105 protein-coding genes (1 of these 105 cut by a window edge) are annotated in these 113,662 nt (G+C 70.4%); 39 read left to right on the plus strand and 66 right to left on the minus strand.

Annotation, left to right across the window (positions count from 1 at the left end; genetic code table 11):
• Nucleotides 1-169 precede the first annotated feature (169 nt).
• The 7 genes from ABZ848_RS17195 to ABZ848_RS17225 all read left to right on the plus strand — a co-directional run bounded on the left by ABZ848_RS17195 (nt 170) and on the right by ABZ848_RS17225 (nt 7,566).
• Nucleotides 170-979 (plus strand): NAD(P)-dependent oxidoreductase, encoded by an 810-nt coding sequence (locus ABZ848_RS17195; protein WP_360832108.1) that lies wholly within the window; start codon nt 170-172, stop codon nt 977-979.
• A 330-nt stretch (nt 980-1,309) separates the two neighbouring features.
• A complete protein-coding gene (locus tag ABZ848_RS17200; protein WP_360832111.1) occupies nt 1,310-2,077 on the plus strand; it encodes a DeoR/GlpR family DNA-binding transcription regulator in 768 nt (255 codons plus the stop codon).
• Nucleotides 2,078-2,153: 76 nt separating this feature from the next.
• Nucleotides 2,154-3,527, plus strand: a complete 1,374-nt coding sequence (locus ABZ848_RS17205; protein WP_360832114.1) for a sugar ABC transporter substrate-binding protein — start codon at nt 2,154-2,156, stop codon at nt 3,525-3,527.
• Nucleotides 3,524-4,462, plus strand: a complete 939-nt coding sequence (locus tag ABZ848_RS17210) for a sugar ABC transporter permease (protein ID WP_360832116.1) — start codon at nt 3,524-3,526, stop codon at nt 4,460-4,462. The genes ABZ848_RS17205 and ABZ848_RS17210 overlap by 4 nt, the downstream gene beginning before the upstream one ends.
• Entirely contained in the window at nt 4,459-5,286 is an 828-nt protein-coding gene (locus ABZ848_RS17215) for a carbohydrate ABC transporter permease (RefSeq protein ID WP_242774504.1), read from the plus strand. The genes ABZ848_RS17210 and ABZ848_RS17215 overlap by 4 nt, the downstream gene beginning before the upstream one ends.
• The gene (locus tag ABZ848_RS17220) at nt 5,283-6,272 is read left to right on the plus strand and encodes a zinc-dependent alcohol dehydrogenase family protein (protein WP_360832119.1); all 990 of its coding nucleotides are present in this window, start codon (nt 5,283-5,285) and stop codon (nt 6,270-6,272) included. Before ABZ848_RS17215 ends, ABZ848_RS17220 begins: the two co-directional genes overlap by 4 nt.
• 70 nt (nt 6,273-6,342) lie before the next feature.
• Complete coding sequence (locus ABZ848_RS17225) at nt 6,343-7,566, plus strand: TerD family protein (RefSeq protein ID WP_360832861.1); 1,224 nt, start codon at nt 6,343-6,345, stop codon at nt 7,564-7,566.
• An 87-nt stretch (nt 7,567-7,653) separates the two neighbouring features.
• Here ABZ848_RS17225 and ABZ848_RS17230 read toward each other — a convergent pair whose 3' ends face one another.
• Nucleotides 7,654-8,220: a TetR/AcrR family transcriptional regulator gene (locus ABZ848_RS17230; protein WP_360832122.1), complete on the minus strand. Its 567-nt coding sequence runs from the start codon at nt 8,218-8,220 to the stop codon at nt 7,654-7,656.
• 159 nt (nt 8,221-8,379) lie between these two features.
• Between ABZ848_RS17230 and ABZ848_RS17235 the strand changes: the two genes are divergently transcribed.
• Complete coding sequence (locus ABZ848_RS17235) at nt 8,380-9,810, plus strand: MFS transporter (protein WP_360832125.1); 1,431 nt, start codon at nt 8,380-8,382, stop codon at nt 9,808-9,810.
• A 62-nt stretch (nt 9,811-9,872) separates the two neighbouring features.
• Here the strand turns inward: ABZ848_RS17235 and ABZ848_RS17240 are convergent, their stop codons facing one another.
• Genes ABZ848_RS17240 through ABZ848_RS17250 form a run of 3 tightly spaced genes read right to left on the minus strand, consistent with a single transcriptional unit; the run spans nt 9,873 to nt 13,430 of the window.
• Complete coding sequence (locus tag ABZ848_RS17240) at nt 9,873-10,859, minus strand: DMT family transporter (RefSeq protein ID WP_360832128.1); 987 nt, start codon at nt 10,857-10,859, stop codon at nt 9,873-9,875.
• A complete protein-coding gene (locus tag ABZ848_RS17245) occupies nt 10,846-12,396 on the minus strand; it encodes an AMP-binding protein (RefSeq protein ID WP_360832131.1) in 1,551 nt (516 codons plus the stop codon). Before ABZ848_RS17245 ends, ABZ848_RS17240 begins: the two co-directional genes overlap by 14 nt.
• Nucleotides 12,393-13,430: an FkbO/Hyg5 family chorismatase gene (locus ABZ848_RS17250; RefSeq protein WP_360832134.1), complete on the minus strand. Its 1,038-nt coding sequence runs from the start codon at nt 13,428-13,430 to the stop codon at nt 12,393-12,395. Before ABZ848_RS17250 ends, ABZ848_RS17245 begins: the two co-directional genes overlap by 4 nt.
• A 168-nt stretch (nt 13,431-13,598) precedes the next feature.
• Between ABZ848_RS17250 and ABZ848_RS17255 the strand changes: the two genes are divergently transcribed.
• Nucleotides 13,599-14,630: a LuxR family transcriptional regulator gene (locus ABZ848_RS17255; RefSeq protein ID WP_360832136.1), complete on the plus strand. Its 1,032-nt coding sequence runs from the start codon at nt 13,599-13,601 to the stop codon at nt 14,628-14,630.
• A 34-nt stretch (nt 14,631-14,664) separates the two neighbouring features.
• Here ABZ848_RS17255 and ABZ848_RS17260 read toward each other — a convergent pair whose 3' ends face one another.
• The 5 genes from ABZ848_RS17260 to ABZ848_RS17280 form a co-directional block, all read right to left on the minus strand.
• A complete protein-coding gene (locus ABZ848_RS17260) occupies nt 14,665-15,681 on the minus strand; it encodes a 1-aminocyclopropane-1-carboxylate deaminase (RefSeq protein WP_360832138.1) in 1,017 nt (338 codons plus the stop codon).
• 17 nt (nt 15,682-15,698) lie between these two features.
• Entirely contained in the window at nt 15,699-16,346 is a 648-nt protein-coding gene (locus ABZ848_RS17265) for a GntR family transcriptional regulator (RefSeq protein WP_360832140.1), read from the minus strand.
• A gap of 88 nt (nt 16,347-16,434) precedes the next feature.
• A complete protein-coding gene (locus ABZ848_RS17270) occupies nt 16,435-16,770 on the minus strand; it encodes an HNH endonuclease (protein WP_360832143.1) in 336 nt (111 codons plus the stop codon).
• A gap of 438 nt (nt 16,771-17,208) precedes the next feature.
• Nucleotides 17,209-18,645 (minus strand): alkaline phosphatase PhoX, encoded by a 1,437-nt coding sequence (locus ABZ848_RS17275; RefSeq protein ID WP_360832146.1) that lies wholly within the window; start codon nt 18,643-18,645, stop codon nt 17,209-17,211.
• A gap of 387 nt (nt 18,646-19,032) precedes the next feature.
• A complete protein-coding gene (locus tag ABZ848_RS17280) occupies nt 19,033-20,460 on the minus strand; it encodes a hypothetical protein (protein ID WP_360832149.1) in 1,428 nt (475 codons plus the stop codon).
• A 279-nt stretch (nt 20,461-20,739) separates the two neighbouring features.
• Between ABZ848_RS17280 and ABZ848_RS17285 the strand changes: the two genes are divergently transcribed.
• Nucleotides 20,740-22,566 (plus strand): endonuclease/exonuclease/phosphatase family protein, encoded by a 1,827-nt coding sequence (locus tag ABZ848_RS17285; RefSeq protein ID WP_360832151.1) that lies wholly within the window; start codon nt 20,740-20,742, stop codon nt 22,564-22,566.
• Nucleotides 22,567-22,575: 9 nt separating this feature from the next.
• Here ABZ848_RS17285 and ABZ848_RS17290 read toward each other — a convergent pair whose 3' ends face one another.
• The 7 genes from ABZ848_RS17290 to ABZ848_RS17320 all read right to left on the minus strand — a co-directional run bounded on the left by ABZ848_RS17290 (nt 22,576) and on the right by ABZ848_RS17320 (nt 26,713).
• The gene (locus ABZ848_RS17290) at nt 22,576-23,307 is read right to left on the minus strand and encodes an SRPBCC domain-containing protein (protein WP_360832154.1); all 732 of its coding nucleotides are present in this window, start codon (nt 23,305-23,307) and stop codon (nt 22,576-22,578) included.
• Nucleotides 23,308-23,320: 13 nt separating this feature from the next.
• A complete protein-coding gene (locus ABZ848_RS17295; RefSeq protein ID WP_360832157.1) occupies nt 23,321-23,917 on the minus strand; it encodes a helix-turn-helix domain-containing protein in 597 nt (198 codons plus the stop codon).
• Between the two features lie 110 nt (nt 23,918-24,027).
• Nucleotides 24,028-24,753 (minus strand): antibiotic biosynthesis monooxygenase, encoded by a 726-nt coding sequence (locus tag ABZ848_RS17300; protein ID WP_360832160.1) that lies wholly within the window; start codon nt 24,751-24,753, stop codon nt 24,028-24,030.
• 96 nt (nt 24,754-24,849) lie between these two features.
• Nucleotides 24,850-25,377, minus strand: coding sequence for a DUF3618 domain-containing protein (locus ABZ848_RS17305; protein ID WP_360832163.1), 528 nt, complete (start codon nt 25,375-25,377; stop codon nt 24,850-24,852).
• Nucleotides 25,374-25,793, minus strand: coding sequence for a phage holin family protein (locus ABZ848_RS17310; RefSeq protein WP_242774542.1), 420 nt, complete (start codon nt 25,791-25,793; stop codon nt 25,374-25,376). Before ABZ848_RS17310 ends, ABZ848_RS17305 begins: the two co-directional genes overlap by 4 nt.
• Nucleotides 25,794-25,892: 99 nt before the next feature.
• Entirely contained in the window at nt 25,893-26,588 is a 696-nt protein-coding gene (locus ABZ848_RS17315; RefSeq protein ID WP_360832167.1) for a hypothetical protein, read from the minus strand.
• A complete protein-coding gene (locus ABZ848_RS17320) occupies nt 26,585-26,713 on the minus strand; it encodes a hypothetical protein (RefSeq protein ID WP_360832169.1) in 129 nt (42 codons plus the stop codon). The genes ABZ848_RS17315 and ABZ848_RS17320 overlap by 4 nt, the downstream gene beginning before the upstream one ends.
• Before the next feature lie 155 nt (nt 26,714-26,868).
• On the opposite strand from ABZ848_RS17320, the gene dapA reads away from it, so the two are divergent.
• Nucleotides 26,869-27,753 (plus strand): 4-hydroxy-tetrahydrodipicolinate synthase, encoded by an 885-nt coding sequence (dapA, locus tag ABZ848_RS17325; protein ID WP_360832172.1) that lies wholly within the window; start codon nt 26,869-26,871, stop codon nt 27,751-27,753.
• Here the strand turns inward: dapA and ABZ848_RS17330 are convergent, their stop codons facing one another.
• Both ABZ848_RS17330 and ABZ848_RS17335 read right to left on the minus strand, forming a co-directional pair.
• The gene (locus ABZ848_RS17330; RefSeq protein WP_360832175.1) at nt 27,754-28,965 is read right to left on the minus strand and encodes a WD40 repeat domain-containing protein; all 1,212 of its coding nucleotides are present in this window, start codon (nt 28,963-28,965) and stop codon (nt 27,754-27,756) included.
• Nucleotides 28,962-29,522 carry a SigE family RNA polymerase sigma factor gene (locus tag ABZ848_RS17335; protein ID WP_360832864.1) on the minus strand — a complete coding sequence of 187 codons (561 nt, stop codon included), beginning with the start codon at nt 29,520-29,522 and terminating at the stop codon, nt 28,962-28,964. The genes ABZ848_RS17330 and ABZ848_RS17335 overlap by 4 nt, the downstream gene beginning before the upstream one ends.
• Nucleotides 29,523-29,675: 153 nt before the next feature.
• Here ABZ848_RS17335 and ABZ848_RS17340 point away from each other — a divergent pair, with 153 nt between their 5' ends.
• Entirely contained in the window at nt 29,676-30,179 is a 504-nt protein-coding gene (locus ABZ848_RS17340; protein ID WP_360832177.1) for a hypothetical protein, read from the plus strand.
• 60 nt (nt 30,180-30,239) lie between these two features.
• Here ABZ848_RS17340 and dapD read toward each other — a convergent pair whose 3' ends face one another.
• Together dapD and ABZ848_RS17350 are read right to left on the minus strand one after the other, a co-directional pair.
• Entirely contained in the window at nt 30,240-31,229 is a 990-nt protein-coding gene (gene dapD, locus ABZ848_RS17345) for a 2,3,4,5-tetrahydropyridine-2,6-dicarboxylate N-succinyltransferase (RefSeq protein WP_360832180.1), read from the minus strand.
• A gap of 17 nt (nt 31,230-31,246) precedes the next feature.
• Complete coding sequence (locus ABZ848_RS17350) at nt 31,247-32,491, minus strand: MFS transporter (RefSeq protein ID WP_360832182.1); 1,245 nt, start codon at nt 32,489-32,491, stop codon at nt 31,247-31,249.
• A gap of 101 nt (nt 32,492-32,592) precedes the next feature.
• On the opposite strand from ABZ848_RS17350, the gene ABZ848_RS17355 reads away from it, so the two are divergent.
• Entirely contained in the window at nt 32,593-33,477 is an 885-nt protein-coding gene (locus tag ABZ848_RS17355) for a winged helix-turn-helix transcriptional regulator (protein ID WP_360832185.1), read from the plus strand.
• A 90-nt stretch (nt 33,478-33,567) separates the two neighbouring features.
• Here the strand turns inward: ABZ848_RS17355 and ABZ848_RS17360 are convergent, their stop codons facing one another.
• The 6 genes from ABZ848_RS17360 to ABZ848_RS17385 form a co-directional block, all read right to left on the minus strand.
• The gene (locus ABZ848_RS17360) at nt 33,568-34,584 is read right to left on the minus strand and encodes a CU044_5270 family protein (RefSeq protein WP_360832187.1); all 1,017 of its coding nucleotides are present in this window, start codon (nt 34,582-34,584) and stop codon (nt 33,568-33,570) included.
• A gap of 2 nt (nt 34,585-34,586) precedes the next feature.
• Nucleotides 34,587-35,180 (minus strand): sigma-70 family RNA polymerase sigma factor, encoded by a 594-nt coding sequence (locus ABZ848_RS17365; RefSeq protein WP_360832190.1) that lies wholly within the window; start codon nt 35,178-35,180, stop codon nt 34,587-34,589.
• A 137-nt stretch (nt 35,181-35,317) separates the two neighbouring features.
• Nucleotides 35,318-35,854 (minus strand): TetR family transcriptional regulator, encoded by a 537-nt coding sequence (locus ABZ848_RS17370; RefSeq protein WP_360832193.1) that lies wholly within the window; start codon nt 35,852-35,854, stop codon nt 35,318-35,320.
• Nucleotides 35,854-36,174, minus strand: a complete 321-nt coding sequence (locus tag ABZ848_RS17375) for a multidrug efflux SMR transporter (RefSeq protein WP_360832195.1) — start codon at nt 36,172-36,174, stop codon at nt 35,854-35,856. Before ABZ848_RS17375 ends, ABZ848_RS17370 begins: the two co-directional genes overlap by 1 nt.
• A 112-nt stretch (nt 36,175-36,286) precedes the next feature.
• A complete protein-coding gene (locus ABZ848_RS17380; protein WP_360832198.1) occupies nt 36,287-36,550 on the minus strand; it encodes a hypothetical protein in 264 nt (87 codons plus the stop codon).
• A gap of 196 nt (nt 36,551-36,746) precedes the next feature.
• Nucleotides 36,747-37,781: a sulfotransferase gene (locus ABZ848_RS17385; RefSeq protein ID WP_360832201.1), complete on the minus strand. Its 1,035-nt coding sequence runs from the start codon at nt 37,779-37,781 to the stop codon at nt 36,747-36,749.
• Nucleotides 37,782-38,081: 300 nt separating this feature from the next.
• Between ABZ848_RS17385 and ABZ848_RS17390 the strand changes: the two genes are divergently transcribed.
• Nucleotides 38,082-38,915, plus strand: coding sequence for an AbfB domain-containing protein (locus tag ABZ848_RS17390; RefSeq protein WP_360832203.1), 834 nt, complete (start codon nt 38,082-38,084; stop codon nt 38,913-38,915).
• 51 nt (nt 38,916-38,966) lie between these two features.
• Here ABZ848_RS17390 and ABZ848_RS17395 read toward each other — a convergent pair whose 3' ends face one another.
• Genes ABZ848_RS17395 through ABZ848_RS17430 form a run of 8 tightly spaced genes read right to left on the minus strand, consistent with a single transcriptional unit; the run spans nt 38,967 to nt 45,546 of the window.
• Nucleotides 38,967-39,299: a metal-sulfur cluster assembly factor gene (locus ABZ848_RS17395; protein ID WP_037743875.1), complete on the minus strand. Its 333-nt coding sequence runs from the start codon at nt 39,297-39,299 to the stop codon at nt 38,967-38,969.
• Nucleotides 39,296-39,763, minus strand: a complete 468-nt coding sequence (sufU, locus tag ABZ848_RS17400) for a Fe-S cluster assembly sulfur transfer protein SufU (protein ID WP_360832206.1) — start codon at nt 39,761-39,763, stop codon at nt 39,296-39,298. The genes ABZ848_RS17395 and sufU overlap by 4 nt, the downstream gene beginning before the upstream one ends.
• Before the next feature lie 18 nt (nt 39,764-39,781).
• Nucleotides 39,782-41,050 (minus strand): cysteine desulfurase, encoded by a 1,269-nt coding sequence (locus ABZ848_RS17405; protein ID WP_360832209.1) that lies wholly within the window; start codon nt 41,048-41,050, stop codon nt 39,782-39,784.
• Complete coding sequence (gene sufC / locus ABZ848_RS17410; protein ID WP_360832212.1) at nt 41,047-41,811, minus strand: Fe-S cluster assembly ATPase SufC; 765 nt, start codon at nt 41,809-41,811, stop codon at nt 41,047-41,049. The genes ABZ848_RS17405 and sufC overlap by 4 nt, the downstream gene beginning before the upstream one ends.
• 7 nt (nt 41,812-41,818) lie before the next feature.
• On the minus strand, nt 41,819-42,139 hold the full coding sequence (locus ABZ848_RS17415; RefSeq protein ID WP_360832214.1) for a bifunctional 3-phenylpropionate/cinnamic acid dioxygenase ferredoxin subunit: 321 nt from the start codon (nt 42,137-42,139) through the stop codon (nt 41,819-41,821).
• Nucleotides 42,139-43,320, minus strand: coding sequence for a Fe-S cluster assembly protein SufD (gene sufD, locus ABZ848_RS17420; protein WP_360832216.1), 1,182 nt, complete (start codon nt 43,318-43,320; stop codon nt 42,139-42,141). The genes ABZ848_RS17415 and sufD overlap by 1 nt, the downstream gene beginning before the upstream one ends.
• Nucleotides 43,321-43,378: 58 nt before the next feature.
• Nucleotides 43,379-44,803 (minus strand): Fe-S cluster assembly protein SufB, encoded by a 1,425-nt coding sequence (gene sufB, locus ABZ848_RS17425; protein WP_360832219.1) that lies wholly within the window; start codon nt 44,801-44,803, stop codon nt 43,379-43,381.
• On the minus strand, nt 44,800-45,546 hold the full coding sequence (locus ABZ848_RS17430; RefSeq protein WP_360832221.1) for a metalloregulator ArsR/SmtB family transcription factor: 747 nt from the start codon (nt 45,544-45,546) through the stop codon (nt 44,800-44,802). Before ABZ848_RS17430 ends, sufB begins: the two co-directional genes overlap by 4 nt.
• 161 nt (nt 45,547-45,707) lie before the next feature.
• Between ABZ848_RS17430 and ABZ848_RS17435 the strand changes: the two genes are divergently transcribed.
• From ABZ848_RS17435 to ABZ848_RS17445, 3 genes are read left to right on the plus strand one after another with little or no spacing between them, the layout of a single operon-like run.
• Nucleotides 45,708-46,583, plus strand: a complete 876-nt coding sequence (locus ABZ848_RS17435) for an AAC(3) family N-acetyltransferase (protein WP_360832224.1) — start codon at nt 45,708-45,710, stop codon at nt 46,581-46,583.
• A gap of 10 nt (nt 46,584-46,593) precedes the next feature.
• The gene (locus tag ABZ848_RS17440) at nt 46,594-47,517 is read left to right on the plus strand and encodes an ABC transporter ATP-binding protein (RefSeq protein WP_360832227.1); all 924 of its coding nucleotides are present in this window, start codon (nt 46,594-46,596) and stop codon (nt 47,515-47,517) included.
• Nucleotides 47,518-47,564: 47 nt separating this feature from the next.
• The gene (locus ABZ848_RS17445; RefSeq protein WP_360832867.1) at nt 47,565-48,281 is read left to right on the plus strand and encodes an ABC transporter permease; all 717 of its coding nucleotides are present in this window, start codon (nt 47,565-47,567) and stop codon (nt 48,279-48,281) included.
• Between the two features lie 9 nt (nt 48,282-48,290).
• Here the strand turns inward: ABZ848_RS17445 and ABZ848_RS17450 are convergent, their stop codons facing one another.
• Entirely contained in the window at nt 48,291-51,644 is a 3,354-nt protein-coding gene (locus ABZ848_RS17450; RefSeq protein WP_360832229.1) for a BTAD domain-containing putative transcriptional regulator, read from the minus strand.
• A gap of 147 nt (nt 51,645-51,791) precedes the next feature.
• On the opposite strand from ABZ848_RS17450, the gene ABZ848_RS17455 reads away from it, so the two are divergent.
• Both ABZ848_RS17455 and ABZ848_RS17460 read left to right on the plus strand, forming a co-directional pair.
• Nucleotides 51,792-52,712 carry a hypothetical protein gene (locus tag ABZ848_RS17455; RefSeq protein ID WP_360832232.1) on the plus strand — a complete coding sequence of 307 codons (921 nt, stop codon included), beginning with the start codon at nt 51,792-51,794 and terminating at the stop codon, nt 52,710-52,712.
• Between the two features lie 79 nt (nt 52,713-52,791).
• Entirely contained in the window at nt 52,792-53,805 is a 1,014-nt protein-coding gene (locus ABZ848_RS17460; protein WP_360832235.1) for a COX15/CtaA family protein, read from the plus strand.
• Here the strand turns inward: ABZ848_RS17460 and ABZ848_RS17465 are convergent.
• On the minus strand, nt 53,782-54,369 hold the full coding sequence (locus ABZ848_RS17465; RefSeq protein WP_360832238.1) for a hypothetical protein: 588 nt from the start codon (nt 54,367-54,369) through the stop codon (nt 53,782-53,784). The genes ABZ848_RS17460 and ABZ848_RS17465 overlap by 24 nt on opposite strands.
• A gap of 88 nt (nt 54,370-54,457) precedes the next feature.
• Nucleotides 54,458-55,000, minus strand: coding sequence for a hypothetical protein (locus ABZ848_RS17470; protein ID WP_360832241.1), 543 nt, complete (start codon nt 54,998-55,000; stop codon nt 54,458-54,460).
• 205 nt (nt 55,001-55,205) lie between these two features.
• On the opposite strand from ABZ848_RS17470, the gene ABZ848_RS17475 reads away from it, so the two are divergent.
• The gene (locus ABZ848_RS17475; RefSeq protein ID WP_360832244.1) at nt 55,206-56,756 is read left to right on the plus strand and encodes a hypothetical protein; all 1,551 of its coding nucleotides are present in this window, start codon (nt 55,206-55,208) and stop codon (nt 56,754-56,756) included.
• Nucleotides 56,757-56,816: 60 nt separating this feature from the next.
• Here the strand turns inward: ABZ848_RS17475 and ABZ848_RS17480 are convergent, their stop codons facing one another.
• The 3 genes from ABZ848_RS17480 to ABZ848_RS17490 form a co-directional block, all read right to left on the minus strand.
• Nucleotides 56,817-57,923: an amidohydrolase family protein gene (locus ABZ848_RS17480; RefSeq protein ID WP_360832246.1), complete on the minus strand. Its 1,107-nt coding sequence runs from the start codon at nt 57,921-57,923 to the stop codon at nt 56,817-56,819.
• 102 nt (nt 57,924-58,025) lie between these two features.
• Nucleotides 58,026-58,358, minus strand: a complete 333-nt coding sequence (locus ABZ848_RS17485; protein WP_360832248.1) for a hypothetical protein — start codon at nt 58,356-58,358, stop codon at nt 58,026-58,028.
• Between the two features lie 44 nt (nt 58,359-58,402).
• Entirely contained in the window at nt 58,403-59,356 is a 954-nt protein-coding gene (locus ABZ848_RS17490; protein WP_360832251.1) for a heme o synthase, read from the minus strand.
• A 344-nt stretch (nt 59,357-59,700) separates the two neighbouring features.
• Between ABZ848_RS17490 and tkt the strand changes: the two genes are divergently transcribed.
• From tkt to pgl, 5 genes are read left to right on the plus strand one after another with little or no spacing between them, the layout of a single operon-like run.
• The gene (tkt, locus tag ABZ848_RS17495) at nt 59,701-61,788 is read left to right on the plus strand and encodes a transketolase (RefSeq protein WP_360832254.1); all 2,088 of its coding nucleotides are present in this window, start codon (nt 59,701-59,703) and stop codon (nt 61,786-61,788) included.
• A 33-nt stretch (nt 61,789-61,821) separates the two neighbouring features.
• Nucleotides 61,822-62,940, plus strand: a complete 1,119-nt coding sequence (gene tal / locus ABZ848_RS17500; RefSeq protein WP_360832257.1) for a transaldolase — start codon at nt 61,822-61,824, stop codon at nt 62,938-62,940.
• Nucleotides 62,941-62,943: 3 nt separating this feature from the next.
• Nucleotides 62,944-64,482 (plus strand): glucose-6-phosphate dehydrogenase, encoded by a 1,539-nt coding sequence (zwf, locus tag ABZ848_RS17505; RefSeq protein ID WP_360832260.1) that lies wholly within the window; start codon nt 62,944-62,946, stop codon nt 64,480-64,482.
• Nucleotides 64,479-65,663 carry a glucose-6-phosphate dehydrogenase assembly protein OpcA gene (gene opcA, locus ABZ848_RS17510; protein ID WP_360832263.1) on the plus strand — a complete coding sequence of 395 codons (1,185 nt, stop codon included), beginning with the start codon at nt 64,479-64,481 and terminating at the stop codon, nt 65,661-65,663. Before zwf ends, opcA begins: the two co-directional genes overlap by 4 nt.
• Nucleotides 65,660-66,442, plus strand: a complete 783-nt coding sequence (pgl, locus tag ABZ848_RS17515) for a 6-phosphogluconolactonase (RefSeq protein ID WP_360832266.1) — start codon at nt 65,660-65,662, stop codon at nt 66,440-66,442. Before opcA ends, pgl begins: the two co-directional genes overlap by 4 nt.
• A 68-nt stretch (nt 66,443-66,510) precedes the next feature.
• Here the strand turns inward: pgl and pgi are convergent, their stop codons facing one another.
• From pgi to ABZ848_RS17580, 13 genes are all read right to left on the minus strand, one after another.
• Entirely contained in the window at nt 66,511-68,163 is a 1,653-nt protein-coding gene (pgi, locus tag ABZ848_RS17520; protein WP_360832269.1) for a glucose-6-phosphate isomerase, read from the minus strand.
• Between the two features lie 52 nt (nt 68,164-68,215).
• Nucleotides 68,216-69,484: an MFS transporter gene (locus ABZ848_RS17525; RefSeq protein WP_360832271.1), complete on the minus strand. Its 1,269-nt coding sequence runs from the start codon at nt 69,482-69,484 to the stop codon at nt 68,216-68,218.
• A 332-nt stretch (nt 69,485-69,816) separates the two neighbouring features.
• The gene (locus ABZ848_RS17530; RefSeq protein ID WP_007448238.1) at nt 69,817-70,104 is read right to left on the minus strand and encodes an RNA polymerase-binding protein RbpA; all 288 of its coding nucleotides are present in this window, start codon (nt 70,102-70,104) and stop codon (nt 69,817-69,819) included.
• Between the two features lie 260 nt (nt 70,105-70,364).
• A complete protein-coding gene (gene secG / locus ABZ848_RS17535; RefSeq protein ID WP_108013541.1) occupies nt 70,365-70,601 on the minus strand; it encodes a preprotein translocase subunit SecG in 237 nt (78 codons plus the stop codon).
• A 100-nt stretch (nt 70,602-70,701) separates the two neighbouring features.
• A complete protein-coding gene (tpiA, locus tag ABZ848_RS17540; RefSeq protein ID WP_360832274.1) occupies nt 70,702-71,478 on the minus strand; it encodes a triose-phosphate isomerase in 777 nt (258 codons plus the stop codon).
• 6 nt (nt 71,479-71,484) lie between these two features.
• Complete coding sequence (locus ABZ848_RS17545) at nt 71,485-72,696, minus strand: phosphoglycerate kinase (protein ID WP_360832277.1); 1,212 nt, start codon at nt 72,694-72,696, stop codon at nt 71,485-71,487.
• Nucleotides 72,697-72,828: 132 nt separating this feature from the next.
• Nucleotides 72,829-73,836, minus strand: a complete 1,008-nt coding sequence (gene gap / locus ABZ848_RS17550; RefSeq protein ID WP_360832280.1) for a type I glyceraldehyde-3-phosphate dehydrogenase — start codon at nt 73,834-73,836, stop codon at nt 72,829-72,831.
• Nucleotides 73,837-74,064: 228 nt separating this feature from the next.
• Nucleotides 74,065-77,019 (minus strand): M14 family zinc carboxypeptidase, encoded by a 2,955-nt coding sequence (locus ABZ848_RS17555; RefSeq protein ID WP_360832283.1) that lies wholly within the window; start codon nt 77,017-77,019, stop codon nt 74,065-74,067.
• Nucleotides 77,020-77,189: 170 nt separating this feature from the next.
• A complete protein-coding gene (gene whiA, locus ABZ848_RS17560) occupies nt 77,190-78,179 on the minus strand; it encodes a DNA-binding protein WhiA (RefSeq protein WP_031057649.1) in 990 nt (329 codons plus the stop codon).
• The gene (yvcK, locus tag ABZ848_RS17565; protein ID WP_360832285.1) at nt 78,170-79,237 is read right to left on the minus strand and encodes a uridine diphosphate-N-acetylglucosamine-binding protein YvcK; all 1,068 of its coding nucleotides are present in this window, start codon (nt 79,235-79,237) and stop codon (nt 78,170-78,172) included. The genes whiA and yvcK overlap by 10 nt, the downstream gene beginning before the upstream one ends.
• A complete protein-coding gene (rapZ, locus tag ABZ848_RS17570; protein ID WP_360832288.1) occupies nt 79,234-80,193 on the minus strand; it encodes an RNase adapter RapZ in 960 nt (319 codons plus the stop codon). The genes yvcK and rapZ overlap by 4 nt, the downstream gene beginning before the upstream one ends.
• Entirely contained in the window at nt 80,190-82,268 is a 2,079-nt protein-coding gene (gene uvrC, locus ABZ848_RS17575; RefSeq protein ID WP_360832290.1) for an excinuclease ABC subunit UvrC, read from the minus strand. Before uvrC ends, rapZ begins: the two co-directional genes overlap by 4 nt.
• 53 nt (nt 82,269-82,321) lie before the next feature.
• Nucleotides 82,322-82,996, minus strand: a complete 675-nt coding sequence (locus ABZ848_RS17580; RefSeq protein ID WP_360832293.1) for a response regulator transcription factor — start codon at nt 82,994-82,996, stop codon at nt 82,322-82,324.
• 203 nt (nt 82,997-83,199) lie between these two features.
• Between ABZ848_RS17580 and ABZ848_RS17585 the strand changes: the two genes are divergently transcribed.
• Nucleotides 83,200-83,361 (plus strand): hypothetical protein, encoded by a 162-nt coding sequence (locus ABZ848_RS17585; RefSeq protein WP_360832296.1) that lies wholly within the window; start codon nt 83,200-83,202, stop codon nt 83,359-83,361.
• A 109-nt stretch (nt 83,362-83,470) separates the two neighbouring features.
• On the opposite strand, the gene ABZ848_RS17590 is transcribed toward ABZ848_RS17585, so the two are convergent.
• The 3 genes from ABZ848_RS17590 to ABZ848_RS17600 form a co-directional block, all read right to left on the minus strand.
• Nucleotides 83,471-86,104: a PAS domain S-box protein gene (locus ABZ848_RS17590; protein ID WP_360832871.1), complete on the minus strand. Its 2,634-nt coding sequence runs from the start codon at nt 86,102-86,104 to the stop codon at nt 83,471-83,473.
• Between the two features lie 147 nt (nt 86,105-86,251).
• A complete protein-coding gene (locus tag ABZ848_RS17595) occupies nt 86,252-86,554 on the minus strand; it encodes a hypothetical protein (RefSeq protein ID WP_360832299.1) in 303 nt (100 codons plus the stop codon).
• A 115-nt stretch (nt 86,555-86,669) separates the two neighbouring features.
• Nucleotides 86,670-88,022, minus strand: coding sequence for a sugar ABC transporter substrate-binding protein (locus ABZ848_RS17600; protein ID WP_360832302.1), 1,353 nt, complete (start codon nt 88,020-88,022; stop codon nt 86,670-86,672).
• Between the two features lie 205 nt (nt 88,023-88,227).
• Here ABZ848_RS17600 and ABZ848_RS17605 point away from each other — a divergent pair, with 205 nt between their 5' ends.
• The 4 genes from ABZ848_RS17605 (at nt 88,228) to ABZ848_RS17620 (ending at nt 92,006) form a co-directional block, all read left to right on the plus strand.
• Entirely contained in the window at nt 88,228-88,602 is a 375-nt protein-coding gene (locus tag ABZ848_RS17605; protein ID WP_360832305.1) for a response regulator, read from the plus strand.
• 211 nt (nt 88,603-88,813) lie between these two features.
• Complete coding sequence (locus tag ABZ848_RS17610; RefSeq protein WP_360832308.1) at nt 88,814-89,770, plus strand: hypothetical protein; 957 nt, start codon at nt 88,814-88,816, stop codon at nt 89,768-89,770.
• Nucleotides 89,771-89,974: 204 nt separating this feature from the next.
• Nucleotides 89,975-91,039: a LacI family DNA-binding transcriptional regulator gene (locus tag ABZ848_RS17615; RefSeq protein ID WP_360832310.1), complete on the plus strand. Its 1,065-nt coding sequence runs from the start codon at nt 89,975-89,977 to the stop codon at nt 91,037-91,039.
• A gap of 55 nt (nt 91,040-91,094) precedes the next feature.
• Nucleotides 91,095-92,006 (plus strand): carbohydrate kinase, encoded by a 912-nt coding sequence (locus ABZ848_RS17620; RefSeq protein ID WP_360832313.1) that lies wholly within the window; start codon nt 91,095-91,097, stop codon nt 92,004-92,006.
• Nucleotides 92,007-92,037: 31 nt separating this feature from the next.
• On the opposite strand, the gene ABZ848_RS17625 is transcribed toward ABZ848_RS17620, so the two are convergent.
• Nucleotides 92,038-92,895, minus strand: coding sequence for a helix-turn-helix domain-containing protein (locus ABZ848_RS17625; protein WP_360832316.1), 858 nt, complete (start codon nt 92,893-92,895; stop codon nt 92,038-92,040).
• Nucleotides 92,896-92,995: 100 nt separating this feature from the next.
• Between ABZ848_RS17625 and ABZ848_RS17630 the strand changes: the two genes are divergently transcribed.
• The gene (locus ABZ848_RS17630) at nt 92,996-93,583 is read left to right on the plus strand and encodes a YceI family protein (protein ID WP_360832319.1); all 588 of its coding nucleotides are present in this window, start codon (nt 92,996-92,998) and stop codon (nt 93,581-93,583) included.
• Nucleotides 93,584-93,667: 84 nt separating this feature from the next.
• On the opposite strand, the gene uvrA is transcribed toward ABZ848_RS17630, so the two are convergent.
• Entirely contained in the window at nt 93,668-96,712 is a 3,045-nt protein-coding gene (gene uvrA, locus ABZ848_RS17635; RefSeq protein WP_360832322.1) for an excinuclease ABC subunit UvrA, read from the minus strand.
• A 229-nt stretch (nt 96,713-96,941) separates the two neighbouring features.
• Between uvrA and ABZ848_RS17640 the strand changes: the two genes are divergently transcribed.
• From ABZ848_RS17640 to ABZ848_RS17660, 5 genes are all read left to right on the plus strand, one after another.
• Complete coding sequence (locus ABZ848_RS17640) at nt 96,942-97,628, plus strand: maleylpyruvate isomerase family mycothiol-dependent enzyme (RefSeq protein ID WP_360832325.1); 687 nt, start codon at nt 96,942-96,944, stop codon at nt 97,626-97,628.
• A 76-nt stretch (nt 97,629-97,704) separates the two neighbouring features.
• Nucleotides 97,705-98,361, plus strand: coding sequence for an MBL fold metallo-hydrolase (locus ABZ848_RS17645; RefSeq protein ID WP_360832327.1), 657 nt, complete (start codon nt 97,705-97,707; stop codon nt 98,359-98,361).
• A gap of 340 nt (nt 98,362-98,701) precedes the next feature.
• Nucleotides 98,702-99,586, plus strand: coding sequence for an ABC transporter substrate-binding protein (locus ABZ848_RS17650; protein ID WP_360832330.1), 885 nt, complete (start codon nt 98,702-98,704; stop codon nt 99,584-99,586).
• Complete coding sequence (locus ABZ848_RS17655) at nt 99,583-100,500, plus strand: amino acid ABC transporter permease (RefSeq protein WP_360832333.1); 918 nt, start codon at nt 99,583-99,585, stop codon at nt 100,498-100,500. Before ABZ848_RS17650 ends, ABZ848_RS17655 begins: the two co-directional genes overlap by 4 nt.
• Nucleotides 100,497-101,249 (plus strand): amino acid ABC transporter ATP-binding protein, encoded by a 753-nt coding sequence (locus tag ABZ848_RS17660; RefSeq protein WP_360832336.1) that lies wholly within the window; start codon nt 100,497-100,499, stop codon nt 101,247-101,249. The genes ABZ848_RS17655 and ABZ848_RS17660 overlap by 4 nt, the downstream gene beginning before the upstream one ends.
• Before the next feature lie 25 nt (nt 101,250-101,274).
• Here ABZ848_RS17660 and aroQ read toward each other — a convergent pair whose 3' ends face one another.
• Nucleotides 101,275-101,748, minus strand: a complete 474-nt coding sequence (aroQ, locus tag ABZ848_RS17665) for a type II 3-dehydroquinate dehydratase (RefSeq protein ID WP_360832338.1) — start codon at nt 101,746-101,748, stop codon at nt 101,275-101,277.
• 85 nt (nt 101,749-101,833) lie between these two features.
• Between aroQ and ABZ848_RS17670 the strand changes: the two genes are divergently transcribed.
• Together ABZ848_RS17670 and ABZ848_RS17675 are read left to right on the plus strand one after the other, a co-directional pair.
• Entirely contained in the window at nt 101,834-102,880 is a 1,047-nt protein-coding gene (locus ABZ848_RS17670) for a S66 peptidase family protein (RefSeq protein WP_360832341.1), read from the plus strand.
• Between the two features lie 62 nt (nt 102,881-102,942).
• Entirely contained in the window at nt 102,943-104,247 is a 1,305-nt protein-coding gene (locus ABZ848_RS17675) for an MFS transporter (protein ID WP_360832344.1), read from the plus strand.
• Nucleotides 104,248-104,298: 51 nt separating this feature from the next.
• Here ABZ848_RS17675 and ABZ848_RS17680 read toward each other — a convergent pair whose 3' ends face one another.
• The 7 genes from ABZ848_RS17680 to ABZ848_RS17710 all read right to left on the minus strand — a co-directional run bounded on the left by ABZ848_RS17680 (nt 104,299) and on the right by ABZ848_RS17710 (nt 112,971).
• Nucleotides 104,299-105,399, minus strand: a complete 1,101-nt coding sequence (locus ABZ848_RS17680) for an ionic transporter y4hA (protein ID WP_360832346.1) — start codon at nt 105,397-105,399, stop codon at nt 104,299-104,301.
• A gap of 61 nt (nt 105,400-105,460) precedes the next feature.
• Complete coding sequence (locus ABZ848_RS17685; protein WP_360832349.1) at nt 105,461-105,775, minus strand: hypothetical protein; 315 nt, start codon at nt 105,773-105,775, stop codon at nt 105,461-105,463.
• A gap of 128 nt (nt 105,776-105,903) precedes the next feature.
• Nucleotides 105,904-106,905 (minus strand): TerC family protein, encoded by a 1,002-nt coding sequence (locus ABZ848_RS17690; protein WP_360832352.1) that lies wholly within the window; start codon nt 106,903-106,905, stop codon nt 105,904-105,906.
• Nucleotides 106,906-107,133: 228 nt separating this feature from the next.
• A complete protein-coding gene (locus ABZ848_RS17695; RefSeq protein ID WP_360832355.1) occupies nt 107,134-109,140 on the minus strand; it encodes a TerD family protein in 2,007 nt (668 codons plus the stop codon).
• 58 nt (nt 109,141-109,198) lie between these two features.
• Nucleotides 109,199-109,777, minus strand: coding sequence for a TerD family protein (locus ABZ848_RS17700; RefSeq protein WP_360832358.1), 579 nt, complete (start codon nt 109,775-109,777; stop codon nt 109,199-109,201).
• Between the two features lie 163 nt (nt 109,778-109,940).
• Entirely contained in the window at nt 109,941-112,073 is a 2,133-nt protein-coding gene (gene uvrB, locus ABZ848_RS17705; protein WP_360832360.1) for an excinuclease ABC subunit UvrB, read from the minus strand.
• Between the two features lie 40 nt (nt 112,074-112,113).
• On the minus strand, nt 112,114-112,971 hold the full coding sequence (locus ABZ848_RS17710; RefSeq protein ID WP_360832362.1) for an MHYT domain-containing protein: 858 nt from the start codon (nt 112,969-112,971) through the stop codon (nt 112,114-112,116).
• A 280-nt stretch (nt 112,972-113,251) separates the two neighbouring features.
• Between ABZ848_RS17710 and ABZ848_RS17715 the strand changes: the two genes are divergently transcribed.
• Nucleotides 113,252-113,662: the beginning of a glycerophosphodiester phosphodiesterase family protein gene (locus tag ABZ848_RS17715; protein ID WP_360832365.1), read on the plus strand. 468 nt of this gene lie beyond the right edge of the window; only the first 411 of its 879 coding nucleotides appear in the window; its start codon is at nt 113,252-113,254; its stop codon lies beyond the right edge, outside the window.

Here is a 113,662-nt window from a genome sequence, read left to right on the forward strand (position 1 = left end):
CGCCACCCTAAGGAGCCGCCTTGGGGCCGGTCAAGCGCGCAAATGCCCATCGCACCAGCAGATTTCCGCCGTTCACGGGATACTTGACGAGCCGTGTTCAAGCTCCCTAGCGTGTCCACGGATGTGAATAGCGTGCACGCATGCAGCCGCTGACCGAAGGAGACGCGAGATGCCGGCCCCCCGCACCGTTCTGCTCACCGGCGCCGCCGGCGGACTCGGCACCCTGATGCGGGACCTGCTCCCCGAGTACGGCTACGAGCTGCGCCTGCTCGACCTGCGTCCGGTCGAGGGCGCGCCGGACGCGATCGCCGCGGACCTCGCCGACAAGAAGGCCGTGCGCGAGGCCGTACGGGGCGTCGACGCGATCATCCACCTCGCGGGCATCTCCCTGGAAGCCCCCTTCGAGAAGATCCTCAGGGCGAACATCGAGGGCACGTACAACCTGTACGAGGCCGCCCGCGAGGAGGGCGTCGCCCGGATCGTCTTCGCCTCCTCCAACCACGCGGTCGGCTTCACCCCGCGCCCCCAGGGCCAGGATCCCCTCATCCCGATCGACACCCCGCGCCGCCCGGACACCTTCTACGGCCTGTCCAAGTCCTTCGGCGAGGACCTCGCCCAGCTCTACTGGGACAAGCACGGCCTGGAGACGGTCTCCGTCCGCATCGGCTCCTGCTTCCCCGAGCCGACCAGCGTCCGGATGCTCTCGGTGTGGATGAGCCCGGCCGACGGCGCCCGCCTCTTCCACGCGGCCCTGACCGCGGAGAACGTCGAGCACACGGTCGTCTACGGCTCCTCGCGGAACACCCGCCTGTGGTGGGACCTCACCACGGCCCGCGCCCTCGGCTACGACCCCCAGGACGACTCGGAGCCGTACGCGGAAAAGCTGATCGCCGACCAGGGCGACCTGGACCCGGGCAACATCGCCCACGCCTACCTGGGCGGCCACTTCGTCAGCGACCCGCCCATCTGGCCGTACTGATCCGGCCGCATCACACGACGGACGGGCACCGAACGGACCCGCCCACGGTCCTGTTCGGGCACGGGCGCAGTGTCTGATGTGGCGCGCCAGCGCCACTCCCAGGGGCGCGGGGCTGTGACATTTGCGGCTCCGCCGCGGGGCGCGACCAGCCACAACAAACCCGCAGCCGCCACACAACCACACCACCCCAGCCCGTAGGCCCGGCCCGCCCGAACGGGCAGAGACGGACAGGATCACCCCCGCAACAGACCTGGTCACCACCTCGCACCCGCTGTACAACTTCCTGCATACGGCCCGAACGGGCAGCACGCCAGGAAAGCGGGTGACCGAATGACCAGTACCGCGGAAGAACGCCAGCGGGAAATCGTGCGAGTCGCCCGCACAACAGGCGCCGTGGACGTCAACACCCTCGCCACCCAACTCGGCGTGGCAAGGGAAACCGTACGCAGAGACCTCCGCGCCCTGGAGGACCACGGCCTGGTCCGCCGTACCCACGGCGGCGCCTACCCCGTGGAGAGCGCCGGTTTCGAGACGACCCTCGCCTTCCGCGCCACCAGCCACGTACCCGAGAAGCGCCGGATCGCCACCGCCGCGGCCGAGCTGCTCGGGGACGCCGAGACCGTCTTCGTCGACGAGGGCTTCACCCCGCAGCTCATCGCCGAGGCCCTGCCCGCGGACCGGCCGCTGACCGTGGTCACCGCGTCGCTGCCGGTCGCGGGCAGCCTCGCCGAGGCCGGCAACATCTCCGTACTGCTGCTCGGCGGCCGGGTCCGCCCCGGCACCCTCGCCACCGTCGACCACTGGACGACGAAGATGCTGGCCGGCTTCGTCATCGACCTCGCCTACATCGGCGCCAACGGCATCTCCCGCGAGCACGGCCTGACCACCCCCGACCCGGCCGTCAGCGAGGTCAAGGCGCAGGCGATCCGGGCCGCCCGGCGCACGGTGTTCGCGGGCGTGCACACCAAGTTCGGGGCGGTCAGCTTCTGCCGGTTCGCGGAGATCGGCTCGCTGGAGACGATCGTCACGAGCACGCTGCTGCCCTCGGCCGAGGCGCACCGCTATTCACTGCTGGGCCCCCAGGTCATCCGCGTTTGAAAAACAAACCCACCTTCCAGGGCACCCCCCTGCCCAAGAGCCGCCCTTTATCTCCCCATATGTTCAGGAGCGATCCATGCGCACCCAGAGCCGACGACGGCCACCGCGAGCGACGCTCGCCCTGGCCGCCGCAGGGACGCTGCTCGCCCCGCTGCTCTCCGGCTGTTGGGTCGGAGCGGGCGGGTCCGGTTCCGGCGGTGACTCCGTCAACGTCCTGATGGTCAACAACCCGCAGATGGTGGAGCTGCAGAAGCTCACCAAGGCGCACTTCACCAAGGAGACCGGCATCAAGGTGAACTTCACCGTGCTGCCGGAGAACGACGTCCGCGACAAGATCAGCCAGGACTTCGCCAACCAGGCCGGCCAGTACGACGTGGCGACGCTCTCCAACTACGAGATCCCGATCTACGCCAAGAACGGCTGGCTGCACGAGATGAACTCCTACGTGGCCAAGGACCCGTCCTACGACGAGCAGGACGTCCTCAAGCCGATGCGCCAGTCGCTGACCGCCGACGACGGCAAGCTCTACGGCCAGCCCTTCTACGGCGAGTCGTCCTTCCTGATGTACCGCAAGGACGTGTTCGAGAAGAAGGGCCTGACCATGCCGGCCCACCCCACCTGGGACCAGGTCGCCAAGCTCGCCGCCGAGGTCGACGGGGCCGAGTCCGGGATGCGCGGCATCTGTCTGCGCGGCCTGCCCGGCTGGGGCGAGCTGATGGCACCGCTCACCACGGTCGTGAACACCTTCGGCGGCACCTGGTTCACCAAGGACTGGAAGGCCCAGCTGGACTCCCCCGCCTTCGAGAAGGCGACGAAGTTCTATGTCGACCTGGTGCGCAAGCACGGCGAGTCCGGCGCCGCCCAGTCCGGCTTCGCCGAGTGCCTGAACAACATGACCCAGAGCAAGGTCGCCATGTGGTACGACGCCACGAGCGCCGCCGGTTCCCTGGAGGCGAGCGGCTCCCCGGTCAAGGGCAAGCTCGGCTACGCGCCCGCCCCGGTCGAGAAGACCGACAACTCCGGCTGGCTCTACACCTGGGCCTGGGGCATCCAGAAGGCCTCCCGCAACCCCGACAAGGCCTGGAAGTTCGTCTCCTGGGCCTCCAGCAAGCAGTACGAACAGCTCGTCGGCGAGACCAGCGGCTGGCCCAACGTGCCCGCCGGCAAGCGCGCTTCGACCTACACCAACGCCGATTACGTCAAGTCGGCCGCCGCCTTCCAGGAGATGACCAAGGAGGCCATCGAGAGCGCCAAGCCCAACGATCCGGGGGTGCAGCCGCGCCCCGCACCCGGCATCCAGTTCGTCGGCATCCCCGAGTTCACCGATCTCGGCACCAAGGTCTCCCAGGAGATCAGCGCGGCCATCGCCGGACGCCAGTCCGTCGAATCGGCCCTGAAGAAGTCCCAGCAGCTCGCCGAGAAGATCTCGAAGGAGTACGAGGGGCGATGAGCGCCACGACAACGGCTCCGATAGCCGCAACTCCCGTACGCACGAGGCGCCGGCCGTCCACCCGGATGCGCGCCTGGGCCACCCGCGCCCCCCTGCTGCCCGCCCTGGTCTTCATGATCGTGGTGACCCAGCTGCCCTTCGTGGCCACGCTGATCATCTCGTTCTTCGACTGGAACGCCCTCTACCCGAAGGCCCGGCACTTCACCGGCCTCGACAACTACAAGGAGGTCCTCACCGACGCGGACCTGCGCCACTCGGTGTGGACGACGGTCCTGCTGACGGTGACCGTGGTCCTGGTCAGCCTGGTCCTGGGCCTGGCGCTCGCACTCCTCCTCGACCGCAGGTTCCGGGGCCGAGGAATAGTACGGACGCTGCTGATCGCGCCCTTCCTGGTGGTCCCCGTGGCCGCGGCCCTGCTGTGGAAGCATGTGCTGTTCAACCCCGAATACGGTCTGCTGAACGGCCTGTTGCACTACGTCGGCGGCCCGCAGCCCGACTGGATCTCCAACAACCCGCTGATCGCGGTCGAGGCCTCCCTGATCTGGCAGTGGACGCCGTTCATGATGCTGATCCTGCTGGCCGGCCTGCAGAGCCGCGACAACGAACAGCTGGAGGCCGCGCGCGTCGACGGCGCGAACGACTGGCAGATCTTCCGCCACTTGACGCTCCCGCACCTGCGCCGCTACCTCGAACTCGGCGCCCTGCTCGGCTCGATCTACATCGTGCAGAACTTCGACGCGGTCTTCACGATCACCTCCGGCGGCCTGGGCACCGCCAACCTCCCCTACACCGTCTACCAGAGCTTCTACCAGGCTCACGAGAACGGCCTCGCCTCGGCCGCGGGCGTCCTGGTGGTCATCGGCTCGATCATCATCGCGACCTTCGCCCTGCGCGTGGTGTCGTCCCTGTTCCGCGAGGAGGTGTCCCGCGCATGAACGCCGTACTGCGCCGAAACGGTCTCGGCCTGGTGGCCTGGCTGGTCGGTATCGTCTTCTTCCTGCCCATCGCCTGGATGGCGCTGACGTCCTTCCACTCGGAGGCGGACGCGGCCACCAACCCGCCGTCCTTCGGGGCCGCCCTCACCCTGGACGGCTACCGCGAGTTCTTCGGCACGGGCGGCGGCGCGAGCCCCTGGCCCGCCCTGATCAACTCCACCGTGGCATCGGTGGCGTCGACGGCCTTCGTACTGCTCCTCGCGCTGCCCGCGGCATACGCGCTCTCCATCCGCCGCGTGCGCAAGTGGACGGACGTCCTGTTCTTCTTCCTGTCCACGAAGATGCTGCCGGTGGTGGCGGGCCTGCTGCCCATCTACCTGTTCGCCAAGAACACGGACATGCTCGACAACATCTGGTTCCTGGTCATCCTCTACACGTCCATGAACCTGCCGATCGCGGTGTGGATGATGCAGTCCTTCCTCTCCGAGGTCCCGGTGGCCATCATCGAGGCGGCCCGCGTGGACGGGGCCCGGCTGCCGACCATCCTCGCGCGCGTGGTCGCCCCGATCGCCCTGCCCGGCATCGCCGCCACCGCCCTGATCTGCTTCATCTTCAGCTGGAACGAGCTGCTGTTCGCCCGGGTCCTCACGGGCGTGGTCGCGGAGACCGCCCCCGTCTTCCTCACCGGCTTCATCACCAGCCAGGGCCTGTTCCTGGCGAAGGTGTGCGCCGCGTCGCTCGTCATCTCCCTGCCGGTGCTCGCCGCGGGGTTCGCCGCCCAGGACAAGCTGGTCCAGGGCCTGTCACTGGGAGCCGTCAAATGAAGGCCGCCGTCATCGAGTCCGTGGGCCGCGCCGTCGTCACCGAGGTCCCCGACCCGACACCCGGCCCGCGCGAGGTCGTCGTCCAGGTCGCCGCGTGCGGCCTGTGCGGCACCGACCTGCACATCCTCCAGGGCGAGTTCGCGCCCAAGCTGCCGATCGTGCCGGGCCACGAGTTCGCCGGCGAGGTGGTCGGCGTCGGCACTCAGGTCACGGAGGTCGCGGTCGGCGACCAGGTGGCCGTCGACCCGTCCCTGTACTGCTACGAGTGCCGGTACTGCCGTACGGGCCACAACAACCTCTGCGAACGCTGGGCCGCGATCGGCGTCACCACCGCCGGCGGCGCGGCCCAGTACGCGGTCGCCCCCGTGGCGAACTGCGTGAAGCTGCCCGAACACGTACGCCCCCAGGACGCGGCCCTGGTGGAGCCCCTGTCCTGCGCGGTCCGCGGCTACGACGTCCTCCAGTCCCGTCTGGGCGCGCACGTCCTGATCTACGGCTCCGGGACGATGGGCCTGATGATGCTGGAACTCGCCAAGCGCACGGGCGCGGCGAGCGTGGACGTGGTGGACCTGAACCCGGCCCGCCTGGAGACGGCGGTACGGCTGGGTGTCTCGGCGTCGGCGGCGAACGCGGACGAGCTGGACCGGCCGCAGGGCTGGGACCTGGTCGTCGACGCCACGGGCAACGCGGCGGCGATCCAGGACGGCCTGGGCCGGGTGGCGAAGGCGGGCACGTTCCTGCAGTTCGGCGTGGCCGACTACGCGACCCGCGTGACGATCGACCCGTACCGCATCTACAACCAGGAGATCACCATCACCGGCTCCATGGCGGTCCTGCACAGCTTCGAGCGGGCGGCCGAACTGTTCGCGAACGGAGTGCTCGACCCGGAGGTCTTCATCAGCGACCGGATACCGCTGGAGCGGTACCCGGAGGCGCTGGACCAGTTCGCGGCGGGGGTCGGGAGGAAGATCGTCGTGGTGCCGTAGACATCCTGTGAGCCGTCGAAGTTTAAGGGAACGGTAAAGCGAGGTCGTTCGTTCACCGGGCATGACAGCTATGACCCCAGGCTCGAACATCCCTCTCCCCACCGCCCGCGTGACGGTGGACGTCGCCGCCCCGGTGCGGCTCGACGTGTCGGGCCTGCTGCTCACGGGCGACGGCAAGGTGCGCTCGGACGACGACTTCATCTTCTACAACCAGCCCAGCGGCCCGGGTGTGACGTACCGCTCCGGCGGCGGTACGTCACCGGACGCGATCCTCGTCGACACGTCCGCGCTGCCGCCGGGCATCGAGAAGATCGTGGTCACCGCGAGCCCGGACGCCGCCGGGCAGACCTTCCAGGGCATCGAGCCGACGGCCACCGTCCGGGGCACGGACGACGGCTCGGTGCTGGCCACCTTCACCCCTCCGCAGCTGGGCACCGAGACGGCGCTGGTGGTCGTGGAGATCTATCTCCGCAACGGCCAGTGGAAGGCCCGGGCGGTCGGCCAGGGATACGCCAACGGGCTGGCGGGCATCGCCACGGACTTCGGCGTCACGGTGGAGGAGCCGGCGTCCGCGCCCGTGGCCCCGCCGGCTCCCGTCGCCCCGCCCGCGCCCACCGTCCAGACGCCGGTGGCGCCGCCGGCCCCGCCGCTGACCATGCCGCCGCCTCCCCCGGCCAACCCCGCGCCCGCAGGGGGTCCGCCGGCGCCGGGTGCCGGGAAGATCAATCTCGACAAGGGCCGGGTCAGCCTCCAGAAGAACCAGACGGTCTCCCTGGTCAAGGGCGGCCGCCCGCTGCTCTCCCAGGTCAAGATGGGCCTCGGCTGGGAGCCGGCCTACCGCGGCAAGGACATCGACCTGGACGCGTCGGTCATCGCGTACGGCCCGCAGCGCAACCACATCGACAGCTGCTACTTCGGCAAGCTGTCGATCCTGAACGGCGCGGTCAAGCACTCCGGCGACAACCTCACGGGCGAGGGCGGGGGCGACGACGAGGTCATCGTGGTCGACCTCGGCCGGCTCCCCCAGGAGGTCACCGGTCTGGTCTTCACGGTCAACTCCTTCTCCGGCCAGAAGTTCACGGAGGTCGCCAAGGCCTACTGCCGCCTCCTGGACGCGGCGACGGGCGAGGAACTGGTCCGCTTCGACCTCACGAACGCGGAGGCGCAGACGGGCGTGATGATGGCGAAGCTGATCCGCCAGTTCTCCGGCGAGTGGGACATGACGGCGATGGGCGACTTCGTGAAGTCCCGCACGGTCAGGGGGATGGTGAAGCCGGCGGCCCAAGCACTCTGACCCAGCTGCGGGCAGTCGTGCCGCTGGGGCGGCACGGGTGGGCGCAGCGGCACCCTGCCAGCGCAGGTGAGCGCGCCCACCCCGCCCCTACGGCCGCAGTCCCTCCGTCAGCAGCGACAGGTACCGGCGGACGTGCGACCCCCCGCCCTTCGCCAGCTCCGAGGCCGTGGCGACTCCGTGGGCCAGCCGCAGGACGTCGATCGGCTCGACGTCCCCCCGCAGTGTCCCCTCCTTCTGCGCCGCCTCCACCAGCCGCTCCGCCGCCGCCTTCATATGCGTGGCGCAGGCGGTCAGTTCGACCCGGCTCCCGTCCGTGACCGCCGACCCCAGCAGGGACTTCAGCCCCCGCACCTCGGTCGTCCCCACGCAGACCTCGTAGAGCCACTCCACCAGGGCCTCCCCCGGCGGCAGTTCCTTCGCGATCTCGTCGGCCCGCTCCCCCAGCGCCTCGATGCGATCGACGTACGTGGCCTCCAACAGCGCCTGCCGCGTGGGGAAATGGCGGTACAGCGTGCCCGACCCGACGCCCGCCCGCTTGGCGATGTCGTCGAGGGACGCGTTCTCCCCGTGCTCGGCGAAGGCCTCCGCCGCGGCCTTCAGCAGCCGTTCGTAGTTGCGCCGAGCGTCCGCTCGCATGGGCTTGACCTGCGCCATTCAGATACTCCTTGCGAACCGGGGACTCTCTCCGTATCTTAGCGAGAGTTAAACGGAGACAGTCCCCGCTTTTCTTCGCGGGCCGTCCTGACCTGCCCACATCCGTTGCTTCGTGCTGCCCGCACCCACCTCACCGGGGACCTCGAAACGGGAGAACTCATGTCCACCCCGTCCACGACCACCGGCACCCGCTCCGCCCCACCGGACCATCCGGCCCGGCTGGGCACGGTCCTCCTCGTCATCGTCACCGCCTACCTGATGGTCGGCGTCGACTCCACCGTCGTCAATGTCGCGCTGCCCGACATCCAGCACGACCTCGGCTTCAGCCGCACCGGCCTGTCCTGGGTCCTCAACACCTACACGCTCGCCTTCGGCGGACTGCTGCTGCTCGGCGGCCGCGTCGGCGACATCCTCGGCCGGCGCCGTACGCTCACCACCGGCGTCCTGCTCTTCGCCGCGTCCTCCCTGCTCGGCGGGCTCGCCACCGACAGCGCCTGGCTGCTCGCGGCCCGCGCGCTGCAGGGCGTCGGCGCCGCCCTCACCGCACCCTCCACGCTGGCCCTGATCACCACCAACTTCCCCGACGGGCCGCGCCGCCACCACGCCCTCGGCATCTACTCCTCCATGGCCGGCATAGGCGCCTCCGTCGGCCTGGTCCTCGGCGGCATGCTCACCTCCTGGGCGTCCTGGCGCTGGGCCCTGCTCATCAACGTCCCGATCGGCGCCGCCGTCGCCCTCGCCCTGCCCCGCTTCGTCACCGAAACCCCGCGCCACGCGGGGAAGTTCGACGCGGCCGGAGCACTCACCGGCACGGCGGGGATGACCTCGCTGGTGTACGCCTTCATCCGGGTCTCGGAGGCCGGCTGGAGCGACAGCCAGGCGATGCTCGGATTCAGTACGGCCGCCGCCCTGCTGGTCGCCTTCACCCTCGTCGAGTCCCGCGCACCGCAGCCGATCATGCCGCTGCGCCTCTTCTCCGACCGCAACCGCGCGGGCGGCTACGCGGGCGTCCTGCTGCTGCCCGCGGGCATGTTCGGCGCCTTCTACTTCCTCACCCTGATCAGTCAACAGGTCCTGGAATACAGCCCGTTGCGCGCGGGCTTCGCCTTCCTCCCCTTGACCCTGGCGATGTTCACGACCGTGCGCTTCGTGCCGCGGCTGCTGCCCCGGTTCGGCGCCAAGCCGGTGCTGCTCACCGGCATGGCCCTGCTCGTCACCGCCGCCACCTGGCTGTGGCGCCTGGAACCCGGCGACGGGTACGCGGTCGGTCTGCTCGGTCCGCTGCTGCTGATGGGCGTCGGCGTCGGCCTGAGCTTCATGCCGCTCAACGCGACGATCCTGGCCCGCATCGAGCCGCACGAGGCGGGCGCGGCCTCCGGCCTGCTCCAGACCCTGCAGTGGCTCGGCGGCACGCTCGGACTGTCCGTCCTGGTCACGGTGTTCGGCACGGCGACCCGGCACGCGTCCGGCACCCCGGCCGAGGTGCTCACCGAAGGGTCGGCGCGCGCCTTCGGCGTCGGCGCGCTGATCGCCGTAACCGCTCTGCTGGTGTGTGCTCTTGTGATCACCGGGCAGCGCAGGCCCGCGTAGATACGGCACTGCCCGCCCCCTCGTGGAGAAAGGGGCGGGCAGTGTGCCAACTCGTCCTGCTCTCAGGCCTGTTCGGGGGTTGGGCCGGAGGCTTCGGCCGCTTGGCCCACCCGTACTTCCGCGACGGGTTCGGACTCGGCGGCGGACGTATCGGGGGCCGGTGCCGGGCGGCGGGCGATGCCCACGCCGATCAGGCACAGGACACCGCCGGCCAGGGCGAGCCCCGAGGGGAACTCCCCCAGCGTGGGCCAGGCCAGCACCACGGTCAGGGCCGGGACGATGTACGTCACCGCGCCCAGCCGCCCGGCCGGCATCTGCGAGAGGGCGTACGACCAGGTCCAGAAGGCGAGGGCGGTCGGCAGGAGCCCCAGGTAGACGATGCCGGCCCAGCTGCCCGCCGAGGCGTCGCCGAGGTCGTCGACGAGCTGGCCGGCGAAGGGCAGACAGGCGACCGCGCCGATCGCCGAGGCGTACGCGGTGACCTGCAGGGGCGAGGCGTGCGAGAGCGCCGGCTTCTGGAAGATGACGCCCACCGCGTGCCCGGCCGAGGCGGCCAGGCAGAGCAGCACACCGGCGACCGCCGTGTCCCCGCCGCCGCTTGAGGCCCCGGCCAGCGCCGCGCCGGCGAAGGCCACCGCGAGGCCGATCAGCAGCGGGCGCGGGAAGCCCTCGTGCAGCAGGAACCCCGCGAGCAGGGCCACCATCAGCGGGCCGGTGCCGACGAGGAGGGCCGCCGTGCCCGCGTCGGTGTGCTGCTCGCCCCAGTTGAGGGCCACCATGTAGAGCCCGAACCAGAAGACGCCCATGCCCGCGATGCCGGGCCACGCGGCGCGCGGCGGCAGTCCCTCGCCCCGGACGGCCACGACGGCGAGGAGCGCGAGGGAGCCGACGAGCAGCCGGCCCAGCGCCAGCGAGCCTGGGTGCACGCTCTCGCCGACATGCCGGATCGCGACGAACGCGGAGGCCCACAGCACCATGGTGAGCAGTGCGGCGGCCGTCGCCGCGGGCGGGATCTTCGCGGCGGCGGGGGGCGTCTCAGGGGGTGCCATCGGGTACCTCTTTGCTCTCGGCGTTCCATCCGCGCAGGACCCGGCGGAGGATCTTCCCTGTGCTGTTGCGGGGCAGGGCGTCGACGAACTCGACGTCTTCGGGGACCTTGTACCAGGTCAGGGCGGCCTCGGCGGTCGAGCGGACCGTCTTGGCGAGGGCGGCGGGACGGCCCGTGCCCGGCTCGGTGACGACGTACGCGCGCAGGCTCGTCACCCCGCCGGGCCGGCGCACCGCGACCACGGCGGCCTCCCGTATCCCGGCGATACCGGTGATCAGGTCCTCCACCTCGGTGGGGTGGACGTTGGCGCCGGCGACGATCTCGATGTCGTCCACCCGGCCGAGCAGCCACACCAGCCCGTCCGCGTCCAGGCGGGCGGAGTCGCCGGTCGTGAACCACTCGCCGGCGTCCAGCCGGTGCGGCGGCAGACTGCCGCGGCGCACGCCCGGGCCGATGGTCGGACCGGAGATCTGCAGCCTTCCGACCTCGCCGGCCGGTACGGGCTCGTCGGCGTCGTCGACCACCCGCACCCGGTACGGGGGCAGGACGCGGCCCAGGCTGTAGGGGTGGATCTCGTCGGGGCCGTTGGCCAGGACGGCGTGGCCGATCTCGCTCGTGCCGCAGATGTTCAGCAGCCGTGGTCCGAGGATGCGGCGCAGCCGGTCCTCCAGCGGCCGGGGCAGGGTCTCCCCGGCGACGAGAGCCAGGCGCAGCCGGCCCAGGACCTCCGCCTCGGGGTGGGCCAACAGCCGGGCGTAGAAGCTGGGTTGGGCGTAGAGGACGCTCACGCCGTGGCGTTGCAGGACCGACAGGGCGATCGACTCGTCGGCGCGCTCCGGGGTCAGTACGGCCGAGGCGCCGCGCTGGAGCGGCAGCAGGACCGAGTTGCCCAGTCCGTAGGCGAAGTACATCCGCGACACGGAGTAACTCACCTCGCCCTGGCGGAGCGAGAGGACCTCGCCGATGGCCCGGTCGAAGTGGAGCGCGTCGCCGTGGTCGTGGAAGCAGAGGCGGGGCGCGCCGGTCGTGCCGGAGGTGAACACCGCGAAGGCGGGGGCATCGGACGCGACCGGCTCGGGAGCGTCGGCCGGGTCGCCGACCGCCGCCGTGAGGTCTCTCGGCGTCACGGTCCGGCCGCGGAACTCCTCCCGCAGGGCCGCGTCGGAGACGACGAGCGAGGCCTTGGCGATCTCCTCGCTGGTCCGCAGTTCGTCGGCGTGGAAGAAGGTGTTGACCGGTACGGCGACCGCGCCGATCCGCAGGACGGCCAGGAAGGTCACCACGAAGGTGACGCTGTCCGGAAGCGCCAGCAGCACCCGCTCGCCACGAGCGACGCCCAGCGCCCGGAGGGCTCCGGCGGTGTGGCGTACACGGTCGTAGACCTCGCCGTAGGAGTAGCGGTGGGTGCCCTGGAGGTAGGCGGTGCGCTCCAACCAGCCCTTCTCACGGGCGAGTTGCTCCAGCCGTGCGGCCAGGTTGGCGTCGGCGGGAGCGGTGCCGGCCGGGGCGGCCGGGGCGTGCGTGAGGATGTCGGTCACGAGCACACTCCCTCGATCTCCACCAGCAGGTCGGGGCGGCAGACGGCGACGTTGAAGTAGGCGATGTCGGTGTCCTGGGGGAACGCCGACTCGCAGATGCCCCGTACCACGGGCAGGTCCTCGGCGTCGCGGACGTAGACCTTGACCTGGTCGAGGTCCTTGACGTCGTAGCCGACGCCGTCGACGCCGTGCCGGCGGAGGTTCTCGCTGCCGACGAGGGCCTCGATGTTGCGGAGGGTCTCCTCGGTCTGCCGCGCGACGTCGTCGACGTGGACCGTGTCGTCGCCGAGGATGCTGGCCGTGCCCGACACGAACAGGCGCCCGGCGCCCGGGACTTCGAGGTCCCGCAGGAAGGTCGCGCGGGCGAAGCTCGGCGACTTCGGCCCGTACACGGAGGGGTACTTGTACGCGGGCGTCTGCCGGGGGTTCTCCAGGTGTACGGCGCGGCCGGGCTTCGCGGCGAGGAAGCAGAGGTCGACGCCGGGGCTGAGGGTGCCGATGCCGGTGGCGGCCGGCAGCTGCGGGAACTGCTCGGCGAAGGCGGCGAACGCCTCCGCCCGGCCTATGCAGAAGTCGCGGTAGATCTCCAGGCCCTCCGCGTTCGGGCTGGTGATGCCGCCGATGAGGTTCCACATGCGGGCCAGGTCGGTGTAGCCGCGCTCCCAGGTGAAACGCAGGGCGTTCTCGTAGAGTTCGCGCACCGCGTCCCGGTAGACCGGCAGCGGGCCGAGGCGCGCCGCGTAGAAGAGGTGCTCGCCGTCCTCGGCGAAGACGGCGTCGCCGTCGGCACCTGCCCGCACGGGCCGGTCGGTCCGCCAGATCTCCTGGACGGGCGGGACGAGTCCGTTCGCCATGTGGGTGGTCAGACGCGGGGTGCCGTCGTCCAGTCCGGGCGCGGCCGGCGCGTCGGCGAAGGTGATCCGCCCCAACACGCTGTCACCGCCCCGCACTTCGGTTGTCGTCGGCAGGGCCGCGACCGGACGCAGATCGGACCAAACGCCCGGTAGGGGTCTTACGGACTGACGGTGGCTCATGCGTCTCCCATGCCTCGGCCGGCTTGTGTTGCGCGGTTGTTGCAGATCGACGAAGACGGCGTGCCGGGTTTCGGCACACGACCCTCTCCCGTTGAAGAATCGACGGGTGGCGTGGTGACGGACAGCCGTCGACTTGCGCCAGACAGGAATGCGAGGGGGAGACAAACCATGACCATCGACGACATCTCCGTACTGCCCGACGTCCCGCAGGCGGGCACAGCGGCCAGCGATGTGTACACGTTCGCCTTACGCAGCGACTGGGTGGACACACGGCGCTGCGCGCGGGAGCTAGGCATCTCCGAGGCGGACGCTGCCGAGGCCATCGAGGACCTGGTCCGGCTGCGGCTGCTGCACCTGGTGCACGGCTGCACCTACGCCTATGTGGCCGTCAATCCGCTGACCGCGTCCCTGCAACTGCTGGCGGTGCACGACGAGGCCCTGCAGCAGCGGCAGAACGAACTGGAGCGGCTGCGGCAGCAGATGCACAGCCTGCTGCCGCTCTACCGGGCCAACATCGTGGACGAGGACCGGCCGCCGCACGTCCAGCGGGTCGAGGACCCCCGGGCGGCCGGCGGAATCCTCTCCCGGGTCACCGCGGGCGCCGAGCAGGAGATCCTGCTGTCCCTGCCTGCCGAGGACCCCTGGGAGGAACCCGCCGCCCCGGGCTCCGGCCCCTGGCCGCGGTACGCAGGCTCACGCCCCGGCCTGCTCCGGGTGCTGCTGCCGGAGGCCGCCCGGTTCGACGTACGGCTGCGCGAGCGGGCCGAGGCCCTGCACACGCACGGAGGAGAGGTGCGTACGGCCGCCTCCTCGCCGGCCTGGCTCCTGGTCGTCGACGCGGAGGTCGCCGTGGTCCCGATCGGCGAGGGACCGGGCCTGAGCGTCGTGCGCGAACCGTCCGTGGTCGCCGCGCTGTGGCGCACGCTCGACAGCGCGTGGGGCGAGGCACGCCCCTTCGACGGCAGTTACGACCACGACAGCGCACGCTCGGCCTCCACCTTGATCGACGAGTCGATCGAGCGCATGCTGCTCAACGGCCTGGAGGACAAGGTGATCGCCCGCCGCCTGGACATCTCCCTGCGCACCTGCCAACGCCGGATCGCGGATCTCATGGACGCCCTGGGCGCGAGGACCCGCCTCCAGGCCGGGTACGTGCTGGGGCGGCGCGCGCGGACCCGGGAGCGGCGGGCGGCCGCGTAGCAGGCCACCGCGAGGCCAGCGCTCGCACTGCCCTCTAGAACAGGGCGCTGTAGGCGTTGAGCGCGGGCTGGCCGCCCAGGTGGGCGTAGAGCACGGTGGAGTCGGAGCCGATCTCGCCACGCTCGACGAGGTCGACCATTCCGGCCATCGACTTCCCCTCGTACACGGGGTCGGTGACCATGCCCTCGGTGCGGGCGGCCAGCCGCATCGCCGCGAGCGTGGTCTCGTCGGGGATGCCGTAGATCCCGGCGTGGTACCGCTCGTCCAGCTCGACGTCCGCCTCGGTCAACTCCTTCTGCACGCCGATGAGTTGCCCGGTGTTGTGCGCGATCCGGGCGATCTGCTCACGGGTGGCGGCGGGCTTGGCCGAGGCGTCGATGCCGAGCACCCGGCGCTGACGGCCGCCCGCCTCCTCCAGGGCGCGGAAGCCGGCGACCATGCCCGCCTGGGTCGACCCGGTGACCGAGCACACCACGACCGTGTCGAAGAAGACCCCCAACTGCCGCTCCTGCTCGGCGACTTCGTATGCCCAGCCGGCGAAGCCGAGGCCGCCGAGCGGGTGGTCGGAGGCGCCGGCCGGGATGGCGTACGGCTTGCCGCCCGACTCCTCGACGTCCCTGAGCGCCTGCTCCCAGCTCTCCTTGAAGCCGATCCCGAACCCGGCCTTGACCAGGCGTACGTCGGCTCCGGCGAGGCGGCTGAGGAGGATGTTGCCGACCTTGTCGTAGACGGAGTCGGGCCAGTCGACCCAACTCTCCTGCACCAGCACGCACTTGAGCCCCGCGCGGGCGGCGACGGCCGCGACCTGGCGGGTGTGGTTGGACTGGACGCCGCCGATGGACACGAGGGTGTCGCAGCCCTTGGCGAGGGCGTCGGCGACCAGGTACTCCAGCTTGCGGGTCTTGTTCCCGCCGTACGCGATCCCGGAGTTGCAGTCCTCGCGCTTGGCCCACAGCGAGGCGCCGCCGAGGTGCGCGGTGAGGCGCTCCAGCGGGTGCACCGGGGACGGGCCGAAGAGGAGGGGGTAACGGTCGTACGAGGAAAGGGACATGGGTCCTCCCGGGGGGATCAGTCGCCGTCGGCGAGGTCGGCGAGGGTGCGCCAGATCTCCGCGGTGACGCGGACCGCCTCGTCCACGCGGCCGGCCGAGCAGGCGTCGATCAGCTGCTCGTGCAGCCCGGCGGAACGGCAGTTGCCGCCCTCGCCGAAGCGGTGCCGCTCCAGTCGGCGGACGAGGGGCGTGTAGCGGGCGATGGTGGCGGCGGCAGCGCGGTTGCCGGCGACACGGACCAGCACGTCGTGGAGCTCGTCGTCGGCGCGCAGGGCCCCCTCGACATCACCGGAGCCGACGGCGGCGGCGAACCGCTCGTTGGCGGCGCGCATCGCCTGGACGTCCGGGGCGAGGAGGCGGGGCACGGCGACCCGGGTGGACAGCTCGTGCATGGCCCCGACGACGGCGGCCGCGTCCCGCACATCGGCGGCGACGACCGGGGTCACCCGTGTGTAGCTCTGCGGCTTGCTCTCCAGGAGTCCCTCGTCGACCAGCCGGGAGAAGGCCTCCCGCACGGGCGCCCGGGACAGCCCGAGCCGCTCGGCGAGATCGGCGTCCCGCACCACCGCACCGGGCTCGATCTCCCCGGCGACGATGGCGTCCCGGATGGCTTCGTAGGCGCGGTCCCTCAGGAGGGTGCGCCGGACGGGTCGTATGGACTCCATAACTGAAATGTTAGATGTCAGCCCGCCCGCGAACAAGGGCGTGGCCTCCGTAGAAGTGCTAGCCACGATCCGGCGACTCAAGCGGTCCTCAGCAACCACTGGCCGCGGCCGGCCGTTGACCGAGCCAAACCTCCTGGTACCGGCGGCTCTGCTTCCGGCGCACCGGCTGCACGCGCGGGTTGTTGAGATGCTGGTAATTGGGCGTCAGAGCATGGCAGTTCGGGCACAGCAGACGTACGTCCTCGGGGCGATTCTTCGTACGGTCACCGTCGACGTGGTCGACGTGCAGCGGAACGCGCCCGGACACCGGGTTGACCTCGGCCCAGCCGCATTTCTCGCAGCGCTGTCCTCTGAGTAACACCAGGGCTTGGCGCACCCGCCAGTCCGGACTGCCGTCCTCTCTGGTCCCGCTGATCTCGCCCACTCGCCAGGCGGCAAACCATCGCGCGAATGTGCCCGTCCGCTCGTAGCGGTCCTCGTTGAAGCACTCCCATGAGCAGTACGGTCCCTCGCAGCGCGGGCGCCGCTCACTCGAACCGCACCGGAGGCACGGCGCGGGCTGTCCGCGCCGCGCCTCCGCTTCCTGCCGACGGGTCACGTTGGCGCAGACTCGACTGCAGTGGATCGCACCACGGTTCCGGATCTGCTCACCGCACTGAGGACATGGCTTCGGCCTACGCCGTGCCTCAGCCCGGCGACTCGCCGTGCCTTGAAGACTGCACCGATTACTGCAGTAGCGCCTACGCTGCGCCTTGACCGGAATACCGCACTGCTCGCACAACTTGGACATGCGTGAACGGTATGTTGAGCACAACCTGTCGACTCCGGAATCGGACAAGCCCACACGTTCGGGTGACGTGTGTTATCGCCGCTGCCGCTTCCACGGCCCAGTGATCGCCAGCATGATGCCCGGCTCCTGGATGTTGGCGAACAGCGTGCTGCCGTCGGGCGAGAAGGTGACACCGGTGAACTCGCTGTACTCGGGCTCCGCCTCGGTGCCGTTGTTGAGTTCGTTGCGGGCGATCGGGTAGGTACGACCGCTGTCGGTGGCCCCGAACAGATGCTGAAGCCCCTCACCGTCCTCAGCGATGACGAGACCCCCGTAGGGCGACACGGTGATGTTGTCGGGCCCGTCGAAGTTGCCCTCGACCGACGGATCCGGGTTCACACCGATCAGCACCTTCAACGTCAGAGTCCGACGCTTCGGGTCGTAGAACCACACCGCACCGTCGTGCTGGACGGGGCTCTCGTCACGGGCGTACGAGGACACGATGTATGCACCACCGTCCCCCCACCACATGCCCTCCAGCTTGCGAGCACGGGTGACCTGACCGGCGGCGAACTGCTTGCGCACGGACGTGGTCTTCGCGTCCCGGTCCGGAACATCGACCCAGTCCACGCCGTAGACCGTGCCGATCTTCGTGGCGCGGGAGAGGTCGTCGACAAACTGGCCGCCGGAGTCGAAGCACTTGAAGGCCTGCAGCACGCCCGCGTCGTCGGCGAGGGTACGCAGCTTGCCGCGCCCGTGGCAGAAGCCCTCCGGCGGGGTCCAGCGGTACAGAAGCCCGTTCGGGGTAGCCGCGTCCTCGGTCAGATACAGATGCCCACGCTTGGGATCGACGACGACGGCCTCATGGGCGTACCGCCCGAGCGCCTTGATGGGCTTCGGATCACGGTTGGCCCGGCGATCCTCAGGATCGACCTCGAAAACATACCCGTGATCCTTGGTCATACCGTTCTGGCCGGCCTTGTCCTCGGTCTCCTCGCAGGTGAGCCAGGTGCCCCAAGGGGTGTTGCCGCCCGCGCAGTTGGTGGAGGTACCGGCGATGCCGACCCACTCGGCGACATGGTCGCGACGCACCTCGACGACCGTGCAGCCGCCGGACGCGGCGGGGTCGTAGACCAGGCCCTCGGTCAGCGGGACCGGGTACGTCCAACTGGCCCGCGGACCCTTGAGCTCGTGGTTGTTGACCAGGAGGGTGGCACCGCGCGGCCCGTCGAAGGTGGACGTGCCGTCGTGGTTGGAGGGCGTGAACTCGCCCGACTCCAGCTTGGTCTTGCCGCTGTACGTGATGATCCGGTACTTGAAACCGGCCGGGAGGGCGAGGATGCCGTTCGGGTCGGAGATCAGCGGCCCGTACCCGACGCCGTGCCCGTCCGCCGCGCTCTCCGCGCCTTCCGTCTCCGTGGACGCAAGGGCGTTGGGGGCGGTGGCGAGGGCGCCGACGCTGCCCGCCAGGGCGACCCCGGCACCGGTGATCGCGGATTTCCTGGCGAAGTCCCTGCGAGTGAGCGACATGGTGTCTCCTGTGACGCGGTGGGTGTGCCGTGGAGGGTGGCGGACCTCGGGTCGGCGCCACCGTCCCGCCCACGCCTGAACGCCAGTTGAACACCGGGCGACTTCACACGACGCACTTCCATGAATCCGTACGCCCCCGACCACAGAACCCAAAAGACCCTAGGCTTCAGGTAATGACACAGCGCGCACGAGGGGATCGAACCGGGACCACCCACCGCCCGCAGCCGCCAAGGCACGGGAGCGGGTCGTGGTGGTACGGCGCAACCCGCCGCGTACGAGGCGACTCGGGCTCGCCCGCATCTCAAGACGCAGCAACCCCGTATGCGGCGGGTTCGCCGTACCACCACGACCCCGACCCCCGACGCACCGCCCGCGAGGACGCCCCGGTCACCCCCCTTGCTGCGACCGAGCCTTGAACGCCGCCTTCCGAGCCTCCTTGGCGATCCGCTTGTCCGGATGCAGCCGCCCCATCGCCTCCAGCACATCCGCCGTGGCCGGATGCTCCACCCGCCAGGCAGCCGCGAAGAACCCCTGATGCTGCTGAGCCAGCCCCTCCACAAGCTCCTGCAGCTCGTCGGAGTTCCCCTCGGCGGCAAGCTGCGCGGCAACCGTGTCGACGGTCAGCCAGAAGATCATCGCCTCGGAAGGCGGCGGCACATCCACAGCCCCCCGCTCGGCCAGCCACACCCGCGCAAGCCCACCCAGCTCGGCATCATCGAGCACCTCCCGCAACGCCGGCTCGGCCTCCGCCCCCAGCAGCGACAACGCCTGCTGACAGCGCAGCCGCCGCAACGGCGCACCCCCGTCCCCGCCCTTCGCCGCCGCCAGCAACTCCCGCGCCGCCGCGAGCGGTTCACGCCGGGCCAGCCACGCCTCGGTCTCGGCCTGCGCGGCCCGCCGAGGAAACGCCGCGGTCCCGTCGAACAGCGCGTCGGCCCCCTTGTCCGCAAGCTCCCCCACCGCGGGCGCGGTGAACCCGGCGTCCAGCAACCGCGCCCGCAGCCCGTACCGCCCGAGAGGCGTGAGCCGCACCATCCCGTACCGCGTCACATCCGTGTCGTCGACCGCAGCGGCAGGCTCCTCGTCGCCGTCCGCCATGAGCGCCTCATCAACAGGCTGGTACTCGACAAGCCCCACCGGCTCAAGCAACCGGAACTGATCGTCCAGCTTCATCATCGCGTCGGAGACCTGCTCAAGGACATCATTGGTCGGCTCCCCCATGTCGGAGGGCACGATCATCGACGCGGCCAGCGCAGGCAGCGGCACAGGCGCCTCACCGGGCCCGTCCTCGCTCACGGTCAGCAGATACAAGTTACCGAGAACCCCGTCGAGGAAGTCGGCCTCGGCATCCGGATCCCACTCCAGCCGCGAGAAGTCGATCTCGCCGCCCTCATCCAACGCGTCGTCCAGCCCGTCGATGTCCGGCACGCTCGCATCAGCAAGCACCGTCTCAAGAGCCCCCTGCCACACCGCGAGCACATCATGCGGCGACCCACCGGTCAGCAGCGCCAGCTCCTCCCCTGCCGCCACCGTCCCCTCGTCCTCGTCGACGACCTCGACCAGCCCGGTGTCCACGGCAACCCGCCACGCCTCACTCGCGTGCGCCTCCGCGTCCTCCCCGCTCAGCCCCAGCACCTCCGCGGCGGCCGGCAACTGCTCGTCGACCAGCCCCGCCCCCGCGTCGACCCGGGTGTCCGGACCGGCCCAGCGGGCGAGCCGCGCGGCCCGGGAGAGCAGCGGCGTGGACAGGGCGTCCCGCGCCAGCTCCGCTTCGGGGTGCAGCCGCACCGGCGGCAGGGGGGAGCTGTCTGACATCGGTTGGTTCTCCTAGGGCGCGTCGTGCCACTCGGGCACTCAGCCTAGACGGGTTTCACCCCATGCCGCCCGGTTCATCTCCCCGTCAGGGCTCGTACATGGCCGAAACCTTGACAACTGGCCTGACCAGGCTGGAGATTGACGCGCGTAGAAACCGACGGAACAACTGTTCACCCGGTTTTCTACGCGCGTCACAGCCCACCGCACCACATGTCCCCCGCACCACCCCACCGCCCCCACCTCGTCCCGGCGCCCAAGCACGCCCCCGGAGGGATCCCGTTGCCGAGCAAGAAGTCCGCGCGTCTCGCCGCGCTCACCGTCGCCGCCGTCTGTTCCGCGGCGTCCGCCGTAGCCCTGACCTCCCCCGCGCACGCGGACTCCGTGCGCATCCATGACATCCAGGGCACCACGCGCATATCCCCGTACGCGGGCCAGAAGGTCGGCGACGTGGCCGGAATCGTCACCGCCACGCGCACATACGGCTCCTCCAGAGGCTTCTGGATGCAGGATCCGACCCCGGACGACAACCCGGCCACCAGCGAGGGCGTCTTCGTCTTCACCAGCTCCACCCCGAAGGTCGCCGTCGGTGACTCCGTCACGGTCACCGGCACGGCCTCCGAGTACGTCCCGGGCGGCGCCTCGACCGGCAACCAGTCGCTGACCGAGATCACCAAGCCGACCGTCACCACGGTCTCCACGGGCAACGCGGTCCCGGCCCCGACGGTGATCGACGCGAAGTCGGTGCCGAGCGAGTACACCCCGGCCGGCGACCCGGCCGCGAGCAACTCGATCAACGGTCTGACCCTCGACCCGTCGAAGTACGCCCTGGACTACTACGAGTCCCTCGAGGGCATGAACGTCCAGGTCGCCGACACCCGCGTGGTCACCGCGACCGACCCGTACAGCGAGCTGTGGGTCACGGTGAAGCCGCACGAGCACCGCACCCGCCGCGGCGGCACCCTCTACGGCTCGTACGAGTCCCAGAACACCGGCCGCCTCCAGATCCAGTCCCTCGGCGCGACCGCCGACTTCCCGGTGGCGAACGTCGGCGACACCCTGACCGGCACCACCACCGGCCCGCTGGACTTCAACCAGTACGGCGGCTACACGCTGGTCGCGAGTCAGCTCGGCACGCTGAAGAGCGGCGGCCTGGAGCGCGAGACGACGCGGAAGCAGTCGCGCGGCGAGCTCGCGGTGGCGACGTACAACGTCGAGAACCTCGACCCGTCCGACACCACCTTCGCCGCGCACGCCGCCGCGATCGTGAACAACCTGCAGTCGCCCGACATCGTGTCCCTGGAGGAGATCCAGGACAACAACGGCGCGACGGACGACGGCACGGTCGCCGCCGACGTGACGGTGAACAAGCTGATCGACGCGATCGTCGCGGCCGGCGGCCCGAAGTACGACTGGCGCTCCATCACCCCGACCAACGACACCGACGGCGGCGAGCCGGGCGGCAACATCCGCCAGGTGTTCCTGTTCAACCCGGAGCGGGTCTCCTTCACCGACCGCGCGGGCGGCGACGCGACCACCGCGGTCGGCGTCACCAAGGTGCGCGGCAAGGCCCAGCTGACGGCGTCTCCCGGCCGGATCGACCCGACCGACACCGCCTGGAACGCCAGCCGCAAGCCGCTGGTCGGCGAGTTCGTCTTCCGCGGCCAGACCGTCTTCGTGATCGCCAACCACCTCAACTCCAAGGGCGGCGACCAGGGTCTGACCGCGCAGTACCAGCCGGTGGTGCGCAGCTCGGAGACCCAGCGCCACGCGCAGGCGACGCTGGTCAACGCGTTCGTCAAGAGCATCCTGGACGTCCAGAAGAACGCGGACGTCATCGCGCTCGGCGACATGAACGACTTCGAGTTCTCCGACACCACCAAGATCATGGAGGGTGACGGCGAGCTCTGGTCGGCGATCAAGTCGCTGCCGAAGAGCGAGCGTTACACCTACGACTACCAGGGCAACCAGCAGGTCCTGGACCAGATCCTGGTCAGCCCGTCGATCCGGCGCGGCTGCGACTTCGAGTACGACAGCGTGCACGTCAACTCGGAGTTCCACGACCAGATCAGCGACCACGACCCGCAGGTCCTGCGGTTCCGCCCGTAGCAGGCCCGCTCAGGACTGGCTGAACACGCCGTTCAGCCAGTCCTGCCAGGCGAGTTCGTTCGCCCCGGCGTCCGCGTCCGGCGCGAAGTCGTGGATGCTGATACCGACCGGGGCACCCCAGTGGTTGCGTCCGAAGAAGCGGATGAGGGCACCGTCGGTGCGCAGCCCGATGAAGTACGGGTTCCGGTAGTCGAGTACGGCGTCGAAGGGCGCCGGCCCCCGGACGGACACCCGCACACCCTGGACGTCGTCGCCTCCCAGACCGAGCGCGGAGGCCAAGGCGCCGAAGGCGTCGGCGGCCTGCGAGGCCTCGGGCCCCTGGAGTTGCGCGAAGGTCACCGGACGGGGCGCGAAGTGCGTGAGGTACTCGCGCAGGGTGTGCAGATAGAAGTCGGTGTGCTTGGCGGCGCCGTCGTACTGGTTGTCCCAGTCGTCGGTGAAGACGCCGCTGTGCACATAGCGCACCCAGGCACGCTTGCCGCCGTCGCGCGGCTCGATGGTGTGGTCGAGCTGGTTGGCGCTCTGGGTGGGGAAGCCGACGTCCTCGCTGCGGACGGTGAGGCGGTGCGGCGGGTCGTAGGCGGTGACCGTCGAGCCGAAGGCGGCCCTGCCGCCCACCCGGGGCTCGGGCGGGTCCATCGGCCAGAGATAGGCCCCGCTCGCGTTGGTGACCGCCTCCCACACCTCTTCCGGCGTGGCGTCGACCTCGAACTCGCGGACGATCTCGAATTCCTTGGACATGGTGTGCTCCTGGCTATTCCAACTCGGTCTGTTTCAGCGTGGGATGGACCGCCACGACGATCCGGTGGTCCCGGCCGCCCTCGGCGTCCGGGGCGTCGTACTTCTGGATCAGCGCGGTGACGCCGACCGTCAACTCCTGGATGAACGCGGCCCGTTCGGCGGCGGAGGCGAAGCGCACCTCGCCGTCCAGGGCGTAAGTCGCCAGCCGCTTGCGGGCCTTGGCCGCGCCGGTGATCAGTGAGCCGACGTCCCGCACGAGCCGCGCGCCGAGGGCGAGCAGCCAGCGGGCGGACAACTGGTCACGGAAACGGTCCGGGTCCGGCTGTACGGAGGCGAGTGCGAGCGGGGAGATGACGTACGACGCCGCCGTCGCCCGCATCAGCCGCTCGGTGACGTTGCCCTTGCGGCGCTCGTCGGCCAGCTCGACCAGGCCGTGCCGCTCCAGCGCCTTCAGGTGGTAGTTCACCTTCTGCCTGGGCAGCCCGACCTTCCCGGCCAGCATCGCCGCCGACGCGGGTCCGGCCGCCAGCTCGGCGAGCAGCCGGGCCCTTGTGGGGTCCAGCGAGACGGCGGCGGCCTCGGGGTCCTCGATCACGGTGACGTCCAGCATGCGTCCACCGTCCCACCGAAAACTTTTTTTGTCCAGACGGGCAGAGTTTTCGGTGAGACGGCGGAGCAGTGGGCCGGCGAGTCGGTGGAGCAGAGATGCCAGGAGGCTCGTCAGTCGGGCACGAGGCCCAGCGCATGGTCGTAACGGCTGACCGTGCTGCTCTTCAGGCCCGGCCAGGTCTGGACGCGTTCCCAGAGGGCGGTCGCGGAGCCGATGCCGTCGCCGGGGGCCGCGAGGGCTTCCAGGTGGGCCTGGGCGCTCTCCCACTCGGCGTAGTTGAGGACGCGGGTGCCGTCGGTGGAGAGGTGGAAGTGGGCGGCGATGCCGCCGGGATGCGGGGCGGGTTCGTTCTCCAGCGCCTCGAACACGGCGTCCACCCAGGCGCGTTGGCGCTCCGGGTCGGCGGACTCGAACTCGACGTCGACGACGACGATGCAGCCCGGCGTGCGGGCAGCGCGGCCTTCGGAGACGGCACGGCCCTCGGGGGCGCCGCCGCTGCGGTAGTGCCGGTAGCGGCCGAGGCCGAGGTGCTCGATGCCGGGGACGGCGGTGTCGATCTCGTCGACGCGCTCCTGCCGCCGCGTCCTGACGAAGGCCTCGTAGGCCGGCTCGTCCGTCCACTGGGAGTAGTGCAGGACGGTGGAGGTGTCGTGGCCGGTGTAGAGGTGGTAGCCGAGGAGGCCGGGGGCCGGCCAGGGGCGGCGCTCCCAGGCGGCTGCCACGGCCTCCACGGTCCGGCGCTGACGGAGGGGCGTACCCACGCGCCAGGTGCTGAAGAAGGGGGCGCCGATACGGGGATCGGCGAGGTCGGGGTGGGTGTCGGTACGGCGGGTCATACGGGTCTCCTGCGGTCGTCGCCCGGTGCCTGTACCGACCACCCTTCAACCTCGACCGCGATTCAGGTCAAGCGCCGCCCCCGACGGCTCGGCCCGTCACCGCTTGGGGTAACGCCATCCCACCACCACGACCACGGCCAGGGCCGCGCCGATGACCAGGGCGGGGCGGGGGTGCCGTATCGCCGCCTTCAGGACGGGGCGCGCGGGCCAGGGGGTGCCGTGTTCCGCGCGGTGCTGCAGCGTGTGGCCCGACTCGGTGGCCCGGTGGGTCAGGGTGTGGCCCTTCTCCGTCGCCCGGTGGGTCAGCGCGTGCCCCTTCTCCGTCGCGCGGTGGGTCAGCGCCTGGCCCTTCTCCGCGGCCCGGTGCGTGAGGGCGTGGCCCTTCTCGGCCGCCCTGTCGTGCATGGTGTGACCGGCCTGGCCCGCGGTGCTGCGCAGTTGCACCGTCAGCGCGCCCGCCTTGTCCCTGAGATCTGCCGCCCGGGCGCGGGCCCGGCCCTTCACGTCCATCTTTCCTGCCAACTCCTCGATGGTGTCGCCGAGTTCGCCTCGGGTCCGCTCGATCTGGCGCCGCAGCTCGTCGGGGCCCTTGGCCCCCGTGCTCCCCGCCGCCTGGTCCGTCATCGGTGTGCCCTTTCCCTGATTTCCTCCACGTCGGCCCTGACGCTGCCGAGGGTCTCCTCGGGGGTGGGGGGTGCGGCCCGGCGCAGCTGGGCGCGGCCGGTCGCGCCGAGGACGGCGGCGATCACGAACAGCACGGCCGTCACGATCAGCGCCGCGGCCCAGACGGACAGCGTCAGCGAGAGGGCGGCGGTCGCCGTGCCGGCCAGCGCGAGCAGTCCGGCGTACGCGAACGCCCCCGCCGCGCCGAGCAGTCCGCCCCCGCGTCCGGCGCGCCGCCCTTTGGCCGCCAACTCCTCTTTCGCGAGGGCCACTTCCTGTCGTACGAGCCGGGACAGCTGTTCGCTGGCCTGGCCGACGAGATCGCCCACCGAGTGGTGCTCGTCGCGCACCGGCCGGGGGTGGGTGGTGCCGGTCACGGGGTCGCCTCCCTACGCGTTCCGTTCTTCCTCGACATTTCCGCGCGTCTTGTGCGCCTCGTCGAGTGCGGAACATCCGGGTACCCGGCCCGGCCCGCGCTATCCCTGCCCGCCGCCGCCCGCTCCGGGCTCGCGCAGGCGGGCCAGCTGGGTCTGGAACCAGTCGAGGCGCGCCTGCAACAGGGCGGCCTCCGCGACCAGTTCGGGTACGCCGAGATCGTCGGGGCTCGTCCCGAGGTCGGCGACCCGGCGCGCGCCCTCGCTGCCGGCGACGACCCGCAGCCCCTCCCCCGCCAGCCGCGCGAACGCGGCGAGCGACACGGACGTACGGCCTCGGACGCAGCCCGCGCAGGAGGGGGCGAGGGCACGCCAGCCTGGGCGGCCCCAGCCCGCGTCGGCCAGGGCCGCGGCCACGGTGCCACAGGCGCAGGGGCCGACGGTCGCGGTGCGGACGCGCTGGCGGGCGTAGCGGAAGCCGCGTTCGAAGCGGATGAATCGGCCGAGGACGGAGACCTCCAGCAGGACGGCCGCCCGCTGCTCGGCCGTGCACAGCAGTGCCTCGGCGGCCGTACGGTCGTGCACGCAGTGGAAGCCGCAGTCGCAGCGGCGGTTCGGTGCCCGGTGCCGCAGGCCGTAGACGCAGGACGCGTCGGCCAGGACGCCGTACGGCAGGGCGCCGCCGAGCGAGACACCGGTGAACCCGGCCCGGGTGCCGTCCTGGGACAGCACCGGGTGGGCGATCTTGTATCCGGTCGGCGGCTCCGTCGGGCGTTCCTCCGGAAGCCGCAGCCTCATCGGGCCGCCGGGACCTCTTCGGGGACCCGCACGTCCTCGGTCTCCTCGGGGATTTCGAGTGCGGGCTCCTCGACGGGTGCCTGTTCTTCCGCGACTCCGGTGGCCAGTGCCTTGCCGAGCTTCATGACGCCTCCCACACACAGGGTCCGTTCTCGCCATGGTGACCCATGTGGGCCGTAATGCCCATAGGGCCTCCACCGGGTCTCTGAAGCTTCCCTTATCGATATCTCGTAGGAGAATTAAGTGGAGCTTCACTGTCGGCGGGCCGACACTACAGGACATGACTACAGCGACCCCTTTCGGCCGTGCCCTCTGCGCGATGATCACCCCCTTCACGTCGGCGGGCGCGCTCGATCTCGACGGCGCCCAGCTGCTCGCCGACCGGCTGGTGTCCGAGGGGTGCGACGGCCTGGTGCTGTCCGGTACGACGGGTGAGTCGCCGACCACCTCGGACGCGGAGAAGGCGGCCCTGGTGACGGCGGTCCGGGAGGCCGTCGGCGACCGGGCGTCGGTCGTGGCGGGCGTGGGCACCTTCGACACCCGGCACACCGTCGAGCTGGCCCTGGCGGCCGAAAAGGCGGGCGCCGACGGGGTGTTGGTGGTCAGCCCCTACTACAGCAGGCCCCCGCAGGACGCCTTGGAGGCCCACTTCCGGGAGGTCGCGGACGCCTCGGGACTCCCGGTCATGCTGTACGACATCCCGGCCCGCACCGGCACCCGCATCGAGCCGGAGACCCTGATCCGGCTCGCCGGGCACCCCCGGATCGTGGCGGTCAAGGACTGCTCGTACGACTTCCTCGGCGCCCAGAAGGTGCTCGCCCGCACGGAGTTGGCGTACTACGCGGGCTGCGACGAGCACAATCTCGCCCTGTACGCGGTGGGCGGTGCGGGATATGTGAGCACGGTCGCGAACGTCGTACCGGCTCAACTCCGCGCGGTCATCGACGCGTTCGACGCGGGAGAGACCGCCGAGGCGACCCGGTTGCAGCAACGGGCCACCGGTCTCATCGAGTTGATGATGTCGGCGGGGCTGCCCGGCACGGTCACCGCGAAGGCGCTGCTCGACGAACTGGGGCTGCCCGCGGGTCCCGTACGGGCGCCGCTGCGGCCCGCCGACCGGGCTGCGGTCGACGGGCTGCTGGCGGAGTACGGGCGGCTGGTCTGATCAGGGCCGGGCGAAGACCGCCGTCCACCCCTGGCTCTGGCCGTACGGCTCCACCTCGCCGCTGAGCGGAACGACCTTGTCGCTGCCGATCGTCACCACGACCAGCCGGGCCCGGTACGGCTCGTCGAGACCCGTGGTGCGTTCCCAGGCGATGAGCCGGTGGTCGTCGACCCACGCGAGGAGCTCTCCCCCGCGCACCTTGGTGATCTCCTTGCCGGTGCGCGGATCGCGGATCGAGGAGTACGACTTCCCGGGCCTGACCTCCTTGGCCAGCCCCAGCGCGGCGAGTTCGCCGTTCGGGGACAGCCGTGCCGGCACGTCGGAGCGCAGGTACTTCTCGTCCGCGGGCGCGGCGATCGCGTTGCCGTCCAGGTCGTAGAACTGCTGCATGCCGTCGCGGGCTCCGACGATCCGCGCGTACACCTGCTCGCCGGTGCGGCTGAAGGCGAAGTCATGGCGGTAGGTGTCGTTCCGGTCGGCCGCCACCCCGCTCCAGGGCCCCTCTCCGGAGGCCACGTCCAGGACGAAGAAACCGGTCCGGCTCACGTCGTCCATGACGTTGAACACGCCCGTCCCCTTCGCCCCGTAGCCCACGCGCATCAGATCGGGATTCTTGTCGTACGTCGTCGCCACCAGCCGCCGCCCGTCCTCCGAGAACGCGAGCCCGGCGACCCCCCGGTCCACCGGGATCCACCGCTCGACCTCCCCCGTCGTGAGGTCGAGCAGGCCGATCCGGTGGGCCGGGAGGGTCCGCTCCAGGACGGCCGCGGTGCGCAGGCCGGGGGCGACGGCCACGTACGACCACCTCGTGTCCTTCGCGTAGCGGCCGGTCTTCTGGTCGAGCAGCCAGTACGTGCGTTCCGCGAGGCCCCAGCCCGCGGACTGCTTGTGGATCTTCAGCGAGTAGTAAGCGGCGAGGGTGGCTCCGCCTGCCCCGATCTCCTTCTGCGGCGGCCACTGCTCCGTGTCGCTGTGGACCCCGTTCGGCTGGACGGCGTGCGCGGGGCGGACGTCCTGCTTGCCCGCGTCCAGCAGGGGCACCCCGACGGCGACGGCCATCGCGGCGGTCGTGGCGACGGCGGCCGCGACGAGCCTGCGGGTGCGGCGGCGCCGGCGTACGCCCAGCACCCGGTCGGCCAACTCCGGTGCCACAAAAGGCTCTTCGGCCGCCATGTCGCGCAGCGAGTCGCGTACCAGTTCCTCCACGTTCACGGTCGCACCTCCACGGGCGAGTAGTCGCGTGACGGCTGCTGCCGGTCGTCGGCGGCCGGGTCGAGCGCGGTCAGTTCGGGCGCGAGGGTGCGCAGACGGGCGAGCGAACGGTGGGTGGTGGAGCGCACGGTGCCGACGGAGCAGCCGAGGATGCGGGCCACGTCCGCCTCCGGGAGGTCCTCGAAGTAGCGCAGGACCAGCACGGTGCGCTGGCGGGCGGTGAGGCGGGCCAGCGCGCCGCGCATCAGCAGGCGCAGTTCGGTGTCGGACGAGGCGTCCGGGCCGGTGCCGGTGTCCGGCGGCTCGGCGACGCTCAGTTCGCGTCTGCGCCACTTCAGGCGCCAGCGGCTGATCTGCTGCCGGTACAGGATCTGGCGTACGTACGCCTCCGGCTCGTCGATGCGGTGCCAGCGGCCGGCCGCCTTGATCAGGGCGTTCTGCAGCAGGTCCTCGCCGGCATGGCGGTCGCCGCCGCTGAGCAGCACAGCGGTCTTCAGCAGCGCGGACGATCTGTGCGCCACGAACTCCCGGAAGCCGTCCTGCGCCTCGGCGTCCATCGTCACCTTCGCTCTCCCCCGGGCGGGCCGGTCGTCCGCCTCTTCCGGTCCTGCTCTTCTGCTCCTTGTGACGCGTGCGAGTGGCCGTCGCTATGCCGGTCCCAGGGAAGATATTCCGCCGGGCGTCGGGGCGTGCTGCCGTACGTTGGGTGTGTGAGCCGCCCTTTGCTGTTCCTCGACGTCGACGGTCCCCTGAACCCGTACGCCGCCAAGCCCGAGCGGCGGCCCGAGGGGTATACGACGATCCGGGTGGCCCTGCAGCCCGGGAGGCCCCTGCGGGTGTGGCTGAACCCCTCGCACGGGGCCGCGCTGCTCGGGCTCGGGTACGAGCTGTGCTGGGCGACCACCTGGATGGACGCGGCGAACCGTTGGATCGGGCCGGTGATCGGGCTGCCGGAGTTGCCGTATGTCGACTTCGGAGCCGGGCTGTTCGCGTTCCGGCCGGACGGGGTGCACTGGAAGACCGAGGCGATCGTGGCGCACGCCGAGGGGCGGGCCTTCGCCTGGGTGGACGACGAGCAGAGTCCGGCGGACGAGACATACGTCGCCGCGGCCCACCCCGGCCCGGCCCTCCTCCACCACGTCAGCCCCCGACTCGGCCTGCGCGAGGGCGACTTCACGGTCCTGTCGGAGTTCGCGTCGACCCTGCGCACGTGAACGGGCGTCCTTCCAGCACCTGTTGGAAGGACGCCCGCCGAAGAGGTGATACGGCTCAGCTCAGTTGTGGCTGTGCAGGATCTCGTTCAGGCCGCCCCAGACCGCGTTGTTCGGGCGGGCCTCCACCGTGCCGGTGACCGAGTTGCGGCGGAAGAGGATGTTGGAGGCACCGGAGAGTTCGCGGGCCTTGACGATCTGGCCGTCGGGCATGGTGACGCGGGTGCCCGCGGTGACGTACAGGCCGGCCTCGACCACGCACTCGTCGCCGAGCGCGATGCCCACGCCCGCCTCGGCGCCGATCAGGCAGCGCTCGCCGATGGAGATGATGACGTTGCCGCCGCCGGAGAGGGTGCCCATCGTGGAGGCGCCGCCGCCGATGTCGGAGCCGTCGCCGACGATGACGCCGGCCGAGATACGGCCCTCGACCATCGACGTGCCGAGCGTGCCGGCGTTGAAGTTCACGAAGCCCTCGTGCATGACGGTGGTGCCCTCGGCCAGGTGCGCCCCGAGGCGGACCCGGTCGGCGTCGGCGATCCGGACGCCCTTGGGGGCGACGTAGTCCGTCATCCTCGGGAACTTGTCGATGGACGTGACCTGAAGGTGCAGCCCCTCGGCGCGCGCGTTCAGCCGCACCTTCTCGACGTCGTCGACGGCGACCGGGCCGAGCGAGGTCCAGGCGACGTTGGCGAGGAAGCCGAACATGCCGTCGAGGCTCTGGCCGTGCGGGCGCACGAGACGGTGCGAGAGGAGGTGCAGGCGGAGGTAGACGTCGTGGGCGTCGATCGGCTTCTCGTCGAGGGAGGAGATGACCGTGCGGACCGCGATCACGTCGACACCACGGCGGGCGTCGGGGCCGATCGCCTTCGCGGCGCCCTCGCCGAGGAGTTCCACGGCACGCTCGGCGGTCAGGCGCTCGGTGCCGGACGGACCGGGTTCGGCGGAGAGCTCGGGCGCGGGGAACCAGGTGTCGAGGACGGTGCCGTCGGCGGCGATCGTGGCGAGGCCGGTGGCCACGGCGCCGGTGGTGCGCGGTGCAGTCGTGTCGGTCATGAGGGCAACCTAACCGGCTAGGGGGTGCGGAGGCTAACCGGGTGGGACGGTGTCTCAGGGGACGAGAGGTCGGGCGGCGGCGCCAGGGCCGTGGTCCCGCGACTGCGGGCCGACAGGAGTACGGCTCCGGCCGCCAAGGCGCCCAGGGTCGCGCAGAGCGGCCACAACGCGTTCGGGGCCGCCTCGTAAAGGGCTCCGCCCAGTGGCGCCGACAGCACCACGCCGCTGATGGACGCCCCCGCGTAGAGGGACTGGAAGCGGCCCTGCAGGTGGGCCGGGGCCTGGTCGGCCACGTACGCCGTCGCCGTCGTCTTGTACAGGGCCTCGCCGAGGGTCAGGAGGGCCATCATGAGCGCCGCCGTGACGACTCCGGCGCCCAGGAGCAGTGCCCCGTAGCCGGCGGCGACCAGCAGCAGCCCCGTCCCGACGATCCGCAGCGGCGAGCGTCGGCGCAGGCCGAGCGCCAGCGGCAGCTCCAGGCAGAGGAGCAGGCCCCCGTTGATCGCCAGGAGCGAGCCGTACACCTGTGCGTCCATGCCGTGGTCGGCCAGGAAGACCGGGAAGGTGGAGTACTGCTGCCGGTACACGACGTCGATCACCACGATCGAGGGGAGCAGCACCAGGACCGCCGGGCGGGCCCGGAGCGCCGGCCAGACGCCACCCAGTCCGCTTCCGTGACTCACCCCCCTGCGCTTGGGCGCGGAGGGCACCCGGACCACCCTCGCCGTCCAGCACGCCAGCCCCAGGCTTCCGGCGCCTTCGGCGACGTACAGCCAGTCGTACGAGAAGTGTGTCGCGACCAGGGCTCCGAGGATCGGGCCGACGGTGAAGCCGCCGTTGGACGCCGCCCGCATCAGCGCGAAGGCCTGGCGTCGTGCGCCCTCGGGGACGGTGGTCGCCACGAGGGCCGAGGACGAGGCGCGTTGGGTGCCGGAGACGTACTGCGCGAGGGGCAGCGCCGCGAAGAGGGCCGGGGTGGGGAGGGCAGGGACCGACAGGAGGGTGAGGCCGGAGAGGGCCGCCGAGACGAGGAGTACGCGGCGGTGACCGAAGCGGTCGCCGTACCAGCCGCCCGTGAAGTTGCCGGCCAGCAGACCGACGCCGGCGGCTCCGCTGAGGATGCCCGCCTCGGCCGTGTCGAGGGCCCGGGGGCCGGTCAGGTACAGGAACGTGTACGCGAAGCTCACGCTCACGACCATGTTCACGAACGTGCCGCCGGCCAGCAGCCAGATGGGGCGCGGTATGTCGCGTAGCCCTCGCAATGTCGATCCCCCCGCTTGTGAGTTCCTTTTGGGAACTTACTATGGACGCATGACAGCCTCCGGTCAACGGCGACCGCTGCACGGACGGGAAGGGGACGCCCATGGCCCGCAGGACGAGCCTGGAGGACGCCACCTGCGCCATCGCCCAGGCCCTCGACGTCGTCGGCGACTGGTGGACCCTGCTGATCGTGCGGGACACGGCGCGCGGGGTGTCCCGCTTCGACGAGCTCCAGCGTGAACTCGGGCTCTCCAGAAAGGTGTTGGCCGAGCGGCTGCGCCTGCTCGTGGAGGCGGACGTACTGACCCGGGTCCCCTATCAGGAGCGGCCGCCGCGGTACGAGTACCGGCTCACCCCGCGCGGTCGTGCGCTGCTGCCGGTCCTGATCGCCCTTCAGGACTGGGGCGACGCCTGGGTGTTGGGGGACGGGGGTACGACGGCCACCGCGGCGGAGGCGTCGGTGGAGGCCCGGCGGGTGCACGAGCTGGTGGGGGTGCGGGTGCCCGAGATCCAACTGGTCGACGACCGGGGGGAGTTGCGGGACCCGGTCGCCGACGACGTGCCGTACACCGTCCTTTACTGCTTCCCCGGCGCCTTCGCCCGCGCCGATGCGTATCCGCCGGGGTGGGGCGACATTCCCGGTACTCCCGGCTGCACCTTGGAGTCCTGCACCTACCGGGACCGGCTCGACGAGTTCGGCGCGGCCGGCGCCGCCGTGCGCGGGGTTTCCACTCAACGGCCCGACGAGCAGCGGGCGTTCGCGGAGAAGGAGCGGCTGGGGTTTCCGTTGCTGTCGGATGCCGGGCTGTCGCTGATCGCCGCGCTGCGGTTGCCCACCTTCCGGGCGGCGGGGGTCAGTCGCTTGAAGCGGCTCACATTGGTCGTGGACCGGGAGCGGGTGGTGCGGGACGTGCAGTATCCGGTGACCGATGTCGCGGGCAGCGTGGCCACGGCGCTCGCCGCGGTCGAGCGGCTCGGGTCGGCGTAGAGCTGATGCCCGGGCGGCCCGCGCGGGCAGTTGCCCGGGCGGCCCGCACTCCCCTCGTGGTGCGGGCCGCCCGTCCAAGGCGGGCGGGCGTCAGGCGCGGTCGCCGGGGGCGTTCACCACCGCCGTCGAGACCGTCACGCTTCCGGTCGCGATCCTGTCGCCCTGGAGCAGGCGCATGCCGAAGACCCGGTAGGTCTGGGGGTCGATCAGCCACTCCTCCCGCATGTCGGACCCGTCTGGTCCGCCGTCCCGGGCGTAGGTCAGAGCGATCGCGCGACGCCCGGCGCCCGTGTCCACCAAGTGGTCAACGACCCTGCCACCGGGGACGGTTGCCAGGGCCCGGTAGAGCGAGGCCAGCGCCTTGGACGGCATCACGTCGGCGCGCAGCAGAACGGTGATCTCGGTGTAGTCGTTGCTCGACTGCGGCTCCCCCTTGCCGTCGGCGATCGCGTTCTGCTCGCGGAGCGCCTTCAAGGTGCCGTCGGCGGTATCGGGAAGGGCGGCCAGTGTCCGGTACATCTCGCGCGGTGAACGGTCGTCGCCCTCCGCTCCGTTCTCCAGGTGCATCTTGGTGACCTGGAGCTTCAGGTTCTCGCCTTTGGTGTCCAGATTCCAGCTCGCCTGCGCGGTGCCGTCGTAGCGGAGCCAGCCTTCCTGCGGGCCGGTCATCAGCTTCAGGGCGCCCTTCGGGAGGTTCTTGTACTGATCCGCCTTCGGGTCCTTCACCGGCTCCTGGACCACCTTCTTGTAGATCCACTGCTTGGCCGTGGGGACGGAGCCGTCCGGTTGCTTCGCCACCTCCTCGGCCATGCGGCGCAGCAGCTCGCTCGCGCTCGCTCCCTTCAGGTGGACGCTCGGTGTGGTCGCCGGTTGGACCTTGCGGCCACCCCCGCTCCCGCCCAGCAGGAGGGAGACGGTCACGGCCACCGCGGTCACCGCCGCCACGACACCGCCGACGATCACGAACTCCCGGCGGCGCCACAGCGCCCGGTGCCGTTCGTCGGCACGGGCCGCGTCCAGGAGCTTCGTCCGGCCCGGTGCGAGGCGGGCGCGGTCGGGGGCCGGGGCGTCGGCGCGCAGTTCGCGCACCCTGGTCAGCTCGTCCATGGTCACGCCACCTCCGCCGCGTCGTTCACGAATGCGGGGTCGGCCCCAAGTGCCGTACGCACCTTGCGCCTTGCCCGGTTGAGCCGGGAGCGGACCGTGCCGACCGGGATGTCCAGCGCCTCGGCGACCTCCTGGTAGGTCAGTTCGGCCCACGCGACCAGCAGCAGGACGTGCCGGTCGCCCGCCGAGAGAGCGGCGAGGGCGCCGGCCAGCGGGCCCTGCGCGGCGATCCGGCTGTCGGTGTCCTCCACCCAGGACGCGGCCACCGGGTCGTGGCCGGTACGGGCCAGCGCCCTGAGCGCCCGCACCTCGGCGCGGCGCTGCTTGCCGATGAGGTTGCCGGCTATGCCGTACAGCCACGGGCGGGCGTTGGAGCGGGAGAGGTCGTAGCGGGAGCGGATGCGGAAGGCGATGAGGAAGGTGTCGGCGGTGATGTCGTCCGCCGAGGTGTCGCCCAGACGCCGGGTCGCGTAGCGGTGGATGTCGGGTGCGTAGCGGTCGTAGAGCCGGGCGAACAGCTCCGGTTGGTCCAGGGACTGGGCGACGATCTGCGCGTCGTCCTCCGTCCCTGCCATGGATGGCGGTGGTCCGCTCACCGGGCTCCCCCTGATTCGTTCGGTACGTGCGTGTCACCTCCTGTTCCCCGATGGGCGGCGGAGGGTTCACGCCGGGGGCCGGGAATTTCAGGCGCGGCCAGGAGATCGGACGCGGTCGGGAAAGCGGGCGGGCGCGGTCAGGAGATCAGGCGAGCCAGCGCGTCGCGGGCGAATCCTTCGTCGTACGGCGTTCCCGTGAGGAGGACCTGGATGCAGATGCCGTCCAGGAGGGCGACCAGGGCACGTGCCGTGGCCGGGTCGGTGCGGGTGGAGAGACGGTCGGTCAGGTCCTCGGCCCATTCGGCGGCCACGGGGCGCAGGGCGGGGCGGCGGACGGCGGCGAGGTAGAGCTCGTACTCCAGCTCCACGCCGGTGCGGTCGCCGGAGAGCCACTCGCCGAGGATCCGGGCGAGTTCCGCCGCGAGGTCGCTCTCCGGGTCGGCGAGGGCCGCGTGCGCGGCGACGACCTTGGCGAAACCCTCGTTGGCCTGGCGCAGGGCGGCGACCATGAGTTCGTCGAGAGTGCTGAAGTGGTACGTCGTGGAGCCGAGCGGCACGTCCGCCTCGGCCGCGACCGAGCGGTGGCTCAGGCCGGCCAGGCCCTTCTCCCCCACCACCCGGATCGCCGCGTCGATGATCCGCTGCCGGCGGTCGGGGTCGTAGCGGCGGGGCATCAGTGCGCGCCGCCGAGATTCAGCACCACCACGCCGACGATGATCAGGGCCATGCCGGCGATCTTGGCCGCGGTCAGGCCCTCACCGAAGAAGAGCAGGCCGATGGTGGCGATGGCCGCGGTGCCGATGCCGGACCAGATGGCGTAGGCCGTGCCGACCGAGATCGTCTTCAGCGTCTGGGCGAGCAGGAAGAAGGAGACGACGTATCCGACGACGGTGAGCAGCGACGGCACCAGCCGACTGAAGCCCTCGCTGTACTTCATGGCGGTCGTCGCGCCCACCTCGGCGGCGATGGCCGTGCCGAGCAAGAGGTATCCCATGTGTACGAGCGTACACAACGAAGCGTACGGGTGTACACATAGGGGTGCGGCTGGTGGTGTCGACTGCGGCGAGCCCTTCGCCGCCGGCTCCCTTGCCGTCGGCCTCAGGGCGTCACCCCTTACCGTCGGCCTCAGGGCGTCGCCCCTTACCGTCGGCCTCATTGATGTCGACCCCCTTGCCGTCGCCCTTTTGCCGTCGCCTTTTTGGCGTCGGCCCTCTTGCCGTGGCTCCCTTGCCGTGGCCTCTCTCGCCGTCGGCGCCTGCCCCCGCCTCTCTCGTCCTCCCCTCTCTCCCCTTCACCTCCCGCACCGTCGCCCTCCCCTCTCTCACCTTCACCTCCCCCGCCGTCACCCCTCTCGCCCTCGTCTCGCCCACCCTCGCATCCCGCCGCCGCCTCTCGCCCCGCCCACTCCGCCGTCACCTCCCTCGCCGCCGCCTCTCGCCCCCGTCTCCTCCGCCGTCGCCTCCCTCGCCATCACCTCTCGCCCCACCTCCCTCTCCGCGCCACCCTCGCCGCTGCCTCCCTCTCCGCGTCACCCCCACCGCCCTCCCCCGCCGCGTCACCCTCGACTCAGGCGCGGAACTCGGAGCTCGTAAGGACATGCGGGCGAGCCGCCACCGGCCCTGGTTCGCGGAGCCTTGCCGCGCGGTCGAGTATGCGGCGCTTCGCGTGGGCCGCGCGGCGGAGGGTCGAGACGCGGCGGTAGCGGAGGAGTTCGGCGGGGTCGGGGCGGACGGCACCGCTCAGCGCGTAGCCGTTGCGGAGCAGGCGGTCGCCCAACACCGCCTCGCAGAGCCGGATCTGATCCGGTGTCAGGCGCTGCGGCCAACTGCCCGCGCGCGAGGCGTCCAGCGTGCCGTGGGTGCGGCGGTGCCAGGTCTTGCGGGCGGGTACCGCGGTGCCGGCCAACCGGTGCGGCTCGGTCATCTCGGGGGCGTACTCCTCGCCCAAGTAGGCGCAGAGGTCGCGGAGTTGGGGCTCAGGGTCGGTCAGCAGATCCTCGTAACGCAGCTCGTGCCAGCTGTCGGGGCCGAGGGCGCGGGCGTAGCGGCGGGTCACGTCCATCACCTGGGCCCAGGTGGCGACCGCCTCGTGGAAGCCTCGGTGCCACCAGGGCATCCCGAGCAGCGAGGCGACGCAGTCGCGGCCGTCGCGGACGAGGTGCACGAACTGGGCGGTCGGGAAGAGCCGCAGGATCTCCTCGACGTGCAGGGCGTACGCCGGCCGCTTGTCGCCCCAGCGGACCTTGCCATGGTTCTCGGCGTACGACCTGAGCGCGATGCCGAGTGCGGAGCCGAGCGTCGGCGGGCCCTCCGTGATGCGCTCGGCGACGCGGCCGGCGTCCAGGCCCAGTTCGTGGAAGCGGGTCTCCTTGCGGCCGGTGATCCAGTCAGCGAGACCGGCCCGGTTGCCCTTGTCGCGCAGGTCGCCGAAGCGGAGCCGGTCCTCGTAGGCCGGGAGGACGAACCGGGTCTCGGGCGGGAGGGCGATGCGCGGGTGGGCGTGCAGCATCAGCTGGAGCAGGGTGGTGCCGGAGCGGGGGCAGCCGAGGACGAACACGGGGCGGACGGGGGTCGGTGCGGGGGTGAGTGCAGGGGTAGCCACGCTGCCCGAGGCTGCCGCCGCGCGATGAGCCGGGGCTGGGAAGGCCCTGAGAAGGGGATGTGAAGTCCCGTACGGCCCATGCGGCACTGCACTATCCCGGAGGGACGCCTCGGAGAGGTCCCTGAGAGAGGTCCGCAGAGAGGTCCCCCTGAAGGGTTCTTCAGAGAGGTTCAATATTCATGGAAACCGCTCGCTGAAACACCTCCCGGCAATCCCCCGGCTCCACTAGTGTTTCACCGCTCACTCACCTCACCCTCACACCCCCGGCCGCCGCCTCGGGCGCCGCTGGAGGAACAGCGCATGCCAGACACCACGCCCCAGCCTCCGCAGCAGCCCTGGGAGAACGGCTGGGCCCCCGACACCTCGCGAGCCCCCGGCACCCGAAGACTCTGGCTGGCCGGCGGGCTGGCCATCGCCACGATCATCACGTGTGTGACGTCGATCGCCGTGATGGACAACGACTCTGACAAGACGTCACACACCGCTTCGGACGACCCGACCGCCTCCGCGACGGTGCCGGGGCTGATCTCCTTCGCCACACCGTCCACGGACGCGGCGTCACCACCGCACGCCGGAAAGAGCGGCCTGACGTCGGGCGAACCGAGCACGTCCGCCGCCCCGCAGGAGAACGGCTCCCCCTCCCCCGCGTCGGGTTCGAAGCCCTCGAAGTCCCCTACCGGGCACGCGAGTTCACCGTCCAAGCCGAAGCCGTCGACCACCTGGCGCTCGGTCCGTTCGGTCAACTACCCGGACCGCTACTGGCACGTGAGCGGCGGCTACGTGAAGCTGGACCGGATCGCCGGCTCGGAATCCCGCGAGGACTCCACCTTCAAACTGGTCAAGGGCCTGGCGAACTCGGCCTGTTACTCCTTCGTCACGCACGACGGCAAGTACCTGCGCCACCGCAACTTCCTCCTCCGAGCCGACACCAACGACGGCTCCAACCTCTTCAAACAGGACGCCACCTTCTGCGCCCGCACGTCGTCGATCTCGGGCGCGATCATGCTGGAGTCGGTCAACTACCCCGGCCGCTACCTCCGCCACCAGAACTTCCAACTGAAGCTGGACCCGTACCAGTACAACGACCTGTACCGCCACGACTCAGCGTTCCGCCTGGTGGACGGGCTGGCCTGAGCACGCGAAAGGGGCCGCGGTGCGCCACCACGGCCCCTTCCCCACACTGCGTCAGACGTTGAACCCGAGCGCCCGCAGCTGCTCCCGCCCGTCGTCCGTGATCTTGTCCGGGCCCCACGGCGGCATCCAGACCCAGTTGATGCGCAGCTCGTTGACGAGGCCGTCCGTGGCGGACTTGGCCTGGTCCTCGATGACGTCCGTCAGGGGGCAGGCCGCCGACGTCAGGGTCATGTCGATCGTCGCGATGTTCGCGTCGTCGATGTGGATGCCGTAGATCAGGCCCAGGTTGACGACGTCGATGCCGAGTTCCGGGTCGACCACGTCGTACAGCGCCTCGCGGAGTTCCTCCTCCGAGGCCGGCTTCATCTCAACGGTCTCGCTCATGCCGTCTTCCTTTCGGCGTCGGCGCCACCCAGTGCCTGGGCCGTCGCGTCCTTCCACGCCATCCAGCTGAGGAGGGCGCACTTGACCCGGGCCGGGTACTTGGAGACACCGGAGAACGCGACCGCGTCCTCCAGCACCTCCTCCATCGCGTCGTCGGGCTCGAGCCTGCCCTTGGACTGCATCAGCTCCAGGAAGGTCTCCTGGATCTTCTGCGCCTCGGACAGGTCCTTGCCGACGAGGAGTTCGTTCAGCACGGAGGCCGAGGCCTGGCTGATGCTGCAGCCCTGGCCCTCGTACGAGACGTCCTCGATCTTCGTGCCGTCGTACTTCACGCGGAGCGTGATCTCGTCGCCGCAGGTCGGGTTGACGTGGTGCACCTCGGCGTCGCCATCCCGCAAGCCCCGCCCGTGCGGGTTCTTGTAGTGGTCCAGGATGACTTCCTGGTACATCGAGTCCAGCTTCACGGTCTCAGCTCACGCCCTTCAGCCGAAGAAGTTCCGTACGTGCTCCAGGCCGTCGACCAGAGCATCGATCTCGGCCGGCGTGGAGTACAGATAGAACGACGCTCGCGTGGTCGCAGGAATTCCGTACCGGAGGCAGACCGGACGCGCGCAGTGGTGGCCGACCCGGACCGCGATGCCCTGCTCGTCGAGGACCTGGCCCACGTCGTGCGGGTGGATGTCGCCGAGCGTGAAGGAGATCGCCGCGCCCCGGTCCTCGGCCGTGGTCGGGCCGATGATCCGCAGGTCGGGGACCTCCGTGAGCCGCTTGACCGCGTACTCCGTCAGCGCGTGCTCATGGGCGAGGATCTTGTCCATGCCGATCGACGAGAGGTAGTCGATCGCCGCGCCGAGGCCGACCGCCTGGGCGATCGGGGGCGTGCCCGCCTCGAACTTGTGGGGCGCGGGAGCGTACGTCGACGAGTGCATCGACACCGTCTCGATCATCTCGCCGCCGCCCAGGAACGGAGGCAGGTCCTCCAGCAGCTCCTGGCGGCCCCACAGGACGCCGATGCCGGTCGGACCGCACATCTTGTGGCCGGTGAAGGCCACGAAGTCGGCCTGCAGGGCCTGTACGTCCAGCGGCATGTGCGGGGCGGCCTGGGAGGCGTCGATGCAGACGAGGGCGCCGACTTCCTGAGCGCGCCGGATTATCGTCTCGACCGGGTTGACCGTGCCCAGGATGTTGGACACCAGCACGAAGGAGACGATCTTCGTCTTCTCGGTGATGATCTCCTCGATGTTGGACAGGTCGAGGCGGCCGTCGTCGGTCAGGCCGAACCACTTCAGCTTCGCGCCCGTGCGCTGCGACAGCAGCTGCCACGGGACGATGTTGGAGTGGTGCTCCATCTCCGTGATGACGATCTCGGTCTCGTTGTCCACGCGGTAGGGCTCGTCGGCCCAACCGAGCATGTTCGCAACGAGGTTGAGCGACTCGGAGGCGTTCTTGGTGAAGATCACCTCGTCGCGCGAGGGCGCGTTGATGAACGACGCGACCTTGTCCCGCGCGCCCTCGTACAGCGCCGTGGCCTCCTCGGCGAGCACATGCACACCGCGGTGGACGTTGGCGTTGTAGCGCTCGTAGTACTCGTTCAGGGCGTCCAGCACCTGCTGCGGCTTCTGGCTGGTCGCCGCGTTGTCCAGGTACACGAGCTTCTGCCCGTCGTGGACCTGGCGGTCCAGGATGGGGAAGTCCTTGCGGATCGCCTCGGTGTCGAGAAGGCCGGGGAGCCCATGGCGGGAAGGGGTCACTCGGATGCGCCACCCTTCGTGTAAGCCTCGTAGCCCTCGGCCTCCAGCTTGTCGGCGAGCTCGGGGCCACCCGACTCGACGATCTTGCCGTTGGCGAACACGTGGACGTGGTCGGGCTTGATGTAGCGCAGGATGCGCGTGTAGTGCGTGATCAGCAGGGTGCCGACCTCGCCGGTCTCGCGGACGCGGTTGACGCCCTCGGAGACGATCCGCAGCGCGTCGACGTCCAGACCGGAGTCCGTCTCGTCGAGAATCGCGATCTTCGGCTTGAGCAGTTCGAGCTGGAGGATCTCGTGGCGCTTCTTCTCACCGCCGGAGAAGCCCTCGTTGACGTTGCGCTCGGCGAAGGAGGGGTCCATGTTGAGGCGCTCCATGGCCTCCTTGACCTCCTTCACCCAGGTGCGCAGCTTGGGGGCCTCGCCGCGGATCGCGGTGGCGGAGGTGCGCAGGAAGTTGGAGACCGAGACGCCGGGGACCTCGACGGGGTACTGCATCGCCAGGAACAGGCCCGCGCGGGCGCGCTCGTCGACCTCCATCTCCAGGACGTCCTCGCCGTCGAGGGTGACGGTGCCGCCGGTGATGGTGTACTTCGGGTGACCCGCGAGGGAGTAGGCGAGGGTCGACTTGCCGGAGCCGTTGGGGCCCATGATGGCGTGCGTCTCGCCCTGCTTCACGGTCAGGTCGACGCCCTTGAGGATCTCCTTCGTGGCGTTGTCGGCCTCGACGGTGACGCGCAGGTCTCGGATTTCAAGCGTTGCCATGGGTGCCTCAGGACTCCTGGTTGAGGGAGACGAGCACGTCGTCTCCTTCGATCTTTACGGGGTATACGGGGACGGGGCGCGTCGCGGGAAGGCCGGACGGCTTGCCGGTGCGGAGGTCGAAGCTGGAGCCGTGCAGCCAGCACTCGATCTGGCAGTCCTCCACCTCGCCCTCGGAGAGCGAGACGTTCGCGTGCGAGCAGATGTCGTGGATCGCGAAGACCTCGCCCTCGGTCTGCACGACCGAGACCGGCGTGCCGTCGAGTTCCACCCGCTTCGGGGTGTCCTCCTCCAGCTCGCTCAGCGCGCAGACGCGTACGAAGGCCGACATCAGACGGTGGCCTCCAGCTCGGCGTCGATCTTCTCCAGCAGCCGCGCCTCGATGTCGTCGACACCGATCTGCTGGACCAGCTCGGCGAAGAAGCCGCGGACCACCAGACGGCGGGCCTCGTCGGCCGGGATGCCGCGGGCCATCAGGTAGAAGAGCTGCTCGTCGTCGAAGCGGCCGGTCGCGGAGGCGTGTCCGGCGCCGACGATCTCGCCGGTCTCGATCTCCAGGTTCGGCACGGAGTCGACCCGGGCGCCGTCGGTCAGCACGAGGTTGCGGTTCATCTCGTACGTGTCCGTGCCCTCGGCCTTGGCCTCGATGAGCACGTCGCCGATCCACACGGCGTGCGCGTCGTCGCCCTGGAGCGCGCCCTTGTAGACGACGTTCGACTTGCAGTGCGGGGTGTTGTGGTCGACCAGGAGGCGGTGCTCCTGGTGCTGACCGGCGTCGGTGAAGTACAGGCCGAAAAGCTCGGCCTCGCCACCGGTGCCGGCGTAGGACACGCGCGGGTGCAGTCGTACGACGTCGCCGCCGAAGGTGACGACCACGGACTTGAAGGAGGCGTCCCGGCCGATGAGGGCGTTGTGCTGGGCGACGTGCACGGCCTTGTCGTCCCAGTCCTGGACGGAGACGACGGTCAGCTTGGCGCCGTCGCCGAGCACGTAGTCGACGTTGGCGGCGAGCACGGCGTCACCGGTGTGGTCGATGACGACGACGGCCTCGGCGAAGGCTCCGAGCTCCACGACCTGGTGGCCGTAGCGGACCCCGCCCTCACCGTGCACGGCGATGCGGATCGGCTCGGTGAGCACCGTCTCCTTGGGGACGGTGACCACGCCGGCCTGCTCGAACGCCGAGTACGCCTGGGCGGCGATGCGGTCCACCGGGGTACCGGCCCTGCCGAGGCGCGGGTCGTCGCGGTCGACCACCTCGACGGTGACGCCCTCGGGGGCCTCCACCTCGACCTTCACGCCCTCGCCGGTCGCGACGGCGGTGCCGTCGTGCAGTCCGCGCAGGCGCTCCAGCGGGGTGAACCGCCACTCCTCCTCGCGGCCGTGCGGGACCGGGAAGTCCTGCACGTCGAAGGAGGGGGGCGCGCTCATGCGCGTGGCTACGGTCGACTCGGCGGCGACCGCGATCGAGCCGGCGGTGGTGGAACCCACCGGGATGTTCTGGGCCTCGGCCATGGCTGTCGTAATGCTCGCTTTCTTGCGTGAGTGGCTTGATGGGACGGGCGGTCGGGCCTTAGCCGACCGCGCCTTCCATCTGGAGCTCGATCAGCCGGTTGAGCTCAAGGGCGTACTCCATGGGCAGCTCCTTGGCGATCGGCTCGACGAAGCCGCGCACGATCATCGCCATCGCCTCGAACTCGGAGAGACCGCGGCTCATCAGGTAGAAGAGCTGGTCCTCGGAGACCTTGGAGACGGTCGCCTCGTGGCCCATGGACACGTCGTCCTCACGGACGTCCACGTACGGGTACGTGTCGGAGCGGGAGATGGTGTCGACGAGCAGCGCGTCGCACAGCACGTTGGACTTGGAGCCGGCGGCGCCCTCACCGATCTCGACGAGACCGCGGTAGGAGGTACGGCCACCGCCACGCGCCACGGACTTCGACACGATGTTGGAGGAGGTGTTCGGCGCCATGTGGACCATCTTGGAGCCGGCGTCCTGGTGCTGGCCCTCGCCCGCGAAGGCGATGGAGAGGGTCTCGCCCTTGGCGTGCTCGCCCATCAGGTAGACGGCCGGGTACTTCATCGTCACCTTGGAACCGATGTTGCCGTCGATCCACTCCATGGTGGCGCCCTCGTAGGCGACGGCGCGCTTGGTGACCAGGTTGTAGACGTTGTTCGACCAGTTCTGGATGGTCGTGTAGCGGCAGCGGGCGTTCTTCTTGACGATGATCTCGACGACCGCGGAGTGCAGCGAGTCCGACTTGTAGATCGGGGCCGTACAACCCTCGACGTAGTGCACGTAGGCACCCTCGTCGACGATGATCAGGGTCCGCTCGAACTGGCCCATGTTCTCCGTGTTGATACGGAAGTAGGCCTGGAGCGGGATCTCCACGTGCACGCCCTTCGGCACGTAGATGAAGGAGCCGCCCGACCACACGGCGGTGTTCAGCGACGCGAACTTGTTGTCGCCGACCGGGATGACGGTCCCGAAGTACTCCTTGAAGAGCTCCGGGTGCTCCTTCAGCGCGGTGTCGGTGTCCAGGAAGATGACGCCCTGCTCCTCCAGGTCCTCGCGGATCTGGTGGTAGACGACCTCGGACTCGTACTGGGCCGCGACACCGGCGACGAGGCGCTGCTTCTCCGCCTCGGGGATGCCGAGCTTGTCGTACGTGTTCTTGATGTCCTCGGGCAGGTCCTCCCAGGACTCCGCCTGCTTCTCCGTGGAGCGCACGAAGTACTTGATGTTGTCGAAGTCGATGCCCGACAGGTCCGAGCCCCAGTTCGGCATGGGCTTCTTGTCGAACAGGCGCAGGCCCTTGAGGCGGAGCTTGGTCATCCACTCCGGCTCGTTCTTCTTCGCGGAGATGTCCCGGACGACTTCCTCGCTGAGACCGCGCTTCGCGGAGGCACCGGCCTCGTCGGAGTCGGCCCAGCCGTACTCGTACTTGCCCAGGCCCTCGAGCTCAGGGTGGGCAGTCTCCTCGATGGGGAGAGTCATGCGGGGTTCCTCCCGGCCGTGCTTGCAGGTGCTTTATGGGTGGTCTGTGGTGAAACCTTGGGGATGAACGTCGTGCAGACGCCGTCACCGTGCGCGATGGTCGCCAGTCGCTGGACGTGCGTCCCCAGCAGCTGGGAGAAGATCTCGGTCTCCGCCTCGCAGAGCTGGGGGAACTTTTCCGCGACATGGGCGACGGGGCAGTGGTGCTGGCACAGCTGCTCGCCGACCGGTGCGCTGCGCGCCGTAGCAGCGTACCCGTCCGCGCTCAGGGCCTTGGCCAGGGCTTCGGTGCGGTCCTCGGGGGCGGCGGCCTCGATCGCCTTGCGGTAGGCGTCCGCCTGCTCGGCGATCCTCGCGCGCGCGAAGGCGACGACCGCCTCGTCCCCGCCGAACCGCTCCGCGATCCAGCGCAGGGCGTCCGCGGCGAGCTTGTCGTACGACTGGTCGAAGGCGTCGCGGCCGCAGTCGGTGAGCGCGAAGACCTTGGCGGGACGGCCACGCGTGCGTGCGCCGTAGACCCGCTGTTCGCGCGCCGCCACGACGTCGTCGGCGACCAGTGCGTCGAGATGCCTGCGTACGGCGGCCTGGGTCAGGCCCAGCCGGCCGGCCAGCTCGGCGACGGTCGACGGCCCGTGGTCCAGGATGGATCGCGCGACCCGGTTGCGCGTCGAGCGCTCCCCGGTCGCGAGCTCCTCCTGAGGGGCCCCCGTAGGGGTCTCCCGAGCCTCGCCGACGTTTTTCACAACGCCATTGTTGCGTAATTCCTCAGGACCGGGCAACCCACGTCCGGGCCGGTGGACGGTGCCCTGCGTCACTTAGGCTTACCTAATCTGACCTGCGAGAACGATCTTTGATCGATCAAACGGGTGGCGTCCCGGGGCCCCTTCGGGAAGACTCCCGAACCATGCCGACACCCCCCGCGACCGGCCCTCTTGTCACCCGCGACACACTCGCAGCCGAGCTGCGCCTCCTGGGTGTCGAGACCGGTGAGATCCTCCTGGTGCACTCCTCCCTCAGCAGCCTCGGCTGGGTCTGCGGGGGCCCGGTCGCGGTGGTCCAGGGGCTGCTCGACGCGGTCGGCCCGGACGGCACGATCGTCGTCCCGACCCAGACCGGCGACCTCTCCGACCCGGCCCTGTGGGGCAACCCGCCGGTCCCTGAGGAGTGGTGGGCCCGCATCCGCGCGACGATGCCCGCGTACGACCCCCTGATCACCCCTTCCCGCGGGGTCGGCGTGATCCCGGAGACCGTACGGACGTGGCCGGGCGCCCTGCGCAGCGCGCACCCGCAGACTTCTTTCGCCGCACTCGGCCCGCGCGCGGCGGAGATCGTCGAGGACCACGCCCCGGACTGCCGCCTCGGCGAGCGCAGCCCGCTGGCCCGGCTGGAGCGCCTCGGCGCGCGGGTGCTGCTGCTCGGCGCGGGCTACGCCTCGTGCACCAGCTTCCACCTCGCCGAGTACCGCATCCCCTCCCCGCTGGTCGCGGTGGGCCGCCCGGCGCCCGGGGGCGGCTGGGAGACGGTGACGGAGGTGTCGATCACCTCGGACCGGTTCGACGAACTCGGCTACGACTTCGAACGGGACCGTGCGGTCGTACGGGGACGGGTGGGCGCGGCGCACGTACGCCTGTTTCCCGTCGCGGACGCGGTGGCGTACGCGGAGCGGTGGCTGGCGGTGCACCGGTCCCGGGAGGACGAGATACCGAACACCGGCGGCACCTGTGTGGATACGGGGGGAGATCCTGCACCCGCCCGTCGGAGCCGTGGACCGCGAACCTAGACTCGGGCCCATGCGAAGTGAGCCCGTGCTCCAGGTTCAGGCCCTGGTGAAGCGGTACGGCACGAAAACCGCCGTGGACGGCCTCGACCTGGTGGCCCAGGCGGGCGTGACCGCCGTACTCGGCCCGAACGGCGCGGGCAAGACGACCACCGTGGAGACCTGCGAGGGATACCGCAAGCCGGACTCCGGCACGGTGCGCGTACTGGGCCTCGACCCGGTACGCCAGGCACGCGAACTGCACCCCCGCATCGGCGTGATGCTGCAGTCCGGCGGCGTCTACTCGGGCGCACGGGCGGACGAGATGCTGCGCCACGTGGCAAAACTCCACGCGAACCCACTCGACGTGGACGCCCTGACAGAGCGCCTGGGCCTGGGCAGCTGCGGCCGTACGACGTACCGCCGTCTCTCCGGCGGCCAGCAGCAGCGTCTGGCTCTCGCGATGGCCGTGGTCGGCCGCCCGGAACTGGTCTTCCTGGACGAGCCCACCGCCGGCCTCGACCCGCAGGCCCGCCACGCGACCTGGGACCTGATCCGCGACCTGCGCGGCGACGGCGTCTCGGTCGTCCTCACCACGCACTACATGGAAGAGGCCGAGCAGCTCGCCGACGACATCGCGATCATCGACGCGGGCCGGCTCATCGCCCAGGGCTCCCCCGAGGAGCTCTGCAAGGGCGGCGCGGAGAACACCCTGCGCTTCGTCGGCCGCCCCGGCCTGGACGTAGGTTCCCTCCTCAAAGCCCTCCCGGCGGACTGCACGGCGGCGGAACTGACCCCCGGTTCCTACCGCGTGGTGGGCAAGGTCGACCCCCAACTACTGGCCACCGTCGCCTCCTGGTGCGCACAGCACGGCGTGATGCCGGACAAGATCTCGGTGGAACGGCACACCTTGGAAGACGTCTTCCTCGAACTCACAGGCAAGGAGCTGCGCTCGTGACTGCGGGTACGTACACGCCGAAGCCCGGCGCGGCCCCCCTCCCCCGCATGATCGCGGCACAGGCGGCGCTGGAGACGAAGATGCTCCTGCGCAACGGCGAACAGCTCCTGCTGACGGTGGTGATCCCGACCCTGCTGCTGGTGCTGTTCAGCTCGGTGGACATCGTCGACACGGGCAAGGGCGAGGCGGTGGACTTCCTCACGCCGGGCATCCTGGCCCTGGCGGTCATGTCCACGGCCTTCACGGGCCAGGCGATCGCGACGGGCTTCGAACGCCGCTACGGCGTCCTCAAGCGCCTCGCCTCCTCCCCGCTCCCCCGCTGGGGCCTGATGACGGCGAAAACGGCGTCGGTCCTGGTGACGGAGATCCTCCAGGTCATTTTGCTGACGGCAATCGCGTTCGCCCTCGGCTGGTCCCCCCACGGCAACCCGGCGGCCGTCCTGCTCCTCCTGATCCTGGGCACGGCGGCCTTCTCGGGCCTGGGCCTGCTCATGGCGGGCACGTTGAAGGCGGAGGCGACACTGGCCGCGGCCAACCTGGTCTTCCTGCTACTGCTGGTGGGCGGCGGGGTGATCGTGCCGCTGGACAAGTTCCCGCAGGGCGCGCAGGACGTACTGGGCCTGCTCCCGATCTCGGCCCTGTCGGACGGCTTGCGGGACGTACTGCAGCACGGGGCGGCGATGCCGTGGGGCGACCTGGGGATTCTGGGTGTGTGGGCGGTCGTGGGGCTGGCGGTGGCGGGGAAGTTCTTCCGCTGGGAGTGAGTGCCTGGTTCAGCGGACCCACATCTGGGAGATGAGGGGGCCGAAGCCAAGCGCGGTCTGATAGTTGCCGAGGCGGGTGGAGGTAAAGGACACCTGCCTGAGGTTGGCTACCGGGATCCAGACCGCCTCGTCGATGACCATCCGGTCGACCTGTGTCCACAGCCTGCCGGCCCGTTCGGGGTCAGAGCTCTCGGCGGCCTGCGCAGAATGGACAAGCCGGTCGAACGACGGGGAGCAGTATTCGGCGAGGTTAACGCTGTTGCTCCCCTTCCCAGGGCGAAAGCCGTCGCAGGTGAGATTGGGTGTGAAGTAGGTGGAGGACGACGGGAAGTCGGGCACCCATGCCTGAAACATCAACTGCGCCCGCGTACGTGAATCCCCCACTGTGCTCCAGTACTTGTCGTCGTCCTGGGGCAGGACGTGGAGAGTGGCCCGATAGCCTAGCTCTCCCAGGAGCTTCACGAAGTAGGCGGCGACCCGGCGGGATGACTCCACGGTCCAGGTCCACACACCCACCTCCATGCCTGTCGTGCCAGACGCTTTGATCAGCTTCCTGGCCCGGCCGAGGTCCGGTCCGGACCACCGGCCGTCAGGGCCTGGTGAGCGCGTGTACGGGCAAAAGGGGCGGTAGCCGGGAAACCCCGGCGGCAAGCTCTGGCAGGTGAGGGAAGCGATCGGGGGCCCACCGCTCAGGGTCACCAGCAGTTTGCGGTCGACGGCATACGCAACGGCCTGGCGGACGCGCTTGTCGTCGAAGGGAGCCACCCGGGTGTTGAAGGTCTCGTAGATCATGCCGAACCAGGGGTCCGTGCGGAGCCGACCCGGGTACCGCAGGGCGAGACTGCGCACATCGGGCTGCCGGGGATGGGTGTTGAGGTAGATCGCGAGGTCCGCCCGCCCGGCGTTCACCTCCGCAATCTGTTTCTCGCCCGTTGCGACCGTCCGCCAGCGAACCACGTCGGGATAGCCGGCCGGCTGGGCTACGTGGGACCACTGCCGGAAGTACGGGTTGCGTACGAGAGTGAGCCACTTGCCCTCGCGGTACTCGCCGACACGGTAGGGACCGGTCGAAGGAATGGGACGGTTGCCGACGTTCTTGTCCGAGATCCCCGGCGGCGTCGGCACCACGAACAGGGCGAGGCTGCTCAGGAAATCCAGGTCTGGGCCAGTGAGGTGGAAGGTGACCGTGAACGCCGCGTCGTCAGTCGTGATCCCACGCGAAAGGTCGCAGCGTTTGGGGCGGCGCAGGCACTCTGCCCCGCCGATGATCTGCGTGAAGTACACAGGGTTTCCCCCGTCGGCCGTCAGTGCCCGCTCCACGCCACGGCGGAAGTCCGCTGGTCTCACGACCTTGCCGTCGGAGTAGCGGATCCCCCTGCGCAGCGTGAAGGTGTACGTGCGTCCCCCATCGGTCGGTTGAGGAATCGCGGTCGCCAGGTCCGGGACGAGCGTGAGCTCCGAGCCTCCCGGCACCTGACGCCAGCCGACAAGGTGGTCATAAACCACGCTGAGGGCCAGGTTGGCCTCCGCACTGTAGACGACCGCTGGATCGATGCCGTTCTCCGCAGCCCCGCCGAAGCCCAGCACGGTCAGGGTGCCGCCGCGATGGGCCGGAGATGCCAAGGCCCGGGCCGCGACCCACACCTTCCCTCCAGCCAAAGCCAGCCCCCTGGGAGCGCTACCGGTGCGAACGGTGCGCAATGGCTGCGCGTTACGGGGGTCCAGGCGGACGACCGTGGCGTCGTACTCATTGCTCACCCAGACCCCGTCCGGTCCCGCGGCCACCGTGCGAGGGCCGTCACCCACCTCGTGCGAGGTGACTGCGCCGTTGTGCAGGTCGATGCGAGACACAGTCAGCGACATCCCGTTGGCAACCCACACCGCATCCTCGGTCACGGCCACACTGCGCGGCCCCGTACCCACCGTCTCAGGACTCCCCGCCTGCCCCGTAGCCACGTCCACCGGAGTGACCGTGCCGTCAAGGCTGTTGGCCACCCACACCGTCCGCTCGCCCACGCCGATACCGGCCGGGGCCCGGCCCACCGCGACAGCCCGGCCCATCCGTCCCGACTCGGGATCGATCCGCCGCACCGCGTTGTCACCGCTCAGCGCCACCCACACCCCACCGCGACCGGCCCCGATGGCAGACGGCAGGTTGCCCACCCGCACCGTGTCCACGACCCGGTTCACGGACGCGTTGATCCGCGAGACCGTCCCGTCCCCACTGTTGGCCACCCACACGTCGTCACCGCTCACCGCAACGGCAACCGGCCCCGCACCCACCGGAATCAACTGCACGGCCCGCGTATCCGGATCGATACGGCTGACCGAGTCGTCCCCGCTGTTCGCCACCCACACCGAACCCGCACCCCACGCCAGCCCGTCCGGGCTCTGCCCGACCGGCACCGCCGGACCACCACCCCCGGCCACGGCCCCCACGGTGTTGGCATCCAGCGACACCGGGACGGAACGAGGCGCGCTCGCCCCGGAGATGAGGCCAAGACACAGGGCCGCGATCGCGGCGAAGGACACGAGCGGGGAGGGAGCACGCCGACGCCGTCCCGGGACTGGCCGCGTAACCCGCCGCGGTGCAGCCACCGCCGGATCATGGCCCAGGACCGCCTGATGGACGCGCTGCACGGACTCGTCGGGATCCAGGCCCAGTTCGTCCGCGAGCCGGTCCCGTAACCGCCGATAGCAGGCCAGCGCCTCGGCCTGCCGACCGCTCCGGTACAGCGCGAGCATCAGCTGCGCGCACAAATGCTCCCGCAACGGATGCGCGGCGGCCAACTGCTCCAGCTCGCCCACGACGGCAGCATGCCGCCCCGACGCCAGGTCGGTCTCGATGCGCGCTTCGAGCGCGGACAGCCGCACGTCCTCCAGGCGCGCGGCTTCACGTCGTACGAAGCCGTAGTCCCCCAGATCCTCCAGCACGGCCCCGCGCCACAGCTCCAACGCCCCACGCAACGTCCGGCCCGCCTCGGCACACCGGCCCGCGTCGAGTTCCTCGCGCCCCTTCCGGACCGCCGCCTCGAAGCGTCCGGCGTCCGTCGCCGCGGGGTCGGTGCGCAGCACATAGCCACGCCCCTGGGTCACCAGTACCTCGGCCGCGGCCCCGCGCACCCGGTCCGGCTCCAGGATCCGGCGCAGATGGAAGACGTACGTCTGCAGGGACGTCACCGCCCCGTCCGGCGGGTCGTCGCCCCAGATCTCGTCGACCAGCCGGTCCAGGGTGACGACCCGGTTCGCCTCGATCAGCAACAGGGCCAGCACCGCCCGCTGCCGGGGCCCGCCCAGTGGCAGGGGGGAGCCGGAACGCATCACCCGCAAGGGGCCCAGGACGCCGAATTCCGTGGCTGACATGGGACATCGCCCTCGTTCCAAGCCGGTACCAAGGCGCTCCAAGCGCCCATTCAGGAGCGTAGCGGGACGGAGCGGTGGAGTGTGACCCACTTCACTCAACAGCCGCTCGCCCGCAGGGCGTTGCGGCCGGAATCCGGGAGAGTCACCATGATCCCTTCATCCGTCTCACGCCATCCGGTGTTCTGGGCCACCGTGCCGGTCCTGTGCGGGGCGCTCGCCGGCAGCGGTCTCGTGTCGACGCCGGCCGCGGCCAACGTGCTGCTGGACGAGCCGACCGCCGTGTCCGGATACACCTACGTGGAACGGCACAGCACGTACGACTCCGGTTCCTCGCGGGACGTCAGCGCCCCGTGCCCCAGCGGCAAGGTGGTGCTGGCCGGCGGAGTGAGCTTCGTCGGCGGCAAGCGGGGCGTGCTGCTGCGCGGCTCGTACCCGGTCCACTCGTCCGCCGGGGACGGATGGACCGCCTCGGCCGAGGAGGTCGGAGCCGGCACCACCGCCAACTGGCAGCTGCGAGCCTACGCGGTGTGCGCCGACAAGCCGGCCGGGCTGACGTACAAGCAGGCCACCTCGGCGTTCGACTCCTTCAGCCCCAAGACCGTGGCCGTCGCCTGCCCGGCCTCCACCCGGCTGATCGGACTCGGCGCACGGGTCACGGGCGCCGACCACCGGGTCGGCGTCAACTCCATCACCCTCACCCGACGGCTCAGGGTGGGCTACGCACGGGCCGGTGAGGCGGTTCCCACAGCCCGGCGGTGGGCTTTGACGACCTACGCGGTGTGCGCCAAACCGCTGGAGCAGACCTTCCACGAAAGCGCCTGGAAGTCCGCCGCCCCTGCGGCCTCGTCGAACACGGCCGTCGCCAGGTGCTGGCCGGGCAGCCGTGCGTACGCCACGGGGCTGGTCTTCTCCGGGAGCAGCGCCACCCTCGACCGGCTCGCCCCGGTGGAGCTGCGTCCGACGTCGATCCCGCCCGCTCCGGCCGAAGGGCGGGTGGGTCTGACCGAACTGGCGCCGGGGACGCCCGCCACCTGGTCGCTCAAGGCGCAGGTGATCTGCGTCCGCTGAGTCTCCGGCACGGGTGTGTGGGGTGCCGGAGTCGGCTCCCCGCACCCTCGTGAACGCATGCACAAGCGGCCCCCCTACGATGGACGGCGTGCCAAACGTGACCCGCGCCGACGCCGTAGCCGCCGTGCGCAACCCGCTCGCCTTCATCGCCGCACGCTGGACGCCGACCCCGAGGACGGTTCAGCGGGCGGCGCTCGCCGCGCTCGTCATGTCCGTCGTCATCGTCGTCACCGGCGGTGCGGTGCGGCTGACCGGGTCCGGGCTCGGCTGCCCGACCTGGCCCAAGTGCACGGACGACTCGCTCACCACGACCAGCGCGATGGGCGTGCACGGCATGATCGAGTTCGGCAACCGCATGCTGACGTACGTGCTGTGCGCGGCCGTCGGCTGGGCGATCATCGCGGCGCGTTCCGAGAAGCCGTACCGCCGGAGCCTGACCCGGCTCGGCTGGGCGCAGTTCTGGATCGTGATGAGCAACGCGATCCTGGGCGGCATCGTGGTGCTCGTCGGGCTCAACCCGTACACCGTCGCGGCGCACTTCCTGCTCTCCTCCGGGCTGATCGCGGTCGCCACGGTGATGTGGCAGCGGACGCGGGAGGGCGACGGGGCGGCCCGGCCGCTGGTCGGCAAGCCGGTGCAGCAGATGGTGTGGTTCCTGGTGCTCGCCTCCGTGCTGCTGATCGCGGTGGGCACGGTGGTGACCGGTTCCGGGCCGCACGCGGGCGACTCCAGCGAGGTCGAGCGGATGCCGCTGGACTGGGAGACGGTCAGCAAGCTGCACGCCGTACTGGCGTGGATCGTGGTGACGTTGACGTTCGCCCTGTGGTTCGTCCTCAAGGCGGTCGACGCCCCCAAGGGGCCCCTCGACCGCACCCGCGAGCTCTTCCTGATCCTGCTGTCCCAGGGTGTCATCGGATACGTCCAGTACTTCACGAACCTCCCCGAGGCCCTGGTCGCCCTGCACATGCTCGGCTCGGGGCTGGTGTGGATCGGCGTGCTGAGGGTGCTGCTCGCGATGCGGGAGCGACCGCAGGCCGAGGTGCAGCTGCCGGGGCCGGCCCAGTCGGGGTCAGCGGTCGGGGCCGGGGTCTGAGGAGCCGCCCGGCGTGTTCGCGTCGGGGTCGGGGCGGACCAGTCCCTCGCCGGGGCTGTCCTTCGGGGGCGTCAGCAGCATGTTGAACACGTCCCGCAGCTTGTCGACCGTCTGCCGCGAGAACATCCCGACCAGCGCGGCGACCGCTGCCATGCCGTACGGGTTGATGTCGGCGGACGACGCCATGCTCGTGGTGAGCCCGCCGCGCAGCACGCAGTAGACGACGAGCGCGAGGGCGGCGCCGACGAAGGGCTCGATGACGTACATCGGGATCCAGCTGCGCCGCAGCCGACGGTCGCCGACGTACTCGTAGGCCGAGCGCAGGACGTGGATGACGGCGCCCAGGCCCCCGGCCGCCGTCACGACCACGAAGAGCCGTGTGTCGCGCAGCAGCCGGGGCGTCCAGAAGAGGATCCGTGTCCGGTCGGCCTTCTCCGCGCCGCCGCCCGGTGCGACGGGTGGTGGCCAGGCCTGCACCAGCGCGGTGGCGAGCGCGACGGTCAGGAGCAGCAGTACGGCGATGATCACGACGACGTCCCGCGCCGACGCGAACTCCGTGCCCACGGTCATCTCCGCGGGCCGCGGTTCACGAGCCGGCCCCGGTCTTCCCGTCTCCCCCTCCGTCACCGCGACTCCCCCGTCCGTCGGTCCGTCAGTCCGTGCCGGACACCTGGGCCTCGGCCAGACCGGCCTGTTCCAGGCAGGTCACGCCGCGCGGGGTGATGGTCCAGGCGTTGTGCCGCCACTGCCGGCTCTTCATGGCCACGCCGGACGACGTCAGTTTGCGGCCGACCCGGCTGACCTCGGTGATGTCCACCTTGAGGCGGTCGGCGAGCTGCTCGTTGCTGAGGCCCGGCTCGCGGGCGATCTCCGTCAGGAAGCGGGCGGCATGGCCATGGGGGTCGAGGTTGAGCTGAAGTCCGGAGGGCAGTCGGCGCAACGCCCAGAAGGCGATGTCGATCTGGCCCAGCAGCCGGCCGCGCTGCTCGGCCACCTTGGGGTTGTCGCGATCGGGTACGAGCTGTCCGTACAGGCGTCGCAGTCCGTCGTGGGCCGCGCGCAGGGCCGGCTCGTCGGCGGCCAGGGAGGCGTCGGTGATGAGCATGCCGAGGGCGGCGAAGGATCCCTCCGACATCCCGTAGTCCAACTGCATGTCGTCGATCAGATCTCGTACCTCGGTCGCCCGCTCGCTCATGGTCGTCCCCCGATCTCCAGTCCGGTGTCCCTTCCTCCCCTCCACCATGAAGCGACGTCAAGTGACTGTCAAGTGACCATCCATGATTCTTTACGGAGATCACCGAGTCCCATTCGTTACACATCCATTGACACACTCAATGCGCATATGCGGCGACCCCCGTTAACATCTGGTTCACGCGCTTCACGCATCGGGGGGATGAATCATGGACGATAAAGCGTCGCGCGATGCGGACCATTCGATCAGCGGGGTTGAATTATCGGCGGATCCGGCCGACCTCTTCGTGATTCTTTACGATCTGCTTCCGGAAGAGCGCTTCCGTGGCAACGAAGCGATCGATTGGTTTCAGAATTCGACCGTCAGGGGATTCGCGGACCACGTCTGCAAGCAGGTGCTGCGGACCGGCCGCGTCACCGAGCGACTGGCGGGCGAGATCGACCGCGAGATCGACAACCATCCCCACCGGGGCATGTTCGCCACCCTCGTCGGGCTCGACTGGGCCCTGGCCGTGGCCAACCCGTTCAGCCCGGCCTACGACGACGCGGCCATGTCCTCGCTGCGCGTCCGTTATGTCCTTCGCGGCCATTTCAACAACCCCCGGGAGACGACCGGGCTCCTGCTGCCCCGCTGCGCAAGGCCGGGAAAGGTCATGTCGGAGTGGGAGCACAAGGCGGACTTCTTCGGTGTGCACCGGGTCACCCAAAGCGACTGTGATCGAATTCGACTGGAGCGGATACCGAGCCGCAACGATCCGGGATTCACGGCGGGAGAAACAATTTCGGTCGGCGCCGTGCCAATGCTGCAGAATTACGACGATCTGGTGTTCGAATGGCCTAGGAGGGGACCGGGCAGGCGATACCGGATCAGCCCTTCGAAGGACCTGGGCGACCGCTTCGGCGAGGTGATCCGGAACCTCCGGGAATCCGGCGCCGAGATAGGGGTCCTGCCCGAGAGCACGGTGTCCAAGCTGCTGGTACCGCGATGGGAGAGCCGGCTCAGGGAACTGCCCAAGGACAGCCGCCTGCGGTGGCTCCTGCTCGGCACCGGCCCGGCCGAGGACACCAACCCGCCGCCCAACCGGGCCGTACTGGTGGACTGCCGTACCGGCGAGACGATCCTGGAGCAGGACAAGATGGCGGGCTTCACCCTGACCGCCGACCTGGCCGAGCAGTGGCGGCTGCCCGGGGGCCCGCACCGGGGGCCCGCCCGCGAGGACATCTCCCGAGGGCTCGACATCACCGTGCTGGACAGCTCGCTGGGCCGCCTCGCCGTCCTGATCTGTGAGGACGTCAAGCAGACCGTCCCCTGGGCGGCCAAGCTCCAGGCCCTCGGTGTCTCGCACATCCTCGTCCCGCTGTTCGCCGCCCCGATCCAGCGGGCGAGGGCCCAGTGGGAGCGCCAGGCGGCGCAGCGCTGCGTCGAGGAGTTCGGCGCCTGGGTGGTCCTCTCCAACAGCCTCGCCGTCGGCGCGGAGTGGGACGCACCGCCCTATCTCGAAGCGGGGGACGGCTTCAACTGCGCCGTGGTGGGCCCTCCCGAGCGCAGGGCGACCACTTACGCGGAGCTTTACGACACCCAGCTCTGCCGTGCCGACAGCGCCGTGGACCCGTCTCGCGTGCAGTACCGCAACGGCATCCCGGTCACCGCCGAGGACGGCGAGCCGCTGCCCCTTCCGAGCGTGCGAGCGGGCTGGTCGGACATGGAACCGACCTGGGCGGACGTGGACGAGGAGCCGGACTGGGGAGAGGCCGGATAGCGCACGCGCGCCGGCGAGCAGGGGCACCTGGACCACGTGCTTCACCGCTCTGGGCGGGTCTCACTCCACCCCGTAAACCCGCCGCGCGTTCCCCGCCGCCACCATCCCCGCCACCCGCTGCGCGTCCGCCAGCGACCACGCCCCCTCCGCCACCCAGCCGCCCAGCACCCGCCCCAGCGCCTCCCGGAACAGCCGTGCCCCCACCACATGCAGCTCCGGCAGGCCGTGCGCGCCGCTGGAGAAGAGGATCTTGCCGAAGGGCGCCAGTTCCAGGAGCTCGGCGAGGACCGTGGCCGCGCGGGCGCCGGTGCGGACCAGGGCCGCGCCCGAGTCGGCGTACACGTGCGGGAAGACGCCGGCGAGGTGGGCGGCGTGGCGGTGGTACGGGTAGCCGTGCAGCAGGATCAGGTCGGTGCCGAGGCCGGCCGTCGCGCGGACGAAGTCCGTCAGGAGCACGGGGTCCGTGCGGTCGATGCGCTGGCCCGGTTCGCCCAGCCCGGCGTGCAGTTGGAGCGGCAGCCCCGAGGCGACGGCGATCCACAGCAGGTGCCGTAGCAGAACCGGATCGGTCAGTTCGCCGCCGACCCTGCGGTCCGCCAGCCACCGGCCCGCCGCGCCCCGCACCTCGCCCGGGCCCGGCGGCTCGGGCGCCAGTGCCAGGCCGTGTCGTACCCCCGCGACGGAGGTGAAGGCGACCGCGCTGCCCGCCGCGCCGTGCACCGACTCGGCGAGGTTGGCGAGGAAGGACTCGACCGTGCCGGAGGTGTCGGCGACCTGCTCGGCGAGCAGTTCGAGCCGCACGATCTCGTGGGCGTCGGCCTCGCCCGTGGAGGCCATCTCGGAGGGGCCGATGAGGTCGCCGGGCAGGCCCGTGTCGACCAGGTACGTCGTGATGCCGCTGCCGCGCAGCAGTCTGCGGCCCGTTTCCAGTACGCCGAGTTCACGGCGGCGGGCGAGATAGCGGGCGGGGGAACAGTGCGGTTCCAGGCCGAGTAACGGTGGACACCAGCGTCGTACGGCGAAACCGGTCTGGGTGTCGAAGAGGGTGGTGCCGGGGGCTGGCGGGCCCTCGGTGCGGGCCAGCTGGGCCTCGAAGGTACCGAGGCCCAGTTCCGTGCGCAGTACGCCGTGGCAGTACTGGTCCACGAGGGACGGCGTTTCGATCATCCGGGCTCCCCGACAGGACGCTGCGCTGGCTTACAGGTCCTAACGGGTGAACCGGGCACTAGGTGTTGCTACGACACACCCCGTGCGAATCGCCGAGAGATGTCAGCCGTTGCTCGGGCCGCCCACCTGGATGCCCGCCATGCGCGTCCACTCGTACGGGCCCGTCCTCACCTTCGCCGCGAACTCTCCGTCGAAGTCCTCGTGGACCGTGATGCCGGCCTTCTCGACCGCCTTCTCGGCGAGTTCGTACGAGGGGGCCACCAGGTCGCCCCAGCCGCCGTCCTCGCCAACCAGGACGATCCGGGTGCCGCGCTCGCCGATGTAGGCCAGCTGCCCCTCGGCGCCGCCGTGCTCCTTGGAGAAGGCACTGATCTGCTTCACGAGCCGGGCGATCCTGCGCTCGGCCTTCGCGTCAACCTGCTGCGTGTCTGCCATGCCCAGAATGCTACCGACGGGTACACGCGCGGACGACGTGACCCTCACCTCAGGAAGGGGTCCACCGCGACGGCCACGAAGAGCAGCGAGACGTAGGTGATCGACCAGTGGAACAGGCGCATCTCCTTGAGCTTGCCGCCCGTCACCTCGGCCTTCGCGCGGTTCTGCAGCGCGTGCGCCTCCCACAGCCACCAGCCGCCCGAGGCCAGCGCGACGGTCGTGTAGAACCAGCCGGTGTAGCCGAGGGGGGTCAGGAGCAGGGAGACGGCGACCATCACCCAGCTGTAGACGACGATCTGCCTGGCGACCACCTTGTTGGAGGCGATGACCGGCAGCATCGGCACGCCCACGCGCGCGTAGTCGTCCTTCACCTTCATGGACAGCGGCCAGTAGTGCGGCGGCGTCCAGAAGAAGATGACCAGGAAGAGGATGAGCGGCGCCCAGGAGAGCGAGTCCGTCACGGCCGACCAGCCGATGAGGACCGGCATGCAGCCCGCGATGCCGCCCCACACGATGTTCTGCGAGGTACGGCGTTTGAGGATCATCGTGTAGACGACGACATAGAAGAGGAGCGCGCCGAGGGACAGCCAGGCCGACAGCCAGTTGACGGTGAGGCCGAAGAGGAGTGTCGAGACGACGGCGAGGGTGATGCCGAAGGCGAGGCACTCGCGCGGCGAGACCATGCCGGTGACCAGCGGGCGCTGCGAGGTGCGGTCCATGAGCGCGTCGATGTCGCGGTCGATGTACATGTTCAGCGCGTTGGCGCCGCCCGCCGAGAGGTAGCCGCCGACGCAGGTGAGCAGCACCAGCGTCAGGTCCGGCACGCCCTGCTGGGCGAGGAACATCACCGGAACGGTGGTGATGAGCAGGAGCTCGATGATCCGCGGCTTGGTCAGCGCCACGAACCCCTTGACACGGGCCCCGAACGGCCGGTGACGCGGGCTCTCGCTCGCACCGAGTACACCCGCTGGACGGGATTCGACGGCCGTCACGCACACCCCTACAGAGACATCCCAGCGAGCCTCGGCCGTGTGAAGTCCCGGTAAAGGCTCGCGCGTACCACGCCACTGTAGACGTTGCCCATACCCCGACATTCGCGGGGGTGGGGTCGTGTTGGGAAGGGTCGTACGGAAGGTCGATTGAGCACTCGGATGAGCAGCTCCGTATTCAGTTGCCGAATGCGATCTGCCCAGTCGGGAGGCGGATCCCCCGCGGGCCCGGCAGTCTGGAATGACTCGAAAAATTGCACGTACTCGCGGGGGTAGGCTCGACAACGGCCGGTGGGCGTCCAGTGCGCCGGCATTCGACATGCGTGACATGTGGAGAGGAGCCCTGACCCAGGGTGAGCACCAAGCCGACCACCACAGACCTCGAGTGGACCGAGTTGGACCAGCGGGCCGTGGACACCGCCCGCGTCCTGGCCGCCGACGCCGTACAGAAGGTCGGCAACGGCCATCCGGGTACGGCGATGAGCCTGGCGCCCGCCGCCTACACCCTCTTCCAGAAGGTGATGCGGCACGACCCGGCCGACCCGGAGTGGGTCGCGCGTGACCGCTTCGTGCTGTCCGCCGGCCACTCGTCCCTGACCCTCTACACGCAGCTCTTCCTGGCCGGTTTCGGCCTGGAGCTGGACGACCTCAAGGCCTTCCGCACCTGGGGCTCCAAGACCCCGGGCCACCCGGAGTACGGCCACACCAAGGGCGTGGAGACCACCACCGGCCCGCTGGGCCAGGGTGTCGCCAACGCCGTGGGCATGGCCATGGCCGCCCGCTACGAGCGCGGTCTGTTCGACCCGGAGACCCCGCAGGGCGAGTCCCCCTTCGACCACTTCGTCTACGCGATCGCCGGTGACGGCTGCCTCCAGGAGGGCATCTCCGCCGAGGCCTCCTCGATGGCCGGCCACCAGCAGCTCGGCAACCTGATCCTGCTGTGGGACGACAACCACATCTCGATCGAGGGCGACACCGAGACGGCCGTCTCCGAGGACACCGTCAAGCGCTACGAGGCGTACGGCTGGCATGTGCAGCGCGTCGCGCCGAAGCCGGACGGCGACATCGACCCGCACGCGATCTACAACGCGATCGAGGCCGCGAAGCAGGTGACGGACAAGCCGTCCTTCATCGCGATGCGCTCGATCATCGCCTGGCCCGCCCCGAACGCGCAGAACACCGAGGCCGCCCACGGCTCGGCGCTCGGCGACGACGAGGTGGCCGCCACCAAGCGCGTCCTCGGCTTCGACCCGGAGAAGTCCTTCGAGGTCTCCGACGAGGTCCTCAAGCACACCCGGCAGGCGCTGGAGCGGGGCCGCGAGGCGAAGGCCGAGTGGGAGAAGTCGTTCCAGCTGTGGCGGCAGAACAACCCCGAGCGCGCGGCGGACTTCGACCGCATCAGCAAGGGCGAGCTGCCCACCGGCTGGGAGGAGAAGCTCCCCGTCTTCGAGCCGGGCAAGGGCATCGCGACCCGTGCCGCGTCCGGCAAGGTGCTGCAGGCGCTCGGCGCGGTGATCCCCGAGCTGTGGGGCGGCTCCGCCGACCTCGCGGGCTCGAACAACACGACCATCGACAAGACGAGTTCGTTCCTGCCGGCGGACAACCCGCTGCCGGAGGCGGACCCGTACGGCCGCACGATCCACTTCGGCATCCGCGAGCACTCCATGGCCGCGGAGATGAACGGCATCACCCTGCACGGCAACACCCGTGTCTACGGCGGTACGTTCCTGGTCTTCTCCGACTACATGCGCAACGCCGTCCGCCTGTCGGCGCTGATGCACCTGCCGGTGACGTACGTCTGGACCCACGACTCCATCGGCCTCGGCGAGGACGGCCCGACGCACCAGCCGGTCGAGCACCTGGCCTCGCTGCGCGCGATCCCCGGTCTCAACGTCGTCCGTCCGGCCGACGCCAATGAGACCGCGATCGCCTGGCGCGAGATCCTCAAGCGCTACACCAAGGTCTTCGGCAAGGGCGCCCCGCACGGCCTCGCGCTGACCCGTCAGGGCGTGCCGACGTACGAGCCCAACGAGGACGCGGCCAAGGGTGGTTACGTCCTGTTCGAGGCCGAGGGTGGCGAGGCGGAGGTCATCCTGATCGCCACCGGTTCCGAGGTGCACGTCGCCGTCGAGGCGCGCGAGCAGCTCCAGGCCGACGGGGTGCCGACGCGGGTCGTGTCCATGCCGTCCGTGGAGTGGTTCGAGGAGCAGGACCAGGGGTACCGGGACAGCGTTCTGCCGCCGCACGTGAAGGCGCGGGTCGCGGTCGAGGCCGGGATCGGTCTCACCTGGCACAAGTACGTGGGGGACGCCGGTCGCATCGTTTCCCTGGAGCACTTCGGTGCTTCGGCCGACGCAAAGGTGTTGTTCCGCGAGTTCGGCTTCACTGCCGAGAACGTGGCCGCCAAGGCCCGGGAATCCATCGCCGCCGCCCAGCGCTGACGCTCACATACGACACGTAGGAGATGTAATTCCATGACAGACGCACTCAAGCGCCTCTCCGAGGAAGGCGTCGCGATCTGGCTGGACGACCTGTCGCGCAAGCGGATCACGTCCGGCAACCTCGCCGAGCTGATCGACCAGCAGCACGTCGTGGGCGTCACCACCAACCCGACGATCTTCCAGAAGGCGATCTCTTCGGGCGACGGCTACGAGCAGCAGGTCTCCGACCTCGCCGCCCGCAAGGTCACCGTCGAAGAGGCGATCCGCATGATCACCACGGCGGACGTCCGTGACGCCGCCGACATCCTGCGCCCGGTCTTCGACGCCACCGACGGCCAGGACGGCCGCGTGTCGATCGAGGTCGACCCGCGCCTCGCCCACAACACCAAGGCGACCGTCGCCGAGGCCAAGCAGCTGGCCTGGCTGGTCGACCGTCCGAACACGCTCATCAAGATCCCGGCCACCAAGGCGGGTCTGCCGGCGATCACCGAGGTCATCGGCCTCGGCATCAGCGTCAACGTCACGCTGATCTTCTCGCTGGAGCGCTACCGCGAGGTCATGGACGCGTACCTCTCCGGCCTGGAGAAGGCCAAGGAGCGCGGCCTCGACCTCTCGCTGATCCGCTCGGTCGCGTCCTTCTTCGTGTCCCGCGTGGACACCGAGATCGACAAGCGCCTCGACGCGCTGGGCACCGACGAGGCCAAGGCGCTGCGCGGCAAGGCCGCCGTCGCCAACGCGCGGCTCGCCTACCAGGCGTACGAGGAGGTCTTCTCGTCGGCCCGCTGGAGCGCGCTGGAGAACGCGGGCGCCCGCAAGCAGCGTCCGCTGTGGGCCTCGACCGGCGTGAAGGACCCGGCGTACAAGGCGACCCTCTACGTCGACGACCTGGTGGCGCCGAACACGGTGAACACCATGCCGGAGGCCACCCTGCACGCCACCGAGGAGAGCGGCTCGATCACCGGCAACACCATCGCCGGCACGTACGAGCAGGCCCGCGCCGACATCGACGCCGTCGAGAAGCTCGGTATCTCGTACGACGACGTGGTGCAGCTCCTGGAGGACGAGGGCGTCGAGAAGTTCGAGGCGTCCTGGAACGACCTGCTCAAGTCGACCGAGGCGGAGCTGGAGCGCCTCGCACCCTCGGAGGGCTAAACCTTGTCCCCTCTTTCCGGTTCCGGAGCGAATCCGCTCCGTGACCCCGCCGACCGACGGCTCCCGCGTATCGCGGGGCCGTCGGGCCTGGTCATCTTCGGCGTCACGGGCGATTTGTCCCGAAAGAAGCTCATGCCCGCCGTGTACGACCTCGCGAACCGGGGTCTGCTGCCGCCGGGCTTCTCGCTGGTCGGCTTCGCGCGCCGCGAGTGGGCCAACGAGGACTTCGCGGCCGAGGTCCACGACGCCGTCAAGGAGCACGCCCGCACGCCGTTCCGCGAGGAGGTCTGGCAGCAGCTCATCCAGGGGATGCGCTTCGTCCAGGGCACCTTCGACGACGACGACGCGTTCGAGCGGCTGCGCGGCACCATCGAGGAGCTCGACAAGGCACAGGGCACGGGCGGCAACTTCGCCTTCTACCTGTCGGTGCCGCCGCGCTCCTTCCCGGTCGTCATCCAGCAGCTGAAGAAGCACGGACTGGCCGACCAGTCCTCCGGCTCCTGGCGGCGCGCGGTCATCGAGAAGCCCTTCGGCCACGACCTGAAGTCGGCCGAGGAGCTCAACAAGGTCGTCCACGAGGTCTTCGCCCCGGACCAGGTCTTCCGCATCGACCACTACCTGGGCAAGGAGACCGTCCAGAACATCCTGGCGCTGCGCTTCGCCAACACGATGTTCGAACCGATCTGGAACCGGTCCTTCGTGGACCACGTGCAGATCACCATGGCCGAGGACATCGGCATCGGCGGCCGGGCCGGCTACTACGACGGCATCGGCGCCGCCCGCGACGTGATCCAGAACCACCTCCTCCAGCTGATGGCCCTCACGGCCATGGAGGAGCCCGCCTCCTTCGACGCGGACGCGCTGGCCGCGGAGAAGACCAAGGTGCTCGGCGCGGTACGGCTGCCGAAGGACCTGGGCCGGGACACCGTGCGCGGGCAGTACGCGGCGGGCTGGCAGGGCGGCGAGAAGGCGGTCGGGTACCTCCAGGAGGAGGGCATCGACGCCAACTCGAAGACCGACACGTACGCCGCCATCAAGGTCGAGGTGGACAACCGCCGTTGGGCGGGCGTCCCGTTCTACCTGCGCACCGGCAAGCGCCTCGGCCGCCGGGTCACCGAGATCGCGGTCGTCTTCCAGCGGGCCCCGCACTCCCCCTTCGACCACACGGCGACGGAGGAGCTCGGCAAGAACGCGATCGTCATCCGCGTCCAGCCCGACGAGGGCGTGACGGTCCGCTTCGGCTCGAAGGTGCCGGGCACGTCGATGGAGATCCGGGACGTGTCGATGGACTTCGCCTACGGCGAGTCCTTCACCGAGTCCTCCCCGGAGGCGTACGAGCGGCTGATCCTGGACGTCCTGCTCGGCGACTCGAACCTCTTCCCGCGCACCGAGGAGGTCGAGCTGTCCTGGAAGATCCTCGACCCGATCGAGGAGTACTGGGACACGCACGGCAAGCCCGCCCAGTACCCGTCCGGTACGTGGGGGCCCGTCGAGGCGGACGAAATGCTCGAGCGAGACGGACGGAGCTGGCGCCGGCCATGAAGATAGACCTCACGGACACCACGGCCAGCAAGATCAACAAGGCACTGGTCAAGGGCCGCCGGGCCATCGGCACGCCGGCCGTCGGCATGGTGCTCACGCTGGTCATCGTCACGGACGAGGAGAACGCGTACGACGCGCTGAAGGCCGCGAACGACGCCTCGCGCGAGCACCCCTCGCGCACGCTCGTGGTCATCAAGCGCGTCTCACGCACTCCCCGCGACCGTACGCAGTCCCGGCTGGACGCCGAGGTCCGGGTGGGCGCGGACGCGGGCACCGGCGAGACGGTCGTACTGCGGCTGTACGGCGAGGTGTCCGACCACGCCCAGTCCGTCGTACTGCCCCTGCTGCTGCCGGACGCCCCGGTGGTGGTGTGGTGGCCGGTGAACGCGCCCCTCGACCCGGCGAACGACCCACTGGGCGCCCTCGGCCAGCGCCGGGTGACCGACACCTACGCCGCCGAGCAGCCGGTACGGGAGCTCACGGCCCGCGCCGACACCTACACGCCCGGCGACACCGACCTCTCCTGGACCCGCATCACGCCCTGGCGCTCGATGCTGGCCGCCGCTCTCGACCAGGTCACCTGCGAGGTGGAAGCCGTCGAGGTGGAGGGCGAGGAGTTCAACCCGAGCTGCGAGCTGCTGGCGATGTGGCTGGCGGACCGGCTGGACGTGCCGGTGAAGCGGACGCTGTCGGGCGGGCCGGGGCTGACCGCAGTCCGTATGCACACCGACAGCGGGCCGATCGTGCTGGACCGCGCGGACGGATCCCTGGCGACCCTCTCCATCCAGGGCCAGCCGGACCGTGCGGTGGCGCTGAAGCGGCGCGAGACGGCCGAGCTGATCGCGGAGGAGCTGCGCCGGCTCGACCCGGACGACACATACGCCTCGGCGCTGCGCTTCGGCGTGGAGCGGCTGAACGGGGCGTCGGCGCCCAGGGCCACGGTCGAGAGGGCGATGGCCTCCCTGGAGGAGGCCGTGGCCTCCATGGAGGACGCGGTGGCGTCCGTCGAGGAGAAGGTGGCCTCGGCCAGGGAGGGGGCATCCAAAAGTGCCGGCTCCGCGCCCGAAGGAGAAGCGTCGGACGAAGCCGCTGCTGAAGCTGCCGCACCGGAGGCGGCGGAAGCACCGGTGACGAAGGCGGAACCGGTAACGAAGCCGGACAAGAAGGCGAACGCGTCGTGAGCACACCGCAGCTGGTCGTGCACCGCGACAAGGAACTGATGGCGCAGGCCGCCGCGGCCCGCCTCATCACGAAGATCGTGGACGCACAGGCCTCCCGGGGCTCCGCGTCCGTGGTCCTCACCGGCGGCCGCAACGGCAACGGCCTGCTCGCCGCCCTCGCCGCCGAACCGGCCCGGGACGCGGTGGACTGGGGCCGGCTCGACCTCTGGTGGGGAGACGAGCGCTTCCTCCCGGAGGGCGACCCGGAGCGGAACGTCACGCAGGCCCGCGAGGCCCTGCTGGACTCCGTCCCGCTGGACCCGAAGCGGGTGCACGCCATGCCTGCTTCGGACGACCAGTGGGGCGACGACGTCGACGCGGCGGCCTCCGCCTACGCCGAGGAGCTGGCCCGCGCGGCCGGCCCCGAGAACCACGGCGCGGTGCCCACCTTCGACGTCCTGATGCTGGGCGTCGGCCCGGACACGCACGTGGCCTCGCTGTTCCCGGAACTCCCCGCGGTACGGGAGACCGAGCGCACGGTGGTGGGCGTCCACGGCGCCCCGAAGCCCCCGCCGACCCGAGTGACCCTCACGCTCCCCGCGATCCGCGCGGCCCGCGAGGTCTGGCTCCTGGCGGCCGGCGAGGACAAGGCCCAGGCCGCGGCGATCGCCCTGTCCGGCGCGGGCGAGATCCAGGCCCCGGCGGCGGGCGCACGCGGCCGCCAGCGCACCCTCTGGCTACTCGACTCGACGGCGGCTTCCCAGCTGCCCCGGTCGCTGTATCCGCCGGCGTCGCCGTGAGCGCCTGAAGAGCACAAAGGCACCGACCGGGGTGCGGCGAGGATCTCCTCTCCGCACCCCGTCTCGTCTCACCGGCCGCGCAGCTCCCGGTACTTCGCCACCAGCGCCTTGCTGGACGCGTCCAGGCCCGGCACCTCCGCGCCCTCCGTCAGTGCGGGCTCTACACGCTTGGCGAGCACCTTGCCGAGCTCGACGCCCCACTGGTCGAAGGAGTCGATGTTCCAGACGGCGCCCTGCACGAACACCTTGTGCTCGTAGAGGGCGATCAGCTGCCCGAGCACCGACGGGGTCAGCTCACGGGCGAGGATCGTCGTGGTCGGGTGGTTGCCCTTGAACGTCTTGTGGGCGACCAGCTCCTCCGGCACGCCTTCCGCCCGCACCTCGTCCGGCGTCTTGCCGAAGGCCAACGCCTGCGTCTGCGCGAAGAAGTTGGCCATCAGCAGGTCGTGCTGCGCCTTGAGCCCGTCGCTCAGCTCGGCCACCGGCTCGGCGAAGCCGATGAAGTCCGCCGGGATCAACTTCGTGCCCTGGTGGATGAGTTGGTAGTACGCGTGCTGCCCGTTGGTCCCCGGCGTGCCCCACACCACCGGCCCGGTCTGCCAGTCGACCTCCCGCCCGTCCCGGCCGACGTACTTGCCGTTGGACTCCATGTCCAACTGCTGCAGATACGCCGTGAACTTGGAGAGGTAGTGGCTGTACGGCAGCACCGCGTGCGACTGGGCGTCGTGGAAGTTGCCGTACCAGATGCCCAACAGGCCCAGCAGCAACGGCACGTTGGACTCGGCGGGCGCGGTCCTGAAGTGCTCGTCGACCAGCCGGAAGCCGTCGAGCATCTCACGGAAGCGGTCCGGGCCGATGGCGATCATCAGAGAGAGGCCGATCGCCGAGTCGTACGAGTACCGTCCGCCGACCCAGTCCCAGAACTCGAACATGTTGGCCGTGTCGATGCCGAAGTCGGCGACCTTCTCCGCGTTGGTCGACAGCGCCACGAAGTGCTTGGCGACGGCCTCCTGACCGGCCTTCAGCTCGCCGAGCAGCCAGTCGCGCGCGGAGGTCGCGTTGGTGATCGTCTCGATGGTGGTGAAGGTCTTCGAGGCGATGACGAACAGCGTCTCCGCCGCGTCCAGGTCGCGGGTGGCCTCGTGCAGGTCGGCGCCGTCGACGTTCGACACGAAGCGGACCGTCAGGTCGCGGTCGGTGAACGAACGCAGCACCTCGTACGCCATCGCCGGGCCCAGGTCGGAGCCGCCGATGCCGACGTTGACCACGTTCTTGATGCGCCTGCCGGTGTGGCCGGTCCACTCGCCGGAGCGGACGCGTCCGGCGAAGTCGGCCATCTTGTCGAGGACCGCGTGCACCTTGGGCACGACGTTCTCCCCGTCGACCTCGATCACCGCGTCGCGCGGGGCCCGCAGGGCGGTGTGCAGGACGGCGCGGTCCTCGGTCGTGTTGATCTTCTCGCCGCGGAACATCGCGTCCCGGAGCCCTGCCACGTCGGTGGCGGCGGCCAGCTCGCGCAGCAGCCGCAGGGTCTCGTCGGTGACCAGGTGCTTGGAGTAGTCGACGTACAGGTCGCCGACCTGGAGCCTGTAGCCGGTGCCGCGGTCCGGGTCGGCGGCGAAGAGCTCCCGCAGACCGGTGTCGGCGAGTTCCTCACGGTGCTTGGCCAGCGCGGTCCACTCGGGCGTCTGGTTGAGCCTGGTACGGCCGTCTGCGTTCATGTCCGACTTCAGCCTTCTTTCGTGCCTGTCCCAGCTGTTCCAACCTAGTTGATCAGCGCGGAGCGTGAGCCGTCGTGGCGTCGTCGTCCGGCGCAACAACAGGTACGTCCGGCTGGCGCCCGGGTATCAGCGCGAGGACCGACAGGACGAAGAACGCGGCGGTGAGCAGCGCGGGTGTGTTCAGCCCCCAGGCCGTGGCGACGGCGCCGCCGAGCAGGGCGCCCAGCGGGGCCCCGGCGACGGCCAGGGTGCGGAAGGCGGAGCTGACCCGGCCCAGCAGCTCGGCGGGGGTCCGCTGCTGCATCAGGGTCGTGGTGTTGACGTTCCACACCATGCCCATGAACCCGAAGACGGCCAGCGCCGCCACCGTCGCGGCCAGGCTGCGCACCGAGCCCATGACGACGAGGGCACCGATCTGCACGGTTCCGGCCAGCAGCACGCTCCGCGTCGGGCCGAGCCGGGTGACGATCCGCCGGTTCCCCGCGCCCCCGGCGAGGCCGCCGACGGTGTAGGCGGTGGTCGCCGCCGCGTATCCGGCGGTGCCGGCGTCGAGCCAGCCGGTCACCAGGATCACCAGGGTGGCGATCAGGGCACCCATGCCGATGTTGCACAGGGCCGTCGCGGCACACAGCCCACGCAGGGCCCGGTCGTGCCACAGGGTGCGCATACCGTCGCCGATCTCCCGGCGCAGGGTGCTGCCCACAGGTCTCGGCCCGCGCTCGGGCACCGCGATCCGTAGCGAAGCCATCAGCGCGGCGGCCACCAGAAAGGTCGCCGCGTCCGCCGCGAAGGGCACGGCAGCCCCCGCGGCGATCAGCAGGGGCACCACCGGCGCCCCGATCAGGCCTCCCGCGATCTGCTGCCCGGTCATCAGACGGGCATTCGCGCTGCCGAGCGCGTCCCGGTCGACCAGGGCCGGCAGCAGGGCCGTGGCCGCGTTGTCGAAGAGGGTCTGCAGGGTGGTCAGGGCGAAGGCGAGCGCGATGAGCAGCGCGATGGAGGCGTGACCGAGCGCGACGGCCACCGCGAAGGCGGCGACGAGCAGCCCTCGTACCGCGTCGACCGTCCACATCGCGCGCCGCTGGTCGACCCGGTCCGCGACCGCGCCGCCGAGCAGGCCGAAGACGATCCAGGGCAGATAGCCACAGGCGGTCACGGAGGCGATGAGCAGGGGCCGGTCCGTCAGCGAGGCGGCGAGCAGCGGCAGCGCCGCACCCCACAGCGCGTCCCCGAACCGGGACACCACCGCGGCCGTCCACAACCGCCCGAATCCCCCACGCCACGCAGGCGCGCGCACGCCCGCAGACTCGACCACCGCCACAGCTCCCCCTCCGGTCCCACTCGCCACGAAGGCGATGAACAAACCGTAGAGGGCACCACTGACAATCGGTCCGCGAGCGGCCGGCCACCCGGCCGTGAAACACCTCCGGCCAGGCACCCCTCGGTGCCCGGCCGGCCGTCAACTCCCAGGGCCTGCCCAGCGGATCATGCCGGAGACGCGGGGCTTGGCACGCGCATCTGCCGCGTTGTCGTCACTCGCCGACGCTCCGCGTCGACTCCCTCCTCCGCCTTGCAGCTGCACGCACCAAGCCCCGCTCCCCTGCGCCACATTGGCACCGCCACTTTGCTCCGGCCTGATCCGCCGGGCAGGCCCTAGATCTCGCCCCGCAGTTTGGCGAGCGCCTCGGCGAGGATCGCCTCGCCGTCCGCGTCGCTGCGCCGCTCCCGGACGTACGCGAGGTGCGTCTTGTAGGGCTCGGTGCGCGGCGGGTCCGGCGGGTTGTCCCGGTCCTGTCCGGCCGGGAAGCCACAGCGCGGGCAGTCCCAGGTCTCCGGAACCTGCGCGTCGCTGGCGAAGCTGGGCTGCGTCTCGTGCCCGTTCGAGCACCAGAAGGAGATGCGCAGACGCGGCGCGGACTCGCCGCGCTCGGCCTCGCCCATCGGCCCCGCCCCGACCCGGCTTCCTCGGATCGCGTTGCCACTTGCCACGGTGTAACTCCCTGCGTGATGGTGCCGCGAAGCGAGTCGGCGTGTCGCTTCGTTGCGAGCGCCTCAGTCTACGTAAGGCCCAACGCGCGTCCAGTGATTGGAGTTACAGCCCCCACATCTGGACGCAAGCCCCATGATAGGCCGCGCTCAGCTGCGCGTACCGAACATGGGGCGTTACGTGCGGAATGCAGGTGCTGCGTGTGCGTTGCTGCTCAGCTGTTCGTCTTCATGATGATGCCGAGGACGACAATGCACGCGAACCACAGCAGACCGATCACCAGGGTGATGCGGTCGAGGTTGCGCTCGGCGACCGAGGAGCCGCCGACGGACGACTGCATGCCGCCACCGAACATGTCGGAGAGGCCGCCGCCCTTCCCCTTGTGCATCAGCACCAGCAGCATCAGCAGCAGGCTGAAGACGATCAGGGCGATCGAGAACCCCAAAACCACGGCTGGACCAACTCTCTCGGATTCGGATGAAAAGAACGGGGGCACGGTAGCTGCCTACCATGCCCCCGCAAGGGTACGACGGATCGCCGCTAGGGCCTACTCACTGGTCCCGGAAGCGCACGATCTTGACGAACTCGTCGGCATCCAGCGACGCACCGCCCACCAGGGCCCCGTCGATGTCGGCCTGCGCCATGATCTCGGCGACGTTGCCCGACTTCACGGAGCCGCCGTACTGGATGCGGACCCGGTCGGCCAGCTCCTGGGTGTACAGCTCGGCGACCTTGCCGCGGATGGCGGCGCAGACCTCCTGCGCGTCCTCGGCGCCGCAGACCTTGCCGGTGCCGATGGCCCACACGGGCTCGTAGGCGATCACGACGGACTCGGCCTGCTCGGCCGGGAGGTCCTTGAGGCCGCCCTCGACCTGGGTGAGGGTGTGCGAGACGTGGTTGCCCGCCTCGCGGACCTCCAGCTCCTCGCCGACGCACAGGATCGGGGTCAGGCCGTGCTTGTAGGCGGCCTTGACCTTGGCGTTGACGATCTCGTCGGTCTCCGCGTGGTACTGGCGGCGCTCGGAGTGGCCGATGACCACGTACGTGCACTTCAGCTTGGCCAGCATGGGGCCCGAGATCTCGCCGGTGTAGGCGCCGGAGTCGTGCTGCGAGATGTCCTGGGCGCCGTACTTGATCTTGAGCTTGTCGCCGTCGACGAGGGTCTGCACGGAGCGCAGGTCGGTGAAGGGCGGCAGGACGGCGACCTCTACGGCCTCGTAGTCCTTGTCGGCCAGGGCGAAGGCGAGCTTCTGGACGTGCGCGATGGCCTCGAGGTGGTTGAGGTTCATCTTCCAGTTGCCCGCCATGATCGGCGTGCGCGTGCTCATAAAGGGTCAGTCCTCCAGTGCGGCGAGCCCGGGGAGCGTCTTGCCCTCGAGGTATTCGAGGGAGGCGCCGCCACCGGTAGAGATGTGGCCGAATGCGGTCTCGTCGAAGCCCAGGATGCGGACGGCCGCGGCGGAGTCGCCACCGCCGACCACCGTGAAGGCCTGGGAGTCGAGGAGAGCCTGGGCGACCGCCTTGGTGCCCTCGGCGAACTCGGGGTGCTCGAAGACGCCCATCGGGCCGTTCCAGAAGACGGTGGCGGCGTCGGTGATCTTCGAGGCGTACAGCTTGCCGGAGGCCGGACCGATGTCCAGGCCCATCCGGTCGGCCGGGATGGCGTCCGCGGCGACGGTGGTGGCGTCGGCCGGGGCCTTGGTCTTCAGGTCCGGGAACGCGGGGGCGACCACTGCGTCGACCGGCAGGACCAGCTCGACGCCGGTCTTCTCGGCGCGCTCGATGTACTCCAGGACCGCCGGGATCTGGTCCTCCTGGAGGAGGGAGGCGCCGACCTCGTGGCCCTTGGCCTTGAGGAAGGTGAAGGCCATGCCGCCGCCGATGAGGATGCGGTCGGCCCTGCCGAGCAGCTCGTCGATGACGGCGAGCTTGTCGGAGACCTTGGCGCCGCCGAGGACGACCACGTAGGGCCGCTGGACCTCGTCGGTGAGCTTCTTCAGGACGCCGACCTCGGTGGCGATGAGGTAGCCGGCGTAGTGCGGCAGCCGGGCCGGGAGGTCGTACACGGAGGCGTGCTTGCGGTGCACCGCACCGAAGCCGTCGCCGACGTAGACGTCCGCGAGGGCGGCCAGCTGGTCCGCGAACTCGCCGCGCTCGGTGTCGTCCTTGGACGTCTCACCGGCGTTGAAGCGCAGGTTCTCGATGACCGCGACCTGGCCGGGCTGCAGCCCGTTCACCGCGTCGTGGGCGGCGGGGCCGACGGTGTCCTGGGCGAACGCGACCGGGGCGCCGAGGAGTTCGGCGAGCCGCTCGGCGGCCGGGAGCAGGGAGAACGCCGGGTCCGGGGCGCCCTTGGGACGGCCGAGGTGGGAGGCGACGACCACCTTGGCGCCCGCCTCGGCGAGGGCCTTGACGGTGGGCAGTACGGCGCGGATGCGGCCGTCGTCGGTGATGAGGCCGTCGGCGAGCGGCACGTTGAGGTCGGCGCGGACGAAGACCCGCTTGTTGTCCACGCCTTCGGCGAGAAGTTCGTCGATCGTCTTCATGAGGGAGGCTCCTGGTGAGGGTTGCTCTGATCGTACGAGGGCTGCTGCGTACGCGAGTCAGGGCCCGGGCGGCGCGTCCCTGCGCCGCCCGAGCCCTGCGTTCACATCGAGTTGCCTGCTCTGGGGATCAGATCAGAGCTGGTTGCCCACGAAGACCGTGAGGTCGACGAGGCGGTTGGAGTAGCCCCACTCGTTGTCGTACCAGCCGAGGATCTTCACCGACTTGCCCTCCTGGACCATGGTCAGGGAGGAGTCGAAGGTGCAGGAGGCCGGGTCGCTGACGATGTCCGAGGAGACGATCGGGTCCTCGGTGTACGCCAGGTAGCCCTGGAGCTCGCCCTCGGAGGCCTTCTTGAACGCGGCGTTGACCTCGTCCTTGGTGACCTCGCGCTCCAGCTCCACGACCAGGTCGGTGGCCGAGCCGGTGGGGACCGGGACGCGCATCGCGATGCCGTCGAGCTTGCCCTTGAGCTGGGGCAGGACCAGGGCGGTGGCCTTGGCGGCACCGGTCGTGGTCGGGATGATGTTCTCCGCGGCGGCGCGGGCGCGGCGCAGGTCGGAGTGCGGGAAGTCCAGGATGCGCTGGTCGTTCGTGTACGCGTGCACCGTGGTCATCAGACCCTTGACGATGCCGAAGTTCTCGTCGAGGACCTTCGCCATCGGCGCCACACAGTTGGTGGTGCAGGAGGCGTTGGAGATGACGTGGTGGTTCGCCGGGTCGTACTTGTCCTGGTTGACGCCCATGACGATGGTGATGTCCTCGTCCTTGGCCGGAGCCGAGATGAGGACCTTCTTCGCGCCACCGGCGATGTGCTTCTCGGCGTCGGCCTTCTTCGTGAAGATGCCGGTCGACTCGATGACGATGTCGACGCCCAGCTCGCCCCACGGGATGTCGGCGGGGTTGCGCTCGGACAGGACCTTGATGGTCCTGCCGTCGACGGTGATGGTGTCGGCGGTGTGCGAGACCTCGGCCTTGAGGCGGCCCAGGATGGTGTCGTACTTCAGCAGGTGAGCGGTGGTCGCGGTGTCACCCAGGTCGTTGACAGCCACGATCTCGATGTCAGCACCCTGCTCCAGCAGCGCGCGGAAGTAGTTGCGACCGATACGACCGAAGCCGTTGATGCCTACGCGGATCGTCACGAACCGATCTCCTCGTTGGTACGCCGGCCATGCGGTGCCGGCGAGCTCTGTTTGGGATGTCCCCGACCACCCACGACCCTACCTCCCTGAGGGCCCCGGAGTGACATCGAGATGCCCCATACACGGGCAGGCGGTCCGTACCCGCCAGTAGGGGTACGGACCGCCCGGGCCGGAAGGCCTGATCACTCTTTTTGACTACGGTGAGCTAGTCATCGTTGACCAGGGAGTTCACCCTTCGAGGGCCGCCAGGGCCTTCTTGACGAGGGTGTTGCGGTCAGCCGCCGCGGTGACGTGCTCCAGGCCGAAGCCCAGCAGCACGGTCCGGTCGGTGGTGACGGCGCCGTACGTCTTGAACAGCGCCCCGGTGCGGGCCCAGTCCTGGAGGACGGCCGGGCTGCCCGCGGGCGGTCCGGGCACGCTCCAGGCGCCCAGCGAGGTCTCGAAGCCCTCGGTCTGGGCCGGCGTGCCGTTCAGGACGAGCGAGGCGTCGTCGGCGAGGACTCCGTGGCCGCCGGTGCCCGGGTCGGTGACGTAGCTGATCGAGACCTCGACGGACTTGCCGGCGTAGGCGCTCAGGTCGTAGTTGACCTGCTGCCAGCCGCTGGAGGCGCCGGTGAGGCTGTTCCAGGCGCCGCTGGTGCCGGTCGGGGTGCAGGCGTTGTTCCCGATCGTCAGGTAGTGCTTGAGCCACGGGTGCTCGTTGATCAGGAAGCCCGCCCCGCACTCCGAGGGCACGGTCTGGGTGCTCGCGCCGCCCAGCTCCGGGAGGGTCGTCCAGTCGTCGGCGCCGGTGGTGTGGGCCTCGACGATCACATGGTCGTAGCCGGGTTCGGTGTCCCACAGCAGCTGGCTGCGCAGGGTCGGCTGCTGGGCCGCGGTGACACCGGTGAGGTCGACGGTGCGGGTGAGGCGCTTGTACGCGTCGTCGGTGTGCACGGCCGCCGCCATGTAGGAGCCCGCGTAGGGCCCGTACGGGTTGACCGTCCCCGCGAACTGGCCCGCCCCGGCGCTGGCGAACTGCGGGTACTTGTCGGCGGGCAGCGAGTCGGAGGTGACGCCGTAGGTGCCCGCCTTGTCGAGCGGGTTGCCGGAGGCGGCGCCGAGGGCCGCACCGGCGCCGTCGAGCTTGCCGGAGCCGGTGAAGCCGGTGGCCCCGGGGGTCGACGTACGCGAGTAGGCGCCCAGGTAGTACTGGCTGAAGTCGTCGGAGAGGGTGCCGCCGCCGAGGTCGACGTTGCCGCCGGCCTGTTCGCCCGCCTCGATCAGCTTGCCGCCCTCGTTGAGGAAGGCGCGCAGCTGGAGCTGGGTGGCGACGCCGGGGACGCTCGCGCCGGTGTAGTGGACGACGGTGGCGAAGTGGTCCAGCACACCGAGCGCGTCGGGCGCGCCCTGGGTGGCGACGTCCCAGACGATCGCCTTGCGGCCGTTGGCCTTCAGCGCGTCGACGTAGGTCTGCGCCTGCGTGGCGGCGGCGCCTTCCTCGGCGACGACCAGGGTGTCGGCCTTGGCGCGCTGGGCGACGGTGTAGGTGAAGTGCTCGCCGGCGACCTTCTTGCCGCTCTTCGTCTCACCGGTGAACCAGACCTCGACCTTGTCGCCCGGGTCGCCGTCCCTGACCTTGGCCCGGTACTCGTCGAAGCGCAGGTTGTCCTCGCCGCCGTAGGTCTCGCCGCCCTTCCATGCCTTGAGGTCCTCGTCCTGCGTACGGCCGCCGTTGACGCGGTACTTGAGCTCCTTGTCGCGCACGGACTTGCGTACGACGACCGAGACCTCCTGGTCGGCGCCGCGCGAGTACGACGTGGCGAACTTGGCCGGGGTGAAGTCGGCCGCCGTCAGGCCCAGCGAGGAGGAGGGCGTGTCGGGGTGCGCGGCGGTCTCGGCGACCGAGAGCGCGAACGGGATGTTCTTCTCGAACTCCTGCTGGATCAGCTTCTCGTCGTCCGGGAAGTTGAACACCGACTGGCAGTCGGCCGCGTTCCACTGGTCGTTCGGGTCGATGCCCGACGCGGTCTGGCAGGTCGACATCTCCGGGGTGAACATCGACATGCCGTTGACGTTGGCCGCGTGGCCGTCCGCCTCGCCGTTCGTCGTGTACAACTCCGAGGAGACCTGCGGGCGGTAGCCGGGGATCGCGGAGTTGTCCGGCGTACCGGCGAGCGCCTTGTAGAGGACGTCGTCGGGGGTCGGCGTGGCGACCTGCCAGCCGACGCCGTAGAGCAACAGCTCGGCGGCGGAGTGGTAGTTGATGCCGTACGAGAAGCCGATCCGCTTCTCGAAGTTGTCGAGCGCCTTCGTCTCGGGCTCGGAGCCGGGGCTCGCGCCGCGGTAGGTCTGGCTGGTGGGGTTGGGGGACGAACCCTCGTCGTCGTAGCCCCACTTGTAGGCGAAGTTGCGGTTGAGGTCGACGCCGTCGCCGGTGGATATGACGCCGTCTCCGTTGACGTCCCGCAGGTTCTTGCGCCACAGACGGGTGTCGGAGTTCTGGAAGGTGTAGTCGTAGCCGTCGGGGTTGGCCGAGATCACGAACCACAGCTCGGTGGAGTCGACGATCTTCTTGATGCGTTTGTCGGTCTTGTAGTTGTCGATGTAGTAGTGCATCAGACGCCGCGTCATCTCCGGCGTGATCCACTCGCGCGCGTGCTGGTTGGACACGTAGAGGACCGAGGGCTTGGAGCCGTCCTTGGACTTCTTCGCGCCCTTGGTGAGCTTGAGGGCGAGGATGTCCTGGCCGTTGATCGTCTTGCCGATGGAGACGACCTTGGTGAGGCCGGGATTCTCCTGGCCGGTCCGGACGATCTCCTCCTTCAGCCCACCGCTTCCGCTGTACGGGCGGTACACGCCCTCGGCGGCGTCCTCGACCCGCGCCTCGGCCTTGGCCGAGAGCGTGTGCTCGGTGAGGTCGACGCCCTTCTTCTCCAGGGACTTGGCCTGCTGGTCGGTGAGGTAGACCTCGACGTTGGCCGTCCCCTTCGCGGGGACCTGCTCGCCGAGTTCGTGACCGTCCTGTCCGGCGGCCAGCAGCAGGGGTACCTGCTTGGCCGTGACTTCGGCGCGGTAGACGTTGACCTCGTTGGGGTCGTTCCCCTGTGAAGTCCCGTTCTGCGCCTGCGCGATGGGTGCGAGGCTCGCTCCGCCGATCAGGAGCGCGCCGACAGCGAGGATCGATCTCGCTCTGTGTCTCATGAACCCCCCTAGCAATGGTCCGCCGCAGTAGCGAACAGATGCCAGGCTCATGACAGTTCATGATCGAGTCAAGAGTGCCTCAAAGACAGACAAACGAGCGCAGAGATACGCCGGTGCCGGCGCCCCGAGTGGGCGCCGGCACCGGCGTGTTGAGCGAGCTTGACGCGGCGTCAGCCGACCAGGTTGTCGGCCATCTCCTCGGTGATGCTGGACTCCGTACCCGGGATGCCGAGGTCGGAGGCGCGCTTGTCGGCCATCGCGAGCAGCCGGCGGATGCGGCCGGCCACGGCGTCCTTGGTGAGCGGCGGGTCGGCGAGCGCGCCCAACTCCTCCAGCGAGGCCTGCTTGTGCTCCATGCGCAGCCGGCCGGCCGCCGCGAGGTGCTCGGGGACGTCGTCGGCGAGGATCTCCAGCGCGCGCTGGACGCGGGCGCCGGCGGCGACGGCCGCGCGGGCGGAGCGGCGGAGGTTGGCGTCGTCGAAGTTGGCGAGACGGTTCGCCGTGGCACGCACCTCGCGGCGCATCCGGCGCTCCTCCCAGGCCAGCACCGACTCATGGGCGCCGAGGCGGGTGAGCAGGGCGCCGATCGCGTCGCCGTCGCGGACGACCACCCGGTCGACCCCGCGCACCTCGCGGGCCTTGGCGGCGATCGACAGCCGGCGGGCGGCGCCGACCAGGGCGAGCGCGGCCTCGGGGCCCGGGCAGGTCACCTCCAGGGAGGAGGAGCGGCCGGGCTCGGTGAGTGAACCGTGCGCCAGGAACGCGCCGCGCCAGGCGGCCTCGGCATCGCAGGTCGCCCCGGAGACCACCTGCGGGGGCAGCCCGCGGATCGGGCGGCCCCGCCCGTCCACCAGGCCGGTCTGCCGGGCCAGCTGGTCGCCGCCGGCGACGACCCGGACGACGTAACGCGAGCCGCGGCGCAGTCCGCCGGGTGCCATCACGATCAGCTCGGAGGAGTGGCCGAAGATCTCCAGGATGTCCCGCTTCAGGCGCCGGGCCGCCATCGCGGTGTCCAGCTCCGCCTCGATCACGATGCGCCCGCTGACCAGGTGGAGGCCGCCGGCGAACCGCAGAATGGCGGAGACCTCCGCCTTTCTGCAGCAGGTCCGGGTGACGGGGAGCCGGGAGATCTCGTCCTTCACCGCTGCCGTCATCGCCATGGGCCGATCCTTCCATGCATCCGAAAAATACGGTCGTACGCGGCGGCCAGCAGCTCCGGATCATGCCGCGGAGTTCCGTCCCTCCGGGCGACCGGAGCCAGCTCGACCGCGGCTCCGAGCCGCCCTGCGGCCTCGGTGAGCACATCACGGTCGGGCACGGCGGCCTCGTCGGCCAGCACCACGTCCAGGGCGAGTTTAGGGGCGTGTCGTCCCAAAACCTCCAAATGACGCCGCGGGGAGAAGCCGTCGGTTTCTCCGGGCTGCGGGGCGAGGTTCAGCGAGAGTACCCGGCGCGCCTTCGTCTCCGTGAGCGCATCCAGCAGTTCCGGCACCAGCAGGTGCGGGATGACCGAGGAGAACCAGGAGCCGGGCCCCAGGACCACCCAGTCGGCGTCCAGGACCGCCTCGACGGCCTCGGGCACGGCGGGCGGGTCGTGCGGCACCAGGTGCACGGACTGCACCTCGCCGGGCGTGAGCGCCACGGTCGCCTGCCCGCGCACGGTGCCCACGTCCTCCGGCCGCTCGGGGTCGTGCCCCCGGACCAGTGCCTGCAGCTCCAGGGGTACGGCGGACATGGGCAGCACGCGCCCGTGCGCGCCGAGCAGCTTGCCGACCAGGTCGAGGGCCTGGACATGGTCGCCGAGCTGCTCCCAGAGGGCGACGATCAGGAGGTTGCCGACCGCGTGTTCGTGCAGGTCTCCCTTGGACTGGAAGCGGTGCTGGATGACGCGGGCCCAGGTCTGGCCCCAGTCGTCGTCCCCGCACAGCGCGGCCAGCGCCTTGCGCAGGTCGCCGGGCGGCAGCACGCCCAGCTCGTCCCGGAGGCGGCCGCTGGAGCCGCCGTCGTCGGCCACGGTGACGACGGCGGTGAGGTCGCCGGTGATCCGGCGCAGTGCGGCGAGCGACGCGGACAGGCCCATGCCGCCGCCCAGCGCGACCACCTTGGGCTGGGCCCCGCGCCGGCGCGGCCGGGCACCGCGGGCCTCGATGGTCCGGCTCACGCGGGACTCGGGCACCACCCGGCGCAGTCGGCTCAGCCGCGAAGAACGTTCCGTCATTCGCGTCCCATGTCCCGGTGTACGACCACGGTCTCCACGCCCTCGGCCGCGAGGCGTGCGGCGAGCTTCTCCGAGGTGGCGACCGAGCGGTGCTTGCCGCCGGTGCAGCCGATGGCGATCGTCACGTACCGCTTGCCCTCGCGGCGGTAGCCGGCCGCGATGAGCCTGAGCAGCTCGGCGTAGCGGTCGATGAACTCCTTGGCGCCGGGCTGGTTGAAGACGTACGCCGACACCTCCTCGTTCAGGCCGGTGAAGGGGCGCAGCTCCGGGACCCAGTGCGGGTTCGGCAGGAAGCGCATGTCCGCCACGAGGTCGGCGTCGACCGGGAGGCCGTACTTGAAGCCGAAGGACATGACGGTGGCCCGCAGCTCGGGCTCCTCCTCGCCGGCGAACTGGGCGTCCATCTTGGCGCGCAGCTCGTGCACGTTGAGGCTGGAGGTGTCGATGACCAGGTCGGCGTCTCCGCGCAGCTCGCGCAGCAGCTCGCGCTCGGCGGCGATGCCGTCGACGATGCGGCCGTCGCCCTGGAGGGGGTGCGGGCGGCGCACCGACTCGAAGCGGCGGACCAGGGCGTCGTCGGAGGACTCCAGGAAGACGATCCGCCGGGTGACGCCCCTGCTGTCGAGGTCGGCGAGGGACTCGCGGAGGTTGTCGAAGAAGCGCCGGCCGCGGACGTCGACGACGACCGCGATCCGCGCCACGTTGCCCTGCGAGCGGGCGCCGAGCTCCACCATGGTGGGGATCAGCGCGGGCGGCAGGTTGTCGACGACGAACCAGCCGAGGTCCTCCAGACACTTGGCGGCCGTCGACCTTCCCGCACCGGACATGCCGGAGATGATCACCAGCTCGGGGATGGCCGCGTCGGGAACCGCGGCCGTCTCGCTGGTCGTGCCCGTACTCACCTGTGCTCCGTCTCCGCCTTGGTCCTGCTGCCCGTCGTGCTTGTTCACATTCATGTCTCCTGCCCCCGTCGTTCGTCCGGGGCGCCCGTCGTCACGGGCTCCCCACCGGAACCCATGGTGCCGGGTTCCTCTTCCATGATCTCTCCAGTGGCCGTGTTGACGGCTGGTGCGGCCGGAGCCGCCTGGGCGAGGGCCACGGCGATCGTCTCGGCCGTCTTGCGGCCTATGCCGGGGACCTCACAGATCTGGTCGATGGTGGCGGACCGAAGTTTCTTCAAAGAACCGAAGTGTTTAAGAAGCGCCTGTTTACGAGCGTCGCCGAGGCCGGGCACGTCGTCCAACGGGCTCGCCCGGAAACGCTTGGCCCGCTTGGTGCGCTGGTAGGTGATCGCGAACCGGTGCGCCTCGTCACGCACGCGTTGCAGCAGGTAGAGGCCCTCGCTGGTGCGGGGCAGGACGACCGGGTCGTCCTCGTCCGGCAGCCAGACCTCCTCCAGGCGCTTGGCGAGACCGCAGACGGCGACGTCGTCGATGCCCAGCTCGTCGAGAGCCTTCTTGGCGGCAGCTACCTGGGGCTGACCACCGTCGACGACGACGAGCTGAGGCGGGTAGGCGAACTTCTTGGGCCGGCCGTCCTCGTTCTTGAGACCGTTGCCGTTCGTCAGGCCCTCGCCCGCCTCACCCGCGAGGCCGTCCTCGTGGCCGTCGTCCACCCACTCGCCGGTCTTCTCCTTCTCGGCGAGGTAGCGCCGGAAGCGGCGGTTGATCACCTCGTGCATGGAGCGGACGTCGTCCTGGCCCTCGAAGCCCTTGATCTGGAAGCGGCGGTACTCGCTCTTGCGCTGCAGCCCGTCCTCGAAGACGACCATGGACGCGACCACGTCGTCGCCCTGGAGGTGGGAGATGTCGTAGCACTCGATGCGGAGCGGAGCGCTGTCCAGGTCGAGGGCCTCGGCGATCTCCTCCAGGGCGCGCGAGCGGGTGGTGAGGTCGGAGGCGCGCTTGGTCTTGTGCAGCACGAGGGCCTGCTGGGCGTTGCGCTCGACCGTCTCCATCAGGGCCTTCTTGTCGCCGCGCTGCGGGATGCGCAGCGAGACGCCCGAGCCGCGGCGGTCGGCGAGCCACTCCTGGACCGGCTCCACCGGGTCGGGCAGGGCGGGGACGAGGACCTCCTTGGGGACGGAGTCGCCCTTCTCCTCGCCGTAGAGCTGCTGCAGGGCGTGCTCGACGAGGGCGCCGGTGGTGATCTCCTCGACCTTGTCGGTGACCCAGCCGCGCTGGCCGCGCACCCGCCCGCCGCGGACGTGGAAGATCTGTACGGCCGCCTCCAGCTCGTCCTCGGCGACCGCGATCAGGTCGGCGTCGGTCGCGTCGGCGAGCACGACCGCGTTCTTCTCCATGGCCTTCTTCAGGGCCTCGATGTCGTCGCGCAGGCGGGCGGCCCGCTCGTACTCCATCTCCTCGGCCGCCTCCGTCATCTGCTTCTCCAGACGGCGGATGTACGTGCCGGTGCGGCCGGCCATGAAGTCGCAGAACTCCTCGGCCAGTTCGCGGTGCTCCTCGGGCGTGACGCGCTCGACGCAGGGGGCGGAGCACTTGCCGATGTAGCCGAGCAGGCAGGGGCGGCCGGTGCGGGTGGCGTTCTTGAAGACGCCGGCCGAGCAGGTACGCACGGGGAAGACGCGCAGCAGCAGGTCCACGGTGTCGCGGATGGCCCACGCGTGCCCATACGGCCCGAAGTAGCGCACGCCCTTCCGCTTCTGACCGCGCATCACCTGTACGCGCGGGAACTCCTCGTTCATCGTCACCGCGAGGTACGGGTAGCTCTTGTCGTCGCGGTACTTGACGTTGAACCGGGGGTCGTACTCCTTGATCCAGGAGTACTCCAGCTGCAGAGCCTCGACCTCCGTGGACACCACGGTCCACTCCACGGACGCGGCGGTGGTGACCATCGTCCGGGTGCGCGGGTGCAGGTTCGCCAGGTCCTGGAAGTAGTTCGCCAGGCGCTGGCGCAGGCTCTTCGCCTTTCCGACGTAGATCACCCGGCGGTGCTCGTCGCGGAACCTGTACACCCCGGGAGAGTCCGGGATCTGTCCCGGCTTGGGGCGGTAGCTGGAGGGGTCGGCCATGTCTCACACCCTACTGGCGAGCACCGACACTCCGACGGGCCTGTGGACGGCGCCTAGCGCGACTCCAGGAAGGTCAGTACGGCCAGTACCCGGCGGTGGTCGTCGGTGTCCTCGGTGAGGTGGAGTTTGCCGAGGATGCTGCGGACGTGTTTCTCCACCGTGCCCTCGGTGACCCACAGGCGGCGGCCGATGCCGGCGTTGGAGCGGCCCTCGGCCATCAGGGCCAGGACCTCCTTCTCGCGGGCGCTGAGATGGGACAGCGGGTCGTCGCGGCGGTGGACCGAGAACAGCTCCTGCACCAGGGAGGGGTCGACGACCGAGCCGCCCCGGTGGATGCGCTCCAAGGCCTCGATGAACTCGTCGACGACCGTGACCCGGCTCTTGAGCAGGTAGCCGATCTTGCGGCCGCTGGCCAGCAGCTCCAGCGCCTCCTCGACCTCGACGAACGCCGACAGCACGAGGATGCCGGTGGCGGGGTGGCGGTCACGGATGGTGCGGGCCGCCTTGAGGCCCTCGGTGGAGTGGTCCGGCGGCATTCTTATGTCGACGATCGCGAGGTCGGGGCGGTGCGTGGCGACCAGCTCCAGAAGCCCCGCGGCTTCACCGGCCTGTCCCACCACCTCGTAGCCGACCCGCTCGCACAGGCTGGCCAGTCCCTCCCTGAGCAACACGTCGTCGTCGGCGAGAACGACCCGCCCCCGCGCGGGCTGCTGCGTTGCGTCGTCCATGGCCCCGGCTCCCCTTGCCCGACCTATCGATGCGCGCCCAACAGCCTGCCCGACCGGCGGGATTACGGCTAGCCGGAAGCGGAATTGGAGGCCTCCCGTGACGACATGAGGACGTCTCGGAGCGATTCTCTTACCAATGCAGAGCAAGTGGGCCGGCCGGCTCGGGCGAGAGCCGGCGGGCCACGGGGCGAAGGGCTGCGGGAATGCGTCGGACGCGGATCGAGAAGCAGCGGCGGCCGGTCCGCGCCCGCCGGTACCAGGACGACACGCACGCGTGGAGCGACGTCCTGGACCCCAGGGACCCCGACATCGTGCGCGCCAAGCAGATCGGCGACGCGCAGCGCGGCGGCACCGACCGCCCCTAGGACCGGACGGCAGCCTCACCGTCCGTATCGACCGCCCGGACGTACGCGTACGTCACCGAGTCCATGGCCCCCCGTCCTGGACGACTCCCCTCCGCGTACGCCCGGGCGGTCACACCTGCGTCGCGGGTCCGCCGCTCAGGGGCAGCCGCACCCGCATGGTCGTGCCCCGGCCCGGCGGGCTGCTCACGGTCAGCTTGCCGCCGATCGCCTCGACCCGGTCGATCAGGCCGATGAGGCCGGAGCCCCGTCCGGTCTCGGCGCCGCCGACGCCGTCGTCGGCGATGGTCAGCTCCAGGACGTCGTCACGGATCCCGGCGTCGACACGCACCACGCGCGCGTGCGCGTGTTTGGCGGCGTTGGTGAGGCACTCGGAGGTGACGTAGTACGCGGCCACCTCCAGCTGCTCCGGGAAACGGGTGGCCGGCAGTCGCAGATCGAGTTCCACGGGGACGGCGGAGCGCCGGGCCAGCGAGCGCAGCGCGGGGCCCAGGCCGCCCTTGGACAGGATGGCCGGGTGGATGCCGCGGGCCACCTGGAGCAGGTCCTGGAAGGCGTCGTCGAGGCCCTTGCTCACATGGGCGATCTGTTCGGCGAGCTCGGACGCCGGATCGGTGAGCATGGACTCGGCCAGCCGCAGGTCGAGTTGGAGCGCGACGAGCCGCTGCTGGACGCCGTCGTGCAGATCGCGCTCGATACGGCGCCGGGAGGCGTCCCCGGCGGCCACCACGCGCGCGCGTGAAGCGGTCAGCTGGTCGCGGCTGTCGGCGTTGGCGATGGCGGTCGCGACCAGCTCGGTGAAGTCCGCCAGCCGCGACTCGGTCCCCTCGGGCAACGTGTCCAGCGCGGAGGCGGCGACGACGAAGCCCCACAGCCGGTCGTCCACGACGATGGGCGCGGCCACGGCTCGGCCGACCCGGGCCGCCTGCCGGGTCCGGGTCACCTCCATCAGCGCCTCGTGGGCCGCGGCCCGGCGCACCTCGCGCGTGGCCTCCTCGGGCTCCTCGGGTATCCAGTGCACGGTCCCCAGGACCGTACGGCTGCCGTCGGGTTCGTTGCGCAGCACGGCGGCGTTGGTGCTCAGCAGGTCGCCGACCTCCCGCGCCACCTTCGAGAACACCTCGGAGGGCGGGGCGCCGTGTGCCACGCGGGTGGCGACCCGGCGCAGCGCGGCCTGTTCCTCGGCGGCCCGGCGCCGCTCGGTGACGTCGCGGGCGGCGGCGTAGATGAGGCCCTCCTCGGGGACCGGCCGGGCGCTCCACTGCAGCCAGCACTCGCTGCCGTCGGCGCGCAGGTAGCGGTTCTCGAACTCGGCCAGTTCGACGCCGACCGCCAGCCGTTCGAGGGCCGCGCGGGTGCCGGCTCGGTCCTCCTCGTGCACGAACTCGATGTACGGCTTGGACAGAAGCGTTTCTCCCGAGTAGCCGAGGGTGCGCTCGAACGCCGGGTTGACCCGCTTCAGATAGCCGTCGAGCCCCGAGATGCACAGCAGGTCGAGGGAGAGGTTGAAGATGCTCTCCAGTTCCCGCTCGGCCTTCCTGCGCCGGCCGTGCGCGGCCGCGAAGGACGCCATGGTTCCGTTCATGCCGCCCAGCAACTGGGCCCAGGTGCCGAGGAAGGAGCCGACGTCGGCGCGGTGTCCGAGCCGGTTGTCGTCGATCGCGGTGTTCATGGAACGGATCTCGGCGGCCAGTCGTTCAGTGGTCACACGCAGTGCGCGGAACGTGTCGGCGACGTCCCCGAGTTCGTCGCGTCCCGCGTACCGGATGTCGTACGACAGATCGCCGTCCGACAGCGCCCGCGCGCCCGCGGAGACCTCGCTCAGCGGCCGGGTGATCGAGCGGCTGAGGGCCAGGGCGAGGACCGTGACGACGCCGAGGACGGTGAGTGAGAGGGCCAGGTCGCGCACCGCCCGGGTCCGCGCGGTGTGCAGGTCGTGCGCGGCCGTGCGGGCGAGTTCGCGTGCGGCCCGGTCCTGGACGGCGCGCAGCGACTGGACGCGCGCCCCGGAGGCGGCCAGCCAGCTGTCGTACGAAGGCCGGCGGGAGGTCTGCGGGTCGGCGGCGGTGAGCAGGTCGCGGACCTTGCGGACGGTCCGGCCGGGCGCCTCGAACTGGATGGTGTACACCTCGGCCCACAGCCGGTCGGAGGTGTTCTGCCGGAACTCCCGCAGCTGGGCCTCCTCCAGGGCGGGCCAGCGCCCGGCGGCGGCCGCGCTGCGTCCGGCGGGGGCGTCGAGCAGGATGGCCACCTCGGCACGCTCGCGTTCGCCGGCCTCGATGGCCTCCAGCAGCGCGACATGGGCGTCGGCCGCGCGGCCCGCCGCTCTGGTGGGACGCCCGGACTCCAGGCCGGCGACGGTGTCGAGCAATTGGTTCTCGACCGACTGGTAGCGCTGTACGACGTCCGGGGCGGTCAGCGAGCCGGTGCCGGTCTCCACGCGCACGGCGTGCAGTTGACGGCTGACGGCGTCGAGTTTGCCGACGACATCGGAGTGCGGCCAGGAGTTGGCCCGGTCGGCGGCGCGCAGCAGCACGCGGTCGGTGGTCCGCTCGGCCGCGGAGCGCTCGGCCGTGGCGGCCCTTCCTGGGCGCAGCCTGGCCAGTACGGCCGCGATGCGCTCACCGGCGACGGCATCGGAGACCTCGGTGGTCGCGAACGACACCCCGGTCGCCTGGTCGAAGCGGTCCAGTGTGCGCGCCTCCTCGCCCTGGCCGACGGCGCTGAACGCGGTGAAGACCAGCATGCCGGTCACCGGCAGCAGCACGAGCAGCGTCAGCTTGCGGCCGACGCGGAGGCGGGCGAGGAAGGGGGTGCGGCCCTGCCGGGAACGGGACTTGGGCGCCGTAGACCTTTGTCTTCGCAAGGGCGGGGGGCGACGCACGGCCGGTCCTCAGCGTCCGGTGGGCGGGTAGTGCTGGTGGTCGGCCAGGTCCTTGTCGACGGCCCTGGCGGCCCGGTCGAGCTCGGTGTCGGCCGGGGCGCGGTCGAGGAGGATCCGCGCGAAGGCCCTGTGGAAGGCGACACCGCTGCGGCCCTCGTCGAAGGCCCGGTCGTCCTCGTCGGGGTCGACGAGGCCCGCCTCGGCCCGGCCCTGCACGGTCTTGAGCGCTGCGACGGCCTGCGGAGCGTTCAGGAAGCCGTCCGCCGTCCGGCAGTTCTTCGGATCGATGAGGTCACCTCCCGCCGACCACACCGCGGGCGCGGCGCCCGGTGCCCCACTTTGCGGAGTTTCCTCAGGATGCCCGTGAACTCGTCGGCGGTCCAGGCGTCCCCGGTGCCCTTGGGGATGCGGACGTCGGCGGCCGGGGTCATGGGCCCTGTTGCGGATAGCCGTCGTGGGCCGCGAGGTCCTTGTCGATGCGGTCGGCCGCCTGATCGAGGGTGCTCTCGACCGGGGCCCGGTCGAGGATGATCTTCCTGAAGGCCCAGGAGAACGCGTCGGTGATCGCCGGATAGGCGGGAGTCTGAGGGCGCGGCCGGGCCACCCCGCTGCGCAGTTGCTCGATGTAGAGGTGCTCGGGGCCGTTCGGGCCGTACTGCGTGGAGAGCTTCACCGCACTGTTCGTAGCCGGGATGGCACCGTTGGCCACGGTCATCCGGTGGACCTGCTCCGGCTTCAGCAGGAAGGCGAGGAACCGCCAGACCGCGTCCCCGTCGGCCTCGCCGGCCGGTACGCCCCACTGCCAGGACCCCATCCCCGTGACTGTGCCCTTTCCGAAGTCGGGCAGCGGCACGATCCCCACGTCGTCGGGGAACGCCTCCGTGTAGTCGCCGTAGACCCAGTGCCCCAGCCAGGAAATGACACTGCGTCCCTCGACGAACGCCCGGTCGTCCTTGCCCGGGTCGACGAGACCCTCCTTGACCCAGCCCTGGATCGTCGTGAGTGCCTTCACGGTCGCGGGGCTGTTGAGATAGCCGTCGGCCGTCCGGTAGCTCTTCGGGTCGATGAGGTCACCTCCCGCCGACCACACCGCGGGCGCGAAGCCGTACGTGGGCCACTCGTCGCCGGGCTTGATGGAGTAGAGGTAGAGGTCGAGCGGCGTCCGGTAGCCCTGCTTGCGCAACCGGTGCAGGATGCCCGTGAACTCGTCGGCGGTCCAGGCGTCCCCGGCGCCTTCGGGGATACGGATGCCTGCCTTCCGCAGCACCGACTTGCGCACGTAGAGGCCCATGCCGGAGTCGAAGGTGCCGACGCCCCAGAGCTGTCCCGCGTACGTGCCCTGCCGGCGGATCGAGGGCAGCAGATCGGCCCGGAGAGCGGCCGGCACACAGGAGCCGATCGGCCTGATCTTGCCGGACCAGGCGTAGCTGTAGAGGTTCGGTCCGTCGAAGTCGAGCAGGTCGGGCAGGTCGCCGCTGGCCGCGGCGGAGTCGACGAGCTCGCGGTAGGGCCTGCGTCCGGGAAGGGAGACCAGTTCGACCCGAACCTGGTGCTGAGCCTTGTTGAACTCCTTGACCTGGCTGCGCAGGGTGCCGATCTCGCTGCTCTGCTCGGAGTGGAACCACACCGTGATGTGCGCGACGCCTTCGATCTTCCCGTCGCAGGTCGTGTCGCTACGGGGCTGTTTCGTCTCGCCGCCCCCGCTCCCACCGCATCCGGCCAGCAACAGGGCGGTTGCCGACAGCCCCGAGACCAGAATCCTGCTGAGCGACGCATGCATGGCACACCCCCACTCGACCGGACGTTCGGCCATCCCCAGGGCGCGCTCATGCTACCGCCGGTGACGTGCCGCTGCGCGGGGTAACCGTCAACTCGCCGGTTCGGCACAGGCCTTCAGCACATTCCAGCTGACAGGTACCGCGCGCCCCCGAGTCTTTCCGGCTAGCTGGAAAGCGCAATCAACCGCCGATTGGGACGCTGTCCGCATGTCCATGCGCTGTCTTCTCGTCGATGACAGCATCCGGTTCCTGGAGGCCGCTCGTACCCTGCTCGAACGCGACGGCATACCTGTCGTCGGCATGGCCTCGACGGGTGCGGAAGCGCTCGCGCGGGCGGCCGAACTGGCCCCCGACATCGTCCTGGTGGACCTCGACCTCGACGGCGAGAGCGGCTTCGACGTCGCGGCCGAACTGGCCGGCCGGGTCACCTCCGTCATCATCCTGATCTCCACGCACTCCCTCGATGACTTCCAGGAACTGGTCGCCGTCAGTCCGGCCCGCGGCTTCCTGCACAAGTCCGACCTGTCCGCACGGGCGATCAGGGAGGTCCTCGGCAACGACGGTACGGCCGCGCCGACTTGAGGCCGCTGATCGGGTCTCGGCCAGGAGCACGATGCTGTTGCGCATCAGGTGTTGTCGGGACTTGGTCAACACGCTTCAATGCGGGGGAACTCGGGGCCGTGAACGACGGCGTACGGATGTGAAGACTCCCCGGCGCCGACGGGGTGGCCCCTGAACCCAGCGCGAAGCCGGCCCGACCAGCCGTAGCGAGCATTCACAGAAAGGCCCCTGCATGCCGCACGTCACACAGCACGCGGACGTCGCCGCCGTCGTCACCGCGGAACTGGACTCGGCCCTGCGAGGCGGCCCCTTCCATGTCGCGCTGCGCGCCGCCATCGCCGCCCGCGGGCTGCCACTGCAGCGCGTGCAGCACCATCTGTCCCGCTACGGCGTCAAGGTCGGCGTCACCAGCCTGAGTTACTGGCAGCAGGGTGCCCGCCGCCCGCAGCGCCCCGAGTCGCTGCGCGCCGTACGCGCGCTGGAGGAGATCCTGCAGCTGCCGGAGGAGTCCCTGATCCGGCTGCTCGCCGAGACCGACGAACACGCCTCGGGGCAGCGGCCCGCGGCCCGCTCCTACCGCTCCCTGGTGCAGGCCTCCGACGTCCTCGACCGCATGCTGTCCGAACTGGACCTGCCACCGGACGGCGGGCTGCACACCCTCGGCCACCACGAGCGGGTACGGATAGGGGCGCGCCGTGAGCTGGCGGGGCGCGAGTCGCATCACATCGTGCGCGCCCACAAGGACGGCGTCGACCGCTTCGTGGCCGTCCACCACGGCGACCCGGACTGCGCGCCGGAACGCATGCGGGTGCACGCCCTGGAGAACTGCCGCACGGGACGCGTGCGCGTGCACCACGACACCGGTGTCCTCGTGGCCGAGCTGCTCTTCGACACCCGGCTGCGGGCCGGCGACACCTTCCTCTTCCGCTACGGCGTCGACGACGGCACGGGCGGTGTCTCCCGCGAGTACGTCCGCGGTTTCGGCCCGGCGGGCGGGCAGTACGCGCTCCAGGTCCACTTCGACGAACGCGCCCTCCCGATTCGCTGCCACCGCTTCGCCCAGCACTCCCCGGCGGCCCCTCGCAGCGGCCGCCAGGAACTCCCCCTCAGCGGCCTCCACCGCTCGGTCCACCTCGTCGAACCACGGGTGCGGACGGGGGTTGTGGGGATCGGGTGGGACTGGGAGTGAGCCTGGGGTGAGGGCTGCTGTCCAGGGCCGGCTTGCGTAGCCCGGTGCCCGGCTCGGCGTGGTCGGTCTGGTCGCGGAGGGACGTAAACGCTTACGCAAGCGTTTACGTGTGCGCTCGGATGGGATACGTTCCCCGCCGGAGGGTCTGCGCCGAGGTGTCCACACCGGACCGAGGGGTTGGCGCCGAGCAGGAGAGGGGACCGTATGGCCACCATGGCCGACGTCGCGCGGAGCGCCGGTGTGTCCGTGGCGACCGTCTCGCACGTCGTGAACGACACCCGCCCCGTCCTCCCCCGCACCCGCCAGGCCGTCCTGGACGCGATAGACCGCCTCGGCTACACCCCCAACACGCTCGCCCGCTCCCTGGTGACCTCCCGCACCCGCTCCATCGGGCTCGCGGTCTCGGCGATCAGCAACCCGTACTTCACGGAGATCCTCCAGGGTGTGGAGGCCGGCGCCCTGGAACACGGCTACAGCCTCCTCATCGCCGACCCGCACGACGACCCCGACCACGAGCGCAAGGTCGTCCAGCTGCTGCACGAACGCCGGGTGGACGGCATGATCGTCGCCCCCTCCGCCGACCCGCGCGAACTCCTCGCCTACCTCGGCCGCCACGAGGTCCCGGCCGTCTTCCTCGACCGGCTCGTCGATCCCCCGGCCGCCGGTGGCACGCCCCGCTACGACCAGGTCTGCGCCGAGAGCACCGGACCCACCGCCCGGCTCGTCACCCACCTCGCCGAACTCGGCCACCGCCGCATCGCCCTCGTCGCCGGTCTGCCCGGGCTCAGCACCACCCGCGAACGCATCGCCGGCTACCGGCACGGCCTGGCCACCGCCGGCCTCGCCCACGACGAACGCCTCGTGGTGCACGGCGACTCCGCCTCGGCCGGCGCCGAACAGGCCACCGCCGCCCTGCTCTCCCTCACCGCCCCGCCCACCGCCCTCGTCACCGCCAACAACGCGATGACCATCGGTGCGCTGCGCGCCCTGCGCGACCGCGGCCTGTCCGTGCCCGACGACATCGCCCTGTGCTGTTTCGACGACTTCGCCTGGGCCGACCTGTTCTCACCCCGGCTCACCGCGATCGCCCAGCCCAGCAGGGAGATCGGCGCCCAGGCGGTACGGGTGCTCCTGGACCGCCTGGGCGAACCGGATCGCCCCGGCCGCACGGTACGACTCCCGTGCTCGTTCGTGCACCGAACGTCGTGCGGGTGCCCGGAGGGGCACCAACAGCCCCAGACGTCCGAGCAGTTCGAGCAGTTCGACTAGCTAGAGCAGTCCCAGTAGTCCAAGCAGTCCCAGCAGTTCAAGAAAGGAACGTCTCGTGATCGTCGTCGCCGGTGAGGCCCTGATCGACCTGGTACCGCAGGGCACGGGTGCCCTCGCGGGGCTGCAGCCGGCACTCGGCGGCGGCCCGTACAACACCGCCGTGGCCCTCGGCCGCCTCGGCTCCCCCACCGCTTTCTGCTCCCGCACCTCGCGGGACGCCTTCGGCGAGGCCCTGCTCGACGGGCTCCGCCGGGCCGGCGTGGACGTCTCCGCCGTGCAGCGCGGCGCGGAACCGACCACGCTCGCGGTCGCCACCCTCGACGGGAACGGCTCGGCCTCCTACTCCTTCTACGTCGACGGCACCGCCGACCGGCTGTTCACCGCCCCCGAGGCGCTCCCCGCCGAGACGCGGGCCGTGTCCTTCGGCACCTGCTCACTCGTCCTGGAACCGGGGGCGACCGCCTATGAGGGCTTGCTGCGGACCGCTGCCGCCCAGGGTGTGTTCACCGCGCTCGACCCCAACGTCCGGGCGGGCCTGATCCCCGACGCCGACGCCTACCGGGCCCGGTTCGGGAGCTGGCTGCCCTCGGTGTCGCTGCTCAAGCTCTCCGAGGAGGACGCCCAGTGGCTGGGCGGCACCCCGCGCGACTGGCTGGCCGCCGGCCCCGCGGCCGTCGTGATCACCCACGGCGGCGACGGTCTCACCGCGTTCGTCCGAGGCGGGGCCGTGTACCCCGTGCCGGGCGAGAAGGTCGACGTCGTCGACACGATCGGTGCCGGCGACACGGTGAACGCGGCCCTGCTGCACGGCCTGTCCACCTGGGACGCCCTGTCCGAGGAGGCGCTCCTCGACCTGGGCACGGACGGCTGGACCCGTCTGTTGCGGTTCGCGGCACGCGCGGCGGCGATCACGTGTTCCCGCGCGGGAGCCGAGCCGCCGTACGCCTCTGAGGTGGGCGAGGTGTAGAGGCGGTTCGCCTCGCAGGGGCGCCCGTCCGTCAGCCGCTCACCGCGCGCAGCGCGCCCGGTAGGCGCCCGTTGAGACGGTCGAGGGCCGTGGCCGTGGCTTCGTCGGCCGGGATGTGCACGACCAGGCGCTGGCCCTCGTCCGGCAGCGCGAGCGTCTCGTACGACAGGCGCAGGCGTCCGGCCTCGGGGTGGTCGACGAGTTCGGTGCCGGAGCGGGCGGGCAGGGCCGGGGCGGCGGCGAGCCGCTCGCTGAACGACGCTCCCGCCGTCGCCGTCAACTCCTCGGCCAGCGCGGCGACATGGGGCTCGTGCAGCGAGGCCTCGTGGCGGAGATGGGCGATCTGCTCGTCGGCGAGTCGGTCCCAGCCGGGGTACGCGGCGTGAGCACGGTCGTCGGTGAACAGGTACCGGACGAGGTTGGGCGGGTCGCCGTCGAGCAGGCCCAGCGGGCGGGCGTAGCGCTCATACCCCCTGGTGTGGGCCACGATGTCGCCGATCCAGTTGAGCAGGACGGCTGGTGCGGGCTCCAGGCGGTCGAGGAGTGCCTGGACGGTCGGTCGTACCGTGCGGACGGGGGCGGTGGCGGCCGACTGGCAGAGGACCTTGTCCTCGCCGTGTGCCTTGGCCAGTCGGCGCAGCAGTATGTTGTCCGTCGTCGACAGCCGCAGGGCGTCGCCGAGCGCGATGAGCACCTGGGGTGAGGGATTGCGGTCACGCCCCTGTTCGAGCCGGGTGAGGTACTCGACGCTGATGCCGGCGAGCGTGGCCAGCTCGGCGCGGCGCAGCCCGGGAGTGCGGCGACGGGAGCCCGCGGGCAGGCCCACTTCCGCGGGGGTGACCGCTTCTCGGCGGGTGCGCAGGAAGGTGCCCAACTCGTTGTCGCTCACCGCTCGAACGTACAACGCGTGCCGTCGCGGAGGGTGTCCCTGTCACTACCACTCTTCACCCGGCCTCCCTCCCCCGACGCGGAACTCGCAGGGTGGGGACATGACTTACGACAACCCCGCGGACTCCGCCGCCACTTCCGTCTCCGCTCTGCCGCTCGCGCCCGGCGAGTGGGAACTCGACCCGCTGCACTCGGCCGTCAACTTCACCATCCGGCACCTCGGGATCGCCAAGGTGCGCGGCCGGTTCACCGAGTTCGGGGCCGGGCTTTCCGTCGGCGGGACGGCCGACGAGGTGCGGGTGAGCGCCGAGATCGCTCTTGCCTCTATTGACACCGGGAACTCCGACCGGGACGCGCACACCCGCTCGCCCGAACTGCTCGACGTGGAGAAGCGGCCGACGATGTCCTTCCGCTCCACGCGCGTGTCCGGGCAGGGCGAGGACTGGTCGATGGAAGGGGACCTGACCATCGGGGACGTGACCCGCCCGGTCACGCTCGCCGTCGAGTTCGGCGGGGCCGTGGACTCCCCTGTGGATCAGAGGAAGCACGCCGGGTTCGAGGCGACGGGTGAGATCCGGCGCAGCGACTACGGGCTGGATTTCGGAGCCGGGTTTCTCGGTGATGTTGTCAAGGTTCATCTGGACATGCAGTTCGTGGAACCCGTCGGACCGCAGGGCCAGGGTGGCTGATGGTGGAACGAGCGGCGCCCCGCGGGGAGTTCCCGCGGGGCGCCGCTTTTTTCTGGATTTGTTCGGCCTCGTGGCTCGTGCGCCTCAGGCCTTCCGCGCCCGCGTCGTCTTCTTCGCCGGGGCCGTCTTCTTCGCAACCGCGGCCGCCTTCTTCGCGGCCGTGTTGTTGGCGGCCCTGGCCGTCGTGGTCTTGGCCGTCGCCGTCTTCTTCGCCGTCGACTTGGCCGCGACCGTCTTCCTGGCCGGGGCCTTGCGCGGGGCCTTCACCGAGGTCGCGTCGCTGATCCGGTCGGCGCCGAGGATCTCCCGCAGGAACTTGCCGGTGTGGCTGGCCGGAACCCCGGCGACCTCCTCCGGCGTGCCCTCGGCGACGACGAGTCCGCCGCCCGCGCCGCCCTCGGGGCCCATGTCGACGACCCAGTCGGCGGTCTTGATCACGTCGAGGTTGTGCTCGATGACGATGACCGTGTTGCCCTTGTCGACCAGTCCGGACAGGACCTTCAGCAGCTTGCTGATGTCCTCGAAGTGCAGACCCGTGGTCGGCTCGTCCAGGACGTACACCGTGCGCCCGGTGGAGCGCTTCTGCAGCTCGCTGGCGAGCTTCACACGCTGCGCCTCACCACCGGACAGGGTGGTCGCCGACTGGCCGAGACGGACGTAGCCGAGACCGACGTCGTTGAGTGTCTTGAGGTGACGGTTGATCGCCGGGACGGCCTCGAAGAAGTTCATGGCCTCTTCGATGGGCATGTTCAGGACCTCGGCGATGGACTTGCCCTTGTAGTGGACCTCCAGGGTCTCCCGGTTGTACCGGGCGCCGTGGCAGACCTCGCACGGGACGTAGACGTCCGGGAGGAAGTTCATCTCGATCTTGATGGTGCCGTCGCCCGCGCAGTTCTCGCAACGGCCGCCCTTGACGTTGAAGGAGAAGCGGCCGGGCAGATAGCCGCGGACCTTCGCCTCGGTGGTCTCGGCGAACAGCTTGCGGACGTGGTCGAAGACGCCTGTGTACGTCGCCGGGTTGGAGCGCGGGGTGCGGCCGATGGGCGACTGGTCGACGTGTACGACCTTGTCGACGAGGTCGTCGCCGTCCACGCGCGTGTGGCGGCCGGGCACGCTCCTCGCGCCGTTCAGCTCACGGGCCAGGTGCGTGTACAGGATGTCGTTGACGAGCGTCGACTTGCCGGAGCCGGACACGCCCGTGACGGCCGTGAACACGCCCAGCGGGAAGGACACGTCGATGTCCTGGAGGTTGTTCTCCCGGGCGCCGTGCACCGTGAGCCGGCGGGTCGGGTCCTGCGGGCGCCGGATGTCGGGCAGCGGGATCGACTTCTTGCCGGACAGGTACTGACCGGTCTGCGACTCGGCGTTGACGAGCAGTTCCTTGAGGGAGCCGCTGTGCACGACCTTGCCGCCGTGCTCGCCCGCGCCGGGGCCGATGTCGACGACCCAGTCGGCGACCTTGATGGTGTCCTCGTCGTGCTCGACGACGATGAGCGTGTTGCCCATGTCGCGCAGGCGGACCAGGGTCTCGATCAGCCGGTGGTTGTCGCGCTGGTGCAGACCGATGGACGGCTCGTCGAGGACGTACAGGACGCCGACGAGACCGGAGCCGATCTGGGTGGCCAGGCGGATGCGCTGGGCCTCGCCGCCGGAGAGGGTGCCGGCCGCGCGGTTGAGCGAGAGGTAGTCCAGGCCGACGTCGACCAGGAAGCGCAGCCGTTCGTTGACCTCCTTCAGTACGCGCTCGGCGATCTTCTTGTCGCGGGCGTTGAGCTTCAGCTCGCCCAGGAAGTCCGCGCAGTCGCTGATGGACATCGCGGAGACCTCGGCGATCGACTTCTCCATGATCGTGACCGCGAGGACGATCGGCTTCAGGCGTGTGCCCTCACAGGTGGGGCAGGGCACCTCGCGCATGTAGCCCTCGAAGCGCTCGCGGCTGGAGTCGCTCTCGGCCTCGCTGTGCCGGCGCTTCACGAAGGGGACGGCGCCTTCGAAGGGCGTCGTGTACACGCGCTCGCGCCCGTACCGGTTGCGGTAGCGGACCTCGATCTGCGTCTTGTGGCCGTAGAGGAGGGCTTTCTTGGCGCGCTGCGGCAGGCCCGCGAAGGGGATGTCCGTCCGGAATCCCAACGCGTCCGCGAGGGCTCCGATCAGACGGCCGAAGTAGTCCTTGGTGTGCCCGTGCGACCAGGGGTGGATGGCGCCCTCGTCGAGGGACTTGTCCTCGTCCGGGACGATCAGCTCCGGGTCGACCTCCATGCGCGTGCCGATGCCGGTGCACTCGGGGCAGGCACCGAAGGGCGAGTTGAAGGAGAAGGAGCGGGGCTCCAGCTCCTCGAAGGACAGGTCGTCGTACGGGCAGTACAGGTGCTCCGAGAACATGCGCTCGCGCTCGGGGTCGTCCTCGGGGAGGTCGACGAAGTCGAGCACGACCATGCCGCCGGACAGCCCGAGGGCGGTCTCCACGGAGTCGGTGAGGCGCCGCTTGGCGGAGTCCTTCACCGTGAGGCGGTCGACGACCACCTCGATGGTGTGCTTCTCCTGCTTCTTCAGGGTGGGCGGGTTGGAGAGCTGGACGGTCTCGCCGTCCACCCGCGCGCGGCTGTAACCCTTGGTCTGGAGATCGGCGAAGAGGTCGACGAACTCACCCTTGCGCTCGCGCACCAGCGGCGACAGCACCTGGAAGCGGCTCCCCTCCGGCAGCTCCAGGACCCGGTCGACGATGGCCTGCGGCGACTGGCGCGAGATCGGGCGGCCGCACTGGGGGCAGTGCGGCTTGCCGATGCGCGCGAAGAGCAGACGCAGGTAGTCGTAGACCTCGGTGATGGTGCCGACCGTCGAGCGCGGGTTGCGCGAGGTCGACTTCTGGTCGATGGAGACGGCGGGCGACAGACCCTCGATGAAGTCGACGTCCGGCTTGTCCATCTGGCCGAGGAACTGGCGGGCGTACGAGGAGAGGGACTCCACGTAGCGCCGCTGGCCCTCGGCGAAAATGGTGTCGAAGGCCAGCGAGGACTTGCCCGACCCCGACAGGCCCGTGAAGACGATGAGCGAGTCGCGCGGCAGGTCGAGCGAGACATTCTTGAGGTTGTGCTCGCGCGCGCCACGGACGATGAGACGGTCGGCCACGCCGGTCCGCACCTTTCTTGGCTTGAGAGGAGTGACAGGGGCGAGGCCCCCGTGCTTTCTCAGACTAGGGGGAGCCACTGACAACGCCGGTCGGATTCCCGGGACGCATAACAATCCCCGGCGGTCCAGCATGCCCGACGCCGCCTCCGACCATATAGCACGCGCATTCGATTTACGGCACAGCTTCACCACCTTCACCCAAAGGTGTGGCGGGACTAGGGTCAGCACCATGATTGATCACGGTCATGACCTGGCGTCTGTACGTGACGCGACGGAACGGCTGCTCACCGCAGCGGCCAAACTGGACAACGCGTCGGCGGCCGAGCCGTCACGGCTGCCGGGCTGGACCCGCGGCCACGTCCTCGCCCACCTCGCCCGCAACGCGGACGCCCTCGTGAACGTCCTCGAGGGCCGTCCCATGTACGTCTCCGGCGACGCCCGCGACGCCGACATCGAGCGGGACGCCCCGCGCCCCCTCGACGTCCAGGTCGCCGACCTGCGCGAGAGCGCCGCCCGGTTCCAGGCGGCGGGGGCCGCGCCGGCGGACTGGTCGCGGACGGTGGAGCTGCGCAACGGCGTCACGGACTCCGCGTCCCGGGTGCCGTTCCGGCGCTGGGTCGAGGTGGAGCTGCACCATGTCGACCTCGGGATCGGATACGAGCTGGAGGACCTGCCGGCGGAATTCCGGGAGCGGGAGATCGACTTCCTCACGGAGCGCTTCTCGGGCCACCCGGACGTGGCGCCCACGCGTCTGACGGACGGCACGCGCGCGTGGCGGACGGGCCGGGAGGCCGACGCACCGGAGATCACCGTGACCGGCCCGTCCGCCGAGCTGCTGGGCTGGCTCGCCGGACGCCGCGACGGCTCCGCACTGAGCGTGGCGGGCGGCGCGCTGCCACAGCTTCCGCCGCTCTAGGCCGCCGGCCCCTGCGGTGGTCCGGGGGCGTACGCGGACGATTGCCGGGCCGCGGTCCCGCTATAGGCTGACCGCCATGACGTACAGCGGACAGGTGACGGTCGGCGGCCCGGCGGACGTGCACGAGCTCAAGGACCTGATGATCACCAAGATCGCGGTCGGCCCGATGGACAACAACGCCTATCTGCTGCGCTGCCGGGCCACCGACGAGCAGTTGCTGATCGACGCGGCCAACGACGCGGACACCCTGGTCGGGATGATCGGTGACGACGGTGTCGCCTCCGTCGTCACCACGCACCAGCACGGCGACCACTGGCAGGCCCTCGCCCAGGTCGTCGCGGCCACCGGCGCCCAGACGTACGCGGGCCGCGAGGACGCCCCGGGCATCCCCGTGCCGACCGACGTCCTCGTCGACGACGGCGACGTCATCCGGGTGGGGCGCGTGGAGCTCACCGCGCGCCACCTCGTCGGGCACACGCCGGGGTCGATCGCCCTCGTCTACGACGACCCGCACGGCCATCCCCATGTGTTCACCGGGGACTGCCTGTTTCCCGGGGGCGTCGGCAACACCCGTAAGGACCCGAAGGCGTTCGCCAGTCTGATCCACGACGTCGAGACGAAGATCTTCGATGTGCTCCCGGACGAGACCTGGGTCTACCCGGGCCACGGCAACGACACGACGCTGGGGGCGGAGCGACCGCAACTGCCGGAGTGGCACGCGCGCGGGTGGTGAACACCGGCGCGCGCGGCACCGGCACGCGCCCCGTGTGAAGCATTCACACGCGCCGGTGCCATGCGCGCGCTCGCGGCGCACCTTGTTGCGCAGTCAACTGGAAGCAGCCCCGCACAGGATGACGGCTCCTGCGCGGTACGGGCCGCCGGTCTTTCGATCCCCGCCCTCGGCCGGCGGCCCCGGCGTCCTGTCCGGAAACGGTTCACGGAACCCTGTCCTGAAAGCGCTCACGGGCCTCTGTCCGGAAAGTGTTCACAGGACTGCAACACAGGTTCCCAGTATGCGGACAATTGCGGTCGTGACCTCGACAAACAGGACGTCCGACTGCCACTCTCCCGCCATGCACCTCGCCCCTCGCGCCCTGCGCCGCGCCGTCGCCGCGGCCACCATAGCCCTCCTCGCCACGGCCGTCGGCTGCGCCCCGCAGCCCGAGGACAAAACGTCCGACACCGCTTCCGGCTCGACCGGGAACACCTGCGCCAAGGGCAAGTTGGCCACCCACACCTCCGGCAAGCTGACGATCGCCACCGACGAGCCGGCGTACGAGCCCTGGTTCAAGGACGACAAGCCGGCCAACGGCGAGGGCTTCGAGTCGGCGGTCGCCTATGCCGTGGCGAAGCAGCTCGGCTACGACAAGAGCGCCGTCGTCTGGCAGAGCGTGCCCTTCAACAAGGCCTTCGCTCCCGGTGTGAAGACCTTCGACTTCGACATCAACCAGGTCTCCATCAGCGCCGAGCGCAAGAAGGCCGTCGACTTCTCGTCCGGCTACTACGACGTGCGCCAGGCCGTCGTCGCGCTCAAGGGCAGCAAGGCCGCCAAGGCGACGAGCGTCGCCGACCTGAAGGGCCTCAAGCTGGGCGCCCAGGTGGGCACGACGAGCCTCAACTACATCAGCGACGTGGTGAAGCCGTCGCAGGAGGCGGCCGCGTTCTCCAAGAACGACCAGGCCGTCTCCGCGCTCAAGAACGGTCAGGTGGACGCCATCGTCGTCGACCTGCCGACCGCCTTCTACATCACCTCGGCCCAGGTGACGAACGCCGAGGTCGTCGGTCAGTTCGAGAACCAGGGCGGTACGCCCGAGCAGTTCGGGCTCGTCCTGGACAAGGGCAGCGACCTGACGTCGTGCGTGTCCTCGGCCGTGGACGCCCTGCGCGAGGACGGCACGCTGGCGAAGCTGGAGAAGCAGTGGCTCTCCGACGCCGTCGACGCTCCGGTGCTCAAGTGACGCTCGTGAAGGACGACTCCGGCCGGGAGAGCGGGGACGACAAGGGCGACATGCCCGGCGGGGACGACCCGTACGTCCCCTCCGAGCGGCGCCTGGACCGCGAACGGTACAAGCGCGCACGCGCGCGTAGAGCGACCGCGATAGCCGCCCTGTCGACCCTCATCACGGCCGCCGTCCTGTACGTCGTCGTGGTCAGCGCGCCGGGCTGGGAGCGCACCAAGGAGACCTTCTTCGATCCGCACTACGCGCGCGAGGCGCTCCCCAAGGTCCTCGAAGGGCTGTTGCTCAACATCCGTCTGCTGCTGATCTGCGGTGTGCTGGTCCTCGTGCTGGGCATGCTGATCGCCATCGCGCGCACCCTGCCCGGGCCGGTCTTCTTCCCCTTGCGGGCGCTGGCCGCCGCGTACACGGACTTCTTCCGGGGGCTGCCGCTCATCATCAACCTGATGATCGTGGTCTTCGGTGTGCCCGCGCTGCGGCTTCAGGGCGTGACGGTGGATCCGGTGTGGCTCGGCGGTACGGCGCTGACCCTGACGTACTCGGCCTATGTCGCCGAGGTGTTCCGCGCCGGCATCGAGTCCGTCCACCCCTCGCAGCGCGCCGCGGCCCGCTCGCTGGGGCTGACCAACCGGCAGGCCCTGCGCCACGTCGTGCTCCCCCAGGCGGTACGCCGGCAGGTGCCGCCTCTGCTGAACGACCTGGTGTCCCTCCAGAAGGACACGGGCCTGGTGTCGATCGGCGGCGCGGTGGACGCCGTGCGCGCGGCCGACATCATCGCCCAGCGCAGCCTGAACTACACGCCGTACATCGTCGCGGGCCTCGTGTTCGTGGCACTGACCATCCCGATGACCCGCTTCACGGACTGGGTGACGGCCCGGATGGACCGCCGGCGCGCCCAGGGAGGTGCGCTATGAGCGACGCGCCCGTGCTGCGCATGGAGTCCGTGCGCAAGACCTTCGGCGACTCCGTCGTCCTGCGGGACGTCGACCTGGAGGTCGCCCCGCACACGGTGACCGCCCTGATCGGCGCCTCCGGTTCCGGCAAGTCGACGCTGCTGCGGTGCGCCAACCTGCTGGAGGAGATCGACGACGGGGCGATCTGGCTGGACGGCGAGGAGATCACCGACCCGCGCGCCGACCAGGACGCGGTACGGCGCCGCATCGGCGTGGTCTTCCAGGCGTACAACCTCTTCCCGCACATGACCGTCCTGGACAACATCACGCTCGCCCCGCGGCGGGTGCACGGGGTGTCCCGGGAAGAGGCCGAGCAGCGGGCCAGGGAACTCCTGGAGCGGCTCGGGCTGGGCGGGAAGGCGGGCGAGTACCCGGACCGGCTCAGCGGCGGCCAGCAGCAGCGCGTGGCGATCGTGCGCGCGCTCGCCGTACGTCCCCGGCTGCTGCTGCTCGACGAGGTCACCGCCGCCCTCGACCCGGAGCTCGTCGGCGAGGTCCTCAACGTCGTGCGTGACCTCAAGGAGGACGGCATGACCATGGTGCTGGCCACGCACGAGATGGGCTTCGCTCGGGATGTCGCCGACCAGGTCTGCTTTCTGGACTCGGGGGTCGTGCTGGAGCGCGGAACCGCCGAGCAGGTCTTCGGCGACCCGCAGCAGGAACGCACACAGCGCTTCCTGCGGCGGATCGTGGAGGCGGGACGGCTGTAACAGCCGCCCGCCTGGTCGACGCCCCTTACGCGTCGGCCTGCGCCGCCCCCGCCAGCGCGGCCACCCGCTCCACGCCGAACACGTACCCCTGCACACCGCACCCCGCGATGACACCGTCGGCGCGCAGGGAGACGTAGGAGTGGTGCCGGAAGGACTCGCGCTGGTGGATGTTGGAGATGTGGACCTCCAGGACGGGCAGTCCGTCGCAGGTGTTGAGTGCGTCCAGAATCGCGACCGACGTGTGCGAGTAGGCGCCGGGATTGATCACGATGCCGCAGTGGTTCAGCCGCGCCTCGTGGATCCAGTCGACCAGCTCGCCCTCGTGGTTGGACTGGCGGAAGTCCACCGTGCCGCCGTGCGCGGCCGCCGCCTTGACGCACAGGGCCTCGACGTCGGCCAGCGTGTCCTTGCCGTAGATCTCCGGCTGGCGCTGGCCCAGCAGGTTCAGGTTGGGCCCGTTGAGGATCATGATCGGGGCGTTGGCCAGGGTGCGGGGCACGGTTCCTCCGGTCCGGTGCGGGTGGGCGGCTCAGCCCCGGTTTATCACGATGCGCCGGCCGCGGTACGCCCCGTACCCTCCCCGCATGACGACGCCCGCGTACCCGCCCAAGCCCGCACCCGGCGACCGCGTCGCCGTCGTCTCGCCCTCCGCCGGACTCCCGGGGCTCTTTCCGCGCCCCTATGAACTCGGCCTGGAGCGGCTGCGGAAGGAATACGGGCTCGAACCGGTCGAGTATCCGGCGACGCGCAGGATGGGCTCGACGCCGCAGGAGCGGGCCGACGACCTCCACGCCGCGTTCGCCGACCCGGGCATCAAGGCGGTGATCGCGTCGATCGGCGGCGACGACCAGATCACCGTACTGCCGCTGCTGGACCGGGAGTTGATCCGGTCGAACCCGAAGCCGTTCTTCGGCATGAGCGACAACACGAACCTGCTCGCCCTCCTGCACAACACCGGAATCGTCGGCTACCACGGCGGCAACGTGATGACGGCGCTCGGGCGACCCGTCGCCATGGCCCCGCTGACCGCCGAGTCCCTCCGGGCCGCACTGTTCACCTCCGGCGAGTACGAACTCGCGCCCGCCGAGCGCTGGACCGACGTCGACCGCGACTGGGCCGACCCCGCCACCTTCGACGCCGCACCGGAGACCCGGCCCGGCACCGGCTGGACCTGGGAGAACGCCGACCGCGTGGTCGAGGGCCGCAGTTGGGGCGGCTGCCTGGAGATCCTCGCCTGGCTCCTGATGGCCGACCGCGAGATCGCACACGATCCGAGCGCGTACGACGGCGCAGTGCTGTTCCTGGAGACCTCCGAGGAGCTCCCCGGCGCCACCGAGGTCTTCCGCACCCTACGCAACATGGGCGAACGCGGTCTCCTGCAGCGCTTCTCCGCGCTGCTGATGGGCCGCCCCAAGACCTGGTCCTTCGAGCACCCCAACGGCCCCGAGGAGGCGGCCCGTTACGCCGACGATCAACGCGAGGCCGTAAGACGGGCCATGCACATGTACTCCCCCACCACCCCGATCGTCTTCGACGTGGACTTCGGCCACACCGATCCACAACTCGTCATCCCGTACGGCGGTCTCGTCCGTGTCGACGGTCCCGCCCGGCGCATCACCGTCACGTATTGACGCGGCCCCGGCGCGCCCACGCGCCCCCGTAACCCGCGGTCACCGTGGGTAGTTGACGCGGCATGCACGACGTACGCACCGTAAGGGCACCCTCCATGCTGCGGCTCGCGGCGGCCTCGCTCGCCGGGACGGCCATCGAGTTCTACGACTTCTTCGTCTACGGGACCGCGGCCGCACTGGTCCTCGGGCCGCTGTTCTTCCCGACGTTCTCGCAGATGGCCGGGACGCTGGCGGCGTTCGCGACCTTCGGGGTCGGGTTCGTGGCGCGGCCCCTGGGGTCGGTGCTGTTCGGGCACATCGGGGACCGGCGCGGGCGACGGCCGGTCCTCGTCGCCTCACTGCTGCTGACCGGCGCGTCCACGGTCGCGGTCGGCTGTGTGCCGACGTACGACACGATCGGTGTGATGGCGCCCGTGCTGCTCCTGGTCCTGCGGTTTCTGCAGGGGCTGGGGCTCGGCGGGGAGTGGGGCGGGGCCGTGCTGCTGACCGCGGAGCACGCGCCCGCCGAGCGGCGTGCCCTGTGGTCGAGTTTCCCGCAGGTCGGGCCCGCGCTCGGGTTTCTGCTCGCCAACGGGGTGATGCTGGCGCTGTCGGCGTCGCTGTCCGAGGCGCAGTTCGCCGCGTGGGGGTGGCGGGTGCCGTTCTGGATGGCCGGGGCCCTGGCCGCGGTGGGGCTGTGGCTCCGGTCGTCGCTCGCCGAGAGCCCCAGCTTCCTCGAAATCGACGACCACGCGCGCGTGCCGCTCGCGGAGGTCGTGCGCGACCACTGGCGGCTCGTCCTGCTGACGGCCGGGGCGCTGGCGGTCGGGTACGCGATCTTCTACGCCGTCACGACCTGGTCCCTCGCCTACGCGACGGAGCGGCTCGGGGTGAGCCGTACCGTCATGCTGACCTGCATCATGGCCGCCGTCGTGGTGAAGGGCGCGCTCACACCGCTGGCCGCGCTGCTCGGGGACCGGTTCGGGCGGCGCCCGATGTGCCTTGCCGGGTGTGCCGCCGCCGTCCTGTGGATGTTCCCGACGGTCGCGCTGCTCGCCACCGGCCGGCCGCTGCCGATGTTCCTCGGCTTCCTGGGCGCGCTGCTCGCGTTCGTCGCGATGTTCGGGGTCATCGCCGCGTATCTGCCGGAGCTGTACGAGCCCCGGGTGCGCTGCACGGGAGCCGCCGTCGGCTACAACCTCGGCGGGGTGCTCGGCGGCGCGCTGACGCCGATCGCGGCGACGGCACTGGCCGAGCACGGCGGCCGGGTGCCGTGGGGCGTGGGCGCGTATCTGACGGGGATCGCGCTGCTGAGCCTGGGGTGCTTCGCGCTGCTGCCGGAGACACGGCCGGTGCCGGTGGGGGTGGTGGAGCCGGCCGCCGGGTGAGGACGGCGGACGGCGGGTCGCGGGCGGCACAAGCGTGGAGGCACGTTTCTGCTAAGGGTTGATCGCCAGCTCCAAGTACGCCGCGAACAGCACCAGATGGACGCCTCCCTGCAGCGGCGTGGCCCGGCCAGGCACGACCGTCAGCGAGCTGACGACCACCGTCAGGGCGAGCAGCACCATGTGGGTGGAGCCGAGGCCCAGGACGAGCGGGCCGGAGAGCCAAACGGAGGCCAGGGCGACCGCGGGGATGGTCAGGCCGATGCTGGCCATGGCCGAGCCGAGCGCGAGGTTCAGGCTGGTCTGGACACGGTCGCGGCGGGCGGAGTGCAGGGCGGCGATGGTCTCGGGGAGCAGCACCAGCAGGGCGATGATCACACCGACGACGGCGTGGTGCAGTCCGGCGGCCTCGACGCCGGACTCGATGGTGGGCGACACTCCCTTGGCCAGGCCGACCACGCCGATCAGCGCCAGGCCGAGCAGGCCGAGGCTGATCCAGGCGGTGCGGCCGGACGGCGCGTCGGCGTGGTCGTCCGCGGTGATGACATCGCCCTGGCGGGTGATGGGGAGGAAGTAGTCACGGTGCCGCACGGTCTGGGTCGCGACGAACAGGCCGTACAGGATCAGGGACGAGATCGCGGCGAAGGTGAGCTGTACGCCGGAGAACTCCGGGCCCGGCTTGCTGGTGGTGAAGGTCGGCAGCACCAGGCTGAGCGTGGCCAGGGTGGCGACGGTCGCGAGGGCGGCGCCGGTGCCCTCGGGGTTGAAGAGCGCGGTGCCGTGGCGCAGGGAGGCGACGAGCAGGCAGATGCCGACGATGCCGTTGCAGGTGATCATCACGGCGGCGAAGACCGTGTCCCGGGCCAGCGTCGAGCTCTTGTCGCCGCCGTCGGCCATCAAGGTGACGATCAGGGCGACCTCGATGATCGTGACGGCGACCGCGAGCACGAGGGAGCCGAACGGCTCGCCGACCCGGTGGGCCACGACCTCGGCGTGGTGAACGGCGGCCAGTACAGCCCCCGCGAGGACCAGCGTCACCAGCGCGACGACCGCGCCCGGCAGATCCCGCCCCCAGGTGAAGGCCAGCAGGACGACCGCCAGGACCGGCACGAGGAGCGTCCACTGGGTGGTGAGCGACCTGAGCCGAGCGATCATGACGCGATCCTCGCAGAGGGGCTCAGGCCCCGCATTCCGGCTTTGCGGGGCCTGACGCACGTCACTTGAACTCGGTCATCCCTTCCAGGTCGCAGTCGGTGAAGGACGGCGGCCGGGTACACAGTGCAGCCATCCGCTGCGCGAACTCGGTGGTCTCGGGGGCGTCGCTGTTGGCCATGGCCTCCTCGTAGGAGTTGAACTCCATGACCACGAGGTAGTGGTTCGGCTGGTTGCGGTCCTTGAGGACGAGGCGGTGCGTGGGACCGCCGCTGCGGCCGGCGAAGCGCTCGTCCATCTCCTCGGCCAGCTTGCGCATCTCGTCGAAGCGGTCGGACTCGAAGTCGATGATCTGCACGAACTTGGTGGGTGCGTCCACGGATTCCTCCGCCCGGTCGTGGCTCTCCCGGGGCGGGAGTGCTCACCACCCAACGAAGCACCGGGAGCGGTGGTCGGCAATTCATCCTGGGTCGCTCCCGGTGCTGGTTGTTCCTACGTCTGTCGTGGTCAGGCCTGGATGCTGTCCTTCGGAGCGCCTTCGCTCGACGTCTGCGCCGCATCCTGAGCCGCCTGCTTCCTCGACGCCCGGAGGCTGGTGATCGTGGTGACGATCAGGACCGAGCAGATGACGCCGAGGGAGACCGGGATGGAGATCTCCGGGACGTGGACGCCGGACTCGTGCAGCGCGTGCAGCACCAGCTTGACGCCGATGAACCCGAGGATGATCGACAGGCCGTAGCTGAGGTGGACCAGCTTCTTGAGCAGGCCGCCGATGAGGAAGTACAGCTGGCGCAGGCCCATCAGGGCGAAGGCGTTCGCGGTGAAGACGATGTACGGGTCCTGGGTCAGGCCGAAGATCGCGGGGATGGAGTCGAGCGCGAACAGGACGTCCGTGGTGCCGATCGCGAGCATCACGACGAGCATCGGGGTCATGACCCGCTTGCCGTTCTGCTGGATCCACAGCTTGGTGCCGTGGTAGCGGTCGGCGACCCCGAACCTGCGCTCGGCGGCCTTGAGCAGCTTGTTCTCTTCGAACTCCTCGTCGTCCTCGTCGGACCGGGCCTCCTGGATGAGCTTCCAGGCGGTCCAGATCAGGAAGGCGCCGAAGATGTAGAAGACCCACGCGAAGCTGGCGAGGATGGCTGCGCCCGCGGCGATGAAGACCGCCCGCAGGACCAGGGCTATGAGGACACCGACGAGCAGCACCCGCTGCTGGTACTGCGAGGGCACCGCGAACTTCGCCATGATCAGGACGAAGACGAAGAGGTTGTCGACGCTCAGCGACTTCTCGGTGATGAAGCCCGCGAAGAACTCGCCGCCGGCCTGGCCGCTGCCGAAGACGAGCAGGCCGAGCCCGAAGAGTCCGGCGAGGGCGATCCAGACGACCGTCCAGATTCCGGCTTCCTTGATGGACACGTCGTGCGGCTTGCGGCCGATGAAGAAGTCGACCGCGATCAGCGCCGCCAGGCCCACGATCGTCAGGACCCAGAGGGTCGGGGAAACATCCATGTGCGCCTCCGGCATTACGTAACGGCAGATGACCAGCGTCGTCGCGCTGCCGGAGGTCTCTTCCACCCACGGTGGGCCGACGCCCCGGGATCGGATCCGATCCGTATTGACGGGTACGCCGCAGTCGACAGGGAGTACTCCCCTCCGTGCCGGAAACGATACCCCAATCACCAAGGAAAGGTAAAGTGATTGGCAAAGAAAGGTCCAAATTCCCTGGTCAGAGGTTCTTTACGTGTACTTGGTGCGGGCCGCGGCCACCAAAGTGAGCACCTGCTGGAGCACCTGGCTGCCGGGCGGCACGAGCGCCGGCTCGTACGTCCACGCATGGCCGACCCACGGGTCGGCGAGGTGGTCGTCGGGCAGCGGGGTCAGTCGCAGCAGCGAACGCCACAGGGGGTCGAGCAAAGGCCCGTAGGCCGAGGCCTCCTCGCGGTCCGCGACCATCATCAGGTGGACGCCGACGGCCGGGCCCTCATCGGCTAGGTAGCGCAGCTGGTTCACGGCCCGGTCGTCGAAGCCGTGCGGGAAGTCGTTGACGATCAGCAGCTGCTGGGCCGTGTCGAAGCCGGGCGGAAGCGAGTCGGCCGCGCCGCCGCGCAGAGCCATCTGCACCAGGTCGACGCGCTGGGTGAGCCGGGTCAGGACGTCCGTCACCCCGGCGGCGCCCACGGCGGGCGGACCCGCGAGTACTCCGGTCCGCACCAGCGGCGCGAGGGCCTGGGCGCCCGAGCCGGCCGGGTCGACGACGTGCACGGTGAACTCGCCCGCCGGATAGACCGCGAGCAGCCGGGCGGCGAGCGCCACCGCCGTGGTCATCGCGAGGTGGCCGAGCGCGTGGGCATCGGCGTACGACTCGTCGAAGGACCCCGAGGTGCCGCTGTCGATCCACAGACCGCGCTCCAGCGGCAGCCGTACCAGCATCGGGATGCGCAGCAGCTCGCTCTCGGGCAGGTAGAGGTCGCCCAGGCGCAGTGCCATGGGGATCTCCATGGGGACGCGGTAGGCGTGCCACACGGGGTTGTCCCAGCGCGCGTACGCGGGCGGCAGCGCGGGCTCCACCACATCGGCCTCGGCGGTGAGCTGGGCGAGGTCCCGGTCGAGGGCGGCCCTGGCCTGGTCGACGAGGTCCGCGTGCTTGGTGCGGGCGGCCTCGCGCGCGGCGTCGCCCTGCCCGCCGATCCTGTTGCGCGGGTCGGACAGGGCCTGGTCGAGCTCCTTCTCCATCCGCGAGTCGGCGAAGTCGACGGCGCTGCGGTACGCGGCCGTGGTGCGGGCCAGGTCCTCGAACATGCCCCAGACCTGGTTGTAGAGCCGCTCGTCCATGGACCAGCCGGTCGCGTCGCCCGCGACGGGCTGCGCGGGCTGTCCGGGCGGCGCCGGGGGTGCGGTCGGCGGGGGCGGCGGCGGGGCGGCGGTCTGCCGGCCCGGATGGGTGTAGTTCACCGGCCCGCCGGCGGTGGGCGTGGACGGCTGGGTGACGGCGGACGGGTCCGCGGGTCCCCCGGGGTAGGCGGGCTGTCCGGCCTGCGGGGTGTACGGGGACGAGGAATGCGGCGGTACGTGACCGGGGGCGCCCTGCGGTGCGGGGCCACCCTGGTCGGGGCCGGGCGCGGGGGCGGCGGTCTGGCGGGTGCGGTCGCCGTCGGCCGTGCGCTGCGGAGGCGCCGGGACCGAGCGGGCCAGGCTGTGGGCCACCGCCTCGTGGATGCTGCCCGCGAGGTGGTGGGCCTCGGGCAGGCCCTGGTCGGTGAGGAGCTCGGAGAGGCCGCCGGCGTATCCCTGGCCGACGGCGCGCACCTTCCACGCGCCCTGGCGGCGATAGAGCTCGAGGGCGACGACGGCGGACTCCGCGTCGAGGCCGGTGATCGTGTAGCTGGCGACCTCGGAGCCGTCGAGGCCGGTGACCGCGACGAAGGGGGCGGCCACGGCACCGAAGCGGGGCGGGCCGCCCGCGGCCGCCGTGGGCAGGGCGAGCAGCACGCTGACGCGGTGCACGGTCTCCGGCATGGCGGCCAGATCCACCGCGAGCCGGTGGTCGGCGGCCGCCTGCCGGGAGACCTCCAGGCCCGGCAGGGTGGGCGCTCCGGGGTGGGCGACCCATTCGACGCCACGGGCTCTGCCGTGCTCGTCGCCGAGCGTGGCCGAGGCCACGATCGGCGTGCCGGCCGAGACCCGGATCTCCAGACGGGCCTGGGAGAGCGGGTGGTTCTGCCCTCGCACCAGCTCGGCCGTCATCGCCCTCGTCCCCCTGTGTCGCTGGTGTGTCGTGTCGTGTGCGGCCCGCCGGGCGGTCCTACAGGACCGGCAGGATGGCCGGCATCAGGTCCTGGAAGGTGCGGCCGTTGGCCGGAGAGCCGATGGCCGTCATCGTCCAGCCCGGGCCCGAGCGGTGCACCTTGGCCATGATCTGGGCGGTGTAGGCGCCGCCGCCCGCGAGGGTGTAGCGGGCCAGCTCCTGGCCGTTGGTCTCGTCGACCAGGCGGCAGAACGCGTTCTGCACCTCCTGGAAGGTCTGGCCCGTGAAGGAGTTGACGGTGAAGACGATCTGGTCGATGTGGACCGGGACGCGCGCGAGGTCGACGAGGATCGCCTCGTCGTCGCCGCCCTGGCCGACACCGCCGACGAGGTTGTCACCGGTGTGGCGCACCGAGCCGTCGTCACTCACCAGGTGACGGAAGAAGACGACGTCGACCGGCTGCTTGTCGGCGAACAGGACGGCCGAGGCGTCGAGGTCGATCTCCCGGGTGCGCGAGCCGAACAGGCCGCGCCGGGGAGCCGCCTGCCAGCCGAGACCCATGCGCACCGCGGTCAGGCTGCCTCCGTCGTTCTTCTGCAGACTGATGGCCTGACCCTTGGTCATGTTGACGGTCACGCGCTGATCCCCTCTCGAACTGTCCCCTGTTGCCGCGGAGTCCGCGGTTGACCAGAACCCTACGCAGGGCCACTGACAGTGCCGTACCCCGGCTCGTACTTTGTGTCGGTCTTGCAACACAGTGCGCATCCGCCGAGGTACGGCGGGTGGCTGCCGGGGGGGGTCAGGCCAGGCCGGCCTCCTTCATCTGGCGCAGTTCCTTCTTCATCTCGGAGACCTCGTCGCGCAGCCGGGCCGCGATCTCGAACTGGAGGTCGGCGGCGGCCGCGCGCATCCGTGCCGTCATCTCCTCGATCTGGTCGGCGAGTTCGGCCGCGGGGCGGTCGGTCGGCACCGTCTCCTTGGCCTTGCCCTTGGCGGACTTGGCGCCGCCGGCCTTTCCGAGGGCGGGCACGGGGGCCTTGGCGCCCTTGCCGTCCTTCGACTTGCGGTAGCCCGAGCCGAGCAGCTGTTCCGTGTCGACGTCCTCGCGGGCGATCTGCGCCACGATGTCGTTGATCTTCTTGCGCAGCGGCTGCGGGTCGATGCCCCGCTCCGTGTTGTACGCGACCTGCTTCTCGCGGCGGCGGTTGGTCTCCTCGATGGCCTTATCCATCGCCGGGGTGATCTTGTCGGCGTACATGTGGACCTGGCCGGAGACATTGCGCGCCGCGCGGCCGATGGTCTGGATCAGGGAGGTGCCGGAGCGCAGGAAGCCCTCCTTGTCGGCGTCGAGGATGGCCACCAGGGACACCTCGGGCAGGTCGAGTCCCTCACGCAGGAGGTTGATGCCGACCAGGACGTCGAACTCGCCGGAGCGCAGCTCGCGCAGCAGCTCGACGCGGCGCAGGGTGTCGACGTCGCTGTGCAGATAGCGGACCTGGATGCCGAGCTCCAGGAAGTAGTCCGTGAGGTCCTCGGCCATCTTCTTGGTGAGCGTGGTGACCAGGACACGCTCGTCCTTCTCGGTGCGCTTGCGGATCTCGTGCACCAGGTCGTCGATCTGGCCCTCGGTGGGCTTGACGACGACCTCCGGGTCGACGAGGCCGGTGGGGCGGATGATCTGCTCCACGGCGCCGTCCGCGCGCGAGAGCTCGTACTTGCCCGGGGTCGCCGACAGGTACACCGTCTGTCCGATGCGCTCCTGGAACTCCTCCCACTTCAGCGGGCGGTTGTCGAGGGCGGAGGGCAGGCGGAAGCCGTGGTCGACGAGGGTGCGCTTGCGGGAGGCGTCGCCCTCGTACATGGCACCGATCTGCGGGACGGTGTTGTGCGACTCGTCGATGACCAGCAGGAAGTCGTCCGGGAAGTAGTCCAGCAGGGTGTTCGGCGGGGAGCCGGGCAGGCGGCCGTCGAAGTGCATCGAGTAGTTCTCCACGCCGGAGCAGGAGCCGATCTGGCGGAGCATCTCGAGGTCGTACGTCGTCCGCATCCGAAGGCGCTGGGCCTCCAGGAGCTTGCCCTGCTTCTCGAGCTCTGCGAGGCGCTCGCCGAGTTCCTTCTCGATGTCGTTGACCGCGCGCTCCATGCGCTCGGGGCCCGCGACGTAGTGGGAGGCGGGGAAGACGTACAGGTGCTCGTCGTCGCTGATGATCTCGCCGGTGATCGGGTGGAGCGTCGAGAGGGCCTCGATCTCGTCGCCGAACATCTCGATGCGGACCGCGAGCTCCTCGTAGACCGGGAAGATCTCGATGGTGTCGCCGCGGACCCGGAAGGTGCCGCGGGTGAACGCCAGGTCGTTGCGCGTGTACTGGATGTCCACGAAGCGGCGCAGCAGCTGGTCGCGGTCGATCTCCTCGCCGACCCGGAGGGGGACCATGCGGTCCACGTACTCCTGCGGGGTGCCGAGGCCGTAGATGCAGGACACCGAGGCGACCACGACGACGTCGCGTCGGGTGAGCAGCGAGTTGGTCGCGGAGTGGCGCAGGCGCTCCACCTCCTCGTTGATCGAGGAGTCCTTCTCGATGTAGGTGTCCGACTGCGGGACGTAGGCCTCGGGCTGGTAGTAGTCGTAGTACGAGACGAAGTACTCGACCGCGTTGTTCGGCAACAGCTCGCGGAACTCGTTCGCCAGCTGGGCGGCCAGGGTCTTGTTCGGCGCCATCACGAGCGTGGGGCGCTGGAGCTTCTCGATCATCCACGCGGTGGTGGCGGACTTGCCGGTGCCGGTCGCGCCGAGCAGGACGACGTCCTTCTCGCCTGCCTCGATGCGCCGGGCGAGCTCGGCGATGGCCTGGGGCTGGTCGCCGCTGGGCTGGTAGGGGCTGACGACCTCGAAGGGCGCCACCGTGCGTTCGATGTTGGAAACGGGCCGCATGGGTTCCACCGTACGACCCGCCACTGACAACGCGGTGCGATCAGCGGTTCTGCGGGGTGCGTGAGCTTTGCCGGCCGCCCCGGACCGGGCGCGGCCGGTGGGCCGGATGGTGGACGGTGGGGTGGGCCGGGACGCCCGGCTTCTGCTCCACGGGGGTCCACTGAGGCTTGCCCATGACCATCAGCGGGTCGAACATCACGACGACGCCGGCGAGGACGAGGAAGGCGAGCGGGCCGACCAGCATGGGCCACAGCAGCCCGGCTGGCGAGTCGCCGGAGGTCGGGGCGGACGTGCCGTGGAGGTGGACGCTGAGGGCCGCCATGCCCGTGTAGTGCATGCCGCTGACGGCGAGCCCCATGACGAGACTCGCGCCCACGCTCCACAGGAAGCCCCTGACCTGCCCTGCGGCCCACAGTGCGGCGGTGGCGGCGCCCATCGCGATGACGACGGAGGCGGCCACGGTGAGCGTGTTGTACTCGAACTTTCCGTTCAGGCGCATCCCGGCCATGCCCAGGTAGTGCATCGAGGCGATGCCGAGGCCGGTGATCGTGCCGCCGGTGAACAGGGCCGTCCCCTTCGCGCCCTTGTAGCCGACTATGAAGATCCCGATGCCCACCATGACGATGGCGACGCCGAGGCTCGCGAAGGTCGTCGGCTTGTCGTAGTGGATCGGAGCCTGCTCGACCGTGAAGCCCATCATCGCGACGAAGTGCATGGTCCATATGCCGGAGCCGATGGCCGCGGAGCCGAGGGCCAGCCAGGCGGGCCGCCGGGAGTGGGTGACGAGCAACGATCTGGTGGTGCAGCGCAGACCCAGGGCGCCACCCAGGGAGGCCATGAGATAGGCCACCAGCGGTGTGACGAGTCCGTAGCTGAATCCGTCGACCGTGCCTTGCATGCGCGGCTGCCCTTCCCGCCCTCTTACGTCCCTGATTTCCCTGAAATGCGCCCCCTCCCAGGACCGCCCGAGCGGTCAGGGTTGAGGCAGAGAGTATGACTCCCACCGGAATGGTCGAACGATTTTCCGGCAAAGAAACACGTCGTTGCCCCAGTTGTGCGGCACCAGTGAGCGGACTTGGGCAACACCATTCAATGTGTGGCCATTCTGTATCGCGCCGACAATGACGCTCTGCTGTCACAGTTGAGCTGTCCGTGATTGCCCGACGCGAGGAGCACGCATGTACGCGCGCGCAGTTGCCGCCATCACCACCGCGTTGCTGGGGGTCGCCGCCCTGCTGCTGCCCGGCTCCGACGCCCGGGCGGGCGATGTCGTCGGCGAGCACGTCCTGGTCATCGGTCACCGGGGGGCGTCCGCCTACGCGCCGGAGAACACCCTGGCCTCCATCGACCGGGCGGCGCGGCTGGGCATCACATGGGTGGAGAACGACGTCCAGCGCACCAAGGACGGCGAACTCGTCGTCATCCACGACGACAGCCTGGCGCGCACGACCGACGTCGAGCAGGTCTTCCCCCGGCGCTCGCCGTGGAAGGTGAAGGACTTCACAGCGGCCGAGATCGGGCGCCTGGACGCGGGCAGCTGGTCCGGTCCGACCTACGCGGGCACGCGCGTGCCGACACTGCGGCAGTAC

Source organism: Streptomyces sp. NPDC047081 (assembly GCF_040643775.1).
Taxonomy (GTDB): Bacteria; Actinomycetota; Actinomycetes; order Streptomycetales; family Streptomycetaceae; genus Streptomyces.

Bases quoted from the DNA above. Each gene is read 5' to 3' on its own strand.
- ABZ848_RS17195 (WP_360832108.1), top strand. From the start codon at position 170: ATGCCGGCCCCCCGCACCGTTCTGCTCACCGGCGCCGCCGGCGGACTC.
- ABZ848_RS17200 (WP_360832111.1), top strand. From the start codon at position 1,310: ATGACCAGTACCGCGGAAGAACGCCAGCGGGAAATCGTGCGAGTCGCC.
- ABZ848_RS17205 (WP_360832114.1), top strand. From the start codon at position 2,154: ATGCGCACCCAGAGCCGACGACGGCCACCGCGAGCGACGCTCGCCCTG.
- ABZ848_RS17210 (WP_360832116.1), top strand. From the start codon at position 3,524: ATGAGCGCCACGACAACGGCTCCGATAGCCGCAACTCCCGTACGCACG.
- ABZ848_RS17215 (WP_242774504.1), top strand. From the start codon at position 4,459: ATGAACGCCGTACTGCGCCGAAACGGTCTCGGCCTGGTGGCCTGGCTG.
- ABZ848_RS17220 (WP_360832119.1), top strand. From the start codon at position 5,283: ATGAAGGCCGCCGTCATCGAGTCCGTGGGCCGCGCCGTCGTCACCGAG.
- ABZ848_RS17225 (WP_360832861.1), top strand. From the start codon at position 6,343: ATGACCCCAGGCTCGAACATCCCTCTCCCCACCGCCCGCGTGACGGTG.
- ABZ848_RS17230 (WP_360832122.1), bottom strand. From the start codon at position 8,220: ATGGCGCAGGTCAAGCCCATGCGAGCGGACGCTCGGCGCAACTACGAA.
- ABZ848_RS17235 (WP_360832125.1), top strand. From the start codon at position 8,380: ATGTCCACCCCGTCCACGACCACCGGCACCCGCTCCGCCCCACCGGAC.
- ABZ848_RS17240 (WP_360832128.1), bottom strand. From the start codon at position 10,859: ATGGCACCCCCTGAGACGCCCCCCGCCGCCGCGAAGATCCCGCCCGCG.
- ABZ848_RS17250 (WP_360832134.1), bottom strand. From the start codon at position 13,430: ATGAGCCACCGTCAGTCCGTAAGACCCCTACCGGGCGTTTGGTCCGAT.
- ABZ848_RS17255 (WP_360832136.1), top strand. From the start codon at position 13,599: ATGACCATCGACGACATCTCCGTACTGCCCGACGTCCCGCAGGCGGGC.
- ABZ848_RS17260 (WP_360832138.1), bottom strand. From the start codon at position 15,681: ATGTCCCTTTCCTCGTACGACCGTTACCCCCTCCTCTTCGGCCCGTCC.
- ABZ848_RS17265 (WP_360832140.1), bottom strand. From the start codon at position 16,346: ATGGAGTCCATACGACCCGTCCGGCGCACCCTCCTGAGGGACCGCGCC.
- ABZ848_RS17275 (WP_360832146.1), bottom strand. From the start codon at position 18,645: ATGTCGCTCACTCGCAGGGACTTCGCCAGGAAATCCGCGATCACCGGT.
- ABZ848_RS17280 (WP_360832149.1), bottom strand. From the start codon at position 20,460: ATGTCAGACAGCTCCCCCCTGCCGCCGGTGCGGCTGCACCCCGAAGCG.
- ABZ848_RS17290 (WP_360832154.1), bottom strand. From the start codon at position 23,307: ATGTCCAAGGAATTCGAGATCGTCCGCGAGTTCGAGGTCGACGCCACG.
- ABZ848_RS17295 (WP_360832157.1), bottom strand. From the start codon at position 23,917: ATGCTGGACGTCACCGTGATCGAGGACCCCGAGGCCGCCGCCGTCTCG.
- ABZ848_RS17300 (WP_360832160.1), bottom strand. From the start codon at position 24,753: ATGACCCGCCGTACCGACACCCACCCCGACCTCGCCGATCCCCGTATC.
- ABZ848_RS17305 (WP_360832163.1), bottom strand. From the start codon at position 25,377: ATGACGGACCAGGCGGCGGGGAGCACGGGGGCCAAGGGCCCCGACGAG.
- ABZ848_RS17315 (WP_360832167.1), bottom strand. From the start codon at position 26,588: ATGAGGCTGCGGCTTCCGGAGGAACGCCCGACGGAGCCGCCGACCGGA.
- ABZ848_RS17320 (WP_360832169.1), bottom strand. From the start codon at position 26,713: ATGAAGCTCGGCAAGGCACTGGCCACCGGAGTCGCGGAAGAACAGGCA.
- dapA (WP_360832172.1), top strand. From the start codon at position 26,869: ATGACTACAGCGACCCCTTTCGGCCGTGCCCTCTGCGCGATGATCACC.
- ABZ848_RS17335 (WP_360832864.1), bottom strand. From the start codon at position 29,522: ATGGACGCCGAGGCGCAGGACGGCTTCCGGGAGTTCGTGGCGCACAGA.
- dapD (WP_360832180.1), bottom strand. From the start codon at position 31,229: ATGACCGACACGACTGCACCGCGCACCACCGGCGCCGTGGCCACCGGC.
- ABZ848_RS17355 (WP_360832185.1), top strand. From the start codon at position 32,593: ATGGCCCGCAGGACGAGCCTGGAGGACGCCACCTGCGCCATCGCCCAG.
- ABZ848_RS17360 (WP_360832187.1), bottom strand. From the start codon at position 34,584: ATGGACGAGCTGACCAGGGTGCGCGAACTGCGCGCCGACGCCCCGGCC.
- ABZ848_RS17370 (WP_360832193.1), bottom strand. From the start codon at position 35,854: ATGCCCCGCCGCTACGACCCCGACCGCCGGCAGCGGATCATCGACGCG.
- ABZ848_RS17375 (WP_360832195.1), bottom strand. From the start codon at position 36,174: ATGGGATACCTCTTGCTCGGCACGGCCATCGCCGCCGAGGTGGGCGCG.
- ABZ848_RS17390 (WP_360832203.1), top strand. From the start codon at position 38,082: ATGCCAGACACCACGCCCCAGCCTCCGCAGCAGCCCTGGGAGAACGGC.
- ABZ848_RS17395 (WP_037743875.1), bottom strand. From the start codon at position 39,299: ATGAGCGAGACCGTTGAGATGAAGCCGGCCTCGGAGGAGGAACTCCGC.
- sufC (WP_360832212.1), bottom strand. From the start codon at position 41,811: ATGGCAACGCTTGAAATCCGAGACCTGCGCGTCACCGTCGAGGCCGAC.
- ABZ848_RS17415 (WP_360832214.1), bottom strand. From the start codon at position 42,139: ATGTCGGCCTTCGTACGCGTCTGCGCGCTGAGCGAGCTGGAGGAGGAC.
- sufD (WP_360832216.1), bottom strand. From the start codon at position 43,320: ATGGCCGAGGCCCAGAACATCCCGGTGGGTTCCACCACCGCCGGCTCG.
- sufB (WP_360832219.1), bottom strand. From the start codon at position 44,803: ATGACTCTCCCCATCGAGGAGACTGCCCACCCTGAGCTCGAGGGCCTG.
- ABZ848_RS17435 (WP_360832224.1), top strand. From the start codon at position 45,708: ATGCCGACACCCCCCGCGACCGGCCCTCTTGTCACCCGCGACACACTC.
- ABZ848_RS17440 (WP_360832227.1), top strand. From the start codon at position 46,594: ATGCGAAGTGAGCCCGTGCTCCAGGTTCAGGCCCTGGTGAAGCGGTAC.
- ABZ848_RS17445 (WP_360832867.1), top strand. From the start codon at position 47,565: ATGATCGCGGCACAGGCGGCGCTGGAGACGAAGATGCTCCTGCGCAAC.
- ABZ848_RS17450 (WP_360832229.1), bottom strand. From the start codon at position 51,644: ATGTCAGCCACGGAATTCGGCGTCCTGGGCCCCTTGCGGGTGATGCGT.
- ABZ848_RS17455 (WP_360832232.1), top strand. From the start codon at position 51,792: ATGATCCCTTCATCCGTCTCACGCCATCCGGTGTTCTGGGCCACCGTG.
- ABZ848_RS17460 (WP_360832235.1), top strand. From the start codon at position 52,792: ATGGACGGCGTGCCAAACGTGACCCGCGCCGACGCCGTAGCCGCCGTG.
- ABZ848_RS17470 (WP_360832241.1), bottom strand. From the start codon at position 55,000: ATGAGCGAGCGGGCGACCGAGGTACGAGATCTGATCGACGACATGCAG.
- ABZ848_RS17475 (WP_360832244.1), top strand. From the start codon at position 55,206: ATGGACGATAAAGCGTCGCGCGATGCGGACCATTCGATCAGCGGGGTT.
- ABZ848_RS17480 (WP_360832246.1), bottom strand. From the start codon at position 57,923: ATGATCGAAACGCCGTCCCTCGTGGACCAGTACTGCCACGGCGTACTG.
- ABZ848_RS17485 (WP_360832248.1), bottom strand. From the start codon at position 58,358: ATGGCAGACACGCAGCAGGTTGACGCGAAGGCCGAGCGCAGGATCGCC.
- tal (WP_360832257.1), top strand. From the start codon at position 61,822: ATGACAGACGCACTCAAGCGCCTCTCCGAGGAAGGCGTCGCGATCTGG.
- opcA (WP_360832263.1), top strand. From the start codon at position 64,479: ATGAAGATAGACCTCACGGACACCACGGCCAGCAAGATCAACAAGGCA.
- pgi (WP_360832269.1), bottom strand. From the start codon at position 68,163: ATGAACGCAGACGGCCGTACCAGGCTCAACCAGACGCCCGAGTGGACC.
- ABZ848_RS17530 (WP_007448238.1), bottom strand. From the start codon at position 70,104: ATGGGCGAGGCCGAGCGCGGCGAGTCCGCGCCGCGTCTGCGCATCTCC.
- tpiA (WP_360832274.1), bottom strand. From the start codon at position 71,478: ATGAGCACGCGCACGCCGATCATGGCGGGCAACTGGAAGATGAACCTC.
- ABZ848_RS17545 (WP_360832277.1), bottom strand. From the start codon at position 72,696: ATGAAGACGATCGACGAACTTCTCGCCGAAGGCGTGGACAACAAGCGG.
- ABZ848_RS17555 (WP_360832283.1), bottom strand. From the start codon at position 77,019: ATGAGACACAGAGCGAGATCGATCCTCGCTGTCGGCGCGCTCCTGATC.
- whiA (WP_031057649.1), bottom strand. From the start codon at position 78,179: ATGGCGATGACGGCAGCGGTGAAGGACGAGATCTCCCGGCTCCCCGTC.
- yvcK (WP_360832285.1), bottom strand. From the start codon at position 79,237: ATGACGGAACGTTCTTCGCGGCTGAGCCGACTGCGCCGGGTGGTGCCC.
- rapZ (WP_360832288.1), bottom strand. From the start codon at position 80,193: ATGAATGTGAACAAGCACGACGGGCAGCAGGACCAAGGCGGAGACGGA.
- uvrC (WP_360832290.1), bottom strand. From the start codon at position 82,268: ATGGCCGACCCCTCCAGCTACCGCCCCAAGCCGGGACAGATCCCGGAC.
- ABZ848_RS17580 (WP_360832293.1), bottom strand. From the start codon at position 82,996: ATGGACGACGCAACGCAGCAGCCCGCGCGGGGGCGGGTCGTTCTCGCC.
- ABZ848_RS17585 (WP_360832296.1), top strand. From the start codon at position 83,200: ATGCGTCGGACGCGGATCGAGAAGCAGCGGCGGCCGGTCCGCGCCCGC.
- ABZ848_RS17590 (WP_360832871.1), bottom strand. From the start codon at position 86,104: ATGCTGGTCTTCACCGCGTTCAGCGCCGTCGGCCAGGGCGAGGAGGCG.
- ABZ848_RS17600 (WP_360832302.1), bottom strand. From the start codon at position 88,022: ATGCATGCGTCGCTCAGCAGGATTCTGGTCTCGGGGCTGTCGGCAACC.
- ABZ848_RS17605 (WP_360832305.1), top strand. From the start codon at position 88,228: ATGTCCATGCGCTGTCTTCTCGTCGATGACAGCATCCGGTTCCTGGAG.
- ABZ848_RS17610 (WP_360832308.1), top strand. From the start codon at position 88,814: ATGCCGCACGTCACACAGCACGCGGACGTCGCCGCCGTCGTCACCGCG.
- ABZ848_RS17615 (WP_360832310.1), top strand. From the start codon at position 89,975: ATGGCCACCATGGCCGACGTCGCGCGGAGCGCCGGTGTGTCCGTGGCG.
- ABZ848_RS17630 (WP_360832319.1), top strand. From the start codon at position 92,996: ATGACTTACGACAACCCCGCGGACTCCGCCGCCACTTCCGTCTCCGCT.
- ABZ848_RS17640 (WP_360832325.1), top strand. From the start codon at position 96,942: ATGATTGATCACGGTCATGACCTGGCGTCTGTACGTGACGCGACGGAA.
- ABZ848_RS17645 (WP_360832327.1), top strand. From the start codon at position 97,705: ATGACGTACAGCGGACAGGTGACGGTCGGCGGCCCGGCGGACGTGCAC.
- ABZ848_RS17650 (WP_360832330.1), top strand. From the start codon at position 98,702: ATGCACCTCGCCCCTCGCGCCCTGCGCCGCGCCGTCGCCGCGGCCACC.
- ABZ848_RS17660 (WP_360832336.1), top strand. From the start codon at position 100,497: ATGAGCGACGCGCCCGTGCTGCGCATGGAGTCCGTGCGCAAGACCTTC.
- ABZ848_RS17670 (WP_360832341.1), top strand. From the start codon at position 101,834: ATGACGACGCCCGCGTACCCGCCCAAGCCCGCACCCGGCGACCGCGTC.
- ABZ848_RS17675 (WP_360832344.1), top strand. From the start codon at position 102,943: ATGCACGACGTACGCACCGTAAGGGCACCCTCCATGCTGCGGCTCGCG.
- ABZ848_RS17680 (WP_360832346.1), bottom strand. From the start codon at position 105,399: ATGATCGCTCGGCTCAGGTCGCTCACCACCCAGTGGACGCTCCTCGTG.
- ABZ848_RS17690 (WP_360832352.1), bottom strand. From the start codon at position 106,905: ATGGATGTTTCCCCGACCCTCTGGGTCCTGACGATCGTGGGCCTGGCG.
- ABZ848_RS17695 (WP_360832355.1), bottom strand. From the start codon at position 109,140: ATGACGGCCGAGCTGGTGCGAGGGCAGAACCACCCGCTCTCCCAGGCC.
- uvrB (WP_360832360.1), bottom strand. From the start codon at position 112,073: ATGCGGCCCGTTTCCAACATCGAACGCACGGTGGCGCCCTTCGAGGTC.
- ABZ848_RS17710 (WP_360832362.1), bottom strand. From the start codon at position 112,971: ATGCAAGGCACGGTCGACGGATTCAGCTACGGACTCGTCACACCGCTG.